This window comes from Pseudomonas sp. NFX1 (assembly GCF_051123555.1).
Classification (GTDB): Bacteria; Pseudomonadota; Gammaproteobacteria; order Pseudomonadales; family Pseudomonadaceae; genus Aquipseudomonas; species Aquipseudomonas capeferrum.
In genome coordinates, this window is sequence record NZ_CP169366.1 from 2,226,134 (window position 1) to 2,341,476 (window position 115,343).

General features: G+C 64.6%; 95 protein-coding genes, 3 pseudogenes and 1 riboswitch (2 of these 99 running past the window's edge). Of the genes and pseudogenes, 40 read left to right on the top strand and 58 right to left on the bottom strand.

The features are described 5' to 3' along the window. The 4 genes in view from DJ563_RS09705 to DJ563_RS09720 are tightly spaced (at most 46 nt apart) and all read right to left on the bottom strand, a layout consistent with a single transcriptional unit that may run on beyond the window. A protein-coding gene (locus DJ563_RS09705) for a FecCD family ABC transporter permease (protein ID WP_434519382.1) crosses the window boundary here: on the bottom strand, positions 1 to 524 show its 5' portion. Its footprint begins 496 nt before the window's first position; 524 of the gene's 1,020 nt are visible here — the first part of the coding sequence; its start codon is at positions 522 to 524; the stop codon falls past the left edge of the window. Next, positions 521 to 1,489, bottom strand: coding sequence for an ABC transporter substrate-binding protein (locus DJ563_RS09710; protein ID WP_434519383.1), 969 nt, complete (start codon positions 1,487 to 1,489; stop codon positions 521 to 523). The genes DJ563_RS09705 and DJ563_RS09710 overlap by 4 nt, the downstream gene beginning before the upstream one ends. Further along, a complete protein-coding gene (locus tag DJ563_RS09715; RefSeq protein WP_274099096.1) occupies positions 1,486 to 2,271 on the bottom strand; it encodes an ABC transporter ATP-binding protein in 786 nt (261 codons plus the stop codon). Before DJ563_RS09715 ends, DJ563_RS09710 begins: the two co-directional genes overlap by 4 nt. Before the next feature lie 46 nt (positions 2,272 to 2,317). Beyond that, positions 2,318 to 4,456: a TonB-dependent receptor gene (locus tag DJ563_RS09720; RefSeq protein ID WP_434519384.1), complete on the bottom strand. Its 2,139-nt coding sequence runs from the start codon at positions 4,454 to 4,456 to the stop codon at positions 2,318 to 2,320. 108 nt (positions 4,457 to 4,564) lie between these two features. Beyond that, positions 4,565 to 4,771, bottom strand: a riboswitch (cobalamin riboswitch). A 125-nt stretch (positions 4,772 to 4,896) separates the two neighbouring features. Between DJ563_RS09720 and DJ563_RS09725 the strand changes: the two genes are divergently transcribed. Continuing rightward, the gene (locus tag DJ563_RS09725; RefSeq protein WP_434519385.1) at positions 4,897 to 6,243 is read left to right on the top strand and encodes a cation:proton antiporter; all 1,347 of its coding nucleotides are present in this window, start codon (positions 4,897 to 4,899) and stop codon (positions 6,241 to 6,243) included. A gap of 47 nt (positions 6,244 to 6,290) precedes the next feature. On the opposite strand, the gene DJ563_RS09730 is transcribed toward DJ563_RS09725, so the two are convergent. From DJ563_RS09730 to DJ563_RS09745, 4 genes are all read right to left on the bottom strand, one after another. Beyond that, entirely contained in the window at positions 6,291 to 7,097 is an 807-nt protein-coding gene (locus DJ563_RS09730) for a DUF3618 domain-containing protein (RefSeq protein WP_033698680.1), read from the bottom strand. Next, complete coding sequence (locus DJ563_RS09735) at positions 7,094 to 7,522, bottom strand: phage holin family protein (protein WP_434519386.1); 429 nt, start codon at positions 7,520 to 7,522, stop codon at positions 7,094 to 7,096. Before DJ563_RS09735 ends, DJ563_RS09730 begins: the two co-directional genes overlap by 4 nt. Further along, positions 7,522 to 8,121: a hypothetical protein gene (locus DJ563_RS09740; RefSeq protein ID WP_274099092.1), complete on the bottom strand. Its 600-nt coding sequence runs from the start codon at positions 8,119 to 8,121 to the stop codon at positions 7,522 to 7,524. Before DJ563_RS09740 ends, DJ563_RS09735 begins: the two co-directional genes overlap by 1 nt. A 189-nt stretch (positions 8,122 to 8,310) precedes the next feature. Continuing rightward, on the bottom strand, positions 8,311 to 9,081 hold the full coding sequence (locus DJ563_RS09745) for an IclR family transcriptional regulator domain-containing protein (RefSeq protein ID WP_434519387.1): 771 nt from the start codon (positions 9,079 to 9,081) through the stop codon (positions 8,311 to 8,313). A 172-nt stretch (positions 9,082 to 9,253) separates the two neighbouring features. Here DJ563_RS09745 and DJ563_RS09750 point away from each other — a divergent pair, with 172 nt between their 5' ends. The 4 genes from DJ563_RS09750 to DJ563_RS09765 all read left to right on the top strand — a co-directional run bounded on the left by DJ563_RS09750 (position 9,254) and on the right by DJ563_RS09765 (position 13,675). Next, positions 9,254 to 10,063, top strand: a complete 810-nt coding sequence (locus tag DJ563_RS09750) for a shikimate dehydrogenase family protein (RefSeq protein ID WP_434519388.1) — start codon at positions 9,254 to 9,256, stop codon at positions 10,061 to 10,063. A gap of 86 nt (positions 10,064 to 10,149) precedes the next feature. Further along, positions 10,150 to 10,470 (top strand): NIPSNAP family protein, encoded by a 321-nt coding sequence (locus DJ563_RS09755; protein WP_434519389.1) that lies wholly within the window; start codon positions 10,150 to 10,152, stop codon positions 10,468 to 10,470. Positions 10,471 to 10,503: 33 nt separating this feature from the next. Continuing rightward, positions 10,504 to 12,183 (top strand): FAD-dependent oxidoreductase, encoded by a 1,680-nt coding sequence (locus tag DJ563_RS09760; protein WP_434519390.1) that lies wholly within the window; start codon positions 10,504 to 10,506, stop codon positions 12,181 to 12,183. A gap of 166 nt (positions 12,184 to 12,349) precedes the next feature. Beyond that, complete coding sequence (locus DJ563_RS09765; protein WP_434519391.1) at positions 12,350 to 13,675, top strand: MFS transporter; 1,326 nt, start codon at positions 12,350 to 12,352, stop codon at positions 13,673 to 13,675. A gap of 301 nt (positions 13,676 to 13,976) precedes the next feature. Here DJ563_RS09765 and DJ563_RS09770 read toward each other — a convergent pair whose 3' ends face one another. The 3 genes from DJ563_RS09770 to DJ563_RS09780 form a co-directional block, all read right to left on the bottom strand. Beyond that, positions 13,977 to 14,792 carry a sugar phosphate isomerase/epimerase family protein gene (locus tag DJ563_RS09770; protein ID WP_434519392.1) on the bottom strand — a complete coding sequence of 272 codons (816 nt, stop codon included), beginning with the start codon at positions 14,790 to 14,792 and terminating at the stop codon, positions 13,977 to 13,979. Positions 14,793 to 14,847: 55 nt separating this feature from the next. Continuing rightward, a complete protein-coding gene (locus tag DJ563_RS09775) occupies positions 14,848 to 15,900 on the bottom strand; it encodes a Gfo/Idh/MocA family protein (protein WP_434519393.1) in 1,053 nt (350 codons plus the stop codon). A 154-nt stretch (positions 15,901 to 16,054) separates the two neighbouring features. After that, positions 16,055 to 16,831: an IclR family transcriptional regulator gene (locus DJ563_RS09780; RefSeq protein ID WP_033698693.1), complete on the bottom strand. Its 777-nt coding sequence runs from the start codon at positions 16,829 to 16,831 to the stop codon at positions 16,055 to 16,057. 230 nt (positions 16,832 to 17,061) lie between these two features. On the opposite strand from DJ563_RS09780, the pseudogene DJ563_RS09785 reads away from it, so the two are divergent. The 3 genes and pseudogenes from DJ563_RS09785 to DJ563_RS09795 all read left to right on the top strand — a co-directional run. Beyond that, a pseudogene (locus DJ563_RS09785) lies at positions 17,062 to 17,295 on the top strand (FAD-binding protein); the annotation flags it as partial. A 172-nt stretch (positions 17,296 to 17,467) separates the two neighbouring features. Then, positions 17,468 to 26,098: a GH36-type glycosyl hydrolase domain-containing protein gene (locus tag DJ563_RS09790; protein WP_434519394.1), complete on the top strand. Its 8,631-nt coding sequence runs from the start codon at positions 17,468 to 17,470 to the stop codon at positions 26,096 to 26,098. Positions 26,099 to 26,173: 75 nt separating this feature from the next. Further along, the gene (locus tag DJ563_RS09795; RefSeq protein ID WP_434519395.1) at positions 26,174 to 26,905 is read left to right on the top strand and encodes a Crp/Fnr family transcriptional regulator; all 732 of its coding nucleotides are present in this window, start codon (positions 26,174 to 26,176) and stop codon (positions 26,903 to 26,905) included. A gap of 165 nt (positions 26,906 to 27,070) precedes the next feature. On the opposite strand, the gene DJ563_RS09800 is transcribed toward DJ563_RS09795, so the two are convergent. Further along, a complete protein-coding gene (locus DJ563_RS09800) occupies positions 27,071 to 27,319 on the bottom strand; it encodes a hypothetical protein (RefSeq protein WP_033698701.1) in 249 nt (82 codons plus the stop codon). 187 nt (positions 27,320 to 27,506) lie between these two features. On the opposite strand from DJ563_RS09800, the gene DJ563_RS09805 reads away from it, so the two are divergent. The 3 genes from DJ563_RS09805 (at position 27,507) to DJ563_RS09815 (ending at position 31,514) form a co-directional block, all read left to right on the top strand. Beyond that, a complete protein-coding gene (locus DJ563_RS09805) occupies positions 27,507 to 28,028 on the top strand; it encodes a sigma-70 family RNA polymerase sigma factor (protein WP_274100649.1) in 522 nt (173 codons plus the stop codon). Continuing rightward, positions 28,025 to 28,999, top strand: coding sequence for a FecR domain-containing protein (locus DJ563_RS09810; protein ID WP_434519396.1), 975 nt, complete (start codon positions 28,025 to 28,027; stop codon positions 28,997 to 28,999). Before DJ563_RS09805 ends, DJ563_RS09810 begins: the two co-directional genes overlap by 4 nt. Positions 29,000 to 29,171: 172 nt before the next feature. Next, complete coding sequence (locus DJ563_RS09815; RefSeq protein ID WP_434519714.1) at positions 29,172 to 31,514, top strand: TonB-dependent siderophore receptor; 2,343 nt, start codon at positions 29,172 to 29,174, stop codon at positions 31,512 to 31,514. A 40-nt stretch (positions 31,515 to 31,554) separates the two neighbouring features. Here DJ563_RS09815 and DJ563_RS09820 read toward each other — a convergent pair whose 3' ends face one another. After that, positions 31,555 to 33,654: a putative bifunctional diguanylate cyclase/phosphodiesterase gene (locus DJ563_RS09820; protein WP_434519397.1), complete on the bottom strand. Its 2,100-nt coding sequence runs from the start codon at positions 33,652 to 33,654 to the stop codon at positions 31,555 to 31,557. A 187-nt stretch (positions 33,655 to 33,841) separates the two neighbouring features. Continuing rightward, entirely contained in the window at positions 33,842 to 35,329 is a 1,488-nt protein-coding gene (locus DJ563_RS09825; protein WP_274100599.1) for an aldehyde dehydrogenase family protein, read from the bottom strand. A gap of 201 nt (positions 35,330 to 35,530) precedes the next feature. Here DJ563_RS09825 and DJ563_RS09830 point away from each other — a divergent pair, with 201 nt between their 5' ends. From DJ563_RS09830 to DJ563_RS09865, 8 genes are all read left to right on the top strand, one after another. After that, complete coding sequence (locus DJ563_RS09830) at positions 35,531 to 36,682, top strand: amine dehydrogenase large subunit (protein ID WP_186666466.1); 1,152 nt, start codon at positions 35,531 to 35,533, stop codon at positions 36,680 to 36,682. A gap of 15 nt (positions 36,683 to 36,697) precedes the next feature. Further along, the gene (locus DJ563_RS09835; protein ID WP_047583774.1) at positions 36,698 to 37,234 is read left to right on the top strand and encodes a MauE/DoxX family redox-associated membrane protein; all 537 of its coding nucleotides are present in this window, start codon (positions 36,698 to 36,700) and stop codon (positions 37,232 to 37,234) included. Between the two features lie 3 nt (positions 37,235 to 37,237). Next, entirely contained in the window at positions 37,238 to 37,867 is a 630-nt protein-coding gene (gene mauD, locus DJ563_RS09840) for a methylamine dehydrogenase accessory protein MauD (RefSeq protein ID WP_434519398.1), read from the top strand. A gap of 14 nt (positions 37,868 to 37,881) precedes the next feature. Beyond that, positions 37,882 to 38,403: a methylamine dehydrogenase light chain gene (locus tag DJ563_RS09845; RefSeq protein ID WP_027595339.1), complete on the top strand. Its 522-nt coding sequence runs from the start codon at positions 37,882 to 37,884 to the stop codon at positions 38,401 to 38,403. Between the two features lie 4 nt (positions 38,404 to 38,407). Continuing rightward, positions 38,408 to 38,926, top strand: a complete 519-nt coding sequence (locus tag DJ563_RS09850; RefSeq protein WP_033698713.1) for a cytochrome c — start codon at positions 38,408 to 38,410, stop codon at positions 38,924 to 38,926. A gap of 570 nt (positions 38,927 to 39,496) precedes the next feature. Continuing rightward, positions 39,497 to 40,411 (top strand): transcriptional regulator FeaR, encoded by a 915-nt coding sequence (gene feaR / locus DJ563_RS09855; protein WP_434519399.1) that lies wholly within the window; start codon positions 39,497 to 39,499, stop codon positions 40,409 to 40,411. Positions 40,412 to 40,556: 145 nt separating this feature from the next. Continuing rightward, positions 40,557 to 40,955 carry a c-type cytochrome gene (locus tag DJ563_RS09860; RefSeq protein ID WP_274100578.1) on the top strand — a complete coding sequence of 133 codons (399 nt, stop codon included), beginning with the start codon at positions 40,557 to 40,559 and terminating at the stop codon, positions 40,953 to 40,955. A 182-nt stretch (positions 40,956 to 41,137) separates the two neighbouring features. Next, on the top strand, positions 41,138 to 42,457 hold the full coding sequence (locus tag DJ563_RS09865) for a hypothetical protein (protein ID WP_434519400.1): 1,320 nt from the start codon (positions 41,138 to 41,140) through the stop codon (positions 42,455 to 42,457). A 52-nt stretch (positions 42,458 to 42,509) separates the two neighbouring features. Here the strand turns inward: DJ563_RS09865 and DJ563_RS09870 are convergent, their stop codons facing one another. Continuing rightward, a complete protein-coding gene (locus DJ563_RS09870) occupies positions 42,510 to 43,019 on the bottom strand; it encodes a nuclear transport factor 2 family protein (protein ID WP_274100580.1) in 510 nt (169 codons plus the stop codon). A 13-nt stretch (positions 43,020 to 43,032) separates the two neighbouring features. After that, complete coding sequence (locus tag DJ563_RS09875; protein WP_274100581.1) at positions 43,033 to 44,157, bottom strand: amidase; 1,125 nt, start codon at positions 44,155 to 44,157, stop codon at positions 43,033 to 43,035. Positions 44,158 to 44,331: 174 nt separating this feature from the next. On the opposite strand from DJ563_RS09875, the gene DJ563_RS09880 reads away from it, so the two are divergent. Next, positions 44,332 to 44,811: a MarR family winged helix-turn-helix transcriptional regulator gene (locus tag DJ563_RS09880; RefSeq protein ID WP_033698723.1), complete on the top strand. Its 480-nt coding sequence runs from the start codon at positions 44,332 to 44,334 to the stop codon at positions 44,809 to 44,811. 29 nt (positions 44,812 to 44,840) lie between these two features. On the opposite strand, the gene DJ563_RS09885 is transcribed toward DJ563_RS09880, so the two are convergent. The 7 genes from DJ563_RS09885 to iacA are packed head-to-tail and all read right to left on the bottom strand — an operon-like array spanning position 44,841 to position 50,452. After that, on the bottom strand, positions 44,841 to 45,338 hold the full coding sequence (locus tag DJ563_RS09885) for a flavin reductase (RefSeq protein ID WP_434519401.1): 498 nt from the start codon (positions 45,336 to 45,338) through the stop codon (positions 44,841 to 44,843). Between the two features lie 11 nt (positions 45,339 to 45,349). Further along, on the bottom strand, positions 45,350 to 46,309 hold the full coding sequence (locus tag DJ563_RS09890; protein WP_274100451.1) for a PDR/VanB family oxidoreductase: 960 nt from the start codon (positions 46,307 to 46,309) through the stop codon (positions 45,350 to 45,352). Between the two features lie 49 nt (positions 46,310 to 46,358). Continuing rightward, complete coding sequence (locus DJ563_RS09895; protein WP_434519402.1) at positions 46,359 to 47,111, bottom strand: SDR family NAD(P)-dependent oxidoreductase; 753 nt, start codon at positions 47,109 to 47,111, stop codon at positions 46,359 to 46,361. A 10-nt stretch (positions 47,112 to 47,121) separates the two neighbouring features. Further along, complete coding sequence (locus DJ563_RS09900; protein ID WP_271907842.1) at positions 47,122 to 47,598, bottom strand: aromatic-ring-hydroxylating dioxygenase subunit beta; 477 nt, start codon at positions 47,596 to 47,598, stop codon at positions 47,122 to 47,124. 14 nt (positions 47,599 to 47,612) lie between these two features. Beyond that, positions 47,613 to 48,887, bottom strand: coding sequence for an aromatic ring-hydroxylating oxygenase subunit alpha (locus tag DJ563_RS09905; RefSeq protein WP_434519403.1), 1,275 nt, complete (start codon positions 48,885 to 48,887; stop codon positions 47,613 to 47,615). Positions 48,888 to 48,902: 15 nt separating this feature from the next. Next, a complete protein-coding gene (locus DJ563_RS09910) occupies positions 48,903 to 49,265 on the bottom strand; it encodes a hypothetical protein (protein ID WP_033698732.1) in 363 nt (120 codons plus the stop codon). A 17-nt stretch (positions 49,266 to 49,282) separates the two neighbouring features. After that, positions 49,283 to 50,452: an indole-3-acetate monooxygenase gene (gene iacA, locus DJ563_RS09915; protein ID WP_033698734.1), complete on the bottom strand. Its 1,170-nt coding sequence runs from the start codon at positions 50,450 to 50,452 to the stop codon at positions 49,283 to 49,285. Between the two features lie 522 nt (positions 50,453 to 50,974). Here iacA and DJ563_RS09920 point away from each other — a divergent pair. The 7 genes from DJ563_RS09920 (at position 50,975) to DJ563_RS09950 (ending at position 58,964) form a co-directional block, all read left to right on the top strand. After that, positions 50,975 to 51,892 carry a LysR family transcriptional regulator gene (locus DJ563_RS09920; RefSeq protein ID WP_033698735.1) on the top strand — a complete coding sequence of 306 codons (918 nt, stop codon included), beginning with the start codon at positions 50,975 to 50,977 and terminating at the stop codon, positions 51,890 to 51,892. 201 nt (positions 51,893 to 52,093) lie between these two features. Further along, positions 52,094 to 53,368, top strand: a complete 1,275-nt coding sequence (locus tag DJ563_RS09925; RefSeq protein ID WP_227696199.1) for an aromatic ring-hydroxylating oxygenase subunit alpha — start codon at positions 52,094 to 52,096, stop codon at positions 53,366 to 53,368. Positions 53,369 to 53,382: 14 nt separating this feature from the next. Further along, positions 53,383 to 53,859: an aromatic-ring-hydroxylating dioxygenase subunit beta gene (locus DJ563_RS09930; RefSeq protein ID WP_274100452.1), complete on the top strand. Its 477-nt coding sequence runs from the start codon at positions 53,383 to 53,385 to the stop codon at positions 53,857 to 53,859. Between the two features lie 10 nt (positions 53,860 to 53,869). After that, a complete protein-coding gene (locus DJ563_RS09935) occupies positions 53,870 to 54,829 on the top strand; it encodes a PDR/VanB family oxidoreductase (protein WP_274100713.1) in 960 nt (319 codons plus the stop codon). 111 nt (positions 54,830 to 54,940) lie between these two features. After that, positions 54,941 to 56,185, top strand: coding sequence for an OprD family outer membrane porin (locus tag DJ563_RS09940; protein WP_033698740.1), 1,245 nt, complete (start codon positions 54,941 to 54,943; stop codon positions 56,183 to 56,185). 22 nt (positions 56,186 to 56,207) lie between these two features. After that, on the top strand, positions 56,208 to 57,515 hold the full coding sequence (locus DJ563_RS09945; protein WP_238347559.1) for an MFS transporter: 1,308 nt from the start codon (positions 56,208 to 56,210) through the stop codon (positions 57,513 to 57,515). A gap of 90 nt (positions 57,516 to 57,605) precedes the next feature. Continuing rightward, complete coding sequence (locus DJ563_RS09950; protein WP_274100683.1) at positions 57,606 to 58,964, top strand: spinster family MFS transporter; 1,359 nt, start codon at positions 57,606 to 57,608, stop codon at positions 58,962 to 58,964. Between the two features lie 1,800 nt (positions 58,965 to 60,764). Here DJ563_RS09950 and catA read toward each other — a convergent pair. From catA to DJ563_RS09965, 3 genes are read right to left on the bottom strand one after another with little or no spacing between them, the layout of a single operon-like run. Beyond that, on the bottom strand, positions 60,765 to 61,700 hold the full coding sequence (gene catA / locus DJ563_RS09955; protein WP_033698744.1) for a catechol 1,2-dioxygenase: 936 nt from the start codon (positions 61,698 to 61,700) through the stop codon (positions 60,765 to 60,767). A 43-nt stretch (positions 61,701 to 61,743) separates the two neighbouring features. Beyond that, entirely contained in the window at positions 61,744 to 62,034 is a 291-nt protein-coding gene (gene catC, locus DJ563_RS09960) for a muconolactone Delta-isomerase (RefSeq protein ID WP_434519404.1), read from the bottom strand. Between the two features lie 31 nt (positions 62,035 to 62,065). Continuing rightward, positions 62,066 to 63,187 (bottom strand): muconate cycloisomerase family protein, encoded by a 1,122-nt coding sequence (locus DJ563_RS09965; protein WP_033698746.1) that lies wholly within the window; start codon positions 63,185 to 63,187, stop codon positions 62,066 to 62,068. A 134-nt stretch (positions 63,188 to 63,321) separates the two neighbouring features. On the opposite strand from DJ563_RS09965, the gene DJ563_RS09970 reads away from it, so the two are divergent. The 3 genes from DJ563_RS09970 (at position 63,322) to DJ563_RS09980 (ending at position 66,406) form a co-directional block, all read left to right on the top strand. Further along, positions 63,322 to 64,194, top strand: coding sequence for a LysR family transcriptional regulator (locus DJ563_RS09970; RefSeq protein ID WP_434519405.1), 873 nt, complete (start codon positions 63,322 to 63,324; stop codon positions 64,192 to 64,194). Between the two features lie 144 nt (positions 64,195 to 64,338). After that, entirely contained in the window at positions 64,339 to 65,106 is a 768-nt protein-coding gene (locus DJ563_RS09975) for an SDR family NAD(P)-dependent oxidoreductase (RefSeq protein ID WP_434519406.1), read from the top strand. A 28-nt stretch (positions 65,107 to 65,134) separates the two neighbouring features. Further along, positions 65,135 to 66,406, top strand: a complete 1,272-nt coding sequence (locus DJ563_RS09980) for a D-arabinono-1,4-lactone oxidase (RefSeq protein ID WP_434519407.1) — start codon at positions 65,135 to 65,137, stop codon at positions 66,404 to 66,406. Between the two features lie 60 nt (positions 66,407 to 66,466). On the opposite strand, the gene DJ563_RS09985 is transcribed toward DJ563_RS09980, so the two are convergent. After that, positions 66,467 to 67,267, bottom strand: coding sequence for a helix-turn-helix domain-containing protein (locus tag DJ563_RS09985; RefSeq protein ID WP_095063582.1), 801 nt, complete (start codon positions 67,265 to 67,267; stop codon positions 66,467 to 66,469). Positions 67,268 to 67,383: 116 nt separating this feature from the next. Then, positions 67,384 to 68,616, bottom strand: coding sequence for an ethanolamine utilization protein EutH (gene eutH, locus DJ563_RS09990; protein ID WP_274099825.1), 1,233 nt, complete (start codon positions 68,614 to 68,616; stop codon positions 67,384 to 67,386). 184 nt (positions 68,617 to 68,800) lie between these two features. On the opposite strand from eutH, the gene DJ563_RS09995 reads away from it, so the two are divergent. Beyond that, the gene (locus tag DJ563_RS09995) at positions 68,801 to 70,132 is read left to right on the top strand and encodes a D-serine ammonia-lyase (RefSeq protein WP_434519408.1); all 1,332 of its coding nucleotides are present in this window, start codon (positions 68,801 to 68,803) and stop codon (positions 70,130 to 70,132) included. Here the strand turns inward: DJ563_RS09995 and DJ563_RS10000 are convergent. From DJ563_RS10000 to DJ563_RS10010, 3 genes and pseudogenes are all read right to left on the bottom strand, one after another. Next, a pseudogene (locus DJ563_RS10000) lies at positions 70,129 to 70,344 on the bottom strand (amino acid transporter); the annotation flags it as partial. The gene DJ563_RS09995 and the pseudogene DJ563_RS10000 sit on opposite strands and share 4 nt — an antisense overlap. Positions 70,345 to 70,370: 26 nt before the next feature. After that, positions 70,371 to 70,487 (bottom strand): annotated as a pseudogene (locus DJ563_RS10005) (hypothetical protein); the annotation flags it as partial. Positions 70,488 to 70,571: 84 nt separating this feature from the next. Then, on the bottom strand, positions 70,572 to 71,606 hold the full coding sequence (locus DJ563_RS10010; protein WP_434519409.1) for a histone deacetylase family protein: 1,035 nt from the start codon (positions 71,604 to 71,606) through the stop codon (positions 70,572 to 70,574). Positions 71,607 to 71,729: 123 nt separating this feature from the next. Here DJ563_RS10010 and DJ563_RS10015 point away from each other — a divergent pair, with 123 nt between their 5' ends. Beyond that, positions 71,730 to 72,212, top strand: coding sequence for an Lrp/AsnC family transcriptional regulator (locus tag DJ563_RS10015; RefSeq protein WP_033698757.1), 483 nt, complete (start codon positions 71,730 to 71,732; stop codon positions 72,210 to 72,212). 28 nt (positions 72,213 to 72,240) lie between these two features. Here DJ563_RS10015 and DJ563_RS10020 read toward each other — a convergent pair whose 3' ends face one another. After that, complete coding sequence (locus DJ563_RS10020; protein ID WP_033698758.1) at positions 72,241 to 73,152, bottom strand: LysR substrate-binding domain-containing protein; 912 nt, start codon at positions 73,150 to 73,152, stop codon at positions 72,241 to 72,243. Positions 73,153 to 73,250: 98 nt separating this feature from the next. Between DJ563_RS10020 and DJ563_RS10025 the strand changes: the two genes are divergently transcribed. From DJ563_RS10025 to DJ563_RS10045, 5 genes are all read left to right on the top strand, one after another. Further along, positions 73,251 to 74,342 (top strand): tartrate dehydrogenase, encoded by a 1,092-nt coding sequence (locus DJ563_RS10025; RefSeq protein ID WP_033698759.1) that lies wholly within the window; start codon positions 73,251 to 73,253, stop codon positions 74,340 to 74,342. A gap of 194 nt (positions 74,343 to 74,536) precedes the next feature. Next, positions 74,537 to 76,135: a BCCT family transporter gene (locus tag DJ563_RS10030; RefSeq protein WP_434519410.1), complete on the top strand. Its 1,599-nt coding sequence runs from the start codon at positions 74,537 to 74,539 to the stop codon at positions 76,133 to 76,135. Positions 76,136 to 76,263: 128 nt separating this feature from the next. Continuing rightward, positions 76,264 to 77,385, top strand: a complete 1,122-nt coding sequence (locus tag DJ563_RS10035) for an aromatic ring-hydroxylating oxygenase subunit alpha (protein WP_434519411.1) — start codon at positions 76,264 to 76,266, stop codon at positions 77,383 to 77,385. 76 nt (positions 77,386 to 77,461) lie between these two features. After that, the gene (locus DJ563_RS10040; protein ID WP_434519412.1) at positions 77,462 to 78,433 is read left to right on the top strand and encodes a PDR/VanB family oxidoreductase; all 972 of its coding nucleotides are present in this window, start codon (positions 77,462 to 77,464) and stop codon (positions 78,431 to 78,433) included. Positions 78,434 to 78,528: 95 nt separating this feature from the next. After that, positions 78,529 to 79,608: a PAS domain S-box protein gene (locus DJ563_RS10045; protein ID WP_410927321.1), complete on the top strand. Its 1,080-nt coding sequence runs from the start codon at positions 78,529 to 78,531 to the stop codon at positions 79,606 to 79,608. An 11-nt stretch (positions 79,609 to 79,619) separates the two neighbouring features. On the opposite strand, the gene DJ563_RS10050 is transcribed toward DJ563_RS10045, so the two are convergent. The 16 genes from DJ563_RS10050 to DJ563_RS10125 all read right to left on the bottom strand — a co-directional run bounded on the left by DJ563_RS10050 (position 79,620) and on the right by DJ563_RS10125 (position 100,139). Further along, positions 79,620 to 81,146, bottom strand: a complete 1,527-nt coding sequence (locus DJ563_RS10050; RefSeq protein ID WP_434519413.1) for a Fic family protein — start codon at positions 81,144 to 81,146, stop codon at positions 79,620 to 79,622. 157 nt (positions 81,147 to 81,303) lie between these two features. After that, positions 81,304 to 82,197 carry a helix-turn-helix transcriptional regulator gene (locus tag DJ563_RS10055; RefSeq protein WP_434519414.1) on the bottom strand — a complete coding sequence of 298 codons (894 nt, stop codon included), beginning with the start codon at positions 82,195 to 82,197 and terminating at the stop codon, positions 81,304 to 81,306. Continuing rightward, the gene (locus DJ563_RS10060; RefSeq protein WP_274099542.1) at positions 82,194 to 83,606 is read right to left on the bottom strand and encodes an aminotransferase; all 1,413 of its coding nucleotides are present in this window, start codon (positions 83,604 to 83,606) and stop codon (positions 82,194 to 82,196) included. Before DJ563_RS10060 ends, DJ563_RS10055 begins: the two co-directional genes overlap by 4 nt. 34 nt (positions 83,607 to 83,640) lie before the next feature. After that, the gene (locus DJ563_RS10065; protein ID WP_274099543.1) at positions 83,641 to 84,744 is read right to left on the bottom strand and encodes a polyamine ABC transporter substrate-binding protein; all 1,104 of its coding nucleotides are present in this window, start codon (positions 84,742 to 84,744) and stop codon (positions 83,641 to 83,643) included. 114 nt (positions 84,745 to 84,858) lie between these two features. Next, the gene (locus DJ563_RS10070) at positions 84,859 to 85,560 is read right to left on the bottom strand and encodes an NAD(P)H-dependent oxidoreductase (RefSeq protein ID WP_274099544.1); all 702 of its coding nucleotides are present in this window, start codon (positions 85,558 to 85,560) and stop codon (positions 84,859 to 84,861) included. A 67-nt stretch (positions 85,561 to 85,627) separates the two neighbouring features. Next, the gene (locus DJ563_RS10075) at positions 85,628 to 86,818 is read right to left on the bottom strand and encodes a pyridoxal phosphate-dependent aminotransferase (RefSeq protein ID WP_274099545.1); all 1,191 of its coding nucleotides are present in this window, start codon (positions 86,816 to 86,818) and stop codon (positions 85,628 to 85,630) included. Positions 86,819 to 86,841: 23 nt separating this feature from the next. After that, positions 86,842 to 88,071 (bottom strand): alanine racemase, encoded by a 1,230-nt coding sequence (gene alr / locus DJ563_RS10080; RefSeq protein ID WP_274099546.1) that lies wholly within the window; start codon positions 88,069 to 88,071, stop codon positions 86,842 to 86,844. A gap of 34 nt (positions 88,072 to 88,105) precedes the next feature. Beyond that, positions 88,106 to 89,713, bottom strand: a complete 1,608-nt coding sequence (locus tag DJ563_RS10085; protein ID WP_434519415.1) for a 5-guanidino-2-oxopentanoate decarboxylase — start codon at positions 89,711 to 89,713, stop codon at positions 88,106 to 88,108. Next, the gene (locus DJ563_RS10090; protein ID WP_274099548.1) at positions 89,706 to 91,823 is read right to left on the bottom strand and encodes an acetate--CoA ligase family protein; all 2,118 of its coding nucleotides are present in this window, start codon (positions 91,821 to 91,823) and stop codon (positions 89,706 to 89,708) included. Before DJ563_RS10090 ends, DJ563_RS10085 begins: the two co-directional genes overlap by 8 nt. Positions 91,824 to 91,841: 18 nt before the next feature. Beyond that, the gene (locus tag DJ563_RS10095; RefSeq protein WP_274099549.1) at positions 91,842 to 93,002 is read right to left on the bottom strand and encodes an acyl-CoA dehydrogenase family protein; all 1,161 of its coding nucleotides are present in this window, start codon (positions 93,000 to 93,002) and stop codon (positions 91,842 to 91,844) included. Between the two features lie 27 nt (positions 93,003 to 93,029). Further along, positions 93,030 to 93,824 carry an enoyl-CoA hydratase/isomerase family protein gene (locus tag DJ563_RS10100; protein WP_434519416.1) on the bottom strand — a complete coding sequence of 265 codons (795 nt, stop codon included), beginning with the start codon at positions 93,822 to 93,824 and terminating at the stop codon, positions 93,030 to 93,032. Between the two features lie 221 nt (positions 93,825 to 94,045). Then, positions 94,046 to 95,449: an amino acid permease gene (locus DJ563_RS10105; protein ID WP_047580965.1), complete on the bottom strand. Its 1,404-nt coding sequence runs from the start codon at positions 95,447 to 95,449 to the stop codon at positions 94,046 to 94,048. Between the two features lie 220 nt (positions 95,450 to 95,669). Beyond that, positions 95,670 to 97,928 carry an ATP-binding protein gene (locus DJ563_RS10110; RefSeq protein ID WP_434519417.1) on the bottom strand — a complete coding sequence of 753 codons (2,259 nt, stop codon included), beginning with the start codon at positions 97,926 to 97,928 and terminating at the stop codon, positions 95,670 to 95,672. After that, positions 97,925 to 98,707 carry a substrate-binding periplasmic protein gene (locus tag DJ563_RS10115; RefSeq protein ID WP_434519418.1) on the bottom strand — a complete coding sequence of 261 codons (783 nt, stop codon included), beginning with the start codon at positions 98,705 to 98,707 and terminating at the stop codon, positions 97,925 to 97,927. The genes DJ563_RS10110 and DJ563_RS10115 overlap by 4 nt, the downstream gene beginning before the upstream one ends. Next, positions 98,704 to 99,420, bottom strand: a complete 717-nt coding sequence (locus DJ563_RS10120; protein ID WP_274099553.1) for a response regulator — start codon at positions 99,418 to 99,420, stop codon at positions 98,704 to 98,706. The genes DJ563_RS10115 and DJ563_RS10120 overlap by 4 nt, the downstream gene beginning before the upstream one ends. Positions 99,421 to 99,494: 74 nt before the next feature. Continuing rightward, a complete protein-coding gene (locus DJ563_RS10125) occupies positions 99,495 to 100,139 on the bottom strand; it encodes a TetR family transcriptional regulator C-terminal domain-containing protein (RefSeq protein ID WP_033698782.1) in 645 nt (214 codons plus the stop codon). Positions 100,140 to 100,269: 130 nt separating this feature from the next. Here DJ563_RS10125 and DJ563_RS10130 point away from each other — a divergent pair, with 130 nt between their 5' ends. Beyond that, a complete protein-coding gene (locus DJ563_RS10130) occupies positions 100,270 to 101,016 on the top strand; it encodes an enoyl-CoA hydratase (RefSeq protein ID WP_274099554.1) in 747 nt (248 codons plus the stop codon). Positions 101,017 to 101,355: 339 nt separating this feature from the next. Here the strand turns inward: DJ563_RS10130 and DJ563_RS10135 are convergent, their stop codons facing one another. Genes DJ563_RS10135 through DJ563_RS10145 form a run of 3 tightly spaced genes read right to left on the bottom strand, consistent with a single transcriptional unit; the run spans position 101,356 to position 105,528 of the window. Further along, on the bottom strand, positions 101,356 to 102,411 hold the full coding sequence (locus DJ563_RS10135) for a lipocalin-like domain-containing protein (protein WP_274100593.1): 1,056 nt from the start codon (positions 102,409 to 102,411) through the stop codon (positions 101,356 to 101,358). Continuing rightward, positions 102,401 to 104,863, bottom strand: a complete 2,463-nt coding sequence (locus tag DJ563_RS10140; RefSeq protein WP_274100592.1) for an ABC transporter permease — start codon at positions 104,861 to 104,863, stop codon at positions 102,401 to 102,403. Before DJ563_RS10140 ends, DJ563_RS10135 begins: the two co-directional genes overlap by 11 nt. Further along, positions 104,860 to 105,528 carry an ABC transporter ATP-binding protein gene (locus tag DJ563_RS10145; protein WP_434519419.1) on the bottom strand — a complete coding sequence of 223 codons (669 nt, stop codon included), beginning with the start codon at positions 105,526 to 105,528 and terminating at the stop codon, positions 104,860 to 104,862. The genes DJ563_RS10140 and DJ563_RS10145 overlap by 4 nt, the downstream gene beginning before the upstream one ends. A gap of 245 nt (positions 105,529 to 105,773) precedes the next feature. Here DJ563_RS10145 and DJ563_RS10150 point away from each other — a divergent pair, with 245 nt between their 5' ends. After that, complete coding sequence (locus tag DJ563_RS10150) at positions 105,774 to 106,841, top strand: Rieske 2Fe-2S domain-containing protein (protein WP_434519420.1); 1,068 nt, start codon at positions 105,774 to 105,776, stop codon at positions 106,839 to 106,841. A 12-nt stretch (positions 106,842 to 106,853) separates the two neighbouring features. After that, complete coding sequence (locus tag DJ563_RS10155) at positions 106,854 to 107,804, top strand: PDR/VanB family oxidoreductase (RefSeq protein WP_274100695.1); 951 nt, start codon at positions 106,854 to 106,856, stop codon at positions 107,802 to 107,804. Positions 107,805 to 107,810: 6 nt separating this feature from the next. Here the strand turns inward: DJ563_RS10155 and DJ563_RS10160 are convergent, their stop codons facing one another. The 7 genes from DJ563_RS10160 to DJ563_RS10190 form a co-directional block, all read right to left on the bottom strand. Further along, on the bottom strand, positions 107,811 to 108,524 hold the full coding sequence (locus tag DJ563_RS10160; protein ID WP_186661318.1) for a GntR family transcriptional regulator: 714 nt from the start codon (positions 108,522 to 108,524) through the stop codon (positions 107,811 to 107,813). Positions 108,525 to 108,702: 178 nt separating this feature from the next. Next, complete coding sequence (locus tag DJ563_RS10165; RefSeq protein ID WP_434519421.1) at positions 108,703 to 110,487, bottom strand: dipeptide ABC transporter ATP-binding protein; 1,785 nt, start codon at positions 110,485 to 110,487, stop codon at positions 108,703 to 108,705. Next, positions 110,484 to 111,311, bottom strand: a complete 828-nt coding sequence (locus DJ563_RS10170) for an ABC transporter permease (RefSeq protein ID WP_274099740.1) — start codon at positions 111,309 to 111,311, stop codon at positions 110,484 to 110,486. The genes DJ563_RS10165 and DJ563_RS10170 overlap by 4 nt, the downstream gene beginning before the upstream one ends. Next, a complete protein-coding gene (locus tag DJ563_RS10175; RefSeq protein ID WP_434519422.1) occupies positions 111,304 to 112,383 on the bottom strand; it encodes an ABC transporter permease in 1,080 nt (359 codons plus the stop codon). The genes DJ563_RS10170 and DJ563_RS10175 overlap by 8 nt, the downstream gene beginning before the upstream one ends. Next, positions 112,376 to 113,953: an ABC transporter substrate-binding protein gene (locus DJ563_RS10180; protein WP_434519423.1), complete on the bottom strand. Its 1,578-nt coding sequence runs from the start codon at positions 113,951 to 113,953 to the stop codon at positions 112,376 to 112,378. The genes DJ563_RS10175 and DJ563_RS10180 overlap by 8 nt, the downstream gene beginning before the upstream one ends. A gap of 10 nt (positions 113,954 to 113,963) precedes the next feature. Next, the gene (locus DJ563_RS10185) at positions 113,964 to 115,151 is read right to left on the bottom strand and encodes an LLM class flavin-dependent oxidoreductase (RefSeq protein WP_434519424.1); all 1,188 of its coding nucleotides are present in this window, start codon (positions 115,149 to 115,151) and stop codon (positions 113,964 to 113,966) included. A 63-nt stretch (positions 115,152 to 115,214) separates the two neighbouring features. Next, a protein-coding gene (locus tag DJ563_RS10190) for a class II aldolase/adducin family protein (protein WP_033697159.1) crosses the window boundary here: on the bottom strand, positions 115,215 to 115,343 show its 3' end. The gene runs 603 nt beyond the window's last position; 129 of the gene's 732 nt are visible here — the last part of the coding sequence; its start codon lies beyond the right edge, outside the window — the gene reads right to left on this strand; it ends in the stop codon at positions 115,215 to 115,217.

Here is a 115,343-nt window from a genome sequence, read left to right on the forward strand (position 1 = left end):
ACCACCGCCATCAGCACAAACGACACGGCGACGCCCGCCAACAGCAGGCGGTCGCTGTCCATACGGCCATTGCGCCGGGCCACGCCAATCACCAGCAACATACTCGCTGCCGCGCCCATGAACGCCGCCAGTGGCAAGCTGAAGACCCCAATGAACTCGCCCAGGTAGAGCATCACCAGCACTGCCCCCAGCGCCGCCCCCGAGCTGACACCCAACAGGTGCGGGTCTGCCAGGGGGTTGCGGGTCACGGCTTGCAGCGCGCTGCCGACCAGCGCCAGGCCGGCACCCACCAAAGCCCCCAGCAACACCCGGGGCGCGCGGATCAGCCAGACGATATGGGCCTGGCTCTGGCTCCACTCACCCGGCATGTCGATGCCCAGTTGCTGGCCGACAATACCGGCAACCTTGGCCAACGGCACCGACGCGGGGCCAAAGGCAAGGGCGATCAGGCACGACAGCAGCAACACCACGCTCAGCAGCACGATCAGCCACCGGTACGCCGCAGTGCTGTGCCCGACCCTCATCGGGCAGCACCTTGGAACAACGGGGGATGCAATGCATCGGCAAGTTTTTCGATGGCCACTGCGTTCTCCACGGACGGCGTCACCTCCAGGTAAGTCAGCACAATGAAGCGCTGATCACGAATCGCCCGCACGTCTTTCAACGCAGGTTGGCGCAGCAGGAAGTCGCGCTTCTGCTGCCAGGTGCTGGGGCCGTAGTCGACGATCAGAATGACCTCCGGGTCGCGCTCCACCACGCTTTCCCAGTTCACCTCGGTCCAGCTGGCGGCCACATCGTCCATCACGTTGCGCCCGCCGGCGGCTTCGATCAGGGCCTGGGGCACGCCAAGCCTTCCCGAGGTGGTCGGGCGGTCTTCGCCACTGTCATAAAGGAACACCCGTGGCATGTACTGCGCCTGCCCGACCCGATGCTGCACTTCACCGATACGCGCGCGCATGCTGGCGATCACGCGGTCGGCCTGGGGCTCGACCGAGAATATCCGCCCCAGGTTGCCCAGGTCGCGGTAGACATCGTCCAGGCTGGCCCGCTGCTGGGCCATGACCCACGAGCACGACTCGCTCAGCTCGTACACCGGGATGGCAAAAGGCGCGAGGGTGCTGGGGGTCACCGGGCCGCCAACCTGCATGCCGTAGTTCCAGCCGGCAAAAAACAGATCGGCTTCAGCCGCCAGCAAGGTTTCGATGGCCGGGTAGCGGCTGGCCAGCTGCGGCACGCCCTGCAGTGCCGTGTCCAGCCACGGGTCGCGATGCTTGCGGGCGCTGAAACCGGTGTAGCCGACGATGCGCTCGCGCAGCCCCAGGTGCAGCAGCATTGCGCTCATGTTCACATCGTGCACCACCACCCGCTGCGGTGCCTGGCTGAACGTCACGTCGCGGTCACAGCTGCGCACGCTCAAGGGGTAGTCGCTGGCCGCGGCAGGCAGCGCGGTCAGGATCGACAGCAAGCCGATCAGGTAGCGAAGGGTCATGGTCGTGTGATCCAGGTAATACGTGGGTAAGGGTGCAGGGGGTGGCGGTCGACCAGCGCCTCGACACCGAAGACCTGCCTGAGCAGGCCGGGGGTCAGCACCGCTTGCGGCGTGCCGCTGGCGACAAGGCGCCCGCCGTCGATGACGTACAGCCGATCACAGAACGCGGCCGCCAGGTTAAGGTCGTGAAAGCTGGCCAGAATGCTCAGGCCCAGGCTGCGCAGGTGCTGGAGCAGCTCCAGCTGGTAGCGTGGGTCCAGGTGGTTGGTCGGCTCATCGAGCATCAGCAACTGCGGTGCCTGCACCAAGGCCCGGGCCAGCAGCACGCGCTGTTTCTCGCCCCCGGACAGGCTGGCAAACGCCCGCTCGCGCTGCTCGGCAAGGCCCACCTGCGCAAGTGCCTGCGCTACGTGCCGGGCATCCTCGGCACTGTCGCCATCGAACAGGCCCTTGTGCGGCGCGCGGCCCATGGCAACCACCTCGGCAACGCTCAAGCCGAACTCATCGGGGAACTCCTGCAGCACCACCGCGATGCGTTGTGCGCACCAACGCGCGCTGCGCTGCCAGATGTCATCCGCGCCAAGGCTCACCCGGCCTAGGTCAGGTGGGTTGGCGCGGTAGGCGCAGCGCAGCAGGCTGGTCTTGCCGCTGCCATTGGGACCGATCAGGCCGACGAACTCGCCCTGCCCCACGTGCAGGTCCACGCCTTGCAACAGCGGGCGCGGTGCCCGCCCCCGTTCCTGCGGGGCCCAGGCGAGGGCCTCGATGTGCAGTTGCGTCATGGGCATCACCTCCAGGAGGCACCGGCCAAAGACCGGTGCGACAGGCTCAGAAGCTGTAGTCAGCCGTGACGAAGAATGAGCGCGGCTCACCCAGGTACCACTGCCGGCCGTTGTTACCGGTGGTGATGGCGTACTGGCGATCGAACAGGTTGTTCAACTGCAGGCCCAGGGTCAGGTCCGGTTGCACGTGCCAGTCGACAGTGGCGTCGACCACGGTGTAGCTGGGCACCTGAACGGTATTGGCGTTGTCGGCGTAACGGCTGTCGACATAACGCGCCCCGGCACCGGCACTGAAGCGTTGGCCGAAGTCCTTGCTCAACCACAGGTTGGCGGAACGGCGTGGCACCTCGGTGGGCTGGTTGCCGGAATAGTCGTCGGTACCATTGGTAAATTCGTCATACTCTGCCCGCACCCAGGCGGCGTTGGCGGACAGCTGCACGTCGTAGGGCAGGCGCAGTTCGAGGGTGGCTTCGATACCGTCCGACGACTGCTGGCCGACCTGCTGTTGCAGCGTCGGGTTGAGCGGGTCGGTGCTCAGCAGCTTTTTCTTGACGATGTGGTACGCCGCCAAGGTCCACTCCCCTCGCCCCTCGGGCAGCATCTGCTTGATGCCCACTTCGGTTTGCTTGGCGGTGCTCAGGTCCCACTGCTGCTGAGCGGCGTCGAGGGTCAGCAGGTCGCTTACGCCTTCGGTACTGGTGGCGTACTGGCCGTAGACCGACAGGTCTTCGGTAACCGCGAACACCAGCCCGGCGCGCCAGTTGTTGCCGGACAAGCTGCGGTCGGTGCGGGTATCGGTATCCAGGTCGTCGCTGTGCAAGTGCACCTGGTCGCGGCGCACACCGGTGATCAGCGACAGGCGCTCGGTCAACTGCGTGCGGTTCTCGGCGAACAGCGAAAACTGCTTGGCCTGGTTGGCTTCGCGCGAGCGGAAGGGGTCGTTGCTGATGTATTCGCCGCCCCCCGAACCCGACAACGGCACCGTATCGGTCAGGGTGTTGCCGAAGTCGTGTTTGCGCACGAAGCGGATCGTGTTGTAGTCGGCGCCCACCACGGTCTGGCTGTCCAGGCCGAACAGCGAGTGTTGCAAGGTGAACGACTGGCGGTCACCGAGCTGTTCCTGGGTCTGCTTGATGCTGATGAAGCTGCTGCGGCGCACCTGGTCACCTGGCAACCAGGTGTAGGTCTCGGCGTTGCGCCAGCGACGCTGGGCCTTGAGGAAGTACAACTGGTTGCTGGCGGTCAGGTTGTCGTTGATCACCCAGTCGGTCACCAGGCGCGTGGACTGGTCGTTGTAATGCAGCTCGGCGTTGTCGACGTTGTAATTGTGATCGCGCAGCGACTCGCGGTAGTGCCCACCCACCAACGGCGTACCCATGTATTGCTGCGGGTTCTGGTCACCGTAGTCGTGGCTGAGGGTGAAGCTCAGCTCATCACTGGGCTGCCAGCGCAGCGAGCCGCTGATGGCGAGGCTCTGCGAGTCGCCGCGGTCGACCCAGCCGTTGCTGGCCTGTTTGTTCAGGTTCAGGCGATAGCTCAAGGTATCGGTCAGCGAACCACCGCTGTCCAGGGCCATCTGCCGGCGGTCATCCGAGCCGTAGCCCAGGCGCAGGTGGTTGCGGATTTCACCCTCGAACGGCTTCTTCGGCACCACGTTGATCACCGCGCCGGTGGCGCCCTCCCCGTACAGCACCGATGCCGGGCCGCGCAGCACATCGATGCGCTCTACCGACCAGGTGTCCACCGGGAAGGTCACCGTGCCGGCGCCTACGTACAGCCGGGTGCCGTCGTACAGCTGCATGGTCGAACTGTGCCCGGTAAAGCCACGGGCCGACAGCGCCGTGCCGCCGTTGCCGGGGGTGCCGATGAAGGTGATGCCGGGCGAACGGGTAACCGCGTCCTGAACCGTTGCGTTGTTGCGCTTGAGGATTTGCTCGGCACTGATGCTGGTCACGCTGGCGGGTGTTTCCAGCGGCGTCAGGCCAAGCCGCGAGCCACTGGTGCCTGGGGTATGCAGGTCGGGCTGCGGGTTGCGCTCGGCCGTGCCGGTAATGTCCGTGGCCGGCAGCGCCAGGGCGTTGTCCGCCTCGGCGGCGTGGGCTGCAACGCTAAGGAAAACACAGGGCACCAGGCTTGCATGCAGCAGCGGGCCTGGCAAAGAACTGAACAGCGAATAACGGGACATGTCGTTCCACTTGAAGCAGGAATGAAAGAATCCCGGGGGAACAACGCAAAGGGGCATCGCAGGCGCGCACGCCTACGGAAACCGGCCTGCGCCCGCCCACCGCGGGTTTGCCAAACGATGCTTCAGGCCGGTCTCCGGGCTCGCGAGGGGCATGAAGCATTCACCTTCCCATGCCGTGGCACAGTGGTGTGTTGAATGCTTCGCTCGCATACCGTTGCGGGGGCAGCGCCGGACTGATCATCGCTCGATGACGAACCGGCTTCCCGTTTCACCCCATGCACGGCGGCAGGGGGCACCTGAAACAGGCGCGCAGATGACCATCAAAATGCCGCTACGTCAACCGCCCTGTACAGCGCAAAGGCGCTGCTACGCGACAGCAACGGCTAGACTGACTGTCTGTACCCGCGTCACAACCCGACTCGCTGGAGGCACCTGCGCACATGAGTTTCATTGTCTGGGTGGCCATGCTCGGCGCCGTCTTGCTGCTGCTGGCGCTGACTTCCTCTTACCTGCGCTGGATCCCTGTCACCACCTCGGTGGTGTGCCTGGGGCTGGGCGTAGGCCTTGGCCCGGGCGGCCTCGGGCTGCTGCAACTCGACCTGCCCCAGGCCAGCGGCTGGATGGAGCACCTGACCGAGGTCGCTGTGTTGTTTTCCCTGTTCGTCAGCGGCCTCAAGCTGCGCCTGCCGCTGAGCAGCCGCAGTTGGCGGGTGGCCTTCTTCCTGGCCGGGCCCGTGATGCTGGCCTGCATCGCGGGGGTCAGTCTGGTGCTGCACTACGGCCTGCACCTGGGCTGGGGGGTGTCGGTGCTGATTGGCGCCATCCTGGCCCCGACCGACCCGGTGCTGGCCACGCTGGTACAGGTCAACGACGCGCAGGACTACGACCGGGTGCGCTTCAGCCTGTCGGGCGAAGCGGGGCTCAACGATGGCATCGCCTTTCCGTTCGTGATCCTCGGCCTGCTGCTGGTGCAGGGCGCCGAAGGCAGCCAGTGGCTTACCGACTGGCTGTTGCAGGACGTGCTGTGGGCGGTACCCGCAGGCTTGCTCAGTGGCTACTGGATGGGGCGCGGCCTTGGGCACTTGAGCCTGTACCTGCGCACCCAGCATGCCGACAGCACGCTTTCGCCCAACGACTACCTGGCACTGGCGCTGATTGCCATGGCTTATGTGGTCGCCGACCTGATCCATGGCTATGGCTTTCTCGCGGTATTCGCGGCGGGGCTCGGCCTGCGACAGGCCGAGGTGCACACCAGCCCCACCCCGCAAGCGCCCGCCGAGCACCTTGTACAGCCCGTCGTCGGTCACCAGCATGTCGCCCCGGAGCATGCGGTGAAAGGGGATATCGCCGCACTGGAAGACACACAGGTCGCAGCGGGCATCATGCTCGGCGACATGCTCTCGTTCGGCGGGCTGGTGGAGCGGGCGATGGAGGTCTTTCTGGTGACGTTGCTCGGGGTCGTGTTGATCGAGCACTGGGACTGGCGAGCCCTGGTCGTCGGCGCGGCGCTGTTCGTGATCATTCGGCCACTGAGCACGCTGCTGATCCCCGGGCACGGCCTGCTGGACCTGCGCCAGCGCGGCCTGCTTGGCTGGTTCGGCATACGCGGTATCGGTAGCCTCTACTACCTGTTCTACGCGCTCAATCACGACATGCTGCCCAGCGTCGCCACTTCGAGTACCAACCTCACGTTGTCGGTGGTGGCGCTGAGCATCGTGGTGCATGGGCTAAGCGTCCAACCCCTGCTGGCGCGTTACGAAGCCGGCCGCAAACGCCGCGGCCAATAATCCCCCAGGGGGGGCGTCGCCCGCTGGCAGCGACGCCCCCGGAGGTTTCAGGACGGGAAGCCCAACCCCGAAGACAAGTCAGTGTCCGCCGTTCGATGCGTGCCCGTGGGCGCCTCTTTCGCGGTGGCTTCCCTTACCGACTCTTTTACCGCCTCCTTGGCTTGCTCACCCTTGGCCTTCAGCGTGTCGGTCAAGCGGTCACTGCTGGCGCCCATCAGCTCGTCCTCTTTACGGGTGCCGGGCAGTGCCGCACCCAAGGCTGCACCCAAGGCTATGCCCAGCGCGGCCAGTACCAAGGGCTGCTCCTTGAGCAACTGATCGAACTGGCCCTTCAGCGCCGTGGCCTGGTCACCGATCTGCTGGGCGCTGCCACGCAGGCTGTCAGCCGACCCGTGCACCGTGTCGCGCGCGCCCTGCCCCAGCTCGCCGGCCCGGTCACGCAGGTCATGGGCCTTGCTGCTCACGGCGTGGCCGGCATCGTGCAGCGCCTCGGTGGCATGGGCAAAAGCCCCCTTCACGCTGTCGACCGCATCACCCAGCTTTTCCCCCAGGCCGGGGCCAGTGTGCGCAGGGCCAGGGTTGAACGGGCGATTCTGATTGAAGCCCAGCCACGCCAGGCCAAGCACCGTGAGGGTGGTCGGAACGGGGTTGTTCTTCAAGGTGGTGCCCAGGTTATGGAAGAACTCGCCGCCGCTGCCCTTGCTGTAAGCCAGTACCTGGTCCATCAGTTGGCCTGGGCTCAGGCGCTGCTCCAGGGCATCGACCAGGTCACTGATATGCTCGCGCTTGGCATTGATCTGTTGCTCGAGCAGGTCAGGGTCTTTCTGCGTTTCTTGCTCGAAAGAAGTGCTCATGGCAGTTTCCTCTTCAGCGCGTCCTTGTCCTGCTGCAGGGCATGCAGCGTGCGATCGGGGGCCAGGTGAGCTGGCTCGAACTGCTTCTTGCCGGCCTGCAGCATGATGAACCCGATGATCACCGTTACCGCCCCGACGATAAGCGCTGCAAGCCAGGGCACGAGCACCATCGACAAGGCATACACCGCTGCCAGCAGCAGGATGATGAAGCCCGCCAACAGCACGATGGCCCCTACCGCCACCGCTGCCGTACCGGCCTTCAAGGCGTTGAGATTGCGTTGCAGTTCGGCCTTGGCCAGGGCCAGCTCCTGGGTGAACAGTTCTGGGATTTCGCGCATCAACTGACGCAGCAAACCGCCCACCCCGACCGTGTCCTCTGCCGGGGTATGTAGCCCCGGCGCAGGTTGTAGAGGGTCCTTGTTCATCATTCACCTCCTTTGAGCGGGTCACGCTCCAATGGGCCACCGCTTACCGGCGTGCCGCCGCCCATGCCGACAGGGTCGACCGGGGTGTAAGGTTTGTGCGTGGACACGTCGCTGGCGCGGTCCGGCATCGGCGCAGCGGCGTGCCTGGGCTCGCTGCTGCGTTGCCCTGGCACCGGCGACGGCGCCGTGGTGGCGTGGCTGGCGCTGGCGCGCAGAAAGCGGGACAAGGCAAACCCTGCCGCCACACTGCCAGCCAGGAACAGCGCCGGGTTGTCCCGCGCCAGGCGAGACCCTCGGTGCAGCAGGTCCTCAGCACTTTCATGGCGGATTTGCTCGGCAAAATTGCCCATCCACTCGGCAGCTTCGCCCAGGTAATGGGAAAGCCCCAGGCTGTCGTTGCCCTGCAACGCGGATGCGGCCGAGCGTGCACCCTGTTGCAAGGAGTCGAGTTGCTCGGCGGCTGTGGTGCGGTAGTGCTCGTACTGCTCGGTGCCCTGGTGCTTTGCCTCGCTCAGCAGGGCGCCGGCCTCGTCGGTAATGGCGTGCAGGTGATCCTGGGGGCTGCTCGGCGGTGCTGCCGAGCCTTGATCGCGTTCCATGGTCATATCCCTCGCAAATGAACAACCGGCAGGTGCCGGACTGTGTGCCTTCATTCGGGGGACGTAGCGCTGGGGCCGGGAGTTCAGTCAGAGTGATCGGCAGCCATTGCCCTCTGCACCAATGGCCTGCACGGGGTTTACTGGGGGGCAAAGCTTAAGTTTGTCGGGGCCGCCAGGTCAGACTGCAGATCAACCAACCACTGGCCTCAACAACACCTGCGCTTCATACAGCGGCGGCAAATAGCGCAGCCGTATCTCGTCAACGCTCAACCGTGAGGCGTGGGTGGTGATCGTCAGGGTCGCCTTCAATTCACCGCTGCGGTCCAGCAGCGGCACGCCCAGCACGCGCATGCCGACTTCATACTCCTGGTCGACGATGCAGAAGCCCTGCTGGCGTACACGTTGCAGCGCTTGCTCCAGTAGCGCCCTGTCTGTCTGCGTGTAGGGTGTGAGCTGGCGTAACGGGTTGCGCGAGAAATACGCGTCGCGCGCCGCCTCGCTCAGCGTGGCCAGCCAGATTCGCCCCCCGGCCGTGCAGTACATCGGCACCCGCGAACCGGGCCTGATCGACAACGAGGCGATGTGGCTGTACCGGCTGCGCACCAGGTGGATGATTTCATCGCCGTCTCGAGTGCCGACAGAGACATGTTCCTGGGTCTGCCGGGCAACCTGCTCGACGATGGGCCGCAGCATGCGCGGCAGTTGCGCCGAATCCACGTAGGCCTGGCCAATGCGCAGCGCCTTGGGCGTGAGCCAGTAATGGCGGCTATCGGTGTCGGCAAAGCCTTCGTGTACCAAGGTCAGCAGGAAGCGCCGCGCAGCGCTGGGGGTAAGGCCTGACTGCCTGGCCGCCTGTGGCACGGTCAGGCGCGGCTGATCGACGCTGAACAGCTGCATCAACGCCAGGCCTTTCTGCAAGCCGGCGATCAGGTCGCGGGGGTGTATCTGCGGTTTGTCCATGCCTTCACCTCGTGCGGTCTGTCGTGATCCGGGCTGTACATTGTTCAGCACTCTGGTTCGATAATCGCCAGGCCACTGCGATTATCGCACTACTTGCCCGACAAGCGCATTGTCCCCCATCCCCTCTCACGCCACCCTTGCCTGCACAACAACAGCAAGCACGGAGGTCAGCATGATTCGGGGTTCGACAGAACTGGTCGCCATCGTCGGTTCACCCATCGCCCAGGTGAAATCGCCTGAAAACTTCAACACCTGGTTCGCCAGCCATGGCTGCGACCTGGCGATGCTCCCCATCGACTTGCAGGAAACGGCGCTGGACGCCTTCGTCGACAGCCTGCGGGGCTGGCGCAACCTGCGCGGTTGCGTGGTCACCGTGCCCTACAAACAGGCGCTGGCCACGCGCCTGGACGGGCTGAGCGAACGCGCTGGCGCACTGGGCTCGGTCAATGTGGTGCGGCGCGGCAGCGACGGGTGCCTGCTGGGCGACAACGTCGACGGCGCAGGCTTCCTCAGCGCCGCGCGCAAGCAGGGCTTTCAGCCGGCGGGCAAACGCGCACTGGTGATCGGCAGTGGTGGGGTCGGCAGCGCCATCGCTTATGCCCTGGGTGAGGCTGGCGTGGGCCAGGTCACCCTGAGCGACCCCTGCTCGGCACGGGCGGGCGCGCTTTGCGAACTGCTTGGCAACACCTTCCCCAACCTCGAAGTCGCTACCCAATACCACTCGCTGGAGGCGTTCGACCTGCTGGTCAACGCTTCGCCCGTCGGCATGGGCGGCAGCGACGAGCTGCCTCTGCCTGGCGCCCTGCTGGACACCCTGCAGCCCTGCACCCTGGTTGCCGACGTGGTCACTTCGCCAGAGATCACCCCCTTGCTGCACAGGGCACGTCAGCTCGGTTGTGCGATCCAGACCGGGCCACAGATGGCCTTTGCCCAACTCGGACTGCTCGGCGCCTTCATGGGCGTCACCCCGCTGGAGATCTGAGGCCCTGCCCTCACCGTCGGCTGGCTCGTCGCCAACCCTATTGCCGAACGCCTGTAGGCGTCGGCCCCTCATCCGGAGACTGTCGCATGTATTTTGAACTGAGAACCTACACCCTCGACCCGCTGAAAATGGCCGACTGGCTGGCCCTGTACCAGAGCCATGCGCTGGCGGTGCAGAGCGAACACCTGGGCAACCTGGTCGGCTTTTTCACCAGCGAATTCGGCGAGGTCAACCAGGTGGTGCACCTGTGGGGCTATGCCAGCCTCGACGAGCGCATGCAGCGCCGCACAGCGATGGCTGCGGACCCGCGCTGGGCGGAGTTCTCCAAGCGCAATCGCGAACTGGGCGCCGTGCTGCGCTTGCAATCGCGGCTAATGCGCCCGACCGGCTTTTCGCCCCTGCAGTGAATGCCTTGCCCCCAACCTGACCGGAGCGCACCCATGCAATCCCTGGAATGTGACGTACTTGTCCTCGGCTCCGGTGCCTCTGGCCTGGCTGCCGCAGTAACCGCCGCGCATCATGGCCTGAAGGTGATCGTCGCCGAAAAGGCCAGCCAGTTCGGCGGCACCAGCGCCTGGTCGGGGGGCTGGTTGTGGATACCCCGCAACCCGCTGGCCATCGCCGAAGGCATCGTCGAAACCGACGATGCGCCCGAACGCTACCTGCGCGCGCAAACCCACGTCGCCGAGCTGGGCCCACGCCAGCTGGCGTTCTTGCGCCATGGGCCGGAAATGGTGGCGTTCTTTCAACAGCACACCGCTGTGCAGTTCCAGTCCGGCACGAAGATGCCCGACATGCACGAGGGCGACGGCAGCGCACAGGGTGGGCGCTCCCTGTGCGCGCAGCCATTCGACGGGCGCCTGCTCGGGCACTGGGTGCACCGCCTTCGCCCCCCTTTGGACATCGTCAGCCTGGCCGGCATGGGCATCGCCGGTGGGGCGGACATGGCCGCGTTCTTCAATGCCAGCCGTTCGCCCAAGGCCGCCTGGCACGTCGGCGAGCGCCTGCTGCGCCATGGGCGCGACTTGCTACTGCATCGTCGCGGCCTGCACCTGGTCAACGGCAATGCGCTGGTGGCGCGCCTGCTGCGCAGCGCCCTCGACCTGGGCGTGACGCTGCTGCATGCGCGACAGGCCACCGGCTTGCTCAGGGATGGGCGCATCACTGGCGTTCAGTTCAGCGATGGTCAGGTGATCCACACACGACGCGGTGTGGTGCTGGCCTGCGGCGGGTTCCCGCATGACCGCCAGCGCATCGCGCAACTGATACCCCATGCGCCCGAAGGCGATCGCCACTACTCCGCTGCACCATTACAAAACAGCGGCGACGGCCTGCGCCTGGGCGAGCAGGTTGGCGCACAAGTCGTCACCACGGCGGCCCACGCCGGGGCCTGGGCGCCGGTGTCACAGGTGCCACGAAGCGACGGCAGCTTCGGCCATTTTCCGCACCTGATCGACCGTGCGAAGCCCGGTTTCATTGCCGTGCGCCGTGACGGCCGGCGGTTCGTCAACGAGGCCGACAGCTACCATGCTTTCATGAATGCGCTGTTCGCGGCCACGCCGCCAGGCGAGGCACCTGAGGCCTGGCTGATCTGCGATCACGCCGCGCAACGCCGACATGGCATCGGCTGGGCCAAGCCGTTCCCCTTCCCTACCGGCTTCTATGAACGGCGTGGCTACCTGTTCAGTGGCCCTAACCTGGCACAGTTGGCCGCACGCTGCGGGATCGACGCCCAGCAACTGCAGCGCAGCGTGGCACGGTTCAACCACCACGCGGCGCAGGGCGCAGACCCGGACTACCAGCGTGGCGCCTCGCGCTACAACCGCGCGCAGGGCGACCCGCTGCAAGCGCCCAACCCGTCACTGCGGCCCCTGCTGCACGGCCCCTTTCATGCGGTGAAGCTGCTGCCGGGCAGCCTGGGGACGTTCGCCGGCCTGTGCACGGAGGCTTCGGCCCAGGTCCTGGACAGCGAACAGCGCCCGATACCCGGCCTCTACGCAGTCGGCAACGATATGCACAGCATCATGGGCGGGCACTACCCAAGCGGCGGCATCACCCTTGGCCCCGGCATGACCTTCGGCTACCTGGCAGGCAAAGCGCTGTGCGGCCCCGCGACTTAGCGCAGCAGCACTTTTGTTCGATCAGCGAACAGTAGCCCCATCTTTGAATTGACGCTCAATCATTCACTGCTCACCATTAAATGACCTTGCGCGCCCATCCCAGCCATGGGCAAAACCGCGTTACAGACGCACTGCCGTTCAAAACAATTTCAAGAAACGACCTCACATGACCCCTTCCAAGTTCAACACTGCCCCCCCCCGCCTCGCCCATGGCTCCATCGGTGACAAGGTGCGTGGCGCCTTCGCCGTCGGCAAGACCCGCTGGGGCATGCTGGCCCTGGTGTTCTTCGCCACCACCCTGAATTACATCGACCGCGCCGCCCTCGGCATCATGCAACCGGTCCTGGCCAAGGACATGGGCTGGACGGCGATGGACTACGCCAACATCAATTTCTGGTTCCAGGTCGGCTACGCGATCGGCTTTCTGCTGCAGGGCCGGTTGATCGACAGGGTTGGGGTCAAGCACGCCTTCTTCGTTGCGGTGCTGCTGTGGAGCCTGGCCACCGGCGCCCACGGCCTGGCCACCTCGGCGGCCGGCTTCATGGTCTGCCGCTTCATCCTCGGCCTGACCGAGGCGGCCAACTACCCGGCCTGCGTGAAGACCACGCGGTTGTGGTTTCCTGCCGGCGAACGCGCCATCGCCACCGGCCTGTTCAACGCCGGCACCAACGTCGGAGCCATGGTCACCCCGGCGCTGCTGCCGCTGATCCTGGCTGCCTGGGGCTGGCAGGCCGCGTTCATCGCCATGGGCAGCCTTGGCCTGGTGTGGGTGGTGTTGTGGGGGTTGAAGTACTTCAACCCGGAAGCGCACCCACACGTGCGCCAGAGCGAGCTGGACTATATCCAGCAGGATGACGAGCCCGAAGCGAAGCCGATGCCGTTTCGCCGCATCTTGCGCCAGCGCGGCACCTGGGCCTTCGCCGTGGCTTACTCAATCACGGCGCCGGTGTTCTGGTTCTACCTCTACTGGCTGCCACCGTTTCTGAACCAGCAGTACGCGCTGGGCATCAGTGTGACGCAGATGGGTATCCCGTTGATCCTGATCTGGCTGACTGCGGATTTCGGCAGCATTGGCGGCGGGATACTTTCGTCGTGGCTGATCGGCCGCGGCGTACGTGCGATCCGCGCACGGCTGATCTCGATGCTGATCTTTGCCTGCACCATTGTCAGTGTGGTCTTTGCTGCCCACGCCAGTGGCCTGTGGGTCGCAGTGCTCGCCATTGCCGTGGCGGTCGGCGCGCACCAGGCCTGGACCGCGAATATCTGGAGCCTGGTCATGGACTACACACCCAAGCACCTGGTGAGCACGGTGTTCGGCTTTGGCAGCATGTGTGCGGCCATTGGTGGGATGTTCATGACACAGATCGTCGGCAGCGTGCTGACGGTCACCCACAACAATTATGCGGTGCTGTTCACCATGATTCCGGTGATGTATTTCCTGGCGCTGGTGTGGATGTACTTCATGGCGCCGCGTGGGGTTGAGGGGGCTTAGTGCCTGGCATTGGATGTGTGTTGGGGCATAGATCGAGCGCCGCCCGCGCGGCGCATCGCGAGCAAGCTCGCTCCTACATTTGTTTCGGGCCAGTGAGGCCTGTGGCATTTGCAGCGACCGCCTTGTTAGTACGACGCGATATTGAGGCGGGCGCCAAAGGGGTCGCGCGCCCATGGCACAGGAATAACTGGCCCGAAACAAATGTAGGAGCGAGCTTGCTCGCGATGCGCCGCGCGGGCGGCGCTCGATCTATGCCCCACCTCAAAACCCAAGCCAGGCACTTGGCCGCCCCTACCCTATCTCACACCCGCGCCAGCACCGCCTTGGCCTTCTCCAGCGCCAGCCGCGCCCGCTGCTCGCCGCTGACACCTTGCTCCAGCAACTGCCGCGTCGGAATCTCCAGGCTCAGCGGCACGCTTGCCGGCAAGCCGCGCAACAACCCGACCAGGTCAGCATCGCCGTCACCGGGGAAGCGCCGTTCATTACGCGCCTGGCGCAAGATCTCGTCCATATCCTCCGGCACCGGGCCGGCCACGTCGCACAACTGGGCGTAGCGCATGCGCTGTGGTGCCAGGCGCGCCAGGTCGTCGAGCGAGGACGCAGAGCGGTTGAAATGGAACGCGTCCACCAGCACACAGCCATTTTCCCGGCTAGCGTTGGCTACCACGCGCATGGCCTGGCGCAAGTCACGAACGTCGGTCCAAGGCATGAACTCTAGATGCGGATGGATACCGTAACCCGCCGCCAGGTCGCACAGCTCGGCAAAGCGCTCAGTAAGGCGGGCCTCGTCCGGGTCGTTGCCGGCAACCAGCAGTTCGGTACCCCCCAACTCGGCACCCACCGCCAGAATGGCCTCGAAATCAGCCACACAGGTTTCAGGCTTGAGGCGCAGGATTTCCAGGTCGAGCACCTTGATACCGGTGTCGCGCAGGCGCGCCTGGGTCTGGCGACGCAACTCGGCATCGGCAACCAGCGGGAAGTGCTGTTCCTCTGGAGTGGCCGCGACCAGGCGCAGGCCCACGTGGCTGTAGCCGGCACGGGCGGCAGCTTCCACCATGGCGGGCGGCGAAAGCTCGAGCACCGTCAGCGCGGCAAGGGAAAAAATACGGTCAGTCATGTTCGTTACCTGAAAGCAAAAAAGGTGTGATCGAAGGTCGCGCTTTGCTCGCGCGTCAGGCGATGATCGCGGGGGCACACGCTCGGCCGCTTTCGGCGGCCTGGCGGATCGCCTCGACCAGGGCCAAGGTACGGGCGCCGTCTGCGGCGTCGGTCAGCGGTGCTTCTTCACCGCGGGCAACGCGCACGAAGTGCTGCAGTTGCAAGGTCAATGCCTCGCCCGCCGGGGTGCCGGCCTCGCTTTGCAGCAACGGCGTGTGCCAACCCGAACCGGCTTCGGCGTACTGCCAGCGCTTGAGCTGCGGAATACTCAGCGCACCCTGGGTGCCCGCCAGCAGGAAGCAGGGCTGGCCATCCTGGCGCGGGTAGATCGGGCTCTCGCCGGACGTCAGCTCCCAGCTCCAGGGTGCAGCCACCGCGTCGGAGCCCGTCAGGCTACCCAGCGCGCCGTTGGCGAACTGCAGCAGTACCGCCGCGCTGTCTTCATTGGCATAACCGCGTACATCGTTGCGGGTGAACGCCTGTACCTGCACCACCTCGCCGCACAGATAACGCAGCAGATCCAGGTCGTGGATCAGGTTGGTCAACAAGAAACCGGCGCCTGGCTCGCGGCGCCAGGGGGTGTCGAAGTAACTGTCGGGCTTCTGCAACTGCCACAGCGCAGTGACGTTGATCAGCCTGCCCAGGGCACCGTCGGCGATCATCCCACGGGCACTGGCGATCAGAGGGTTATGCCGTCGGTGGTGGCCGACCAGCACGGGCACGCCACAGCGCCGAGACGCCTCCACCAGCGCACGGACTTCATCCAGGTGCACGCCCACCGGTTTTTCCAACAGCACCGGCACACCGGCCTGGATGCAATCGAGCGCGGTGGCCACATGCAGGTTATTGGGGTTGGCGACGATCACCGCCTCGGGCTGGACTATCTCCAGCATGCGGCGGTGGTCGGCAAAACAAGGTACCGCGCATTCGGCCGCGAAGGCCTCGGCCTGCGGGCCAGGGTCTGCCACCGCGCACAACTGGGCTTGCGGAACCTGGCGCAGGTGCTGGTAATGCTGGCGGCCCATGATGCCGGCGCCAATCAGGGCGATACGAAGCGGTGCGTTCAACGGAGTGTCCTCTTGTCATTGTTGTCGGGTCACGGATTACGGAACGCTGTTCCAGAATCCACAATCGATAATTTAGAACCACGTTCCGCTTTACAGAAGCACCGCACGCACAGACTGTGCGGTTATCGACCACAAACGCACAGGCCTGCGCCTGTCAGGCAAACAGTTCACTGGCCTGGCTGGCAGCGGACAGCTCGTCGGCTGCGGCCAACAGCTGCGCCGCCAGTTCAGGCAAACGCGTGGGCGCCAGCCGTGCGCTGGGGCCGGCGATGCTCAGCACGCCAATCACTTCGTCGGTACGGGGGCGCCGCACCACGGCGGCCAACGCCGATGTGCCCACTGCCGAGGTTTGCTCGACCCAGGCATAGCCCCGCTCGCGTGCCCGTTGCAGGTAGCCCAGCAGCTCGTCCGTGGAGCGCGGTGCATTCGGGCCGAACTGCGCGGGGTCGGCAATGCCCTGGCGCAACACCATCTGCACGGCATCGGCATCGCTCAGGCTGGCCAGCCAGGCATGCCCGGAGGCCGTGTAGAACAGGGGCGCATCGCGGCCCATGTCGGGGTCGTAGCGCAAACCCGAGCGCGCCCCCTGGGACTTGGCGATCCAAGTCTGGCGGCTACCGTCGATCACACCGAGGCGCACCAGTTCGCCGCTGTCCTGGGCCAGGCGGTCGAGAATCGGCTGGATGATGTCGGCACCACTGCTGGAGAGGTAGCGAAAGCCCAGCGCCACCAGCTTGGCAGACAACTGGTAGCGGCTGTTGTCGCGGTTCTGCCGCACGTAGCCCAGTCGAATCAGCTCGGCCAGCATGCGGTGGGTGGCGCTCTTGGGAATCTCCAGGCGCTCGGCCAGGGTCTGCAGGGCAAGGCCCTCAGGCTCGCCGGTAAGGCTTTCTACAAGACTGAAGGCGCGTTCGATCTGACTACCAGCCATGACTAAGGTCCCTGAAAATGTGGCGAATTCTGGAAGATGATTCCACAAGAACAGCCGCCGTGCAGCAGCGCTACGCCGAAGTGTCCGGTAATCGACCAGTACCACGCGGCGCGGCTTGTATCTTAAGTCCCCACACGGGAAGAATATGGAATCACGTTCCAATAATAGCCCCGGAGTCCCTGCAATGCCCACCGACACCTTGCAAGCCGAATACGACGTACTGGTCATTGGCGCCGGTCTCCAAGGTGCGGCACCGCGACGGCAGCATCGGCCACTTCCCGCACATCATCGAGCGTGGCAAGCCGGGGGTTATCGGGGTACTGGCCAGTGGCAAACGCTTCGTCAACGAGGCATCGGCCATGCTCGAGGCGGTGCCCCAGGGCGAGCAAGCCTGCTCGTGGCTGGTCTGCGACCACCGCTTCCTGCGTCGACATGGCCAGCGTGTTTGGCGGCTGGTACCCCTCCGGCGGTATCAATCTGGGCCCGGCGCTGACCTTCGGCTACGTGGCCGGGCGGCATATTGCCGGGGCTCACGCACCGGAATGAGGCGGGTCTGTACGCTACCGAACAGACCGGCACGGCCTGGCCGGCGCACACTGCCCACCTGACCGGTCAGCTCACGGCACCCGACTCACCATGGACAACCCTTGGCTTCGCGCACTCACCTACGTGCAACGCCTGGCCAACCGTGCCCGGCGCTGGCGTGCGCCGCGCCACACGTTCACCTACGAAAGCCTGCTGCGCTCGGAGCTCTACAGCGCCCAGCAACTGGCCGACCATGGCAGCTGGCTGGCCAGCCAGCACCGCTTGAGCAAACTGCCGGCCGACGACTCGCTGCTCGACCGCCTGGCCGACAACGAACGCATGCTCTACGCCAGCTGTTCGGCCCTCGCCAGCGCGCTGCCCGACGCGCGCCCGACCTTGCCTGCGGCGCAGTGGCTGCTCGACAACTTCTACTTGGTCGAAAGCCATATCCGCATTGCCAAACGCCACCTGCCGGCCGACTACAGCCTGCAACTGCCACGCCTGGACACCGGCGCTTCGAGCGGCTTGCCGCGGGTCTATGACATTGCCCTGGAAACCATCTGCCACGGCGATGGCCGGGTCGATGCCGAGAGCCTCAGCCATTTCGTCGAGGCCTATCAGCACACCGCCACGCTGACCCTCGGCGAGCTGTGGGCGATCCCGATCATGCTCAGGCTGGCGCTGATCGAAAACCTGCGCCGCGTCGCCGCCCGGGTCATGGCCAGCCTGGCAGACCGCGACCTGGCCAATGACTGGGCCGACAAGCTTGGCGAAACCGCCGAACGGGATGCCAAGAGCGTGGTGCTGGTGGTGGCCGACATGGCCCGCTCGGACCCACCCATGACCACCGCCTTCGTCGCCGAACTGGCCAGGCGACTACAGGGCCACAGCAGCACGCTGACCCAACCGCTGGCCTGGATCGAGCAGTTGCTCAGCGAGTCGGCCTTGAGTATCGAGCGCCATGTGCAGCTTGATGCGCAGCAGCAAGCCATCGATCAGGTGTCGATCAGCAACAGCATCGGCAGCCTGCGCCTGCTGTCGACCATTGACTGGCGGCTGTTCGTCGAACACCTGAGCCACGTCGAACACATCCTCGGCCAAGACCCGGCAGCGGTGTATGCCGCCATGGACTTCGCCAGCCGCGATCACTATCGGCACATCGTCGAACAGCTGGCACGGCATAGCGCCTTCAGTGAAGAACAGGTGGCGCGCACGGCTATCGAGCTGGCGCTGGCCACACACGCACAACCACGCGAGCAGGCAGCGCACGTCGGTTATTACCTGGCTGGCGATGGCCTGCTGCTGCTCGAACGGCAGCTTGCTGCGCGGGTGGCGCTTGCCGAGCGCTGGCAGCGCCTGTTGCACCGGGCGCCGCTGGCCTTCTACCTGGTGCCGGCGGCGCTGCTGTCGTGCCTGCTGGCCTGGGGCTTCGTGGCCGGCATTGCCGCCGAAGGCTGGCCCACCTGGGTGGCAGCGGCCATGGCGTTGCCGGTGCTGCTGACCACCAGCCGGCTCGCCCTCGGCCTGGTCAACTGGCTGGTGACGCTGACCGTGAAGCCTGCGTTCCTGCCCCGGCTGGACTACACCGAAGGGATTCCCGTCGAGGCCCGTACCCTGGTCGTGGTGCCCAGCATGCTGGGCGCTGCCGGCGACGTCGAGGAACTGGTCGAAGGCCTTGAGGTGCGCTTTCTGGCCAACCGTGACGAGCACCTGCATTTCGCCCTGTTGACTGACTTCATGGATGCCCCCGAGCAGACCCGACCCGACGACATGGCCCTGCTCGACCTTGCCAGCGACGGTATTCGCGCATTGAACGCGAAGTACCCGAGCGGCGCCGAGCGCTTCTTCCTGCTGCATCGCCCCAGGGAGTGGAACGCCACCGAGCGCTGTTGGATGGGCCGTGAGCGCAAGCGCGGCAAGCTGGCTGAGCTCAATGCCCTGCTGCGTGGGCGCGGCGCCGAGCGCTTCATGCGCATCGTCGGCGACCTGCGCGCGCTGGACCGGGTGCGCTATGTCATCACCCTGGACACCGACACCCAGTTGCCGCGCGATGTGGCGCAGCAGTTCGTCGGCGCCATGCAGCACCCGCTGAACCGCGCACGTTTCGATGCCACGAGCGGTCGCCTGCAGTCAGGCTACGCGATCCTGCAACCACGGGTGGGCATCAGCCTGCCCAGCGTGTCGCGCTCAACCTACGCGCGGCTGTTCGGCAGCGATGCCGGGGTCGACCCCTACACCCTGGCCGTGTCGGATGTGTACCAGGACCTGTTCCTCAGTGGCTCGTTCATTGGTAAAGGCATCTACGCGGTGGATGCCTTCGAACGCGCGCTGGAGGGGCGCTTTGCCGACAACCGAGTACTGAGCCACGACTTGATCGAGGGCTGCTACGCCCATGCCGGTCTGCTCAGTGACGTGCAGTTGTTCGAGGCCTACCCGGCACGCTACAGCGCCGATGTGAAGCGCCGCCACCGCTGGATACGGGGCGATTGGCAACTGCTGCCCTGGCTGCTGCCGTGGCTACGCACCGGGGTGCAAGGCCAGAGCGGGCTGAGCGCGCTGTCGCGGTGGAAGATCGTCGACAACCTGCGCCGCAGCCTGGAGCCGGCCGCCCTGCTGAGCGCGCTGCTGTGGGGCTGGCTGGCCAGCGCCTCGCCGCTGCTGTGGACGCTCGCGCTGCTGGGCCTGCTGCTGACCCGCCCTGTGCTCGATTCGCTGCTCGAACTGCTGCGCAAGACCACCGATGTGCCGCTGGCCGAGCACCTGCTGGCGGCCCTGCACACCTCAGGTATCTATTTCGTGCGGGCTGGGTTGTCGCTGGCCTGGTTGCCGTTCGAGACCCTCTACAGCCTGGATGCGATTTGCCGCACGCTGTGGCGCCTGGCCGTGAGCAAACGCCGGCTGCTGCAGTGGAACCCCTCGCGGGATGACGAACGCACCAGTGCCGATACCCTGCAAGCGTTCTATCGCGAACAATGGGTACAACCCGGGCTGGTGCTGTTGCTGGTGGGGGCATTGGCGATGCGCCCGAGTGAGCTGTTGCTGGCCGCCCCCATCCTTGCCCTGTGGCTGCTTGGCCCGGCCCTGGCCTGGTGGCTCAGCCGCACGCGGGGGCGCAGCGCGTTCGCGCCGCAGGCACAGGAGCTGCGGTTTCTGCATCGGCTGGCCCGGCGCAACTGGGCGTTCTTCGACCGGCATGTCGGGCCTGATGAAAACTGGCTGCCACCTGACAACCTGCAGGAACCGCCTTTCCCCAGCATCGCCCACCGCACGTCGCCGACCAATATCGGCATGGCCCTGCTTTCGCACCTGGCAGCCCATGATTTCGGCTACCTGACTGCCGCCCGACTGTTCCAGCGCCTGACCCAGATGCTCGACAGCATGGGCCAGCTGGAGCGCTACAAGGGGCACTTCTACAACTGGTACGACACCCAGACCCGAACACCATTGCACCCGCTCTACATCTCTGCGGTGGACAGCGGCAACCTGGCCGCCCTGCTGCTGACGCTGCGGCCAGGGCTGCTGGCGATGGCCGATACCCCTGTGCTGGACCGCCGCCTGAGCCAGGGCCTGCTGGACACGCTGGACATCCTGCGCGAAGCGTTCACCACCGCGGGCCGTGCCGACGACCCGCTCCAGGCCCTGGGCAAACAGCTCTGGCAAGCCCATGAACAGCCAGGCCCGCTGCCCGCCTCGCTGCTGGAACAGCTCGCCGAACAGCTACAGGGGCTGATCCAGCAGTATGCGCCACGCGCGGGCGAGACCGACGACTGCCTGTTCTGGTTGCAGGCGCTGCACCAGCAATGCCTGGACCTGGGCGGCGAAGTGCAGGCCTTCCAGTTGCCACCTGGCAACGACGACCCCACGCTTCAGGCGCCATTGAGCTGGCGCCAGCTGGCCGAACTGCTGCCAGAGCAGTGGCCCACCGCCGAACGCCCGGCCGTGGCCGACATACGCACGCTGGCCCGCCAGCGCATCGCCCAGTCGCAAAGCCTGGCGCTGCGCATCGCCGCCATGGCCGACATGGACTTCACCTTCCTCTACGACAACCAGCGTGACCTGTTCGCCATCGGTTACAACGCCGATGAACATCGCCTCGATTCAGCCTTCTATGACTTGCTGGCATCGGAGATGCGCCTGACCAACTTCGTGGTCATCGCCCAGGGCCAGGTGCCCCAGGCCAGCTGGTTCGCCCTGGGCCGGCTGCTGACCAGCAATGCCGGGGTGCCGGTGCTGTTGTCCTGGTCGGGTTCGATGTTCGAATACCTGATGCCGCTGCTGGTGATGCCGAGCTACGAAGGCACCCTGCTCGACCAGACCTGCCAGGCCGCCGTCGAGCGGCAGATCGACCACGGCAACGTGCTGGGCATCCCCTGGGGCGTTTCAGAGTCGGCCTACAACGCCCTGGACGCTCACCTGAACTACCAATATCGGGCCTTTGGCGTACCGGGCCTGGGCCTCAAGCGCGGCCTGGGTGAAGAACGGGTGGTCGCCCCCTACGCCAGTGCACTCGCCCTGCTGGTGGCGCCAGGCGCCGCCTGCCGAAACCTGCAACGCCTGTGCACGCTGGGGCTGGCCGGCCGCTTCGGGTTGTACGAGGCCATTGACTACAGCGAGTCACGGCTGCCCCCCGGCCAGCAGGCCGTGGTGATCCGCTCGTTCATGGCCCACCACCAGGGCATGAGCTTGCTGGCCCTGACCTCCCTGCTGCTGGACAAACCCATGCAACGACGCTTCGCCTCAGACCCGCAGTTCCAGGCAAGCATGCTGCTGTTACAGGAGCGCGTACCGAAAACGGCCGCGCCCTACCTGCACACCCTGCAGGCCCCGGCCGTGGACGCTGCGGGCCAAACCGGCGAGACACGCTTGCGGGTGTTCAGCGAGCCGAATCGGCGTCACCCCGCCGTGCAGTTGCTGTCCAACGGCCGCTACCACGTCATGGTCAACCATGTCGGCAGTGGCTACAGCAAGCGCGACGCGATGGCGCTGACACGGTGGCGCGAGGACGCCAGCTGCGACGCCCTGGGCAGCTTCTGTTACCTGCGTGACGTCGCCAGCGCAGCGTTCTGGTCAACCACCTACCAACCGACGCGGCATCGCGGCAAGAACCAGGAGGCGATCTTCAGTGATGGCCGCGCCGAGTTCCGCATCCGTGAAGGCGACTTCGACTGCCACACCGAAATAGCCGTTTCCCCTGAGGACGACATCGAACTGCGGCGCCTGCACCTGACCAACCATGGTGACCAACAGCGCACCCTGGAGCTGACCAGCTACGCCGAGGTGGTGCTGGCACCCGCCCTTGCCGATGCGCTGCACCCGGCGTTCAGCAAGCTGTTCGTGCAGACCGAACTGGTCCGCCCGCTGCAGGCCATCATCTGTTCCCGGCGGCCGCGCTCGCAGCAGGACGCCGTGCCGTGGATGTGCCATGTGCTCGCGGTGCATGGCGCCGACATCGATGCCGTGTCCTACGAAACCGACCGCGCCCGCTTCATAGGGCGCGGCCGCACGCTGGTCGCCCCGGCGGCCCTGGACGCGCAGACAGAGGCCTTGTCCGACAGCGCCGGGGCGGTGCTTGACCCGATCGTGGCGATCCGCTGCCGTATCAGCCTGGCACCCGGCCAGAAAGCCACGGTCGACCTGGTCACAGGGGTGTCCGACAGCCGCGACGCCTGCCTGCAGCAGATCGCCAAGTACCGCGACCGGCACCTGGCCGACCGGGTGTTCGACCTCGCCTGGCCACACAGCCAGGTGCAGTTGCGCCAGCTCAACGGCTCGCTCAGCGATGCCAGCCTGTTCGAGCAGATGGCCGCTTCGGTGATCTACCCCAATGCGGCGCTACGGCCCAGCGGCGTCCTGCTGGCCGACAACCGGCGCAGCCAGTCAGGCCTGTGGGGCCAAGGGCTGTCGGGGGACCTGCCGATCGTGCTGGTGCAGATCAGCGACCCGGCCAACATCAACCTGGTCAAGCAGATGGTGCTTGCCCATGCCTATTGGCGACAGAAGGGCCTGGCGCTGGACCTGGTGATCTGGAACGAAGACCAGGCCGGTTACCGCCAGCAATTGCAGGATCTGATCATGGGCATCGTCACCTCCGGCAGCGAGGCTGCGCTGCTCGACCGCCCCGGGGGCATCTTTGTGCGCCCCGCACAGCAGCTGTCGGCAGAAGACCGCACCCTGGCCCTTTCGGTAGCGCGGCTGGTGCTCAGTGACAGCCTTGGCACCCTCGCCGAACAACTGCACCACCGCCGCACACCGCCCGCACCCGCCGCGTTCGAGCCAGCCCCGGCAGCCCCGCAGGCGAAAGCCGATAGCCCCGCGCCGGCCCCCGCACCCGCGCTGATGCTTGCCAACCGCTACGGGGGGTACAGCAGCGACGGCCAGGAATACGTCATCCACCACGACCAGGCTCAGCCCCCCCCGGCGCCCTGGGCCAATATCCTCGCCAACCCGCAGTTTGGCAGCGTGCTGTCGGAGGCCGGCAGTGCCTATACCTGGTACGAGAACGCGCACGAGTACCGGCTGACACCCTGGCACAACGACCCGGTCTGCGACCCCAGCGGCGAAACCCTCTACCTGCGTGACGAGGACAGCGGCCAGTACTGGTCACCCACGCCGATGCCGTGCCCCGGCCCTGGCCGCTATCGCACCCGCCATGGCTTTGGCTACAGCGTCTTCGAATACACCGACGACGGCCTGGACAGTGAGTTATGGGTACATGTCGCGCTGGATGCACCAATCAAGTTCAGCCGGCTCAAGCTGCACAACCGCTCGGCGCAGCCGCGGCGGTTGTCGCTGACCTGCTACGTCGAGTGGGTGCTGGGTGACCTGCGCAGCAAGTCGGCCCTGCATGTGGTCAGCGAGATCGATCCGGTCAGCGGCGCCTTGTTTGCCCGCAATAGCTATGCCGAGGGGTTTTCCAGGCATGTGGGGTTTGTCGATTGCGACCTGCCCTTTTACGGTATTACCTGCGACCGCAGCGAGTTCCTTGGGCGCAATGGCGATTGCCAGGCACCGGCCGGGATGCGCCAGGCACGCTTGTCGGGGCGCACGGGCGCGAGGCTGGACCCGTGCGCGGCGGTGCAGGTCAGCGTGCTGCTGCAGCCTGGTGAACGCCGAGAGGTGGTGTTTCGCCTGGGTGCCGGACCCAACGCCGAAGCTGCCAGCCGCTGTGTACAGCAATACCGCGGGCTGCGCGCGGCCATGGATGCGCTGGAGACGGTGCGGGCCTACTGGCGCCAGACCTTGGGCAGCGTGCAGATCGAAACCCCGGAGCCGTCGCTGGACGTGCTGGCCAACGGCTGGCTGCTGTACCAGGTGATTGCCTGCCGCTTCTGGGCGCGCAGCGGTTACTACCAGTCTGGCGGCGCCATCGGCTTTCGCGACCAGTTGCAAGACAGCATGGCCATGCTCCACGCCGCCCCGGCCCTGGCGCGCCAGCACCTGCTCGACTGCGCCGCTCACCAGTATGCCGAAGGCGATGTGCAGCACTGGTGGCACCCACCCCTGCAACGGGGTGTACGCACCCGCTGCTCGGATGACCTGCTGTGGCTGCCACTGGCAACCAGCCGCTACGTGGCGCTGACCGGTGACCGCGCGGTGCTCGACGAGCCGGTCGGCTACCTGGAGGGGCGTGCGCTGAACGCGGGTGAAGAGTCCTATTATGACCTGCCCACCCAGGCGAACCTGGTCGAGAGCCTGTACCAGCATTGCCAGCGCGCCCTCGGGCGTGCCCTGCAGTATGGCGCCCACGGCCTGCCGTTGATGGGCAGCGGGGACTGGAATGACGGCATGAACCGCGTCGGTGAACAAGGCCTTGGCGAAAGCGTGTGGCTGGGGTTCTTCGGCCACGAGGTGTTGCGGGCATTCGCCAGCGTTGCCCTGCGCCATGGCGACAGCGCCTTCGCCCTGCAGTGCAGCCGGCAGGCCGCCACCCTGGTCGAGCACCTGGAGCAGCATGCCTGGGACGGTGACTGGTACCGCCGCGCCTGGTTCGACAACGGCCAGCTACTCGGCTCGGCAAGCAACCAGGAGTGCCGCATCGACTCCGTGGCGCAGAGCTGGGCGGTGCTTTCCGGGGTTGCCCCGCCGGCGCGCGCGCAGGCCGCCATGGCGGCGCTGGACAAGCACCTGGTGCGCCGCGACATCGGTATCGTCACACTGCTCGACCCACCCTTCGACCACGGCGACCTGGACCCCGGCTACATCAAGGGCTACCTGCCCGGCGTGCGCGAAAATGGCGGCCAGTACACCCACGCGGCCATCTGGGCAAGCATGGCCTATGCCCGCCTGGGCGATGCCGCCAAGGCCTGGGAACTGCTGCGCTTGATCAACCCGGTGCGCCAGGGTGCTAGCGGGCTGATCGAAACCTACAAGGTCGAACCCTATGTGATGGCCGCCGATGTCTATGCCGTCGCCCCCCATGCCGGGCGCGGTGGCTGGAGCTGGTACACAGGCTCGGCGGGCTGGATGTACCGGCTGATCGTGGAAAGCCTGCTGGGCCTGCAACGCTGCGGTGACACCCTGCGGATCGAGCCGCTGCTGCCAGCGGACTGGCCAGGTGTAACCCTGCACTACCGTTTTGGCAGCACCCCGTACCGCATAGAAGTGCGCAACGGCGCTGACACCGAACTGACCCTGACCCTCGACGGCCAGCAACTGGCCCAAGCGGTGCTGCCACTCAAGGATGATGGCGTGTTGCACCAGGTGATCGCCGAGTACCAGCCGTCAGCCTTGCCCACCCATTGAGGCCTGCCGCACGGCAGCACCTGCGCGCTGGGCTAACCTTGTTGCTTCAGCCGCAGCCCCCGACGGTGCCAAGCAATGCCCCCTACGTCCAGCCCCCTGCACAATCACTTGTTGGCCGCGCTTTCGGCAGAAACGTTCGGCCGCCTGCAACCGCACCTGGAACGCAGCAACCTGCCGCTCGGCAAGGCGCTCTACGAGTCCGGCGATACCCTGCGCCATGTCTACTTTCCAACCGATGCAATCGTCTCGCTGCTGTATGTGATGGAGAACGGCGCCTCAGCGGAAATCTCGGTGGTGGGCAATGAAGGGTTGGTCGGCATCGCCGTGTTCATGGGCGGCGAGAGCACCCCCAGCCGGGCGATCGTGCAAAGCGCTGGGCATGCCTACCGCCTGCCCGGGCAGCGCCTGAAGGACGAGTTCAACCGCCATGGCGAGCTGATGATGCTGATGCTGCGCTACACCCAGGCGCTGATTACCCAGATGGCGCAGACAGCGGTGTGCAACCGGCATCACTCCATCGACCAGCAACTGTGCCGCTGGCTGCTGCTGTCGCTGGATCGGCTGTCGGGTGACCGGCTGTGCATGACCCAGGAGCTGATCGCCAACATGCTGGGCGTACGTCGCGAGGGGGTGACCGATGCCGCTGGCAAACTCCAGCGGCTGGGGGTGATCGAATACAATCGAGGGCACATCAGGGTGCTCGACAGGGCGCACCTGGAACAGCTCAGTTGCGAATGCTACGCCGTGGTCAGGAAAGAGACCGAGCGCCTGCTCCCCTATCTGCCACCAGCACGCCCCACCCTTTAGCTACGGGTCACGGATAACAGGCCTACGGCCCAATGCTGTTCACTCAAGATCGCCGAGGCCGCCTATAGTATCCGCGTGAGGCCTGTGCATGTTGGCTTGCGCGGTCGTTGTGTAGGCCTTGTGCCGCGATGGGCTGCGAAGCAGCCCTAAGTGAGCAGCATTAGCCTATGGCCTTATCTTCTGCTGTGGCTGATAGCTGTAGCGCTCAGCCGCCGAGGCTCTGGAGGGGTCGGGACGACCTGAACCTTTTTCGCTTTCCCTGGGCGACTCATCGAGGTAGTCATCGCGATCTTCGGGTCGAGAACGCTTGACGTCCTCGCTATCGTCTTCATCTTTCCCGGTTGGCCAGTCTTCGTCTTGCCCAGGTTCGACACCTGTGGCATCGACATCTGTGAAGCGCTTGCCAGTGGTCATACGCACCTCTCAATGCTCAGAAGTCCTGAGCTAAGACGAGTGTGCGCCTTCCAGGCTCGGCGCAGTTTTATATCGGACCAGTTGCCGTCGCGGCATTTGTCGCGCGCGCGTGTTGCAGGGCCGCCAGGCATGTATATATGATAAGCATTATCTTTTGCAGCAATGACTCACCTGGCGGCCGCACACCATGCTCCCTTCCCCTGATCCCCTTTTGTGCGATGTCGCGCTGCTCTACCGCCAGCAGCACAGCTGGTTGACGCGCTGGCTCAGGCAGCGCCTGAATTGCTCGCAAAGCGCAGCGGACCTGGCCCAAGACACCTTCATCCGGCTGTTGAACAAGGAGCAGGTGCCGCAACTGCATGCGCCGCGTACCTTTCTGGCCAAGGTGGCGCAGAGCGTGTTGTGCAACCACTACCGGCGGCAAAAGCTCGAACGCGCCTACCTTGAGGCGCTGGCGACGCTGCCTGAGCCGGTGGTGCCAAGCCTGGAGACCCAGGCGATCCTGCTGGAAACCCTGATCGCCCTCGACGCGGCCCTCGATGGCCTGGAGCGCCCGGTGCGCGAGGCGTTCCTGTTGTCGCAGGTGGATGGCCTGGGGCACGCCGAAATCGCGCAACGGCTGGCTGTGTCGATCACCACGGTCAAGCGCTACATCATCAAGGCAGGTGCACTGTGCATCATGCTCGACCACAGCCTGGACCTGCCATGAACGGCCAGGGCGCAACGTCGATCCCGGGCGAGGTGGCTGAGCAGGCCATGCACTGGCACCTCGAACTGCAAGAGCCGGCCGTCAGTGCCGCCACCCTGGCCGCCTGCATGAGCTGGCGCCAGGCGCACCCGCTGCATGAACATGCCTGGCAACGGACCCAAGTGTTTGCCCAACGCCTGCGCGAAATGCGCAGCCCAGGCCAGCGCCCCTTGGCCCATGCGGCGCTGCGGCCGCAGCAGTCGCGGCGCACTGCGCTCAAGCAGCTGTCGCTGCTGATGGCCGCAGGCGCAGGGGCCTGGTACCTGAAGGACGCCGCGCTGGTACAAGACTGGCGCGCCGATTACCACAGCCGCATCGGCGAGCAGCGGCGCCTGACCCTGGCCGATGGCACCCAGGTACAGCTGAACACCGACAGCGCCCTCAATGTGGCATTCGACCAGCAGGCACGCCGCCTGAGGCTGCTGCGCGGCGAGATGCTGATCATCCGCCCCGCCCTCGCCGATAGCCGCCCGCTGTGGGTGGACACCGAGCACGGCCGCCTTGAGTCGACGCTGGCGCAGTTCAATGTGCGGCTGCACGCCCAACACACCCAGGCCACCGTGTATCAGGGCAGCGTGGCGCTGCAACCTGCCCTGCATGCCCACCCGCCCATCCTGCTGGGCGCCGGTGAACAGGCCAGTTTCAACCAGCAGGGTTTGCTGGCGCGGCAGGCCGTGGCCGCTGTCGCCCCCGCCTGGAGCCACGGCATGCTGGTTGCTCAAGGCCAGCCCCTGGCTGCGTTTATCGAAGACCTGGGCCGCTATCGCCGCGGGCACCTGGCCTGCGACCCGGCCTTGGCCGGCCTGCGTGTATCCGGCACGTTCCCGCTGGAAAACACCGACAAGATCATTGCTGCCGTGGCGGATACCTTGCAGTTGGAGGTGCAGCATTTCACCCGCTACTGGGTGACATTCAAGCCGCGCATGGCCTGACGCAAAAAAAATTGCGCAGGGGTGGTCCGATTTCGCGTCTCACGAGACTTAACCCTCAGCACTTCAAATCAATGGGGGAACACTTGTGAATCGCACCGCACGCAAACGCCAGGGCTGGCAACGCTCAGTCTCGCAGAAACTCGCCGGCGCCGTGGTCCAGGGCATCGCTTACATGGGCGCAAGCGCCCCGCTGCTGCTGATGCCCGCCTGGGCCACGGCCGCCGCACAGGCGCAGGCAGACTTCGACATCCCCGCAGGCCCCCTGGCGCCGGCATTGGCCCGCTTCGGCCAGAGTGCGCACATTCTGCTGTCCTACCCCACCGCATTGACCGAGGGCCGCAGCACTTCCGGGCTTGCTGGCCGCTTCGACATCGACCAGGGCCTGGTGATACTGCTCGCCGGCACAGGGCTTGAGGCCAGCCGCGGCGCCAACGGCAGCTACTCGCTGCAAGCCAGTGCCAGCACAGGCGCCCTGGAGCTGAGCGCGGTGTCCATTTCTGGCAAGGCGCCAGGCTCGACCACAGAAGGCACCGGGCTCTACACCACCTACTCGTCGAGCAGCTCGACGCGCCTCAACCTCACCCCACGCGAGACGCCACAATCGCTCACGGTGATGACCCGCCAGCGCCTGGACGACCAACGCCTGACCAACCTCACCGACGCACTGGAAGCCACCCCAGGCATCACCGTGGTGCGCGATGGCCTTGGCTCGGAAAGCGACTCGTACTGGTCGCGCGGCTTTGCCATTCAGAACTACGAGGTCGACGGCGTTCCGACCAGCACCCGCCTGGACAACTACTCGCAAAGCATGGCGATGTTCGACCGTGTCGAAATCGTGCGCGGCGCCACCGGCCTGATCAGCGGCATGGGCAACCCTTCGGCGACGATCAACCTCATCCGTAAACGCCCGACTGCCGAGGCCCAGGCCAGCATCACCGGCGAGGCCGGTAACTGGGACCGCTACGGCACAGGTTTCGACGTGTCCGGGCCGCTGACCGAAACCGGCAACATTCGCGGGCGCTTCGTCGCCGACTACAAAACCGAAAAAGCCTGGATCGACCGCTACAACCAGCAGTCGCAGCTGATGTATGGCATTACCGAATTCGACCTCAGCGAAGACACCTTGCTGACGGTGGGCTTCAGCTACCTGCGCAGCGACATCGACTCGCCCCTGCGCTCCGGCCTGCCCACACGCTTCTCGACCGGTGAGCGCACCAACCTCAAACGTTCGCTCAACGCCGCGCCGGACTGGTCCTACAACGACCACGAGCAGACCAGCTTCTTCACCTCCATCGAACAGCAACTGGGCAACGGTTGGAGCGGCAAGATCGAGCTCACCCATGCCGAGAACAAGTTCGACGAACTGTTCAACTTTGCCATGGGTGAGCTGAACCCGGATGGCAGCGGCCTGTCGCAGTTGCCGGTGCGCTTCTCGGGCACGCCGCGCCAGGACAACCTCGACCTGTACGCTACCGGGCCGTTCAGCCTGTTCGGCCGCGAGCACGAACTGATCACCGGCATGACCCTGTCCCAGTACCGGGAAAACACCCCGAGCTGGGGCGGCTGGCGCTATGACTACGCCGGCTCGCCCGCTGGGGCCATCGACAACCTGTTCAACTGGGATGGCAAGTCGGCCAAGCCGGCCTTCGTCGAAAGTGGCAAGTCGTCGATCGACGAAGACCAGTATGCGGCGTACCTGACCTCGCGTTTCAGCGTCACCGACGACCTCAGCCTGATCCTCGGCAGCCGCCTGATCAACTGGAAACGCGACACCTCGGACCGGCCTTATGGCGGTGAGGAAACCGAAGTGAATCGTGAGGAAAACGGCGTCTTCATCCCCTATGCTGGCGTGGTCTACGACCTGGACGACACCTGGTCGCTGTACGCCAGCTACACCAAGATCTTCAACCCGCAAGGGTCGTGGGTCACCGACGAGAGCAACAAACCGCTCGACCCCATGGAAGGCGTAGGCTACGAGATCGGCATCAAGGGCACTCACCTGGATGGCAAGCTCAACTCCAGCCTCGCGGTGTTCAAGCTGGAGCAGGACAACCTGGCCATCTGGCAACACGACAACGTCTACAGCGCCGAACAGGACACCACCTCCAAGGGCATCGAGCTGGAGCTGAACGGGGAGCTGGCCGAAGGCTGGCAAGCGTCGGCCGGTTACGCCTACTCGGTCACCACCGATGCCGACGACCAGCGCATCAACACCAACCTGCCGCGCAACAGCTTCAAGACCTTCACCAGCTACCGGCTGCATGGGCCGCTGGACAAGATCACCATCGGCGGTGGGGTGAACTGGCAGAGCAAGGTCGGCGCCGACCTGCACACCTTCAGCCAGGGCAGCTATGCGGTCACCAACCTCATGGCGCGCTATGACATCAACCAGCACTTGAGTACGTCGGTGAACCTGAACAACGTGTTCGATCGCGAGTACTACAGCCAATCGGGCTTGTACGGGGTTTATGGTACGCCGCGCAATGTGATGACCAGCTTCAAGTACAGCTTCTGAACCCAGTGAAGCCGGGGCGCAAAAGCGCCCCGGGCTTCAGCTAGTCCGCAATCACTACCACCTCTTTCAAGCGCTCGCTCGCCGGCGCCGGGCGCCCGTACAGATACCCCTGAAAATGCGAGCAGCCCTCCGCTGCCAGCCGCCGCATCTGCTCTTGCGACTCCACGCCCTCGGCCGTGGTCTTGATCATCAAGCTGTTGGACAAATCGGTAATGGCCCGAATGATCGACATCGCCTCACGGCTGTCGCACATGTCATGCACGAACGACTTGTCGATCTTGATTCGGTCGAACGGGAACGAGCGCAGATACCCCAGCGACGAATAACCCGTGCCGAAGTCATCCAGCGAAATGGACACGCCCAGGTCTTTCAGTGCCCGCAGGGTGCGCACATTTTCTTCACTGTTGCCCAGCAACACCGACTCCGTGATCTCCAGCTCCAGGCGCCGCGCCGGCAACCCCGAGTCGGCCAGGGCCAAGGCCACGGTGTCGACCAGGTTGGCATTCTTGAACTGCACCGGTGACAGGTTGACCGACACCGTCTGCTCGCTGTCCCAGCTGGCCGCCTCCTGGCAGGCCAGGTTCAACGCGCGGATGCCCAGTTCATGGATCAGCCCGGTCTCTTCGGCGATGGGGATGAAGTCCATGGGCATGACCATGCCGCGAGTCGGGTGCTCCCAGCGCAGCAGCGCCTCGTAGCCCGTCACGCTGCTGGTCTGCTGGTCGACCACTGGCTGGTAATGCAGCTCCAGTTGGCCCAGGTGCAACGCCGTGCGCAGGTCGGTTTCGACCAGGCGGCGCTGGCGGGCGGCGACGTCCAACTCGACGTTGAAGCACTCGTAGCGGTTGCGGCCATTGCGCTTGGCCTCGTACAAGGCCATGTCGGCATAGCCGAGCAGTTGCTCTGCCTGGTCGTTGTCGTCCGGGGCGATGGCCACACCGATACTCACACCCACGGTGAACTGGTGCCCCTCGATCTGAAACGGCGGGCAGATCGCGTTGATGAGGCGCTGGGCGGTGTTGCACGCGGCATCGCGGCCATCCAGGCCGGTGAGCACCACGGCAAACTCGTCACCGCCCAGGCGGGCCAGGGTGTCGTGCTCGCGCAGTTCGCGCCGCAGGCGCTTGCCCAGGGCACGCAGCAGCTTGTCGCCGAACGCATGGCCGAGTGAATCGTTGATGTTCTTGAAGTTGTCCAGGTCCAGGCACAGGGCTGCGGTCAGCTTGGCGTTCTCGTCACCGCGCACCAAGGCTTGGCGCAGGCGCTCATGGAACAGCGTGCGGTTGGGCAACCCGGTGAGGGCGTCGTGGTGTGCCATATGGTGGATCTGCGCATGGGCGGCCAACTCTTCGGTGGCATCTTCGGCCACGAACAGCACGTAGTCGGCCTGGCCCTCGCGGTTCTGGCTGAGCAGCGTACGGCTGCGCAGGGTGCGTGGGCCACGCAGGGTGTCGACCCGGGTCTCGGCAGCGTAGCCTTTGCTGCTGCGCGCGCCCCGGGCGAGCTGCTGCTCCAGGTACTCGGCAGCGGCCGGCGCCAGGCTGTCGGCGGGCCGTTGCCCGATCATGCGCGTGCCTGGCCCACCGAACAGGCGCTCGGCCTGCTGGTTGGCCAACAGGATGCGCTGGCTCTCCAGGTCCTGAACGATGACACTGGCGGGGATGTTGGCAATCACCGAGTCGAGAAACTGCGAAAGCTTGGCCATTTCCTGGCTGTACTGCTCGGCCAGTTCCTTGGCCTTGAGCAGCTCCAGCTCCTGGTGGTGGCGTTCGGAGATGTCACGGGTGACCTTGGCGAACCCCACCAGGCGGCCGTCATCGTCGTGCACCGCGTCAATCACCACATGTGCATGGAACGCCGAGCCATCTTTGCGCAGGCGCGAGCCGACCTCTTCGAAACGCCCCGTGCAACGCGCCTGTTCAAGGTTGTATTCGGGCAGCCCGGCAGCCCGTTCGGCATCGTTGTAGAACACCGAATAGTGCTGGCCGACGATCTCGTCGGCATGGTACCCCTTGGCCCGCTGGGCGCCGGGGTTCCAGTTGGCGACGATGCCTTCGGGGGTGAGCAGGTAGATGGCATAGTCCACCACGCTCTGGATCAAAAACCGGTACATGATGTCGGGGCTTGCGACTAGCGACATGAAATTAACCTGAACCTTCGACGGGTACGAAAAGGAACCCCGGCAGTTGCGCGGCGGGGTCTTGTACAGAGGTAGTGGCATTATGCCGCTCACCTGGATTTTGTGAAGTGGATCACAAAATTTTGCTGCACGGTTCTTTGGTGTTTGAAGATTTGGAGGCGGCTGCGCAATCATCCCTGACCCTTGATCAATACCTGATCATCACCGACTTGAGCTCGGTGTAATCCTCGATGAACGCACTGCCAAACTCGCGCCCGACCCCCGATGCCTTGGTCCCACCAAACGGCACCGCAGGGTCGAGGAAGGTGTGCATGTTGACCCAGACCGTGCCCGCCTCGATCTGCGGAATCAACCGCAGCGCCTTGGACAGGTCGTTGGTCCACAGGCTCGCGGTCAAGCCATAGGGGCTGTCGTTCATCAACGCCAGCAGCTGCTCCTCGTCATCGAACGGCAGCACACAGACGATCGGGCCGAAGGTTTCCTCGTGCAGCAACGGGTCGTTGGCATCGTTCGCCAGCACCACCGTGGGCTCGACGAAATAGCCCGGCCGATCGAGCGCCCTCGCCCCGCAGATCACCGTATTGCTGGCACGCGCACGCGTAAAGAAGCCAAGAATTTTCTCAAGGTGCGCAGCATTGGCCAGGGGGCCGAACTGGGCCTCGGGGTCCAGCGCCGAACCTATCTTCAACTGCCCCAGTGCCTCCCCCAGCTTGCGGGTGAAGGCCTCGACCTTGCTGCGGTGCACATACACCCGCTCCGGTGACGCACACACCTGGCCCTGGTGCACAAAGGCCGTTTGCAGAATGCCCGCCACAGCGCTGTCCACATCCACATCGGCCAGCAACGCTGCCGGGTTCTTGCCACCCAGCTCCAGCGTGGCGCGGGTCAGGTTGGCCGCCATTGCGGCCTTGCCCACGGCGATACCGGTTGGCACCGACCCGGTGAATGCCACCTTGGCCACCTGCGGGTGCTCGATCAACCACTGGCCCGCCTGCCCGCGACCGTTGACCACGTTGAACGCGCCCGCCGGGACCCCCGCTTCCACCGCTAGCTCAGCGATGCGCAGCAGCGTCAGTGGCGTGAATTCGCTGGGTTTGACCACAATGGTGCAACCGGTCACCAAGGCCGAGGCGATTTTCCAGATGCCGATCATCACCGAAAAATTCCACGGCACGATCCCTGCCACCACACCCACCGGCTCGCGCAAGGTGAAGGCGGTATAGCGCTCGCCGCCGAATGACGGCAGCGACGGGGTCATGGTCTGGCCGGTGATCTTGCTTGCCCACCCCGCGAAGTAACGCAGGAAGACTACACTTTGGGCGATCTCCAGCCCGCGCGAGAGGTTGATCGACTTGCCCGAGCACAGGGTCTCCAGCTGTGCCAGCTCCTCGGTATTGGCCTCGATCAGGTCGGCCAGGCGGTTGAGCACCACGCCTTTCTGATAAGGCGAAACCTGCGCCCAACTGCCCTTGAAGGCTTGCCGAGCGCTGAGCACCGCACGCGCCACTTCCGCCTCGCTGGCCTCGGCGACACCGCTGATGACGGCGCCGCTCGACGGGTCATGAATGTCGACCGAAGGCCCCGCTTCACCCGCCTGGTACTGGCCATCGATGAAGTGGCCGTGGGGCCTGGCAAGGAACTCGACCACGGCAGGTAACAGCTGGATATCGCTCATGAGATGACTCCTGGAGGGCAGCGAAAAAGTAGGTGCGGGCCGATCTTCAGGCCCTTGCCCACCCGCCTGCCAGCCCCGAAGGGCGTTTTGTCAGGGAGCCTCAAGAGAATGTCACGCTGGCCAAATCACCACCGCGGCCCAGGCGGCACACTGCGATCACTGCGATTTCTGCATAACCCATAACAACATCGGAGATAGCCAATGCGTCGCGTAGACAGGCTTAGCATCTCGGCAGCCTTGGCCTTGGCCCTGGCCGCGAGCACAAGCGCGGTGCGGGCCGACCTGCCCGCCGAAGAGATCGGCCAGAACAGCCTGCCGTTCCCGCCGGACCCACACCGTGTGTACATCCTCGATGTGGACTTCAAGAACCCCATCGCCGGCAAGGTAGTGGTGGTCGACCCCAAGGCCAAACGCATGCTCGGCATGACCACCAACGCCTTTGTCGCCCCCACCGCGCTGAGCCCGGACAACCGCACCCTGTACTCGGCCAACCTGTTCTACTCGCGCGGCACCTACGGCGAGCGCACCGACGTGCTGGTGGCCTGGGACACCCAGACCTTGCGCCCGCAATGGGAAGTGGTGCTGCCCACCAAGCGCGCCTCGACGCTCACTGAGAAGTACGCCATGGGCGTCAGCGCCGACAGCAAGCTGGCTTACGTCTTCAACCTCACGCCGTCGACCTCGGTGACCGTGGTCAATACCCAGACGCACAAGGTCGCCAGCGAAGTCGCCATCAGCGGCTGCGTGCTCAACTACCCGGTCGGCAAACGCAGCTTCGCCTCGCTGTGCGGTGACGGCCAGCTATTGGTGGTGACGCTGGATGACGAAGGCAAAGAGGTCTCGCGCACCCAGACGCCCTTCTTCGACCCGAACAAGGTCCGCCTGAACGAGCGCGCCATCGCCAATGGCGACACCTACTACTTCACCACCACCCACGGCGAGGTGTACCCGGTGAGCTTCGAAGGGGGCAAGGCCAAGCCGCAGCCCACCTGGTCGCTGGTCAGTGACCAGGAGCGCCAGCAAGGCTGGGCACCGGGTGGCTGGCAAGCCCTGGCCCTGGCGCCGGGCCTGAACCGCTTGTATGCGCTGATGCATGACCAGCACACCGATGGCAAATGGGAAGACCCGAGTACCACCATCTGGGCCTTCGACCTGAAGACCGGCAAAAAACTCGGCACCCTCGACTCACCCAAGCCGGTCTGGAGCCTGCAGGCGAGCCATGACCAGGCGCCCATCCTGGTGGCCACCGACCTGGAAGGCGGCGTGCAGTTCTTCGACCTGACCACAGGCAAGCACAGCGGTGCCATGGACCAGATCGCCGACACACCAGTGCTTACCTTCGCCCCTTGGTAAACAGGAGACCCGACCATGCTCGACCCTGTCCTCGTGATTGCCAGCAGCACAGCCCTGGCGGCGCTGCTGGCCAGCGCCGCCAGCCACAAGCTGCGCGACCGGCGCGCCTTCAGCGCCATCGTGCGCGCCTACCAGGTGCTGCCCTCGCCCCTGGCCCCCGCCGCCACGGCAAGCCTGGCGCTGGCTGAGCTGGCCCTGGCGCTGGCCCTGCTATTGCCCGCCTGGCGCGCCAGCGCAGCGCTGGGGGTAGCCCTGCTGATGGCGCTGTATGCCGGCGCCATCGGCGTCAACCTCTGGCGCGGGCGCCGCGACATCGATTGCGGCTGTTCAGGCCCCGGCGCCACCCAGCCCCTGCGCCCGGTGTTGTTGCTGCGCAACCTGGTGATCGCCGTGCTGGCCGGCCTGGCGGCATTGCCCATGGCAGAGCGCGCACTCGGTGGCCTGGATATTTTCGTGGTGATCGCGGCAAGTGCCGTGGCGCTGCTGCTTCATGTCGCGGTGGATGGCCTGCTGGCCAACCAGCCGCGTCTTGCCAAATTGACGGGGAGATAACCCATGCAACTGCTCATCGCATCGAACATTCTGCTCTGGCTGCTGCTGATTGCAGTGGCCTTCACGGTCATGGCCCTGGTGCGCCAGATCGGCGTGCTGCATGGCCGTATCGCCCCGGCCGGGGCGCTGATGGTGGACAAAGGCGTAACCGTCAACGACCCCGCCCCACAGGTGACCGCCGCCGACCGCCACGGCCGCCCGGTGAACATCGGCTACCACGGCGAGCGTTCGCAGTTGCTGTTCTTCCTTGCCCCTGGCTGCCCGGTGTGCAAATCGCTGCTGCCGGCGGTCAAGTCGATCGCCAAGGACAACAGCGGCGCGCTGGACGTGATCTATGTCAGCGACGGTGATTTCGCCGAACAGCAAGCGCTGATCGAAGCCAACGATTTGCAGCAGGCCACCTACGTGGTCGGCCCCGAGATCGGCATGACCTACCAGATCGGCAAGCTGCCCTACGCCGTGTTGATCGACCAGGCCGGCACCCTGCGCGCCAAGGGCCTGGTCAACTCCCGCGAGCACCTGGACAGCCTGTTCGAGGCCGTGCACCTGGGCAGCGCCAGCCTGCAGCAGTACCTGCACGGCAACCACGCGCATGGCCACGACCACGCCCACCCACACAGCGCGCAGCACTGATCGCGGAGCACACCATGAGTTTTCTCGACAAACTGTTTGAACGCTCCAGCCGCCACGTTGCCGACACCACCTCACGGCGCAAGGTGTTGGCGCGCCTGGGCTCGCTGATCGTCGCGGGCGCGGCGCTACCGGTGCTGCTGCCGATCGACCGCACCGCCAAGGCGCTGGCCGCAGAGCAACCGAAGATGGGTGATCCTGGCGACCCGACCAGCTGCGACTACTGGCGCAACTGCTCGATCGACGGCTTTCTGTGCTCGTGCTGCGGCGGCTCGATCACTTCATGCCCGCCCGGTACCGATGCCTCGCTGGTGACCTGGATCGGCACCTGCCGCAACCCGGCCGACGGCAAGAACTACATCATCTCGTACAACGATTGCTGCGGTAAGCACGCCTGCGGCCAGTGCGCCTGCTCGCGCAACGACGATGAACAGCCGTTGTATCGGCCCTTCAACAACAACGACATCAACTGGTGCCTGGGTGCGGAGTCGAAGATCTACAACTGCACCGTGACCATCATCCGCGGCGTGGCGGTATAGCGCCGTGAAGGGTCTGACGGCGCTGTTGCTCCTGTGCCTGCTGGCGCCCGTCGCCCAGGCCAGGACCCTGCCCAACCCCAACCAGCGCCCGGCACAGGGTAACGAGGTGCCACCGGTGCCGATTGCCCAGGCCGGGTACTCGGTGCCGGTGAACTACCAGTTGCAGTGCGCCGGCTGCCACCGGGACCACGGCGAGGGCTCGGCGGCCAACGACACGCCGCGCATGCAGGGGTTTGTCGGCAACTTTCTGAGGGTACCGGGTGGGCGCGAGTTTCTGGTGCGGGTGCCGGGGATTTCACAGTCGGCGCTCAACGATCAGCAGATAGCCGATTTGCTGAACTGGCTACTGGCGCGGGACGGGATGGCTGGCAACAGTTCACCCGAGCAATGGCCACCGTACAGCGGCGAAGAGGTGCGCCGGGTGCGCCAGAGCAGCATGCTCAACCTGCCGGATGTGCGGGGCGGGTTGATTGACGCGATGCGGGCCGAGGGGATTGTTATTGGGGATGGGCTTGGGCGCTGAATTGTGGTTGTTTTGGTGGGGGTTCGCCATGACGGTTTTAGCGCCTGTGAGATCGAGCGCCGCCCGCGCGGCGCATCGCGAGCAAGCTCGCTCCTACATTTGTTCGGGCCAATTATTCCTGTGCCATGGGCGCGCGACCCCTTTGGCGCCCGCCTCAATATCGCGTCGTACCAACAAGGCGGTCGCTGCAAATGCCACAGGCCTCACTGGCCCGAAACAAATGTAGGAGCGAGCTTGCTCGCGATGCGCCGCGCGGGCGGCGCTCGATCTCATAGGCGCTGAAAATCCCCAGCCATGCACTTCGACTGCAACATCTAGAAACACCCCTGTCCCGAAATTGATACCTCCCGACGCATCCCACCCAAGAAAATCCTCCAATTCCCCCCGCCACCCTCATCCCCTAAAAATTAAATTCATTAAAAAACAAATAATTAGCAAATTAACCCCTCCACCCCCTTAAAACCCAGGCCCGTTTTTTGCTTGAAATTTCAAGTGAATTGTAATGCTTTACCCCCCATCCAAGAGTTCGCCCAAGCGATCCGTTCCACGTCTTACCGTGCGAGGCCCCCCATGACACCAGCGACCCGTGTTTGCGACGATCACTTCCAGGCCTGGCTCAGCCAGGTCAACGAAGCCTGCGGCCACTTCAACGCCCGCAAGCTCGACGCAGGCTTCGTCGGCCAGCTCGAAAAGTGCCAGGTAGGCCAGATTTCCATGAGCATCGTCGACATGACCCACGTCCACCTGTTCCGCAGCGCCCGGGAGATTCGCGCCAGCGGCGCCGACAACTACTACGCCGTGCTGCAGATGGCCGGCACCTCGCATATCGAACACCAGGATGCCCGCATCGAGCTGCGGCCCGGCGACCTGACCCTGATCGACGCCAGCGCCCCACTGGACATGCACTTCCACCAACGCTCACGGCAACTGTCACTGATCCTGCCGCGCCCCCAGGTGCAGAGCGGTACCCGCGGCGTGAGCGTGGCCTGCGCAAAACGCATCGAAGCGCAAACCCCATTGGCCAGCATGGCCCGGCAGATGATGCTCGAGGCCGGCCGCACCCAACACATGGCCAACAACGAAAGCCAGGCCGTGCTCGATGCGCTGATCGCCCTGCTGCGCCCGGCCATCACCCATGACTCAGTGCCCGGCAGCCATGAACGGATGTTCCGCAAGGCCCTGGCGCTGATTGACCAGCGCATCACCTGCGAGCAGCTGACCCCTGAACTCATCGCCCATGAAGTGGGCATCTCCATGCGCAGCCTGTACCGCATCTTCGCCAAGCACGACTTGGTCATCGCCCAGTACATCCGTAACCGCCGCCTCGACTTCTGCGCCGAAAGCCTGCGCAACCCGGCGATGGACCAGAAAGTATCGTCGCTGGGTTATGCCTGGGGCTTTTCCGATTCGAGTTACTTCAGCACCGCGTTCAAGGGCCGCTTTGGCATGACCCCGGGCGAGTACCGCAAGCGTCACGCCAATTGACCCCTGTGGCGGGCCTCACGCAACTGACAAGCCCAGCAAACACCCTGGCAGGCACAACAAAACCTGCCGGCCGGCACTGGCACACAATCAAACCGAACACCAACAAGAAGCAGCCCGGCGCTGCCTTACCCAGGAACCGTGCGTGATGTCGACCGTCGTATCCAGCAAGTTCATAGTGACCTTCCTGCTTGCCGCCCTGGCCAGCCCGCTGGCCTTGGCCGAAGAGTGTGCAGCCCCGCAACGCCAGCAAGGCGAACAGGTATTCGCGCGCGACTGTGCGGCGTGCCACTCGGCGCAAAAGGATGGCCCGACCCTGATGGGCCCCAACCTGCACGACGTGGTGGGCCGCACCCCCGGTAGCGTGCCAGGGGCCAATTACTCCCAGGCCATGAAAACCCGCCAGGCGGCCTGGACGGCACAAGCCATCGGCGCCTTCATCGCGCAGCCACAAGCCGCGGTGCCCGGCACCTACATGCCTTACGCAGGGCTGCCGGATGCCGGCGAGCGCCAGTCGGTGACGTGCTTCCTCGCCGGCCTCAAGTAACGCTACCTGCCCACGAAGGCCCCGCAACGGGGCCTTCTGCGTTTTCCCACCCCTCGCATCAGCTTGGCACAACGCCAAAGGCAACTGGCAGCCAGGGCAAAAGCCCGTGCCGGGGCTTGCTTCATGATCATTGGCATGTCTTCGGAACTTCTGCCAAAAACCATGACAAAGGAAGCCAGACCATGCACCACCGCCCGTACCGCCGTACCTTGGCCGCACTCCTGGCCGGGGCTTCGCTGGGTGCGTCCGCGCACGAGCTGTACAGCGATGCCGAACGCCACCTGAACGCCAATGTGGAAGCCGTGTTCGGTGCATTCCACAGCGAACGAAGCTACGTGATTGGCCGTGACCAACCCGGCTCTACCTCCTGGCAGGAGGGCTACATCAAGTATGGTTTGAGTGCCGACCAGCGCCTGGGGAGCATGGGGGCGTTGTATGGCGCCTTTGCCCTGCTCAGCTCGGCGACCTGGGGGGACGGTGACGCTGCAGGCTTCAGCGACGGCAGCGAACGCACCAGCAAGATCGAAGATGCCTACCTGGGCTGGAAGTCCGGCAACCTGGTACCGCTGCTGGGCGAGGACGGTATCGACCTGTCGTTCGGCAAACAGATGGTCGCCGTGGGCGATGGTTTTCTGCTTCAGGGGGACTCGCTGAACGTTGGCCATGGCCTGGCCGATGGGCAGTTCAACCGGGGTGGCGCCTACTACATGGCGGCGCGCAAGAGCTTCGACAAGACCGCCGTGCTGCGCCTGGGTGGCAGCAGCGGCTGGCGCGGCGACCTGATGTGGCTGCAATCGGACAACCGCGCCCAGGCCAACACCGAAATGCACGTCGCTACCCTGGAACACGTGGCGGACGCTGGCACGGTCGGCCTGACCTACATCGCCACCACCCATGTCGACGAGCAATACGCTTCGCCCCAGCAACTGGAACGCGACGGCATGAAAACCTACAGCCTGCGTGGCCAGGGCAATGCCGGGGTAGACAACCTGTTCCTGTCCGGGGAATACGCCAAACAGGACAAGCCCCACACCGCCACCGAGGATGCCTGGTACCTGGAAGCAGGCTGGACCTTCGCCAACCTGCCCTGGCAGCCGAACCTGAGCTACCGCTACAGCCGCTTTTCAGAGCAGTACGACACCCTGTTCTACGGCCTTGGGCGCGGGCTTGGGACGTGGTTCCAGGGCGAAGTGGCGGGCAACTATGCCGGGCCGTTCAATAGCAATGCGCGGGTGCAGAAGGTTGGCCTGGTGGTCAGCCCGAGCCCCACGCTGAACCTCGGGGTGATGGCGTTCAACTTCGATACCATCGACCGCAGGTTAGGCAATGTGGACGGGCGTGAGCTGGATATCTATGCCGAATGGACCATCAATGATCACCTGATGGTCGTGCCCTTGGTGGGGTTGTATCAGCCGGATCGCAGTGCCGAGCAAGGGGGGACGCAGTTGGGCAGCAACAATGACAACCTGTATGGGCAGGTGGTGTTCGTCAGCACGTTTTGAGCGGGAGACTGCTGGGGCCGCAAAGCGGCCCCAGCAACAATGGCCCTACGCTCTACTCAGGCACCGGCAACGGCGCCTCGCTGTTCCACCCCGTAACCGGCCGGCTGAACAGGTTCTCGGTCTGGAAATGCGCCATGCGCCAGCGCCCCTCTTCCAACGCAAAGCGCACCGTCAACCGGGCGGCATTCAGGTGCGACGCGCCGTCGGCAAAGGTACTGGTCTGCAACATCACCCAGCGCCCAAGCCCTTCATCACCGGCCACCTCGATCACCTCGCTGGTCAGGAAGTGCACATTCAAGGCAAAGTGCGCCGGCGTCTTCATGTAGGTGGCAAACATCGCGCGGATCGCCTCGCGGCCATGGTAGCCACCAAAGCTTTCGGCGTACTTGGCGCCCTTGCCTTCCCACACCGCCTCACGGCAGAACAACCCCGCCAGTTCATCGAGCGGTGAGCTGGCGTCCAACTGGTCGCACAGCGCCATGTAGCGGTTCATGCAGACGCGGATGGCCTGCTGGTGTTCGAAGCAGAGCAGCCGGGCCTGCAGTTCAAGGATATCGGTCATGGCTACGCTGGCCTCAGTGCTCGTTACCGGCATACAGGTTCAGCAGCAAGCGCTCGGCCACCGCCAACAGTTTTTCGTCGGCGCCCTTCGCCGCCACCAGTTGCAGGCCGACCGGCAAGCCGGCCTCGCTGCCCAGCGGGATGCTCAACGCCGGGTGCCCCGACAGGTTGAACGGCCGCACCAGCGAGGTCATGCCCAGCACCGCCCGGGTGTCGGCAGCATCCTCCAGGCGCAGCGGGAAGTCCGGCAGGGTCGGCAGGGCCAGGACGTCGAAGCTGGCCAGGGCCTGGTCGACTTCATCGGTAAACCTTCGACGCACCTCTTCAGCCTCGGCCAGCGCCGAGTCCGTGGTCTGCCCCGCTGCCGCCAGGCGCCCGGCGATATCGCTGCCGACCTTGCCGGTTTGCAGAAGGTGGCCACAGCCTTCGAATGTTTCGCGGTTGATCACTACCATGCCGGCGTCGTAGGCAGCGCCAAAATGCTTGAGCTCGACGTTGCCCAAAGGCAAGCCACTGGCCGTCAGCGCCCCGTGTACCACCTTGTGGATGGCAGCCTCGGCGGTCACCCGCAACACACCGATGCGCGCCTTGGTCGGCACCTGGGCGGGGACGAAGGTGGGGTCGATCATGCTCATGGCTCGCACCAGCATCGGCAGGCTCGCGGCGAACGGGCCAACGCAGTCGAGGCTGGTGCGCGCTGGCATCACGCCTTTGCGGCTTACCCGGCCGAACGTCGGCTTGAGGCCGAACACCCCACAGCAACAGGCCGGGACGCGCACCGAACCGCCGGTGTCGGTACCCAGGCTGAAGTCTGCCAAGCCCGCCGCCACCGCAGCGGCCGAACCGCTGGACGAGCCACCGGGAATGCGCCCTGGAAAACGCGGGTTGGCTGCCGTGCCGGTATAGCGGTTGATCCCGGTGGTGCCAAACGCCAGCTCGTGCAGGCTGACCTTGCCGGTCAATCGGGCACCGGCGGCCAGCAACTGGCTGACCACCTCGGCATGGCGCTCGGCCAGCGGCGCGTCCTCCAACGCCTGGCTGCTGGCGCGGCTGGCGGTACCGGCGACATCGATGGTGTCCTTGACCACGACCCGGGGGCCGGTGCCGCCCAGATCAAGGGTTTCTACTATGATTGTCATTGTTGTGCAGCCCTCTTCAAGAATGGATGCCGGGCCTTTGCCCAGCCGATAAAATGCGGGCCGATTACTTGAAATGTCAACTGAATATTCCAGTAATTACCGACCGTTTTGCGGTAGCCAAATACGCGGAAACGGCTATGATGTCGCGACTATTTCCGCACAAGTAGTGAACCGATGAGCAACTCGAAAAACAAAGGCCACAGCCATCACGACCCGGCCAGCGATGAATTTCGCAAGGAGGATTTCCCCTTCTACTGGCTGGCCCGTGTGCATGGCCGTTACACCCAGAACATGGAGCGTCTGCTCAAGAAGATCGACCTCGACGTGCCGCGCTGGCGCGTGCTGTGGATCCTCAACGAGAACGGTGAATCGAGTATTTCCGAGATCTCCACCCATGCCATTGCCAAACTCTCGACCATCACCAAGATCGTCTACCGCATGAAAGACGACGGGCTGGTCGATACTGCGCCAAGCCCTGAGGATGGGCGCGTGACCCAGGTGCGCATCACGGAAGTCGGCCTGCAGAACATCGAGCGCATGCAGGACGTGACCCGGGAGCTGTTCCAGCGCAGCTTCAAGGGGCTGACCGAGGCGCAGGTGCAGCGGCTGAACCGGATGCTGGAAGTGGTGTTTCACAACCTCGAGACACCGTGAAAGCTGGGGCCGCGTGGCGGCCCCCAAATTCAGCAGGCTTTAGAGTCCTCGCACACCCGGTGATAGGCCCGGTTGAAATACACCAGCCCATCGTCCGCCCCGCCATGGCGGATATCCTGGATCTCGCAATAGAAAATGTTGTGCGACCCCACTTCATGCACCTGGGCAATACGGCAGTCGAAGTTCACCAACGCCTCCTGCATCACCGGCGCGCCGCTTTCCAGCACGGTCCAGTGGGTGGTCGCAAAGCGTTCTTCCGTGCTCAGGTTACGGTTGGCAAACGCCCCCGACAGTTCCTGATGGGTGCCGGCCAGCACGTTCACGCACAACGCGCCGTTGGCCTTGAATTGCTCGTTGGAGTAAGACGCGCGGTTCATGCACACCAGCAAGGTGGGCGGTGCGTCGGTCACGCTGCACACTGCCGATGCGGTGAAGCCGAAACGCCCTGCTGGGCCATCAGTGGTGATGACCGATACGGCGCCGCCGAGCAGCGCCATTGCATTGCGAAACTGGTTTACGTCTACCATGGTCATGCTCCTCAGATATCCAGCACCAGCTTGTTGGACTTGGCCCGCGAGCAGCACACCAGGATCTGGTCGTTCGCGGCTTTTTCGTCATCGGTCAGGTACACATCGCGGTGGTCCGGCTCGCCTTCGAGCACCTCGCACATGCACGTCCCGCAGACGCCCTGCTCGCAGGAAATATCAATCTTGATGCCGACCTGAGCCAGCGCTTCGAGAATCGTCTGCCCCTCGCCGACCTGCACGATCTTGTTGCTGCGCGCGGCCACCACTTCAAAGCCTGCGCCACTGGCATCGACCTCGACCTGGAAGTACTCCTTGTGGATATGGTCTTCGGCATAACCCTGCCGGCGAGCCCCTTCGATCACCCAGTCCATGAAGCCGGACGGGCCGCACGTGTACAGGTGGGTACCTGGGTTGGCAGTGCCTAGCACCGCCACCAGGTCAAGGCGCTGTGCCGGGTCTTCGTCGTCGAAGTGGGTCACTACCCGTGCGGCAAACGGCGCCGCCGCCAATGCCTCGAGAAACGCACTGCGGCTGCGCGAGCGCCCGCAATAATGCAGTTCGAAGTCCGCGCCCTGCTGGTGCAGGGCATGGGCCATGGCGATCATCGGCGTGATGCCGATACCGCCACCCAGCAGGATCGAGCGGCGCGCCTGCGCCGCCAGCGGGAACAGGTTGCGCGGCGCGCTGATCTGCAACGCGCGCCCTTCCAGCAAGGTCTCGTGCACCCCCACCGAGCCGCCGCGTGAAGCGGGGTCTTTGAGCACGCCCAGGCGATACACCGTGGCATCGGCCGGGTCGCTGCACAGCGAGTACTGGCGCACCAGGCCAGGCGCGACGTGGATATCGACATGCGCCCCCGCCTCGAAGGCCGGCAACGCCGTGCCATCGGCACGCCCCAGGTCGAGGACGACCACGTCGGCCCCTTGGATCTCGCGCTTGCGCACGACTACGTTCAACAATTGTTCATTCATGGCCGGTGTCCCGTGTAACGACAGGAGGCGCGCTGCGCCCCCGAAAATTTCAACGCATGAACAGGCCGCCGTTCACGTCCCAGGTTGCCCCGGTGGTGAAATAGGCCTCGGGCCGCGCCAGTTGCACGATCAGGTCGCCAAGGAAGCCGGCGTCACCCAGGCGCTGCACCGGGATGTTCGCCAGCAAGCCCGGCAGGCGCTCGGCCGGTACCGCGGCATGCACCGCCGGCGAATCGATCGGGCCGGGGGCAATGGCGTTGACCGTGACACCCCGGGCGGCGAATTCCTTGGCGAAGATCTTGGTCAGGGTGATGATCGCGCCCTTGCTCGCTGCGTAATGGGCACCCGTGGCGGTGCCACCGTTCTGCCCGGCCAGCGAGGCCATGTTGATGATCCGTCCGTAGCCGGCCTCGGCCAGGTGCGCGCCAAACACCTGGCAGCCGAGGAAGACGCTGCGCAGGTTGAGCCCGACCACTGCGTCGAGCTCCTCCGGGGTGATCTGCATCAGCGGCGTGGTCTTGGTCACGGCGGCGTTGTTGACCACCACGTGCAAGGCGCCAAAATGCGCCAGTACCTGGGCCAGGGCCTGTTCGAAATCGGCCTTGCTGGCGACGTCGAGCTTGACCGCCAGGGTGCGGCCGCCCTGCCCTTGCTGCGCTTGCTGCAGGTGTGCGGCGCTGGCCTGGGCCAGTGCCAGATCGCGGTCCGAGACCACCACGTCAAAGCCCGTGGCAAGCAGTTGGGCGCAGAAGCGCTGGCCCAAGCCTTGGCCGGCGCCGGTTACCAATGCAACTTGGTTCATGGCCAGTTCCTCAAAGGATGTAGCCGATACCGGCAAGGGTATCGTCGCTGTTGATCAGGCTGATCACCTTGCGGTGGATCTTGAAACCGCCCGCCGCCCGCACCAGGGTGTAGGTCAGGTCGGCGCTGTAGTGCTTGAGGCTTTCCTTGCGAAATTCCCGCACGTTCTGCGCGCAGCGCACGGTGACGTTGACGCCGTCGTCGCTCAGCACCCGAAAGCGCGACAGCGTGCGCACGGTACGCGGTTGCGGGCTGGTGGAAATCGACTCGCCGCCGATCAACCGCTGCACCCGCAGGCCGCGCATGTGGTGGTCGTCGTAGGCGTAGTTGAGGGTGTTCTCGTAGTCGCTCTGCTTCGGGTCGATGGGGATGATGTACGTGCCTTTTTCAGTCCATTGGCCGAGCCAGGTGTCGTACTCGCCGTGGTCGAGCATGTCGCCTTCCTGCCAGATGAAGGCAGTGACTTCTTGCAGCAATTGCAGGTTCATAGTGTTCTCCATGCTCACGCCGACATCATCTTTTTCCACTGCTGGTAGGCCGCGCGCATGCCGGTTTCGGCACTCACGTCGGAGACCAGGCCGTCTGCGCTGGGCGTCTCGCCGGGCAGGCCGCGGTTGAGCATGATCCACAGGTCTTCACCGGCCCGGGCGCCTTTCTGCACCCGTTCCCAGGCTTCGGAATCGTCCGGGGTGCCGAAGCCTATCGGGCCCTGGAAGTGCTCGTGCAGGCGCAGGCGGTAGCGGTTGGCTGCGGCCGGGCCGCCGTCCATGGTGATCACAGAGTGATGGATTTCGGTCTCGGTCACCGAGATCGGCTGCAGCACGCGGAAGAACGCCATCGAGCAGGCGACGTTGGGGAACAGGTTGAGGTTGAAGCCCGAACCGCCGACGGCGCGCACGATGCGGCGCACTTGTGGCTCGTCGATGCCTTCGTCGCGCAGCTCGGCGGCCAGGGCCTCGAAGCGCTCCGGGATCGGTTTGTCGAGGTCGGCTTCCAGGTCCACCAGCTCGGGGATCATCACCATCACGCTGTGGCCGTTGCCCAGGTCCTCGACGTAGCCGGGGCCTTTGACGAAGTCGAACAGCTCCAGGGTCTGCTCGTCGACCGAGGACAGGAAGCTCTTGTGCACCAACGGGAAGTGGTAGGCGTCGGTGGTGTTTTCCAGTTGGATCTTCCAGTTGCCGGGGAAGCGGAAGCGGTGCTCGCCGGGGACCTTGATGCCGTAGCCGGCGCCTTGTTTCATGAACAGGTCCATCCACTTCCTGGCTGCGCCGAGGAAGTCTTCGAGCGGCTCGATGTCGTCCTTGAAGGTGGCGAAGACCATGCCGGCGTAGCTTTCGGTGCGCAGGCTGACCAGTGGCAGTTCGGCCTTGTCGATGCAATCGCCGTAGCTTTCCGGGTGGGGGATGCCGCGCAGCGAACCGTCGAGGGCGTAGCCCCAGCCGTGGTAGGGGCAGACGAAGCTGTTGGTCTTGCCCTTCTTGTGCTCGCACACCGTGGCGCCGCGGTGGCGGCAGCGGTTGAGCAGCACGTTGATGGCCTTCTTGCGGTCACGTACCACGATCACCGGCTGCTTGCCGATGAAGGTGGTCTTGTAGCTGCCCGCGTCCGGGACTTCGCTGTCGTGGGCGACCCAGACCCAAGTGCTGTGGAAGATTTTCTGCAGCTCGGCGTCGAACAGGGCCGGGTCGGTGTAGAGGGAGGTGTGGACGCGGTCGTGCTGCACCAGCGCGGCCGGGTCGACCGTCAGGTTGACGGCGGGGATCAGATTGCTCACGGGGGCTTCCTCTACTCAGGCACGCTGGATGATCAGTTCGCGGCCGACACGGGCCTCGACCTTGGCATAGCGCCACAGCTTGTACGGCCCCTCGCCCACGGCCGTAGTGCGGAACAGGTTGCAGGCGGCGTGCACGGTCTCGATGTCCGGTACGTCAGCCAACAGGTAGGTGGTCCAGGGGAAGCCGTCGGACGGGCCGACCATGCCCTGGTCATCGTCCATGTTGCCCAGCACGTTCACCCCGGCCAGGTCGTGGATGCCATTCCACATCGCACTGAAGGCGGCCCACACCTGAAGCTGCTCCTCGCGAGGGGCATCGAAGAAGTTCTGGTTGATGCCCATGCAGAACAGCACGCGCAAGGTTTTCTTATCGCTCATGACAAATATCCTGAAAGTTACAGGTAGCCCGGAAGGGGCTGTTTACCGAAGAACATCGCCCCGGCGTTCTGGTAGGTGACGTCGCCCATGAAGGCGTGCTGGGTCACCACCTGCGCATCGTTGACGCAGCGGGCCAGCGGGCTTTCGTTGTAGATGCCGGTCATGCCCGAGAGCATCTGTACACTGCGCGCCACTTCGGCGGCCACGCGGGCGGCATGAGTGGAGGACAGGCGCAACAGGTTGGTGACCTCGACCGGTACCGGATCCCCCGCCAGGACGTGCTCCCAGGCTCGTTCGATGGACTCGTAGAAGAACGCGCGAGCCGAGCGCAGCGCCGCCTCGGCCTTGGCCACATCGACCTGGGCCAGCGGCCGGTCAGCCAGTGCCGGGGCGCCGGTGACCGAAATGCGCCCACTGGCCATGCCCGACAGTTCGTCGAGCGCGGCGCGGGCGATGCCCAAGCCGACCACCGAGAGCACCTGGGTGGCGAACGACAGCGAGGGGTAACGGAAAAACGGCTCGTCCAGGTTGGGCTTGCCACCGCGCACGAAGGTCCACTGCTCGCCGACCACCACGTCCTCGACCACCAGGTCGTGGCTGCCGGTGCCGAGCAGCCCGACGGTGTCCCAGGTCTGCTCGATGCGCGCTTGCTGGCGCGGCATCACTGCCAGGCGTGGCAAGTCAAGCTTGTCGCCATTGCGCGGGGCGATGCCGACACCGACGATGTCGGCGCCCATGGAGCCGCTGGAGTACTTCCAGCGGCCGTTGACCTTGAAGCCGCCGGGCACGATCTCGGCGGGCTGTGGCGGGAAGATGCCACCGGCGAACACCGTGTCGGGGCTGTTGCCGTAGATCTCGGCGATGGTTTCCAGCGGCAGCGCCGCCAGGTACACGGGGCTCATTCCGAAGCTGGCCACCCAGCCGGCGGAGCCGTCTGCATGGGCGATGCGTTCGACCATTTCACAGAAGGCACCCGGCGAGCATTCAAGCCCACCGAAGCGTTTGGGCACCAGGGCGCGGTACACGCCATGGGCCTTGAACGCGTCGATCACATCGCGGGATATGTGGCGCTGGCGGTCGAACTCACCGAGGCGAGCCCGATCACGAACACCGTCAAGCAAGGCCTCGAAGGCAGGGCCAGAGGCGAGCGCCGACACAGGCGCGGCACGCAGGCAAAGCGATTCCATGGACTTTCTCCGTCTCAGGCGCGGTTTTTGTACTGATGCTTGTGGGGGGTGTTGGCTGGGCTCGGTGAAGGCAAGCACTGGCCATGCAGAGGGGCGTAGGCAGCTTTGGGCGGCATGGTCTGTCTCTCTTGTTTTAGGTGCCGGTGACAAATATTTGCGGCGATTTACGTGAATTGTCAATTGAATTTTCACGCTAAAACTCACGAAAAATCTGCTAGCAGCACTCAGGAAGATTCATAAAAAACCGCTTATCCATCTGATTTAAATGAATTTAAAGGCTGAGATAGGCTGAGCTGAACAGCGCAAAAAAAACTAAAGACCAACGCTGATATCACGAAAAATTTTTAGTGCCTTTTTCACATGATTTCTGCCAGAAAAAAACGCGTGTAGGATGGCCTGGCATGGAGCGCGACAACGCCGGCCAACCCACGCCGAGCACACAAGAAAAACATCAAGCCAGCGCCCCACCAGGATCGATGGGGACACGCCAATGCCTGCCGTGATTACCCCGAGGTCGAGGTCATGCCCACCCGCCATATCGATCTGCAGGACCATCGCCTGCGCTACCTGCACCTGAGCCATGACAAGGGCTCGATGCGCGCCGCTGCCGAAGTGCTCGGTGTCGCCACCTCATCGGTCAGCCGGCAGATCGCCCGGCTGGAAGAAGAACTGGGCATCGAACTGGTCCGCCCCGGCACCCATCGCATCAGCCTGACCGCCGCCGGCGAAGCGGCCGTGGACTACTACATCGAGCGCACCCGCCAGCACGCGCTGCTGGTCAACCGCCTGGACGAACTGCGCGCCCGCCAGCAGGCCTCGACGGTGATCGCCATTGGCGAAGGCCTGCTGGGCGCCCGGGCGATCAATTCGTTGCAGGGCTTCTTGCATGCGCACAATGCGCACAAGGCCGAGATCATCAGCGCCCCGTCCTTGGAGGTGCAGCGCATGGTGCTGGCCGACGAGGCGCATTTGGGCGTGGTGTTTGCGCCCAACCCTGCAGCCCGCCTCACGCGGCTGTTCAGCTTGGCGCAGCCACTGCGGATGATCGTGCACCGCGACAGCCGCATGGCCGAACGCTCCACGGTCAGCCTTGCCGAAGTGGCCCGGGAATCGCTGGTGCTGCCCGGTGCCAATTTCCGCGTGCGCGAGTTGGCGGATGCCGCGTGCAAGGACCAGCCGTTTGCCATTGTGCCGACCCTCACGTCCAACTCCCTGGCGGTGATTCTGGATTTCGTGCGGTCGGGGCTGGGGGCCACGTTGCTGGCTGAGCTGCCGATCATCGACGAGCTCAAGAGCGGCACCTTCAAGGCCCTGGCCATTGATTGCGAGGCGATGAACGCGACCGATATCCAGATCGTCACGCGCCGGGGCCGTACCCTGGATGGCATGAGCCGGGAATTGGCGACCGAGATGGCCAAGGCGGTGCGTATGGCGTTGTGATGTGTGCCAGGGTGCTTGCCGTTGTTTTTGTGGCGCGGCGGAGATCGAGCGCCGCCCCAACAAAAAAAAACAACGACGTACGCACCGCCATCCCCCCCCCGTTGCACAAAACGCAACGACATTGATCGCCCCTGTCATTGAGCCCCACCCCCCTGCCCTTTAGCGTTGCTCCCATAAGAAAACGCCCCATAGGTGACCCCCGTGAGCAACCTGATCCCCGCCGTCAACCTGACGGTCGACCCGGCCGCGCTGGTGCAGCACGACCGCGTCCATACCTCCCTCTACACCGACCCGGCCCTGTTCGACGCCGAGCTGCAGAAGATCTTCCACAGCACTTGGGTCTGGGTCGCCCACGACAGCGAAGTCCCGGACGCGGGCAGCTACAAGACCACCTTCATCGGCAAGCAGCCGGTGATCGTGGTACGCGACCGCAAGAAGGCCATCAACGTGCTGCTCAACCGCTGCCGCCACCGCGGCGCCACGGTCTGCGAGCACAAGAAGGGCAAGACCAACAGCTTCGTCTGCCCCTACCACGGCTGGGGCTACGCCCTCGACGGCTCGCTGCGCGGCATCCCCCACCCGGAAAGCTACGGCGATTGCATCGACAAGGCCGAACTGCCACTGGTCAGTCTGCGCACCGAAAGCTACGCCGGCATGGTCTTCGCCACCTTCAAGGACGACATCGAGCCGCTCGAAGACTTCCTCGGCGCAGCCAGGAAGTGGATGGACCTGTTCATGAAACAAGGCGCCGGCTACGGCATCAAGGTCCCCGGCGAGCACCGCTTCCGCTTCCCCGGCAACTGGAAGATCCAGCTGGAAAACACCACCGACGCCTACCACTTCCCGCTGGTGCACAAGAGCTTCCTGTCCTCGGTCGACGAGCAGACCCTGGAGCTGTTCGACTTCGTCAAAGGCCCCGGCTACGTCGAGGACCTGGGCAACGGCCACAGCGTGATGGTGATGATCCCCGAGCTGGTGGACCTGGAAGCCGACCTCGACAAACCGATCCCGGAGCGCTTCGAGGCCCTGGCCGCCGAGCTGCGCGACGAAGGCATCGACGAGCCACAAGTGCGCCGCATCGTGCGCGCCGTCGGCGGTTCGGGCTTCAACCTCAACCTGTTCCCCAACGTCGCCTGCTCGATGGCGTTCTTCCGCGTGCTGCAGCCGATCTCGGTGACCGAGACCGAAATCCATCACTCGGTGATCACCATGGACGGCGGCCCGGCCGCAGCCAACCGCTACCGCCTGCGCCTGCACGAGCACTTCCAAGGCCCGATGGGCTTCGGCACCCCGGACGATTCTGAAGCCTGGGAACGGGTGCAGAAAGGCGCCCGGGCCGGTGAAGACCTGTGGATCATGCTCAACCGCGGCCTGCCCGGCGAGACGCCCAGCGCAGACGGCCTGGTCTCCGACGTGAGTGCCGAAACCGGCATGCGCGCGGCGTACCAGCAGTGGAAAAAGATGATGTCGGCGTGAGCATGGAGAACCCTATGAACCTGCAATTGCTGCAAGAAGTCACCGCCTTCATCTGGCAGGAAGGCGACATGCTCGACCACGGCGAGTACGACACCTGGCTCGGCCAATGGACCGAAAAAGGCACGTACATCATCCCCATCGACCCGAAGCAGAGCGACTACGAGAACACCCTCAACTACGCCTACGACGACCACCACATGCGCGGCCTGCGGGTGCAGCGGTTGATCGGCGGCGAGTCGATTTCCACCAGCCCACAACCGCGTACCGTGCGCACGCTGTCGCGCTTTCGGGTGCTGAGCGACGACGGCGTCAACGTCAGCGTGCGCTGCGCGCAGAACGTGCGGGAATTTCGCAAGGAAAGCCTCAAGCACTACAGCGCCGACCTGACCTACACCCTGGTGCGGGCGGCGGGCGGTTTCAAGATCCACCGCAAGGTGATCAGCCTGATCAACAGCGACGATACCCTTGCCGGTATCGGCTACATCCTCTAGGGCCACCGGCATGATCGACCCACTGCTCGATGTGATCGTGCAAGCCCGCGAGGTGCAAGGCGGCGACGTGCTGGTGCTGGAGCTGGCCGCAGTCGACGGCCAGACCCTGCCGCGTTTTGCGGCGGGCGCCCACGTCGACCTGCACCTGGCGCCCGGCCTGGTCAGGCAGTACTCGCTGTGCGGCGACCCCGCGCACGCCAATGTCTACCGCCTTGGCGTGCTCAAGGACAGCCAGTCCCGCGGCGGCTCGGTGGCGGCGCACGAGCACCTGCTGCCCGGCACGCCGATGCGCATCAGTGCGCCGCGCAACCTGTTCCCGCTCGCCGGCGACGCCACGCGCTCGCTGTTGCTGGGCGGCGGCATCGGTATCACCCCGATGATCGCCATGGCGCATGCCCTGCATGCCCAAGGGCAGCCGTTCGAACTGCACTACCGCGGCCGCTCGCGCAGCCGCTGCGCGTTCGTCGACGAACTGCTCGCCGCACCGTTTGCCGCCAGCGTGTTCACCCACTTCAGCGACGAAGGCCCTGAGCAGCAACTGGACCTGGCCCAGGTACTCGGCCCGGCTACGCCAGGTGTGCACCTCTATACCTGTGGCCCGGCGAGCTTCATGGACTGGGTGATCGAGGGCGCACGCCAGCAAGGCTACGACGACGCGCATATCCACCACGAGTACTTCCAGGCCGAGGTCGACACCTCGGGCGGCAGCTTCGAGGTGGTGGCCGCGCGCAGCGGCAAGACCGTGCAGGTGCAGCAGGGCCAGACCCTGACCGCAGCGCTGCGCAGCGTCGGCATCAAGGTCGAGGTGTCGTGCGAGCAAGGCGTGTGTGGCACCTGCCTGTGCGACGTGCTCGAAGGCCAACCCGACCACCGTGACCACTACCTGACCGACGAGGAGAAACACGCCAACGAACAGATCGTGTTGTGTTGTTCCCGGGCGCGCGGCAAGCGCCTGGTGCTGGATATCTAGAAAAACAAAAACAAATACGTGACAGACAAGCGGGCGCAAGACCTGCAGCCCCTTCTGCCCAGTTGAACGACTGCCCAGGACTTGTACTGATCACACTTCCAGGATTACCCCATGGAACTCAAATGGCCGTTGCGTGCGAAACCGTTTTGCCTGTGTGTGGGCGCCGTATTACCCCTGACCTGCTTGGCCGACGTGGTGGATGACAGCCACCTCTCGCTCAATTTCAGAAACCTCTACCTGAACCGTAACTTCACCAACCCCAGTGCACCGGTGTCCAAGGTCGGCAACTGGTCGCAGGGCTTCGACCTGCAGTTCGAATCTGGCTACACCGATACTCCATTGGCAGTCGGCCTCGACCTCAACGGCCAGTACGCCTTGCGCCTGGACGCCACCGGCAATGATGGCTCACTACCCTACAGCCGCCATCGCCAGCAAGCCGCCGACGACTACAGCCGCGGCGGTGCGACGCTGAAGCTCAAGTACGCCAAGACCAAGGTGCTGATCGGTGACCAGAAACCCTTCTACCCAGTCGCCTCCAACGACCCCAGCCGCCAGCTCGACACCCTTTACCAGGGCGCGGTAATCGAATCACGCGACATCGACAACCTGACCCTGGTCGGCGGGCGCTTCTGGTCGATCGTCACCCGCGAGTCGTCCAACCACGAGCGCCTGTACCGCTACGGCACCCGCGACGACCAGGACAGTGATGGCCTGGACTTCGCCGGCGCCACCTATGCGCTGACCCCGGACCTGCAAGCCAGCTACTTCCATGGCGTGCTCAACGACATCTACAAGCAGGACTACGGTGGCATCAAGCACGCCCTGAAGTTTGCCGATGGTTACCAGTTGAAAACCGACGTCGGCTATTTCAACAACCGCGAAGACGGCGCCGCGCGCAGCGGCGCCGTGGATAACCGCGCCTACTTCGGCCTGGTCACCCTGGAAAAAAGCGGGCACATGCTGGGCCTCAGCTACCAGCGCATGACCGGGGACACCGTGTTCCCGACGCTCAACGGCTACGTGCCGCAGCTGTGGTTGCCGAACTGGGCAGGCCTGCCGTTCATTCGCCCGGACGAACGCAGCTGGTCGGTGCGCTACGGCTACAACTTCGCCGCCATCGGCCTGCCCGGGCTGAAGCTGTTCACCCGCTACATCAAAGGCACCGACATCGACCGCGGCCCGGGCCTTGCACGGGACCAGGAAAGCGAGCGCGACATCATGCTCAGCTATGTGGTCCAGAGCGGCCCGCTCAAGGACCTGGCCTTCGACCTCAAGAACATGCGTACCCAGCAACAGTACGGCAACGACTACAACGAGTATCGCCTGATCACTTCCTACACCTGGAAGTTCTGGTGACCGGCCCGCATGGAGATGGCTCATGAGTAACCTGAACACCAACATCACCCGTGATACCGACCCGCGCACCATGCGCCGCATCGTCATTGCCTCGGTCCTGGGCAACGCCCTGGAATGGTATGACTTCTTCCTCTATGGCACGGCGGCGGCGCTGATTTTCGCCCCGCTGTTCTTCCCCGCCGGTACCGACCCGGTGCTCGGCACCATGGCCTCGTTCGCAGGCTTCGCCGTAGGCTTTCTGGCCCGCCCGCTGGGTGGCCTGATCTTCGGCCACATCGGCGACAAGGCCGGGCGCAAGAAGGCCTTGGTGATGACCCTGGCGATCATGGGTGCGGCAACCTTTGCCATGGGGTTGCTGCCCACCTTCGAGCAGGCCGGCTACCTGGCCCCCGCCTGCCTGGTCATTTTGCGCGTGCTGCAAGGCGTCGCCTCGGGTGGCGAATGGGGCGGCGGCGTGCTGCTGCTGAGCGAGAATGCGCCCAAGGACCGGGTCGGGTTCTATGCGGCCTGGAGCCAGTTGGGTGTTTCCGGCGGGTTCGTGATGTCTGCCGCAGCGTTCTACCTGGTGCAGATGCTGCCGGTCGACGACATGATGAGCTGGGGCTGGCGGGTGCCCTTCTTGGCCAGCATCCTGATCTTTGGCGTGGGCGTGTACATCCGCCGCAGCCTGCCAGAGAGCAAGGCCTTCGTCGAAGAGCAGGCCCAGCAGGACAAACCCGAGCACATGCCGGCCATGGAAGTGCTGCGCAAGCACCCCAAGGCGGTGCTGCAGGCCATGGGTATCCGTATCGCCGAGAACGGCAGTGCCTACCTGTTCCTGGCCTTCACCATCGCCTATGCCAAGTTCACCGGGCTGGATACCCAGCTGGTGCTGGCCAGCGTGATGGTGGCGATGATCGTCGAGGCCGGCACCATCGTGTTCTGGGGCTGGCTGTCGGACATCATTGGCCGGCGGGTGGTGTATGCCATCGGCTCGGTCGGCTTGATGGTACTGGCGTTCCCGTTCTTCTGGATGCTCGATACCCACTCACCAGTGTGGGTGTACCTGGCGGCGTTGCTGGGCATGGCCTTCTGTCACGGCGCCATGATCGGCACCCAGCCCGCGCTGATGGGTGAGCTGTTCCCGGCCAAGGTGCGTTATTCGGGGCTGGCCATGGGGCACGAGATTGCCTCGATTTTCTCGGGTGGCCTGGCGCCACTGGCGGCGACCGCACTGTTCAGTGTGTACAAAGACGCCTGGCCGGTGTCGGTGATGCTCATGGTGATGGGCGCGATTACCACCCTGGCGGTGATTTCCATCAAGCCACAGACCGCTGCAGAAAATAACTGACGGTAGCCCCCTTGGCAGGAGCAGCCTGCTCCTGCGATGAGGCCATCAGGCTTTCCACATCAGGGCTGTCCAAATCAGGAGCTCGCGTGCATGAACACCCTCACCCAAGCGCAACACCTCAAGCCAAGCAAAAAACGCTACGTCTACGAATGGTATGTGGTCCTGCTGTGCATGGTGGCCTACATCTTCTCGTTCGTTGACCGGCAGATCCTGGCCTTGATGATCGAACCGATCAAGGCCGACCTGCAACTGAGCGATACCCAGTTCAGCCTGCTGCACGGCCTGGCGTTCTCGCTGTTCTACGCCTTCATGGGCATGCCCATCGCCTACTTGGCCGACCGCTTCTCGCGGCCACGCATCATCGCGGTCGGGGTGATTTTCTGGAGCTTCGCCACGGCCGCCTGCGGCCTGAGCAAGAACTTCACGCAGATGTTCCTCGCCCGTATCGGCGTGGGGGTCGGCGAAGCGGCGCTGTCGCCTTCGGCCTATTCGATGTTCAGCGACCTGTTCCCCAAGGAGAAGCTCGGCCGCGCAGTGGGCATCTACTCCATCGGCTCGTTCGTCGGTGGTGGCATTGCCTTTCTGGTCGGCGGCTACGTGATTACCTTGCTCAAGGACGCACAAACCATCGAGGTGGCCTTCCTGGGCGCCATGAAGGCCTGGCAACTGGCGTTCTTCATTGTCGGCTTGCCCGGTGTGATCGTTGGCCTGTTGATCTGGCTGACGGTGCGCAACCCGGAGCGCAAGGGCGCGCAGCTGGATGCTGACGGTAACGTGCGCAAAGTGAAACTCACCGATGGCCTGCGCTTCATCGGCCGTCACCGGGCGACTTTCAGCTGCCACTACCTGGGCTTCTCGTTCTACGCCATGGCACTGTTCTGCATGATGAGCTGGACACCCGCGCTGTACATCCGCAAGTTCGGCATGAGCCCTGAGCAGGCCGGTTTCATGCTCGGCACCATCTTGCTGTTGGCCAACACCACGGGGGTGGTATTCGGCGGTTGGCTGACCGACCACCTGGCCAAGCGTGGGCGCAGCGATGCGGCCATGCGCACCGGGGTGATTGGCGCGTTGGGCATGATCGTACCGGCCGTGCTGTATTCGCAGGTGGACCAGCTGTGGCTGTCGGTGACCTTGCTGGTGCCGGCCATGTTCTTCGCTTCGTTCCCTATGCCAGCGTCCACTGCAGCCATGCAGATCCTCTCGCCGAACCAGGTGCGTGCGCAGGTATCGGCGGTGTTCCTGTTGATCAGCAACCTGCTGGGCCTGGGGTTGGGGACCACGTTGGTGGCGTTGATCACCGACCGCTACTTCGGTGTGCCGGCAGCCGTTGGTTCGTCGATGTCGATCGTCAGCTTCGCCGCGTCGTTGCTGGCCATCGTGCTGCTGACCAAAGGCTGCAAGTGCTTCCGGCACAGCATGCAACGCGAGCATCCGGTCGGGGGCTGAGGGGTGGGTGCCTGGCTTGGCACTTTCAGCGCCCATCAGATCGAGCGCCGCCCGCGCGGCGCATCGCGAGCGAAGCTCGCTCCTACGTCTGTTTCAGGCCAGTGAGGTCTGTGGCATTTACGCGCGACCGCCTTGTTTGTCCGACGCAATATCGGGACAGGCACCAAGGGTCCGCGCGCCAATCCCTCAGGTATAACTGGCCCGAAACAAATGTAGGAGCGAGCTTTGCTCGCGATGCGCCGCGCGGGCGGCGCTCGATATCCGCCCCACCTCCAACCCCAAGACAAGCACCTAGTCGCCTTCACGCTATATCCCGACAAGCCTGGCTTGGCACTTTCAGCGCCCTTCAGATCGAGCGCCGCCCGCGCGGCGCATCGCGAGCGAAGCTCGCTCCTACGTCTGTTTCAGGCCAGTGAGATCTGTGGCATTTACGCGCGACCGCCTTGTTTGTCCGACGCAATATCGGGACAGGCACCAAGGGTCCGCGCGCCAATCCCTCAGGTATAACTGGCCCGAAACAAATGTAGGAGCGAGCTTCGCTCGCGATGCGCCGCGCGGGCGGCGCTCGATATCCGCCCCACCTCCAACCCCAAGACAAGCACCTAGTCGCCTTCACGCTATATCTCGACAAGCCTGGCTTGGCATTTTCAGCGCCCTTCAGATCGAGCGCCGCCCGCGCGGCGCATCGCGAGCGAAGCTCGCTCCTACGTCTGTTTCAGGCCAGTGAGATCTGTGGCATTTACGCGCGACCGCCTTGTTTGTCCGACGCAATATCGGGACAGGCACCAAGGGTCCGCGCGCCAATCCCTCAGGTATAACTGGCCCGAAACAAATGTAGGAGCGAGCTTCGCTCGCGATACGACGCGCGGGCGGCGCTCGATATCCGCCCCACCTCCAACCCCAAGACAAGCACCTAGTCGCCTTCACGCTATATCCCGACAAGCCTGGCTTGGCATTTTCAGCGCCCTTCAGATCGAGCGCCGCCCGCGCGGCGCATCGCGAGCGAAGCTCGCTCCTACGTCTGTTTCAGGCCAGTGAGATCTGTGGCATTTACGCGCGACCGCCTTGTTTGTCCGACGCAATATCGGGACAGGCACCAAGGGTCCGCGCGCCAATCCCTCAGGTATAACTGGCCCGAAACAAATGTAGGAGCGAGCTTCGCTCGCGATGCGACGCGCGGGCGGCGCTCGATATCCGCCCCACCTCCAACCCCAAGACAAGCACCTAGTCGCCTTCACGCTATATCTCGACAAGCCTGGCTTGGCATTTTCAGCGCCCTTCAGATCGAGCGCCGCCCGCGCGGCGCATCGCGAGCGAAGCTCGCTCCTACGTCTGTTTCAGGCCAGTGAGGTCTGTGGCATTTACGCGCGACCGCCTTGTTTGTCCGACGCAATATCGGGACAGGCACCAAGGGTCCGCGCGCCAATCCCTCAGGTATAACTGGCCCGAAACAAATGTAGGAGCGAGCTTTGCTCGCGATGCGCCGCGCGGGCGGCGCTCGATATCCGCCCCACCTCCAACCCCAAGACAAGCACCTAGTCGCCTTCACGCTATATCCCGACAAGCCTGGCTTGGCATTTTCAGCGCCCTTCAGATCGAGCGCCGCCCGCGCGGCGCATCGCGAGCAAAGCTCGCTCCTACATTTGTTTCGGGCCAGTGAGGCCTGTGGCATTTGCGCGCCACCGCCGTGTACCCACAAAAAAGCCCGGGCCCTCCCCGCACGGAAAGGCCCAGGCACAAACGATAAATCCTGTAGAAACGCGCTTGCTGTCATCTTACAAGCGCACGCCCCCCCTGACCTCAGCCGTCTTGCAAAGCACGCGGCCGATGGCTGCGGATTTCCGCCTCAGGCGCCTTGGCAGGCTGCAACTGGAAGTCGAACGCCAGTTCGGCGAAGCGGTCACCTTGCACACCCCGGTCACGCGCCGTCGCTGCATCCTCGACAAAGCGCAGGTCACCGATCAGCCCGTCGCGGGTGGCATAGGCAAAGTCATCCCACAAGTACTGGTCACCCGCAAAGTTGATCTGCGTGGTCAGGTGGCGATGCCCCGGTGCCGAGATGAAGAAATGCACGTGCGCCGGGCGCTGGCCATGGCGGCCGAGCAGGTTCAGGCATTCCTGGGTCGGCCCTTGTGGGTCGCAGCCATAGCCGGACGGCACGATCGAGCGGGCGCGGTAGCGGCCTTCAGCATCGGTGATGATGCGCCGGCGCAGGTTGTACTCGGACTGGCTCGAATCGAAGTACGAGTAGGTGCCCTGGGTATTGGCGTGCCACAGGTCGACGGTAGCGCCCGCCAACGGCTTGCCCTCGGTATCGAATACCTGGCCCTGGAGGAACATCACCACGCCCGGGTCGGTGCCGTCATCCATGCGCGCTTCGCCTTGGCTGACAGGCGCACCAGCAACATACAGCGGGCCTTCGATGGTACGCGGGGTGCCGCCGGTGAGGCCGGCTTCGGCATCCTTGGCATCCTGCAGCAGGTCGATGAAGTGCTCGATACCCAAGCCCGCCGCCAACAGCCCTGCCTCATTGCGACCGCCCAGGCGGTTGAGGTAGTCCACGGCATGCCAGAACTCATCCTCGCTCACTTCCAGGTCTTCGATCAGGCGGGCAGTGTCCTGCAACACCCGCAGGATGATCTGCTTGAAGCGCGGGTTACCCTCGGCGTGCCCAAGGCCTGCGGCCCTCTCGAAGAACGACTGGATCTCGGCAGTGTGGGAAATCTTCACGGTCATTTTGCTTACCTCGTATTGTTCTTGTCAGGTAGTCAGGGACGACTCAACGGTCGTCGCTGTGGATCGACGAAGGGTGCCGGCACAGGCCGTCCACTTCAATCTCCATGTAGGGGAACAGCGGCAGTTGCATCAGGGTATCGTGCAGGGCCTCGACGCTGGGGACGTCGAACACGCTGAAGTTGGCGTAGTGCCCGGCGATGCGCCACAGGTGGCGCCAGGTGCCATCGCGTTGCAGGCGCTGGGCCAGTTCCTTTTCGTCGGCCTTGAGCTGGGCGGCCTTGGCCGGGTCCATGTCGACCGGCAGTTTCACGGTCATCTTCACGTGGAACAGCATGCGGGTTCTCCTTAGGCGTTCAGTTTCAAGATCAGCGGCGGGCGAAGCGCGCCAGGCGCTGCTCGTCCAGGGTCAGGCCAAGGCCCGGTGTGTGTGGAATGTGCAGCTGGAAGTCGTGGTACTGCGGTGGCTCGTTGACAATTTCTTCGGTCAGCAGCAGCGGCCCGAACAGCTCGGTGCCCCAGGTCAATTGGCGCAAGGTGAGGAACGCGTGGGCCGAAGCCAGGGTGCCGATCGAGCCTTCGAGCATAGTCCCGCCGTACAGGGCGATACCGGCTGCTTCAGCGATCTGCGCAGTGCGCAGCACCGCACGGGGGCCGCCGTTCTTGGCAATTTTCAGGGCGAAGATGCTGGCCGCGCCGTCGGCGGCCAGGCTGAAGGCGTCCTCGACGCTTTCGATCGATTCGTCAGCCATGATTGGCGCCGGGCTGCGCTGGTTCAGGCGTACCTGGCCGCCACGGTTGATCCGCGAGATCGGCTGTTCGATCAGGTCGATGCCGTTGTCGCCCAGCACCTGGCAGGCGCGCAGGGCCTGGGACTCGTCCCAGTACTGATTGACGTCGACCCGCACGCTGGCGCTGTCGCCCAGCTCGCGCTTGATCGCCACCACGTGCTTGAGGTCCTGGTCCACCGGGTTGGCGCCGATCTTCAGCTTGAACACGCGGTGGCGGCGGATTTCCAGCATGTGCTGGGCTTCGGCGATATCGCGGGCGGTGTCGCCGCTGGCCAAGGTCCAGGCCACTTCCAGGCTGTCACGCACGCGGCCGCCCAGCAGTTCGCTGACCGGCAGGCCCAGGCGCTTGCCCTGGGCATCGAGCAAGGCACTTTCAATACCCGACTTGGCAAAGGTGTTGCCCTTGGCCAGCTTGTCCAGCTTGAGCATGGCGGCATTGATGTTGTCTGCCGGCAGGCCGATCAGGGCCGGCGCCAGGTGCGCGTCGATGTTGGCCTTGATACCCTCGGGGCTCTCGTAGCCATAGGCCAGGCCACCGATGGTGGTGGCCTCGCCGATACCTTCGACGCCGTCGCTGCAGCGCAGGCGCAAGACCACCAGGGTCTGCTGCTGCATGGTGTGCATTGCCAGCTTGTGTGGGCGGATGGTCGGCAGGTCGACGATAATGGCGTCTACACGTTCGATCAGGGCATTGGTCATGGTCGGCAGGTCCCGTCTGGTCGGGTCGCACGCTGCGGGCCCGACACTGCATTTACTTGATTAATCAAGCATTGCGCGACAACCTGCCGGCCGTCCAATATCAAATGAATCTCCCACCATACCCTGGAGGTCTGATGGAGCTGCGCCACCTTCGCTATTTCAAGGTGCTGGCCGAAACACTGAACTTCACCCGCGCCGCCGAGCTGCTGCATATCGCCCAGCCGCCGCTGAGCCGACAGATCAGCCAGCTAGAAGACCAGCTCGGCACCTTGCTGGTGCTGCGTGAACGCCCGCTGCGCCTGACCGAGGCCGGGCGGTTTTTCTACGAGCAGACCTGCACCCTGCTCCAGCAGCTGGAGAACATCAGCGACAACACCCGCCGCATCGGCCAGGGGCAACGCCAGTGGCTGGGCATCGGCTTTGCCCCCTCGACCTTGTACACCGTGCTGCCAGAGCTGATCCGCGAGTTGCGCCAGGACAGCGAGCTGGAGCTGGGCTTGAGCGAGATGACCACGCTGCAGCAGGTCGAGGCGCTCAAGAGTGGCCGCATCGATATCGGCTTCGGCCGTATTCGTATCGATGACCCGGCCATCCTCCAGCAGGTGCTGTGCGAAGACCCACTGGTCGCGGTGTTGCCCAAGGGCCACCCGCTGACGGGCAACCCACTGACCCTCGCCCAACTGGCCAAGGAGCCCTTCATCCTCTACCCGGCCAACCCCCGGCCCAGCTACGCCGACCATGTGCTGGCACTGTTCGCCCATCACGGCATGACCCTGAACATCAGCCAATGGGCCAACGAACTGCAGACCGCCATCGGCCTGGTCGCGGTCGGGCTCGGCGTTACCCTGGTGCCGGCTTCTGTGCAACAGCAGCACCGTACCGACATCGCGTATGTCGGCTTGCTCGACAGCAGTGCCGTCAGCCCGATCATTCTCAGCCGTCGCAAGGGCGATGTGAGCCCGATCGTGCAGCGCTGCCTGGCGTTGATTGCCCAACAGACCCCCTGACCTGCCCCGTATACCCTTCGGTATATGGATGTTCCCGTTGAAGTGTTTCATGCTCCGACACGCGATCGCACAGTGCCGAGGCATCACAAACACTCAATAGAAAACCATTGCTGCGCCGGCTACCGGCGCAGCGCGGAGTCGAACATGACGGGACGTCTCAATGGCAAGGTCGCGCTGATTACAGGCGGCGCGGGTGGGTGCGGGTTGGCCGCATCGCAACTGTTCGCGGCAGAGGGGGCGCGGGTCGGTATCGTCGACTTGCCGGGCAGCAAAGGCGCCGAGGTGGCTCGGCAATTGCGCGATGCCGGCCATCAAGTGCTGTTCGCACCCGCCGATGTGTCCGACGCGCAGCAGGTCAAAGCCGCAGTCGCGGCCGTGGAACAAGCGTTCGGGCCAATCACCGTGTTGCTCAACCACGCCGGCATCCTGGCCGCCGTGCCCTTCCTGGAAACCAGCGAAGAAGAGTGGGACCGGATCATGGCCGTGAACGTGAAAAGCATGTTCCTGGTCACCAAGGCGGTATTGCCGGGCATGCTCTCGGCGGGCGGTGGCAGCATCGTCTGCACGTCGTCGATTTCGGCGGTGGTGGGCACGCCCATGGAGGTGCTGTATTGCACCAGCAAAGGCGCCACGCACATGTTCGCCAGGGCCATCGCCGTGGAGTTCCGCGACCGCGGCATCCGTGCCAACGCGATCTGCCCGGGCTTCATCGCCACCGACCACGGCCTGCGCGAAATCGACATGCTGCGCAAGCACGGGGTGGATGTCAGCGAACACGCGATCGCCGCCGCCCAGGGGCGCTTGTGCCAACCCTCGGAGGTGGCCACCGCGGCCTTGTTCCTGGCCAGCGACGATGCCAGTTTCGTCAACGGCACCCACCTGTTTGCCGACAACGGCTACACCGCCATCTGATCACAATAATAATGGGCAGGAGAGCAACGTGAGCACCTCATCGAACAACATGCACATCAACGAGTTCGGGCTCGACCAGGCGCACTGGCGCAACTGGGCGGGCAACCAGTCGTGTATCCGCGCGGCACGTGGCGCCCCCTCCAGCGAAGACGAGCTGTGCACCCTGGTCAGCCAGGCGAGCGCCAATGGCATGAACGTGCGCGTGGCGGGTTCCGGGCATTCGTTTACCCCGGTGGCGCTGACCAACGGCCTGCACCTGTCGCTGGGCAACATGAGCGGTGTGCGCCACATCGACCCTGAGAAAAAGCGCGTCACCGCAGCCGCCGGCACCACCATCAACGCCTTCGGCAAGGCGCTGCGGGCGGCCGGCCTGTCGATGGTCAACCAGGGCGACATCGACAGCCAGTCGATCGCCGGCGCCCTGACCACAGGCACCCACGGTACCGGCCTGACCCTGGGCAACCTGGCCTCGTCGATCGTTGGTCTGAAGCTGGTTCAACCCAACGGTGAGATCATCGTGGTGGATGAAAGCACGCCCGACCTGCTGCAGGCGGGCCGAGTATCGCTGGGCGTGCTGGGGATCGTGTCGGAGCTGACCTTGCAGGTGACCGACAGCTTCAACCTGCACGAACGCATCTGGCGTGAAGACTTCGAAAGCGTGATGGACAAGCACGATGAACTGGCGCGCACGCACCGCCACTTCAGCTTCTTTTGGTGCCCCTACGAGCAGAGCCGGCACTGCTACTGCCTGCCGGACACGGCGGCAACCTCCACCAGTGGGCGCACCACCGATGTGTGCGAGGTGAAAGTCATGGACATCACCGACCGCCCGGCCTGGGAAAGCGAATTCGAGAAAGTCGCCTACAGCTCGGACGTGTATCCGATCGAGTACTTGCCCAACTTCCATGAACTGGAATATGCCGTGCCCCTCCGGCACAGCAAGGAAGCCTTGCGGGCGGTGCGCAAGCTGATGCTCGAGGACTTCCCCGAGGCGATCTACCCCATCGAGTACCGCTTCACCGCCGGCGACGGCGCCTGGATGAGCCCGTTCTTCGAGCAGGACAGCGTGACCATTTCGGTGTCTGGCCAGCCGGGCACCGACTACTGGGACTACCTGCGGGCGGTCGACCAGATCCTGCGCGCATACGGCGCTCGGCCGCACTGGGGCAAGCTGCACTTTCTGACCGGTGACGACGTCAGTGCCCTCTACCCCCGTGCCCAGGATTTTCGCAACCTGCGCCGCCAGCTCGACCCCCAGGGTATCTACCTGAGCGAGCACCTCAGCCCGCTGTTCAAGTAAGCCGCAACGGCTTGGCACAACGCCCGAGGCAGCCCCTCGGGCGTTGTGCGTTTCAGGCGTTCAGGCCTTGGCCAGGTAATCGATGAACAGGCGAAACAGTTCGGCGTTGGTGGAAATCTCCAGCCGCTGGTAGATATTGTGCTTGTGCACTTTCACCGTGCCATCCGAGATGTTCAGTTGCCTGGCAATCGACGCATTGCTGTGCCCCTGCAACAGCAACTTGGCGATGTAGCGCTGGGTCTCGGTCAACTGCCCCTGCAAAATCTCGACAAAGGCATCTTCCAGCACCCCGCCCTCGGCAGGCGCATCGCGCAGGTAATCGGCGTAGCGCAGCCGACAATGTTGGCCCAGCACCGAGGCCAGCACGGGCGCCATGGCAGCCAGCACCTGCATGTCGTCTTCGCTGAAGCTGCCGCTGCTGAGGTTGCGCATCAGCGAGTAGACGACGGCCACCTGAGGCCGCAGCGCAATGATGAAGCCCACCTCCTCCACCGAGGTGCCGTAGTCGGACGACACGCACGGGTGGATGTCCTTGGAGATGGAGAAGCCTGAAGCATAGAAACTGTCGGGCGCCAGCTCGCTCATGCGCCAGAGCCCGCCCGGGTGCTCGTTGACGCAGGCAACATAGAACGGGTCGAGCAGGTAACCGCCCCGCACGTAGGCGTTCAGGGTGCGCTCGGACACCGAATCGTTGTAGCCGTTATGCACCAGCAGCGCATGCTGGTTGAACTTGAACAGATAACCACAGCTCATCTCGAATGCCAGCTTTGCGCGCAAGAGCGCATCGATGGCCGGCCCCAAAGCGTCCGTGCCGATCGCATCGATCACCGCCGCCAGCCTGTTCGCTTCTTCCAATGTCATCACTCACCCCGCTGTCGTGCACACAAGCCCCTGGGCAACTTACCGCCCTGCACCGCAAAAAGCACAAAATCCGGGGCGCCCTGGGCGCTCCGGATCATGTCGGCGACGTTTTTCGGTCAGGACGGTTCGGCAGCCACCTTGTAGGCACTGGCGGCCTCGTCCTCGCGCCCCATCTCCACAGCCTTGGGTACGGCCAGCCAACTGGCGAGCAGCATGGCGAACAGGCCACCGCTGAGCTTGCCGATGATCAGCGGCAGAATCAGCGAGGGCTGGAAGTTGGCGGAGAAGGCCATGTGGTCGCCGAAGGTGAAGGCGGCGCACACCGAGAAGGCGATCACCAGCACCTTGTCCTTGGGCGGCATCTCGCTCACCAGCCTGAACATGGCCAGAATGTTGGCCGAGGCGGCCAGCACCCCGGCGGCGCCGACCCCGGACATGCCGAACCGCGAGGCGACCCGCTCGATGGGCCGTGCCAGAAAGCGCTTGAGCAGGTGCACCATCGGGAACGCCCCACACAGCATCAGGCCAACGTAGCCGGCAATTTCCAGCGCGCGGAACTGGTCGTCGGCATCGGCGATGATCGGGGCGAAGCCCCAGCTACCGAACACAGCGCTGAAAAAGCCGGTGAAGTACTGGACGATGGAGGCCACCAGCACCAGCACCACACCGATATACATGAACTGACCGAGCTTGAGGAACAGGTACACCATCAGCGTCGGGAAGTAGCGCAGCGCGGCGGCCAGCACGATGCAGAACAGAATCAACGGCATCAGGTTGCGCACCAGCATCGGCCAGGTGAAATGCAGCGCCTGGGTGGCCGCGCCGGTGGTGGCGATGTCCGGCCGCACCTCCAGGCCGAGCAGTTGCATGGTCATGGCGATGACCATGATGCTGACGGGAATGGTCAACAAGCCGGCCATGATCCCCAAGGCCATGTACTTGTGGTCGACCTTGCGCAGCATGGCCAGCCCCACCGGGATCACGAAGATGATCGTGGAGCCGCACTGGAAGCCGGTGATCAGGCCCAGGATCCAGCCCTCGGGGCTTTGCGCCATGGCCTTGGCCAGCTGGTAGCCGCCCATGTCCGAGGCGATGAAGATCGGCCCGGCAATCGCGGGGTCGGCGCCGATGGCCTGGAACAGCGGCGCGATGAGCTGGCTGATGCCTGCGGATATATACGGGATTGCCGCCATGATGCCGGCCACGGGGATGAAGATCGGGCCAATGCTGTGCAGGCCGGCGATGAATTCCTGGCCCAGTTCACCTTCTGGGTTGTAGATGGATGCCACGGCGCCCAGTACCGCGCACACCATGATGACGTAGATGACATAGGTGCCGATGTTTTCCATTTGCCGCCTCATTCTTGTAAGCGTTATAGGGTTGGCAGGACTGAAAGACACGGGGGCGTAATTGTTTTTATCGCGCATGCAAGGTGCGCCCCGTCGACGGTTAAGCTATTCGGCAGGCAGCGGGCTGTCCATATACCGGGAGGTATATGCAGTTCCCAGACAGCAACACCACAGGAGCAATGGAATGATTCACGGCAAAACACTAGACGCCTGGTACGCCTCCCACCCCTTGGTCGAGGACCTGGTGGCACTGCGCGAAACCTGCTGGTTCAACCCTGGCATCGCGCCAGCCGCAGAGGCCTTGGAAGACGTCGGCCTGACTGCCGCCGACGTGCACGCAGCCAGTGCCCGGCTGCTGCGCTTCGCTCCGTACCTGGCCACGGTGTTCCCAGACACCGCCGCCTCTGGCGGCATCATCGAATCACCGATTCGCCCGCTGCCAACTTTGCAACACGCCTTGCAGCAAGCAGCCGGCCTCGCGCCCAGCGGCTCACTCTGGCTCAAGGCCGACAGCGAGCTACCCATCTCTGGCTCGATCAAGGCCCGCGGCGGCATCCACGAAGTGCTCAAGCATGCCGAAGACCTGGCGCTGGCGGCCGGCCTGATCACCCTGGACAGCGATTACCGGGTACTGGCCAGCGACCCAGCCCGGCAGTTCTTCAGCCAGTACAAAGTGGCCGTCGGCTCGACCGGCAACCTGGGCCTGTCGATCGGCATCATGAGTGCCCGGCTGGGCTTCCAGGCCACGGTGCACATGTCTTCCGATGCGCGGCAGTGGAAGAAGGACAAGCTGCGCGCCAACGGCGTGAACGTGGTCGAGTACCCGTCCGACTACAGCGTTGCGGTGGAGCAAGGCCGCCAGCAGGCCGCGGCAGACCCTGCGTGCTACTTCGTCGATGACGAAAACTCGCCGCACCTGTTCCTCGGTTATGCCGTGGCAGCCGAACGCTTGCTGGGCCAATTCAACGCCGCCGGTATCAAGGTCGACGCCGAGCACCCACTGTTCGTCTACCTGCCCTGCGGCGTGGGCGGCGGGCCTGGCGGAGTGGCGTTTGGCTTGAAGCTGGTGTTTGGCGACCATGTGCACTGCCTCTTCGCCGAGCCGACCCATTCGCCCTGCATGTTCCTTGGCGTTTACACCGGCCTGCATGACCAGACCAGCGTGCAGGACTTCGGCATCGACAACGTCACCGCCGCCGACGGCCTGGCGGTGGGCCGCCCTTCCGGTTTCGTCGGCAAGGCCATGCAACGCCTGCTGGACGGCTACTACACGGTAACGGACGAGCGTCTGTACCAACTGTTGGTACTGGCCTATGACCTGGAGCAGGTACGGCTGGAGCCCTCGGCGCTGGCCGGCATGCCCGGCATGCTGCAGGTACTGCAAGCGCCGCAGTACCTGGCGCGCAGGGGGCTGACGGCGCAGCGCATGGCCAATGCCACGCACCTGGTGTGGGGCACCGGTGGCAGCATGGTGCCGGATGAGGAGTATGCCGCCTACCTGGCCAAGGGGCGCTAAGCCATGCGCCGGCGATAGGCCAGCAGCAGGAAGACGAACCACAACGGCATCACGCACAGCGCCATCCGCGTATCTGGCTCCAGGGCCAGCAACACCAGCACGAAGCCGAGGAAAACCAGCGACGTGACGGCCATGGGCACGCCACCTGGCAGCTTGAACGTCGACGCCTGGTGCGCGGCCGGGTTGCGCTTGCGGTAGGCGAGGTACGCGGCAAATTGGGTGATACATAGGCGGTGGCGATCATCACGGCTGCAGCGATGATCAGCAGGGCGATGGCGACGATCTTGATGATCGCGAACCAGAACTCCACTTCGCCGAAGATTCGCACCGCCAGCATGTTCAGGCCCAGCAGCACGAAATGAGCGACCTCTTTTTATTGTTGGAATGGGTGCCAGGGGCAAGGCCCGCACAGGCCTTGCCCCGGTGCTATTTGCACGTGCTATCTACAGGCGCTTTCGAAACCTTGCAGGGTGTTCACGGCATTGATGCCGATTTCGTCGACCATGTAGCCGCCCTCCATCACGAACAGCGTCGGGATCCCCGCACGGGCGATCTCGGCGCCCAGGCGCAGGAAGTCTTCGCTGGTGAGCTTGAAGTGGCTGATCGGGTCGTCCTCGAAGGTATCGACGCCAAGGGATACGACGAGAAAGTCGGGCTGGTGCGCGACAATGCGCTTGAGCGCCTCCTGCAAGGCCTGCCGATACTGCGCCCAGGCGGTGCCCTTGTTCAGCGGGTAGTTGGCAGTGAAGCCCTCGCCCGCCCCCGAGCCCTGTTCGTGGGCATAGCCGGAGAAGTACGGGTAGCAGAAGTGCGGGTCACCGTGGATCGACGCGAAGAACACGTCGGGGCGGTCGTAGAAGATGTTCTGCGTGCCGTTGCCGTGGTGAAAGTCCACGTCCAGCACGGCCACCCGCTGCGCGCCCTGGCTCAGGCAGCGTTCGGCGGCAATGGCGGCATTGTTGAGGTAGCAGTAGCCGCCCATGTACTCACGGGCCGCATGGTGCCCGGGTGGACGACACAAGGCGAAGGCGCTGTGCGCGCCATCGATGACCCGTTGCATGCCGGTCAGGGCCACGTTGGCGCTGCTGCGCACGGCCTCCCAGGTGCCGCCGGTAATCGGCGCGCCGGCGTCCATGGCGTAGAAGCCCAGCTTGCCGTCGATGAAGCCCGGTTCTCGGTCGATGGCCAGGTCGCGCACCGGCCATACCAGCGGGAGCGCATCATGGGTCTTGCCGGTGGCCGTCCATTCTGCCCAGGCATTTTCCAGAAAGCTCACGTAGCGCTCGCTGTGCGCCGCGACATAGCAGGCACGGTCAAAGGCCTGCTCGGCGATGACATCGCCCAGGCCCGTGGCCTGGACCCGAGCCAGCACCGTGTCGGCACGCTGGGGGTTTTCGAATGAGGGTGTGATCGCCCCGTCCTTGAGCTCGGAGCCATGGTGCAAGCGATGTTTGTGGCTAAAGACTGTCAGCACGCGAATGTCCTTTTTCAAGGTGTTGTCGGATAACCAATTTTCGCGAGAGAGCGGTGAAAATGCTTTGCTTTATGCTCAGGCAAACCGGATGCTTGAGCAAAATATTCAGCCGGTAGCCACAAGATGAGCAAAGCTTTTGCTTACGAAGAACTGGACGAGGTAGACCGCGAGCTGCTGCGCTTGCTGCAGGAAGACGGCACCTTGTCCAGCGCCGCCCTGGGCGAGCGCCTGTCGATGACCGTCACGCCCTGCTGGCGCCGGCGCAAGCGCCTGGAGGAGCTGGGGCTGATCAAGGACTACCAGGCCAACCTGGACCGCAAGAAACTGGGGTATGACGTCATGGCGTTTGCCCAGGTGCGCTTTGGCAACCATTCGGCCGAAGCGCCTGATGACTTCGAGCAGGTGATCTTGAAGCTGCCGCAGGTGTTGTCGTGCCACAAGGTGACGGGTGAGGCTGACTATGTGCTGACGGTGCTGGCGACCGACCTGGAGAGCTATGGGCGCTTTGTCGAGGAGGTGTTGCGTCGGCAACCGGGCATTGCTTCGATTCAGTCGAGCTTGGCCTTGCGGGAAATCAAGGCGGTTAGCCGGGTGCCTGTCAGGTAAGGGCGATGGGGGGGCGGGGGCATGCCCCCTACTCCGGCAAGCTATACCGCTCGGCAAAATACCGCCGGAAGAACTCAACCGCCACCCGCACCTTGGCCGAGCTGGCCAGTGGCGAGGTGTACACGGCCCAGATATCCGCCGGCTGGTGATAGTCCGCCAACACCTGCACCAGCCGCCCATCCAGCAAGCTGTCGTGCACATCCCACCAGGACCGCAGCAAGATCCCGCGCCCATCCAGGCACCACTGGTGGGCCACCTCGCCGTGGTTGCTCGACAAGCCCCCGGTCACCCGCACGCTCTCTTCGCCATCAGGGCCCTCCAGCTGCCAGATACCAAACGGGTGGTCACGTTCCTTGATCACCAGGCAGTCATGGCTGCCCAGGTCGGCCAGCACTTTCGGCGTGCCGTGGCGCGCCAGGTAGCCGGGCGCGGCACAGAGTACCCGGCGGTTCCTGGCCAGGCGCTTGGCGATCAGGTTGGGCGCAATGGTATTGCCCACGCGGATGTCCAGGTCGACCCCCTCTTCGATCAAGTCCACCAGGCGGTCATGTACATCCAGGCGAATATCCAGACGTGGGTAGCGCTCGGCCAGCTCCGACAAGGCCGGCGCCACAAACCGCCGACCCAGGCCCAAACTGCTGGCAATGCGCAGTTGCCCCGCCGGTTCGCGGTGCTGGGCGCTGATGTCATCCCCCATGCGCTGCACCGCATCGAAAATCTGCAGCGCCCACTGGTACACCCGCTCGCCCTCCTCGCTGACCGTCACCCGCCGGGTGGTGCGGTGCAACAAGCGCACCTCGAGGTTTTGCTCAAGCAGGCGAATGCGTTTGCTGATGTACGCCGCCGACATGCCCAACTCGTCGGCCACCGCAGCAAAGCTGGCGCGTTTGGCCACCAGAAGGAAGATATTGAGGTCGTCGAGGTTTGGCAGATTATTCACACTTCGTGTTCCAAGAATCCATGAATGGCTAGATTATCTCCGATTCAAGGCCTTATAGCATGGCCCGCACCTGTTCCCTAGACAACGAGTGCGCCCCCATGAGCAAGACATTCAGAATTGCAGCAATCCCTGGCGATGGCATCGGCATCGAAGTGCTGCCAGAAGGCATCCGCGTGGTCGAGGCTGCCGCCCGCAAGCATGGCCTGGACATCAGTTTCGAATTCTTCGAGTGGGCCAGCTGCGATTACTACCTGGCCCACGGCAAGATGATGCCAGACGACTGGTTCGAGCAGCTGAAGGGCTTCGACGCCCTCTACTTCGGCGCGGTCGGCTGGCCAGACAAGGTACCGGACCACATTTCCCTGTGGGGTTCGCTGCTCAAGTTCCGCCGTGACTTCGACCAGTACGTGAACATTCGCCCGGTGCGCCTGTTCCCGGGCGTACCCTGCCCGCTGGCAGGCCGCGAGCCCGGTGACATCGACTTCGTGGTGATCCGCGAGAACACCGAAGGCGAATACTCGTCCCTGGGCGGGCGCATGTTCGAAGGCACCGAGAACGAGTTCGTGCTGCAGGAATCGGTGTTCACCCGCCGCGGTGTCGACCGCATTCTCAAGTACGCATTCGATGTCGCGCAAACCCGCGAGCGCAAGCACGTTACCTCGGCGACCAAGTCCAACGGCATGGCCGTGAGCATGCCGTACTGGGACGAGCGCACGGCGGCCATGGCTGCCAATTATCCGGAAATCAGCTGGGACAAGCAGCACATTGATATCCTCTGCGCCCGCTTCGTCCTGCAACCGGACCGCTTCGACGTGGTGGTGGCCTCGAACCTGTTCGGCGACATCCTGTCCGACCTCGGCCCGGCCTGCGCCGGCACCATCGGCATCGCCCCGTCGGCCAACCTCAACCCCGAGCGCAAGTTCCCGTCCCTGTTCGAACCGGTACACGGCTCGGCACCGGACATCTTCGGCAAGAACATCGCCAACCCGATCGCGATGATCTGGTCCGGTGCGCTGATGCTCGAGTTCCTCGGCAACGACGGCGCCGACCCGCGCTACCGTGCGGCCCACGATGACATCCTCACGGCCATCGAACAGGTCATTGCCGCCGGTGACACCACCCGCGACATGGGCGGGCAGAAGTCCACCCAGGAAGTCGGCCGGGCCATCACGGCCTTGATCGAAGCCTGACCCGGCCGGGCCGATTAGCACACGTGTCTGACAATCGGCCCTCCCCCCTCTTGCGAGCGGCGCGGATTAAATGCAAAATCTGTTAACCATTAGATGTGCGTTAACCCATAGTTAACAACCAAGGAAGGAGTGGTACTGCAACACCCCGGATGCCTGCCGGGTATAACAAGTACGCCAACGTCCAGGAGACGATGATGTCGCACAAGAATAAAAAGATTGATGTGTTCCTGATTACCATGAGCCTGATCGCCGTGCTGCTCACGGTGCTGGGCCTTGCAATGTTCCCCGCCGAAGCCGAACACGCGGCCAACCAGTTGTTCGAACTGTCCACCCGTACCTTTGGCACCAGTGTCCAGGTGCTGGTGTTCGGTAGCACCCTGGCCGTGCTGTACCTGGCGTTCAGCAAGTACGGCAATATCCGCCTGGGCAGTGGCAAACCCGAGTACGCCACCGCGACCTGGGTGTTCATGTTCATCTGCGCCGGCATGGGTTCCTCGACCCTGTACTGGGGCGTGATGGAATGGGCCTACTACTACCAGACCCCCGGCCTCAACATCGCCGCAGCCACCCCCAAGGCGCTCGAGTACAGCATTGGCTATTCGTTCTTCCACTGGGGCGTCAGCGCTTGGTCGATCTATGCCCTGGCCTCACTGGCCATGGCTTATCACTTCCACGTGCGCAAGAAGAGCGGCCTGAACCTGGCCTCGATCATCGAAGCGGTGACCGGTTTCAAGGCCACCGGCCCCGTTGGCCGCAGCGTCGACCTGATCTTCCTGCTGACCATGATGGGCGCCCTGACGGTATCGCTGGCACTTACCGCCTCGACCTTGACCCGCGGCCTGCATGACCTCACCGGCACCCCTGACACCTTCACCGTGCAATTGCTGGTGATCGGTGCCGTCGCGGTGATGTTTTCGCTCAGCTCCTACATCGGTATCGATGGCGGCCTGCAGCGCCTGAGCAAGATGGTGTGCATCGGCGCGCTGGTATTTGCCGCCGTCATCCTGCTGGTTGGCCCGACCCAGTTCACCATCAACAATACGGCCAACTCGATTGGCCTGATGATCCAGAACTACGTGCACATGAGCCTGTTCACCGACCCGGCCGGCGACGGTGCCTTCACCCGCAACTGGACGGTGTTCTACTGGCTCTGGTGGGTGTCGTACGCACCGGGCGTGGCGATGTTCGTGACCCGCGTGTCACGCGGCCGGCAGATCAAGGAAGTGGTCATGGCCCTGCTGATGGGCGGCAGCTTCGGTTGCTGGTTCTTCTTCGGCGCGCTGGAAAGCTACAGCATGCACCAGTTCATCACCGGGGCCATCGACGTGCCGAAAATGCTCAGTGAACAAGGCGGCGAATCGGCCGTGACGCACCTGTTGCTGGCCTTGCCGTGGGGCCAGGTGTTCCTGGGTGTGTACCTGTTCATCATGGCGATCTTCTGCGCCTCGCACATGGACGCCGCCGCGTATGCGGTAGCGGCCACCAGCACCCGCAATCTGCGCGAAGGCGATGACCCGACGCCTACCCATCGCCTGTTCTGGTGCGTGGTGCTGACCCTGGTGCCACTGGCCATGTTGTTCGCCAAGGCTTCGCTGTCGACCATGAAAACCGCCGTGGTGCTGACTGCGATCCCGTTCATGGTGATTCTGCTGGTGAAGATCTACGGCTTCTTCAAATGGATGTTCGAAGACTACGGCCAGGTCTCGGCCTACCGCATCGAGGAAGAGGCTGCGCGCCTGGCCGGTGAAACACCTGCCCAGCATGCCCCGCGCAGTGCCGCCGCCGTGCATTGAAACGAGTTGAACTGAACTGGCCTGGGTGGGGCGGCCTCGCCCCACGACGGCAAATTTTTTTGCCCGGCTTGTTAACCAATAGATACGTGTTAACCAATAACTATAAACCGAGCTTGTGAGAACCCGTCATGAATGACTTCAAACGCCTGCCCGCCGATTTCTGCGCGAACGCCGAAGAGGCGTTCACTATCCCTGCCAGCTTCTACACCCAGGCCTCGGTATTCGAGCACGAGAAGGAAGCCATCTTCGCCCGCAGCTGGATCTGTGTCGGCCACCGCAGCGAAGTGGCGCAGAACAATGCCTACATCACCCGCGAAGTGATTGGCGAGAGCATCATCGTGGTGCGCGGTCGTGACAGCGTGCTGCGCGCGTTCTACAACGTCTGCCCGCACCGCGGCCACCAGCTGCTCAGCGGCAGCGGCAAGGCCAAGAACGTCATCACCTGCCCGTACCACGCCTGGACCTTCAAGCTCGACGGCGAGCTCGCCCACGCCCGTAACTGCGACAACGTGGTGAACTTCGACAAAGAGAACTCCACCCTCGTACAGCTGCGCGTCGAAGAATACGCAGGCTTCATCTTCATCAACATGGACATGGACGCAGGCTCGGTCGAAGACCAGCTGCCGGGCCTGCAAACGCGCATGCGTGAAGCCTGTGGCGTGATCGACGACCTGCACCTGGCCGCACGCTTCGTCAGCGACACCCCGGCCAACTGGAAGTCGATCGTCGACAACTACCTTGAGTGCTACCACTGCGCCCCTGCCCACCCCGGCTTCTCCGATTCGGTAGACGTCGGCCAGTACAGCCACAGCATGCATGGCAACTGGACCCTGCAGTACGGCCTGGCAAAACCGTCGGAGCAGTCGTTTACCTTCGATGAAAGCGTGAAAGACCCGTCCTTCGCCGGCTTCTGGGCCTGGCCGTGCACCATGTTCAACGTGCCGCCAGGGGCCAACTTCATGACCGTGATCTACGAGTTCCCGGTGGATGCGGAAACGACCCTGCAGCACTACGACATCTACTTCCTCAACACGGACATCACCGAGGAGCAGCAGAAGCTGATCGACTGGTACCGCGAAGTGTTCCGTCCGGAAGACCTGCGCCTGGTCGAAAGCGTGCAGAAGGGCCTGAAATCCCGCGGCTACCGTGGCCAGGGCCGGATCATGGCCGACCGCGAGCGCAGCGGCATGAGCGAGCACGGCATTGCCCACTTCCACAACCTGATCGCCGTGGCCCACCTCGACGATTGATCGCTACCGCTTGAGTCATTTGCACGTACTGGTGCGCGGCACGGCCTGCCGCGCACCCTGGCAGTCGAGGTGAACCATGGCCAACAAATATGAAATGTTCAGCGTGTGCGTGACCGAAGTGGAACAGGCCACGCCGCTGATCAAGCGCTTTACCCTGGCCCGCGAAGATGGCGCGGCGATGCCGGCCTTCACCGGTGGCAGCCATGTCATCGTGCAGATGCAGGGTGCCGACGGCAGCCAGTTCAGCAACGCCTACTCGTTGATGAGCGACCCACGCGATACCCGCAGCTACCAGATTGGCGTGCGCCTGGAAGAACAATCCAAGGGCGGCTCGGCCTTCATGCACCAGCAGGTGCAGGTCGGCACCCGCCTGACCATCTCCTCGCCCAACAACCTGTTCGCCCTGGACCCAGCGGCCGGCCGCCATGTGCTGATTGCCGGCGGCATCGGCATTACCCCCTTCCTGGCACAACTGCACGAGCTCGAAGGCGGCGCCGCCGACTACGAACTGCACTACGCCTTCCGCGCCCCGGAACATGGCGCGTTCCAGGCCCAGTTGGCCAACGGCCCGCATGCCGACAACACCCACTTCTACGTCGACAGCCTCGATCGCAAGCTTGACCTGGCGGCCTTGTGTGCGGGCCTGGATGCGTCCGCGCACCTGTACGTGTGCGGCCCCAAACCACTGATTGATGCGGTCATCGCCTGCGCCGCCAAGGCCGGCATTGCCGAGCAACGCGTGCATTGGGAGCAGTTTGCCGCAGCCCCGGTGACCGGTTCAGCATTCACCGTGGTGCTGGCGCAGTCGGGCATCGAGTTGCAGGTGGAAGAAGGCATGACCATTCTTCAAGCCATCGAGAAGTCCAAGGCCGCCAAGGTCGAGTGCCTGTGCCGAGAAGGCGTCTGCGGCACCTGTGAAACCGCCATCCTGGAAGGCGAAGCCGAGCACTTCGACCAGTACCTGAGCGATGACGAAAAGGCCGCCCAGCAGAGCATCATGCTGTGTGTGTCGCGGGCACGCTCGGCACGCCTGGTGCTGGACCTGTAACGCGCGATCGGGGCCGCAGGGGTTTCACCGTCAACCAAAAGTTGACAGCTTGAGTATACTGGCAGGCTCTTGGCCCCGATCAGGACACCCTGCCGATGTTGGAAAACAGCTTTGCCTTTCGCCTCAAGGAACTGCTCGAGCATCACAAGCTGACCCTGCAAGCCGTGGGCACGGCCCTGGGTATTTCCCGCACGGCGGTGCACAAATGGACCCGCGGCGGGGAGATCGACTACGACAACCTGCGTAAATTGGCCGACTTTCTGAAGGTCAACTGGATCTGGCTGCGCTATGGCGACGAAGCCTTGCAGAACATCCAGCAGCCACAGGTGGTCGAGTTGCCGATGACCGACCTGCGCAGGCGCTACACCGCCGAAATCATGGAAAGCGAAACGCGCATGAAATTGGCCCAGGAAGGTGCGCGCATCGTGACCTGGGAATGGAACCTGATCAGCGACGAGGTCACCTATTCGCCAAACGTCGAACAGGTGTATGGCTGGCCGGTGCACCGCAACGAAGACTTCTGGCGCCATTTGCCGGATGAAGACGTGGCGCACATGCAGGCAATGTACGCCCAGGCCGTCGCCGAGGGCAGTGGCTGCGAGTGTGATTTCCGTATCACCCGGCCTGAGGGTGAAGTGCGCTGGATTTCCTCCCGCGCCACGGTGGTACGCGACAGCGCCGGGCGCTCGGTGAAGATGGTCGGCATCAGCATGGACAACACCGAGCGCCAGGTTGCCCAGCAGGCGCTGCGCAACAGCGAAGAACGCTTTCGCGCGATCTTCGAGCTGGCCTGGGGCGCCCTCGCCTACATCGACCCGGACGGCACCTGGCAGCGGGTCAACAACAGCCTCTGCGAGATGCTCGGCTACCGCGCCGAAGAGCTGTACGCCATGACCTTCCAGCACATCACCCATGCCGACGACCTGGCGCTGAACCTGCAATTGCTGGCGCGCATGCTGGCGGGTGAAACCGAACGCTACGAGGTGGAAAAACGCGTGCGCCACAAGAGCGGCGAATACATCTGGGTGCGCGCCCGCACCTCGCTGCAGCGCCGCGACAACGGTGAGCCGGAGCACCTGATCAGCGTGTTTGAAGACATCACCGCCGAGCGGCAGGAGCATGAGCGGTTGCAGGCGCACATTGCGGCGCTGGAGGCGAAGCTGGCCGCATCGTGAAACGCTGATTCTTACATATCGCCCTCAAAAGCCGAGCGCACAGCCGCTACCACGCGAGCGGCCCTGACGGTATCTTCCAGCTGGGGGTAAGCCTTCTTCAACTTACCCGACAGCCGCCAACCATTTTCCTTGAGTGAGCGAATGATGCGATTGGCATCCTGATCGGGCATCTCCAGTACATCCTTGAGTCGCTCTTGGGCACGTCGAAAGATCACCAACACGCGCGCCTCTTCGGCCATTTCCGTACGCACGGTATGCTCGACGACGCGCGCGGTGTACAGCACATGCGCCGTCAGATCCGGGTATCGCCAGGCAAAACAGGCATCCTCGTAGTCTTCAAAGATGAAGTTACTCGACGTTCCATCTTCGTAGGAGGTGATTTCGCCGAACCGATAAGACGCGGCGTAGCGTTGCATAAGCCGTCTCGAAAAGACCTCTAGCGTCTGGTCATAACCCGCCCGGAATTCGATAGAGCTGGTGATCGTGGCCGACACCGGCAAGATAACCCCGGGTGGCACGGCCTTGTCACGGATCAAGGTATCGTTGATCAGAAAACGATGAATCCGGCCATTGCCATCACGCATGGGGTGGATATACACGAAGCCGAACGCCAGGACTGCTGCCCTCGCCAATGGTTCAGCACCCCGTGTCGCTGCCTCACAAGCACTGAGGCCGTCGAGGAGCATGGGTATCTGCGAAAAATGGGGGGCAATGTAATGCACGATATCCTCGCGCATCGTTGCTTGCCCCACAAAGACAGGTGAATGCCGCAATCCAAGCCCGATAGCTTCACGCCCCAGGATCTGGGCCTGCAGGGTGTGCAGGCTGCGTTCGCTCAGTGGGCCTTCGATATGGCCGCAGTACTTTGCAATGACCTGTGCAAACCGCTGGATCCTGTCGGCCTGATCAGCCTCTTTCTCGATCAGGAAGCTGGCGCGAGACTCTTTGAAGGTCAACCAGGTAGCGGTGCGCATCAGGATGTCAGCGCCAAACGTCTGATCCAGCTCACTCAGTGCCGCACCTAGGTCGAACCTCAAGGCTTCCTGTATCTCTGGGGTGCGCCGCAGCAATGGGCAGAAGTCAGGTGTTCCCGGTAGGTTGTCATTGATCCGCCATCGCCGCACCCGCATGGAGTGGGTTCGAACGAGGTATCGTTGCGCTGGGATGGCGTCGTAGTAAGCGCCATTGCCTACGTCGGGAACATCCAGGGCCTCTCCGGTCAACCATTCGTATAGAAACCCGGCTCTGCGGGCGTATTGACCGAACGGCGACTGCCGACACCATGCTTCAATCGGTGCTGGCCCGGTAGCGGTAAACAATCGAGCGAAGAACTCGAGGTGAATCTCTTCGTACTTGAGCCCGAATTCGAACTGCCCCGCGAAGCTCTCTGCCGGCCGATAGCTCGGTGGATATTGGTTCGTGAGAAACCCGTCACTGTCTCGGCTTACGCGTACGGTGCCTATCAGCGATTCAACGCGAAGAGGTTGCACCAGCGAGATGCCATATTGATCTGCCAGTGCCTTGAAACCTACTTGCATTGATTAATCCTTTACTCACAGACCGAAAAGACTACCAGATCTGTGAATTTACGCGAAAACACTAAAAACGTGTTTGCGAAAAGACTAACGGTTACGATGGCTTTAGGGCTTGACGTTAACATTGCGGCGCTCGATCTCAAGGCCACCCCCCCTCAAGTCATACCCTATCAGCCGCCCCCTGCCGCAACCAGTCGATAAAGCGCGCAAACAACTCCGACTGCGAATTGATCTCAAGCTTCAGATACAGGTTCTTGCGGTGCATCCGCACCGTCTCCGGTGAAATCCCCAGCTGCACCGCCGTGGACTTCACAGAATGCCCCCGCAAGATCATGTGCGCCACCTCTCGCTCCCGATCGGTAAGCACCTGGCAACCAAAACTCTCGAACGCCGCCTGAACGCTGCCGCGTTCGGCCGAAGCCGTGGCGGCTTCAAGGTTGTAACGGGCATAACGCCCCAGCACTTCGCGCACCATCGGCTCGACCGCCCGCAGCAAGTCGATCTGCCCGCTGCTCAAGCGCGTGCCACTGCACCCCTGGAACAGGCTGAAGGACAGCTTGCGCCCCTGGCTGAGGTCGACGATGTAGTAGCTGTCTTCGCTGCAGCCGGTGCCCAGGTAATAGGCCTTGTAGTAGTCGCTGTCGAAGAAGTGGTCCGGGGCGATTTCTTCGAGGTGATAGAACCCCTCGGCCAGGCCACTCTGCACGGCCAGGCAAAAGGGGTCGAGCAGATAGCCGGCGGCGAAATAGCGCTCCAGCACCGCAGCACGGTGCACTTCGGGGATGCCCTGCTGATACAGCAGCTGCGGTGCCTGCCCCTGGCATTCGAGGCTGATCATCATCGACTCCACCTGCACCAGTTCGCCAATCGCGGCGGCCACGTAGTGCAGAGCATCGGCCGTTTCACTGTGGCTCAGGGCACGCTGCAGCGCCGCATGCCATTGCTGCAGTGCCCCCAGCGAAAGGCTGAGCGGAGTGTCGGGAGAGGCTTGGGTCATGCCCGGCAGTCTAGCCTGCCAGGCACGCCCACGCACAGCCCTTTGCGCCAGGCTCATCGGCCTTGGTACAGCCCTTGCGCGGTGAGCTCACGCGCCGTTTCGATGATGCACTGGCGCAAGGTTTCGACGATTTCATCCACTTGCGCGTGCGTGATGATCAACGGCGGCGACATCACGTTCAGGTGCATGATCGGCCGAACCAGCAACCCCCTGGCCTGGGCTTTGCTATGGATGCGCTCACCGATGTTGACCGCGTCGGGGAACAACGCCTTGCTGGCTTTATCGGCAACGAACTCGACACAGGCCATCAGCTTCATGCAGCGCACATCCCCGACCAAGGGCAGGTCGCGCAGGCTGTGCAGCCGTTGTTCCAGGTAGCTGCCAACATCCTTGACGTGCGCCAGCAACTGCTCGCGCTCGATGATCTCGATGTTCTTCAGGGCCGCTGTGCAGCACACCGGGTGCCCGCTGTAGGTGAAGCCGTGGGTGAAGCAGCGGCCCTTGCCTGGCTCGGCGATCACCTGCCAGATCCGCTCCGAGAAGATGCACGCACCCAGCGGCAGGTAAGCCGAGGTCAGGCCTTTGGCGGTGGTGATGATATCCGGGGTTACCCCGAACAGCTCCTCGCTGGCGAAGAAGGTGCCCAGGCGACCGAACGAGGTCACCACTTCGTCGGCGACGAACAGAATGTCGTAGGTCTGGCACACCTGCCACATGCGCTCGAAGTAGCCCTTGGGCGGGATGATCACCCCGCCCGAACCCATGATCGGCTCGGCAAAGAACGCGGCCACGTTGTCGGCGCCCAGGGAAAGGATCTTGTCTTCGAACTCGGCCACCAGGAAGTCGAGGAACTCGGCCTCGTCCATGTCGTCCGGGGCACGGTACACGTTGGGGTTGGAGACGTGGTGGATCAGCTCATGGGCGTAGTCGAACTCAGGCACGCGGTCGGCCGCCTTGTTGCCGATCGCCATGGTCAGCGTGGTGGAGCCGTGATAGGCGTTGTAACGGGCGATCACGTGCTTTTTGTGCGGCTTGCCGCGGCAGTTCTGGTAGTACTGGATCAGCCGGTAGGCGGTGTCGACAGCGGTGGAGCCACCCGTGGTGAGGAACACGTGGTCGAGGTCGCCCGGCGCCAGTTGCGCAAGCTTCTGGCACAGCGCGATGGCGACGTCGTTGGCCATGTCGGAAAACGGATTGGAGTAGGCCAGCTTGCGTACCTGGTCGGCGATGGCCAGGGCCATCTCTTCGCGGCCCAGGCCGATATTGGTGCACCACATGCCGCCGACCGCATCGAGAAAACGGTTGCCGTGAGTATCGCGAATGTAGGCGCCTTCACCTTCGACGATGTTCAGCGCGCCCTGTTCGCGGTGCTCGTCGAACACATGGTAGCCGTGCATGTAGTGGGCCTTGTCGGCGTCCACCAGTGGGTCGTGGGCGATGGCGAATGCTTTGCTTGGGGTGGCCATGGGCAGCTCCTTGGCGGGAATCGGTTGGCAGTGTTCAGAAACCGGTCTTGACCGTGCTCCAGACCCGAGTAATGGCGCGCATGTCCTTGGGGCTCTGGGTCTTCTGCGCGAACAGGCGTTCGCGGGTCTTGGCATCGGGGTAGATCGCCGGGTCCTGGCGGATGTCGGCCTGTACCAACGCCGTGGCAGCGGCATTGCTGTTGGCGTAGTGGATGTAGTCGGTGACCTTGGCCATGGTTTGCGGCTGCAGCAGAAACTCGATGAAGCGGTGCGCGTTGGCCGCGTGCGGCGCGTCCTTGGGGATGTACAGGTTGTCGAACCAGATCAGCGAGCCTTCCTTGGGGATGAAGAACGACAGCTTGATGGCCTTCTTCGCTTCTACCGCACGGGCCTGGGCGGTGGCGTAGTCACCTGACCAGGTCAGTGCCAGGCAGACATCGCCATTGGGCAGGCTGGTGAGGTAGTTGACCGAATCGAACTTGCGGATGTACGGGCGAATGCCCATCAGCAGTTGCTCGGCAGCCTTGAGGTCGGCCGGCGCTGCGCTGCGTGGGTCCTTGCCCAGGTACTGCAGGGCCAGCGGGATCACCTCGGTCGGCGCGTCCATCAAGGTGACGCCGCAGTCGGCGAAGCGCGAGACGATCTTGGGGTCGAACAGCATGGCCAGCGAGCCGATCGGTGCATCGGGCATGCGCGCGGTGATCTTGTCGACGTTGTAGGTGATGCCTGAACTGCCCCAGGTGTAGGGTGCCGAGTATTTCAGCCCCGGGTCGTACCCTTGCAGGTTGCTGACCACCTGCTCATCCAGGTTGTGCCAACTGGGCAGTTGCTGCTTGTCCAACGCCTGGAACACGCCAGCCTGGATCAAGGGGGGTACCAGGGAAGCGTTGAGCATCACCAGGTCATAGCCGGAGCGGCCGGTCAGCAGTTTGGTCTGGACGGTCTCGTAGCCATCGAAGGTGTCGTAGACGACCTTGATGCCGGTGGCCTTCTCGAAGTCGGCCAGGGTGGTCTCGCCGATGTAGTCGGTCCAGTTGTACAGCCTTAACGTGTTCGCACTGCCCTCCTCCACCGCCAGTGCCTGCGTGGCGGCCGACGCCAGCAGCAGACCGCCAATCACCTTCAGTGCCTTGCGCATAGCAACTCCATCGTGTGACTGCTCCGGATCGAGCCGATGGGTTCACTATCGGGGGATTTGCTTGAGGGCAACATACCCCGAATGTGTGGGTGGTCGTTTTTGGGCGGTTGGCATTTACGCCAGCGGATACAACGCCTCATCGAACTGCGCCAAGCGCGGGAACACCAGCGGCTGGTCGTCTGCCAACTGCTCCAGACGCTGCTGGTATTGCTGCAAAAACCCCTGGCGGGCCTCGGCGCTGATGTACGGCACGTGCCAGGCCACGAACGGTGGCAGCACCTCGAACCCGACATAGGCCAGCGTCCCCCGCAGGATCGGCCGCAACATGTCCTCGAGCGGCCCGTGAATCGCCCCTTCGCCAAACATGTGCTCACGCCCGCCCAGGGTCACCGTCACCAGCGCCTTCTTGCCAGCCAGCCCGCCCTGATCGTAGAAGCGCTTGCCGCCATAGCACACGCCCGACACCAGCACCCGGTCGATCCAGCCCTTGAGCATGGCCGGCGCCGAGAACCAGAAGATCGGGAAGTTCAGCACCAGCAGGTCCGCCCATAACAGCTTGTCCAGCTCTTGCTGGATGTCCGCAGCGATAGCGCCGCTCTTGACCCCCAGGCGCTGCTCCAGGGCATAAACCAGGTACTCGGGGTTCTCGCGCTGGGCGAAATCATCAGCACTGGCTACCGGGTTCCAGCCCATGGCGTACAGGTCGCTGACCTGCACCGGGTGGCCCTGGTCGCGAAAGGTGGCCACGGCCTGGTCACGCAGGGCTGCGGTGAAGGATTGTGGCTCGGGGTGAGCGTGGACGATCAGTACATTCACAACGTTTCTCCTCACACAAAACGGGATGCGTCAGCGACGGCGCAACACTCGATACAGCCGCGCTTACTCACGCAGGGGCCTGCTGTTGCATCAGTGCCTGGGCACAACGGGCAATGCGCTGGCAGGCATCGACCAGCGCCTCGGGGCCCACCACCAGCCCCAGGCGAATGTGCCCGGCGGCGCTGGGGCCAAAGGCCTCGCCGGCCAGCACCGACACACCTTCGCGGTCCAGCAGGCGGTCGGCAAAGGCCTGCGCGCTGAGGCCGGTTGCGCGAATATCGACCATCACGAACATGCCGCCATCGGGTTTCAGGGCCTTGACGCCCGGGCAACCCGCCAAGTGTTCGCACACCAGGTCGCGGCGCTGGCGATAGGCGTCGCGCATGGCCTCAAGTGCTGGCATCGGCTGGGTCAAGGCCACCACGGCGGCGTCCTGGATAAAGTCCGGCGAGCCATACAGCATGCACAGGGCCAGGTTTTCCAGGTGCGTGGCCAGCTCAGGCGAGCTCACTACCCAGCCCACCCGCCAGCCAGTCATGGCGTGGGATTTCGACAGGCTGTTGAGGGTGGCGGTGCGCTCGGCCATGCCCGGCAGGCTGCCAGGGCTGACATGCTCGCCGTCGTACAGCAGCTCGCTGTACACCTCGTCAGAGATCAGCCACAGGTCGTGGGCGATGCACAGCGCTGCCAGTGCCTCCCAGGTCGCGCGCGGCAAGCTTGCCCCCGAGGGGTTGTGCGGGCTGTTCAGGGCCAGGGCGCGGGTACGCGGGGTGATGCGCGCCGCGACGTCCTGCGGGCACACCCGAAAACCGTTCTCCGGCTTGACCGGCACCGGTACCACTTTGGCGCCGCAGGCACCGAACACCGCCTCGTAGGTGACGTACATGGGCTCGGCGACAATCACCTCATCGCCGGGGTCGAGCACGCACTGGGCCACGCAGAACAACGCGCACTGCGCACCCGCCAGCACCGTGACCTGCTCGGCACTGACGGCCTGGCCGCTGCGTTGCCGGTGGCGATCGGCGATGGCCTGGCGCAGGGCGAGCTTGCCGCGCACATCGGCGTAATGGGTATGGCCTGCTCGCAGGCTGTCGATGGCAGCCTCGACGATGGGGGCCGGGGTGTCGAAGTCCGGGTCCCCCACCGACAGCAGCAGGATGTCCTTGCCCTCGGCCTGCAGCGCCAGGGCGCGGTAGTGGATGTCCCAGGCGGCGGCGCCGTCGCCGGCGATACGTTGGGTCAGCTTGGCGTAATGCATGGCAATCTCCCTTCAGTACGGGGTCAGTCGACGAGAATCTTCGGGTTTGAGCTGCCCCACACGGTGTACAGGTCAGCCAGCAATGCACCGTTGATGTCTTCCATTTCGCCCTGGGTGATCTCACCCCCGGCCTGCTTGCCGAACAGCACCACTTCGTTGCCGTTCTTGACGTCGGGGAAGTCGGTGACATCGACCATCAAGGTATTCATCGACACCTTGCCCACCACCGGCACGCGGTGGCCGTTGATCAGCACATGGCCCTTGTTGGTGAATACCCGGCGGTAGCCGTCAGAGTAGCCGACGGTGATATTGGCCAGGCGCGCGTCACGCGCCAGGGTAAAGGTGCGGTCATAGCCGACAGTGTTGCCGGCCGGGTAGCTGTGCACGGCGGCCACCCGCGACTTGAACTGCATGGCGCGCTGGTACTCGGTTCGCGCCGGCACGGTATCGCCGAACAGCGCACCGCCGGTGCGGACCATGTCCAGGCGCGCCTCGGGCACCTCCAGGGTAGCGAAGGAGTTGGCCGCGTGCAGGGTCAGCTGGCTGCGGTCAAGCTTTGCATGCTTGATCAGCCAGTCGGCCTGCTGGTTGAACGCTGCCAGGCCCTTGCGTACATCGTCCTTGTCTTCCACGGCGAAGTGGGTCATCAACGCCACCAGCTTCAGGTGCTTCTGGTCGGTGACCTGCAGCGCTTCACCGCGCCCGCTCCAACTGGCCATCTCCACCCCGTTGCGGCTCATGCCGCTGGAATTGAGCGCCAGGTGAATGCGCAAGGTCTTGCCATGGCGCTCGGCGATGGCGTCAGCCTGGCGGGCAAACTCGGCGCTGCCCACCAGTTCTTCCATGTCGTACTGCAAGGCATCTTCCAGCTCGCTCAGGCTGGCCAGGCGCACCCGCACCAGTTGCCCGGTAAAACCGCTGGCCCTCACCACGCGGGCTTCCTCGTTGCTGGCCACCGCCACGCAGGGCACGCCAAGGGCGATGACCGAGGGCATCACCAGGCCGATGCCGTGGCCGTAGGCATCGGCCTTGAGCACGGCGCACAGCTTGGACTTGCCACCCAGCTCCGCTTGCAGGGTGCGGATGTTGTGTTGCAGGGCGCTTGCGCTGACCTCGACCCAGGCATTGCTGTTTTGCACGGTCAGGGCGTTGCTGCCGTTGTCCATCGACAGCGGTGGTGCGGCATACAGCGGGGCCTGGCCGGTGATCAGCAGGGCCAGGGAAGCAGCCAGAAGCGTGCGGCGAAATGGCATGGGGGTTTCTCTTGTCATGGGTAATGCGCCGCTGTCAGCAGACGCAGGTATGTTTGAGTTCGATAAAGGTCACGCCTGGCGTGGCGAAGCCGCAGGCCAGGTCTGCCTGCAAGGCATCCAGGTCGCGCGGCTGGCGCACTGCGCAGCCAAATGCGCGAGCCAGGCCGATGAAGTCGGGGTTGCGCGGCAGCACGCCAACCGGCTCGATGTCCAGGCCAAGCATGTCGTCACGGATCTGCCCGAGGGCATCGTTGTTCCACAGCAGCACCACCAGCGGCCGGTCCAGTTCCTCGACGGCGGTGGCCAGCTCCTGGGCGGTATAGAGGAAACCGCCGTCGCCGACCAGCACCAGGCCGGGGCGGTGGTCAGTGGCGAACATGCCGCCGATACCTGCCGGCAGGCCGTAGCCTAGGGTGCCGTAACCGGTGGGGTGCAGCCAGCTGCGCGGCGCCCGGCTGGCAAAGGCGTAGTTGCCGGTGTAGGCCAGTTGGGTCATGTCGCTGCTGATGAAGGTGTCATCCGGCAGCACCGCTTCGATGCGATCGAGGATGGCCTGGTGAATGGCCTGCAACGGCGCATGCCCGTCACGGATGGCCTGGCGCAGGGCGGCCACCGTTGCGATGGCCTGACGAGGGTCGCGATCGCCCTCGGGCAAGGACGCCAGCAAGCCGTCGAGGGTCTGCCGCGCATCACCGTGCAGGGCCACGGCGCAAGGGTAGAAGTCGTTGAACTTGCGCGGGTCGATGTCCACCCGCAGCAACTCGCCATTGACCGGCAGGTGCTCGCGCCAGAAGTCGGTGTCGGCCATTTCGGTGCCCACCGCCAGCACCACATCGGCTTCGCTGATCAGCTGCCAGCCTGGCGCCACGCACAGGCTCGAACCGGCATTGAGCGGCGCCTCGGGAGGCAGCAGGCCCTTGCCGGCGACGCTGGTGAACAGCGGCGCGGCCAGGCGCGTGCTCAGCTGCTGAAGTTGTTCGGCAGCGCGCAATGCACCGCCGCCGGCGATGATCATTGGCCGTTTGGCTGCGGCCAGCTTCAGCGCGGCCTGGCCCAGCGTGGCCTGGTCGGGCTGGCCCCGCCCTGGCCGGCGCACCACCTCGTCGCTCCAGTCGCGGGCAACGGGCGCGGCCAGCACGTCCAGCGGCACCGAGATGTGCACCGGGCGCGGGCGTTCGCTGTCGAATACCGCCCAGGCACGGGCAATCAGCCCGGGCAGGTCTTCGGCGCCCAGCGCCACAGCGGAAAACGCCGTGATCGGCGCAGTCATGGCGCGCTGGTCCTGGGTTTCATGCAGGCAGCCCCAGCCTTTGCCCAGGCTGGCCGTGTGGTTGACGCTGGAAATCACCAGCAGCGGGATCGAGTCGGCATAGGCCTGGCCAATGGCGGTGGCGGCATTGGTCACACCTGGGCCGGTGATGACGAAGCACACCCCCGGCCTGCCGCTGACCCGGGCATAACCATCTGCCATGAAGCCGGCGCCCTGCTCATGCCGGGTCAGCACATGGCGGATGCCACTGCCGGGCAAGCCGCGGTACAGCTCCAGGGTATGCACTCCAGGGATACCAAACACGGTATCCACCCCGTAGCTGGCCAGCAGCCGTACCAGCGCCTGGCCGGCAGTCATCGGGCGCTCATGCATGTTGATCTCCTTGCAGCTGGCCGAGGCGGATCAGCGCATCGACCGCAGTGGTGCCGTGGGCACCAACCATCAATGGGTTCACATCCAGTTCCAGCAATTGCCCGGCGTTTTCACAGGCGTAGTCGGCCACGGCGCGGATCGCCGCCACCAGTGCCTCCAGGTCGGCCGCCGGGCGGCCACGGAAGCCTTGCAACAGGCTGGCGCTGCGCAGGCCCAGCAGCGCGGCGCGGATGGCGCTGTCGGTGGTCGGCAGCAACAGGCTGACGCTGTCCTTGAGCAGCTCCACCAGCACGCCGCCAGCACCGATCACCAAGGCCAGGGCGAAATCGTTTTCACGCTTGATACCGACGATCAGCTCGGCCAACGGCGGCGGCGCCATGGGTTCGAGCAGTATCTGGTCGAACGGCACGCCTGGCGCATAGGCGCCGATGCGCTCGCGCATCTGCACCAGGGCGGCCTGCAGCGCCGCTGCATCACGCAGGTTCAGCGCCACCGCACCGGCTTCGGTCTTGTGCGGCAACTGCGCACTGACGGCCTTGAGCACCAGTGGGTAGCCCACCCCGGCAGCATCGTCCAGCGCGCGTTCAGGGGTACTCAGCACACCGGCCGGCACCGGCAGGCCAAAGGCGCTCAGGGCTTGTTTGGACTGCCATTCATCCAGCAGACGGCCAGCGCCTTCGAGGGGCTGTGGGCTCAGCGGTAGCTGCGCCGCCTCGCCTTGCTCCAGCAGGCGCTGGCGGCTGCGTTGATACGCCACGATCCGCCCCCACGCCGCCAAGCCATCTTCAACCCCTTGCAGCGCAGCGATGCCGCGCGCATGCAGACGTTCACGGGCGGCTGCCGGCAACAGCTCGGGAAACGCCGAGGTGACGAAGCCGATCTTGCCGTGGCGCTCCAGCGCATCGCAGTACAGCGCCAGCAACAGGTCGCATTCCTTGCGCTCGCCGGTGAACTGCGCCGGGTAGTCGAGCACCAGCATGGCCGCATCCGCCGCGCCGCACAGGCTGCTGTCGAGCATGCGTTGCAGGGCCGCCTCATCGCCCCAGATCGCGGTGGTGAAATCCAGCGGGTTGACCAGGTTGGCGTAGGCCGGCAGCACGTGGGCCAGCGCGGCGACCTGCCCCTGCTCCAGGCTGGGCAGGCTCAGCTGGTTGCGCTCGGCGTAGTCGGCGATCAAACCGGCGTCACCGCCCGAACAGGCCAGCGCGAGCAGCCGGCCATCGCCAGGCAGGCGGCCGCAAGCGGCGGCCTTGAGCGTCTCGACGAAGCTCACCGGGCCACTCACGCGAATCACGCCCAGGCGCTGGAACAGGCTGTCATACAGGGCATCGGAGCCAGACAGCGAGCTGGTGTGGCTGAGCGCCAGTTCCGCACCGATCTGCGACACGCCAGTCTTCAGGGCAATGATCGGCGTGCCCTGCTGCAGCGCCTTGTACGCGGCGCGGGCAAAGCCGGGCACGTTTTTCAGGCCCTCGAGGTGCAAGCCGATGGCGGTCACCCGTGGGTCGTCGAGCAGCACGTCCATCAGCTCGGCCACGCCCAGCTGCGCCTGGTTGCCGACCGACGCCATGTAAGCCACCGGCAACGAACGGTCGCTCATGGACAGGTTGTAGGCGAAGTTGCCGCTTTGGGTGAGGATCGCCACGCCCTTCTCTACCTGCTTGCCGCCATGGGCCACCGGCCACAGGGCGGCGCCGTGCAGGTAGTCGAGCAGGCCATAGCAGTTGGGGCCGAGCAAGGCCATGTTGCCGGCCGCCGCCAGCAAGCGCTGCTGCAGCAGGCGGCCTTGCTCGCCGCTCTCGGCAAAGCCCGAGGCATAGCAGATGGCACCCCCGGCACCGAGGGCGGCCAGCGCCTCGACGCAGTGCAGGGTCAGCTCGCGGTTGGTGGCGATGAACACCGCGTCAGGCGCGCAGGGCAAGTCCGCCACCTGCGCCACACAGGGGATGCCCTCGAGGCTGGCGTGCTGCGGGTTGACCAGCCACAGCGGGCCGGCAAAGCCACCTTCGGCACAGCGCTTGAGGGCCCGGGCCATGCTGCGCCCGCCCACGAAGGCCAGGTGCCGTGGCGCCAGCAGGCGCTTGAGGTTGTCACGAATCGAATGCGACATGCTGATTCTCCAGGGCGATCAACGCAGCAACGGGCGCAGCAGTTCGCGGGCAATGATGTGCCGCTGGATTTCCGAGGTGCCCTCCCAGATCCGCTCGATGCGGGCGTTGCGCCAGATGCGTTCGACCGGCCCTTCGTCCATCAGGCCCATGCCGCCAAAAATCTGCACGGCTTCGTCGGCGACCTTGCCCAGCACTTCGCTGGCGAACAATTTGGCCATACCCGCTTCGCCATCGGTCATGTTGCCTTGGTCCATCTTCCAGGCGGTGTGCAGGGTGAGCAGTTCGGCGGCGCGGATCTGCGTGGCCATGTCGGCCAGCTTGAACGACACGCCCTGGTAGCTGCCGATGGGTTGGCCAAACTGCTTGCGGTCGGCAGCCCACTGCAGCGAGGCGTCCAGTGCGCGCTGGGCTTGGCCGACGCAGTTGGCAGCGACCATCACGCGGCCGGCAGTAAGCCAGGCGTTGGCCACTTCCCAGCCCTTGCCGACCTCGCCCAGCACCTTGCTGGCCGGTACCCGGCAGTCGTCGAAGAACAGCTCGTAGGTGTGATAACCCCGGTTGCTCACGCACTTGGGCCCGCGGCGGATGGTCATGCCGGGGGTATCCCGGTCGACCAGCAAGGCGGTGACCGCATTGCGCTTGCGCCCGTTGTGCTCGTAGGTGTCGGTGACCGCGAAGACGATGGCGAAGTCGGCATGGCCGGCGTGGCTGATGAAGTGCTTGCTGCCGTTGATCACGTAGTCGTCGCCCTGACGTACGGCGCGGGTCTTGATGGCGTTGGCATCAGAGCCGGCGCCGGGTTCGGTCAGGGCGAAGCAATCGGTCTTTTCACCCTGCACGCACGGCAGCAGGTAATCGGTGATCTGTTGGTCCTTGCAGGCCATAAGGATTTTCGAGGGGCGCGCGACGAACACGTGCAGTGCCCAGGAAACCTTGGACAACTCGCGCTCGATCAGTGCCTGGGACAGGTAGTCGAGGCCACCGCCGCCGACTTCCTCGGGCATGTTGAAGGCGTAGAACCCGGCGGCGATGGCCTTGCCGCGGATCTGCGCGGCAAGCTCCGGCGACACGGCGTCGGCGCGGTCTACCGCGTCTTCATGGGGCAGCAGTTCCTTGGCCACGAAGCTGCGTACCGCTTCCACCAACATTTCTTGTTCTTGGGTCAGTTGGAAATTCATCTGCGAAGGTCCTGGAGGGGGAACGGGTTATTGGCCGACGAAGTGTGGCGGGCGGCGTTGCACCGAGGCCGTGAGCGCCTCGGCGCCGTCCTGGCTACGCCCGCACAGCAAGCCGGCCTGGCGCTCGGCCTCGAGCTGCTCGGCCAGGGTGCGTTGCGCGCCCTCGCGGATCAGCCGCTTGGTCTGCGCGTAGGCGAAGGTCGGGCCGTTGGCCAGGAGGCCGGCCAGTTCGGCAGCCACTGCAGGCAATTGCTCGTCGGCGCAGACCTCGCTCACCAGCCCTGCCGCCAACGCGCGTTCGGCGCCCCACAGCTCATCGAGGAACAACAGCCGTTTGGCTTGCTCGCTGCCGATCAGCCGTGGCAGGTGCCAGCTGGCGCCGGCGTCGGGGCTGTAGGCCATGCTGGTGTAACCGGCCTTGAAACGGGCCGAGGCGGCAGCGATGCGCAGGTCGCAGCACAGGGTCAGGTCCATGCCGCCGCCGACGGCGGTGCCATTGATGGCGGCGAGGGTGGGTTTGTCGAGGGTGTGCAGGCGCAGCATCAGGGCGTGGGCAGTCTCGGTCCAGCCGTAGCTTTCCAGCGCGCCCCGGGCTTCGGCTTCGGCCCACTCGGCAAGGTCGGCACCGGCGCAGAAGCTGCGCCCGCTGCCGGTCAGCACCACCACGCGTACAGCCGGGTCGCTGTTACAGGTGTCCAGCAGGGCATGTAGTTGCTTGAGGGTGGGGATGTCCAGCGCGTTGCGCTGTTCGGGGCGGTTGAGGGTGATCCAGGCAACGCCGGCTTCGACCTTGCTCAACAGTGACGATGACGGGGTAGTCATGGGGGCCTCTCGGTATTGTTGTTAGGGGTGGAAAGCTTGACGAGGTGATACTAAACGAGTGTTCAACAAGGTGGAGTGGGTTGTTACAACTTTGCACAACTCGGGTTTTTGCGGTGAGCTGTGAGATAGCGGGGGGCTGCTTTGCAGCCCTTTCGCGACGCGAGGCCGCTCTTACAGACGACCGCGTTCTGTTGGAGGAGCGGCCCCGGCAGACCCAAGCCCTACCCCACACTCGGCGCCAAGGCCCCCTGGCGCCGACGGTTCACCACGAAATACGCCGCATAGCACAGGGCAATGAAGCCAAAGCCCCAATACAACGACGGCCGCTGGGTCTCATCCATGGCCAGGAACACGAACAGCGAGCAGCACAGGGTGATGCACAGCAGCGGCACCAGCGGATACAGCGGCGCCTTGTACTTGAGGTCCTGCAGCTGCCCACCATCGCGCAGAAACGCCTTGCGGAACCGGTACTGCGCCAGGGCGATGACGATCCAGGTCACCGTGCCAGACATGCCACTCACTGCCATCAGCACCATGAACAAGGTGTCGGCGGCGATGAAGCTGGTCATCAGCGACACCAGGGCAAAGCACAGGGTGATGCTCAGGGCACGCAGCGGTACACCGCGTTTGCTCAACGGCGACAGGCTTCTGGGCGCCATGCCCGTCTTCGACATCGCCCAGAGAATGCGCGTGGAGGCATACAGCCCGGAGTTACCCACCGACAGGATGGCGGTGAGGATGACGAAGTTCATCAGGTCGGCCGCATAAGGAATGCCGACCATGTCGAACACCTGCACGAACGGGCTTTCCATCAAGCCGGCCTGCTCGTAGGGCACGATGGCCGACAGCACGGCAATCGCCAGCACGTAGAAGATCAACACGCGGAACACCACGTTGCGCACGGCGCGGGGGATGCTCTTTTCCGGGTGCTCGGTCTCGCCGGCCGCCACGCCCATGATTTCGCAGCCCTGGAAGGCATACACCACGGTCATCATCACCGCGAACACCGCCGACAGCCCGTGGGGGAACACCGACTCGCCCATCAGGTTGTTCAGCATCGGTGCCGGCGCCCCGCTGTTCAGCGGGATGGCGCCAAAGATCACCAGCAGGCCGATCACGATGAAGCCGAGGATGGTCGCCACCTTGATCCCCGAGAACCAATACTCCGCCTCGCCAAAGGCCCGCGTGGCCAAGGCATTGAGGCCGAACAGCACGACCACGAACAACGCCGACCAGTACCAGATCGGCACCTCGGGGAACCAGCGGGTCATCAACATGCCTGCAGCGGTGAACTCCAGGCCCACGGTGGTGGCCCAGCTCATCCAGTACACCCAGCCGATCATGAAGCCGGTGGCCGGGCCGATGAACTTGGTGGCATGGGCCTGGAACGAACCGGAGACCGGCATCTGCACCGACAGCTCGCCCAGGCAGACCATCACCAGGTACATCAACAGCCCCGCCACCAGGTAGGCCAGGATCGCGCCCATCGGCCCGCCCTGGTTGATGGTCACGCCCGAGCCCATGAACAGACCGGTGCCGATCACGCCGCCCAGCGACAGCATGAAGATGTGCCGGCTTTTCAGCGCGCGGGTAAGCTGGATCTTGCCTTCGTGGGTGTCAGTCATGGCGCACCCCACCGTTGCAGGGGGTGCGTGGCAACGCGGGCGCGCCGCTTACAAGCGTTGGTTCAAGGAGGGGCTGAGCGCTACGGCATGTCATTATTGTTATCTCCAATAAGCCTCATGGACCGCGTGCAACACGGTTGCCATCGATTATTGGAAACGGATGTAAGGTGCCGTTGTACGAACCGCTCGAAGATGTAAAAAGTCGTAAGTTTTTTGTACGTCAGCGCTGGGTCAGCTGTTGCAGGGTCGTGCGGGCCTGTTCCAGCTGGGCTGTCAGCGGCTCGCCGAGCGCCAGCAGCGCCTGCGCGTCGTGACGCTGCGCTGCCGCCTCAAGGCGGCGCAACAGCGCAGCCAGGCCGGCAAAACCCAGGGAATCGCAACTGCCCGCCAGGCGGTGCGCCAGGTGCGACACCTCTGTGCAGTCCATGGCCTGCAGGGCATCGGCCAACGCGGTAGCGTGCTGCTCGAGCGACTGGCGCAACACCGCCAGCAGGTCCTGAAGCTTCTGCTCACCGAGCAAGCTGCGGTGGGTTTGCAGCAGCGACCAGTCCATGCCCGCGCCATCGGCAGGCGCGGCCACCTCGGCAGGCGCCGCCTCGGCCAAGGCCTGGCGCAGCTGGCCCAGCCGCAGCGGCTTGGCCAGTACGCCCTGCATGCCGGCGGCCAGGTAACCGGGCACCTGCGCTGGCTGCACCCCGGCGGTCAGCGCCAGGATGCGGCTGTCACGGTTTGGCCCTGGGGTAGCGCGGATACGCCGGCACAACTCCACCCCGTTCATGCCGGGCAAGTGCACGTCCAGCAGGATCAGGCCGAACCGCCGCTGGGCACAGGCTTGCAGGGCTTGCTCGGCGTCCTCGGCAAAGCACACCTGGTGGCCATCGCGGGCCAGCAAGCCGCCCACCACCTCGCGGTTCAGCGCCACGTCCTCGACCACCAGGATATCCAGGCTGGCCGAGGCCACGTGAGCATGCTCACGGGCGACTGCAGGCTGCCCACGCGCCATGTCGAGCTCGAACCAGAAGCAACTGCCCTGCCCTGGCACGCTGTCCAGGCCTATGCACCCGCCCAGCTTTTGCACCAGGTGCTTGCAGATCGCCAGGCCCAGGCCGGTGCCCCCGTAGCGCCGTGCCACGGCTTCGCTGGCCTGGATGAAGCGGTCGAAGATCTTCGCCTGCATGGCCGGTTCGATGCCGATGCCATTGTCACTGACCGACACCCGCAGCCGCTGCCCGCGTTCATCGCTGGCCAGCACCTGCACCCTCAGCGTGACCTGGCCGTGCTCGGTAAACTTGATGGCGTTGGCCAGCAGGTTGCTCAGCACCTGGCGCAGGTACTGCTCGGCGCCGTGCTGGTGCTCGGCCAGCTGCCCGTCGATCGCCACGTGCAGCGTATCGCCACGCGCCAGGGCCATGGGTTCGAGCAATGCCAGCACCTCCCCGCACAGCTGGCGCAGCGAGAAAACCAGCGTTTCGGCGTGGCTTTCACCCTCTTCCAGGCGGGCAAAGCAAAGCACTTCGTCAAGAATGGCCAGCAGCCCTTCGCCGGCCTTGTACAGGGCCTCCAGGCGTTGCCGGTCGGCTGCGTCGAGCCGGGCCCCACGCAGCAGTTCGGCCATGCCCAGAATGCCGTTGAGCGGCGTGCGCAACTCATGGCTCATGGTCGCCAGAAAGCGCGACTTTGCCAGGTTGGCGGCTTCAGCCTCGTCCTTGGCCCGGGCCAGGCTCGCCGTGCGCCGCTCGACCATGGCCTGCAGCTCATCGCGCTTGCCCTGCAGCGCCAGGCGGTCGAGCTCGCGGCGCTCGATGTCGCTGAGGATAGCCCGGCGCATATCGTCCAGCGCATGGGCCACCGTGTCGATCTCGTCCGGGCGCGCAGAGCGGCGCCGGTCCAGGCGCAGCGGCTGCTGCCAATGCCCGGCACCGATGCGCCGGGCAAATTCGGCCATCACTTGCAAATGCCGCGTCACCAGGCGGTAGAACAACCCCGACAGCGCGACGGCCAGGCCACACAGGAAAACGCCCATCCACAGCAGGCTGGCCAGGCCTGTGGCATACAGCCGCCGGTGCACCGCACCCAGGTCGATGCTGACCTCCAGTTCGCCAAGGTGCCGCGCCGGCCCCGAGGGCGGCTGGTAATCCAGGGGGAAGCGCTCGATGCGCAGGGGCCCCTTGGGCTCGGCATCACCGCGCAACAGGGTGAAGTCATCGCTGACCAGTCGTACCCGGGCCACATCGGAAAAGTCCACCAGGCCACGCAACTGCACATCCAGTTGCGCTTCGTCGAGGTCCCACAGGCTGCGCTCGAGGCTCGCCAGGTAACCGGCGCGGATCAACGCCATGCGCGCTTCGATATCGCGCATCTCACGGCGGTATTCGAAGTACAACTGCACAGAGCTGGCCAGCACGGTGAAGCACAGGCTGAACAGCAGGATGAACAGCAGCAGGCGCCGCAGCAGGCCATCGGTGCGCAGGCGGATCATCGCGCGTCCGCCGGCAGGTCGATCATGTCGCGGTAGGTCACTTCGCTCTGCTCCAGCCAACGGTCGATCTCGCCGGCTTCGCGCATGCGCTGCAGTTGACGGTCGATCTCGTCCATGTGCTGGCTCAACGGTGATTGCCGCGACACCGCAACGCGCAGGTAGTCCACGCTCAGGGCGGCGGGCAAGGCGCGGATGTCTACGGCGCCGGGCAGGTGCTCGATGAACAGCTCACCGGTGCGCCGCTCCTGAATCACGAAGTCGATGCGCCCACGGATCAGCTTGCCGAAGTTCTGCTGGCTGGACGAGACCCGCTCGATGTTGTGGTGACGGGCGACGAAACGGTCGAATTCGGCGCCATAGCTTTCACCGTAGAGCAACCCGCCACGGTACCGGGCCAGGTCTTCCAGGTGCTCGAATTGCACGGGCCGACGGCGGTTGTAAAACACCGCCACTTCCTCACGGATCACCGGCACCGAAGAAAACCGCATGCCTTGGTCACGTTGGTCGCTGTCGTAGGCCAGCACCACATCCACCCGCCCGGCGGCAACGTCCATCAAGCAACGCTTCCAGTTGCCCAGCACCACGGTCTGCACGTCTCGGCCCATCCGCGCGAACAGCTCACGGACCACCGTTGGCGCCAGGCCGCGCACCTGGTGGCCGTCGCTCCAGGAAATTGGCGGGTATACCGGGTAGTCGCAGTAGCGCACCGGCTCGACGGCTGCGGCCTGCACGCCTGGCAGCAGCAAGGCCAGGGCAAGCAGGCGGCCGAGGGTGTTCACGCCGCCACACTGGCAGTGAACAGGTAACCGGTACCATGGATGGTGATGATCAGCTGCGGCTCGGCCGGGTCGTCGTGCAGCTTGCGGCGCAGGCGGCCGACCAGCACGTCGATGGAACGGTCGTTGGGCATCCACTCACGGTTGCGAATCTGGTCCATCAGCTGGTCGCGGCTCAAGGTATGGCCACTGTTGCGCAGAAACACGCTGAGCAACTGGAACTCGCCGTGGGTCAGCAAGGTTTGCCCGCCACGGGGGTCGATCAGGCGCCGGCGGTCGGTGTCCAGCGCCCAGTCGGCAAACTGCTTCAGCGATTGTGCGCAGGTGGGGGTTGGGTGCACCTCGCGGGCATGACGCACGCGGCGAATCAGGTTTTTGGCGCGCGACACCAGCTCACGGGGGTTGAGCGGTTTCATGATGTAGTCGTCGGCGCCGCACTCCAGGCCGACGATGCGGTCGATGTCGTCGTTGCGCCCGGTGATGAGGATGATGCCGACCTCCGAGCGCACCCGCAGCTCGCGGGTCAGGGTCAGGCCGTCCTTGCCGGGCAGGCGGATGTCCAGCAGCACCAGGTCGACGTCCTGGCTGCCAAGCAGCGCCTCGGCCTTTTCGGCGGTGTCGGCACAGTGCACGTCGTAGCCTTCCTGGGACAGATAGGCCTGCAGCAAGTCACGAATAAGCGGATCGTCATCGACGATCAATACCCGAGGCGTCATTGCGTGTCGTCTCTTTTTTTATTGGTTTGGTCTACACACTCGCGACAGCAGCGTACTCGTTACTGAACGGGCGATCAACAGCCCTCGGGCAGGCGGAAGCGTTGCCGCCCACCGGCCTGCAAGCCATCGACCCAGGCCTCGCAGATCTGCACGCCCTGGGCCGGGGTGAAGGTGCCGGGGTTCAGACCCGATTCGAGCCACAGGCCATCGAGCAAGGCGCTCAGGCTGATCGCCGCCAGGTCGGCGTCAAAGCCCTGCCAGCCCTCTTCCACGGCCAGCGTGGCAAGCAGCCGGCTCAGCTCGTTGCGGTATTCGCCATACGAGTGTTCATGCACCTGGTTGATCGCCTCGGCGGTCTTGACGGCGCCCCAGAACGCCAGCCAGGCATCGAGCAGCTGCGGGTCGAGCAGTTCGGCGCAGAACGAGGCGCGGAAGAATGCCGACAGCCGCTCGCGGGCCGTGGGCGCGGCCTGGGCCATGGCTTCGCGCAACAGGCCCATGACCCGCCCGGTGACCGCCATGTAGGCTTCGGCCACCAGTTCGTCCTTGCCGGCATAATGGTGGCTGATCAGCCCCACCGACACCCCGGCCTCGGCGGAAATCTTGCGGATCGAGGCCCCCTGGAAACCATGGCGTTTGAGGCAGACCAAGGTCGCCTCGACCAGGTTGGCCTTGCGCAATTGCGGCAGCATGCGGTGGTAGCGGGCTTCCTGGCTCATCGGCGGTTCTCGGGCGGTTGACGGGGCTGAACGACTGTACAACAAGCCGAACGCCATGATAAACCCTGATGGCCACTGCCCGGCGGTTACACTTTCCCGGGCCCACCCACAACAACAAAAAGCGGCTGCCATGAACGACCTGATCACACGCGAACTGGACCAGGGCCTGCTGACCCTGACCTTCAACCGCCCCGACAAGCTCAATGCCCTGAACATCGCCATGTACCGCCAGTTTGGCGACCTGCTGCTGGCGGCGGGTGAAGACCCGCAGGTGGAGGCGATCCTCATCACCGGGGGCGCGCACTGCTTCAGCGCCGGCAACGACCTGCGCGATTTCCTCGACAACCCGCCCAGCGACAGGGACAGCCCGGTGTTCCGCCTGATGCGCATTGTCATGGGCCTGGAGAAGCCGCTGATCGCTGCGGTCAGTGGCGCGGCGATCGGCATCGGTGCCACCCTGCTGCTGCATTGCGACCAGGTGCTGGTCAGCCGTTCGGCGAAGCTGCGCATGCCGTTTGCGCCGCTGGGGGTATGCCCGGAGTTTGGTTCCAGCCTGTTGCTGCCACGTATGCTCGGGCACGCCCGCGCCGCCCGCTTGCTGATGGCCAACGAGCTGCTCGATGGCGAGCGGGCGGTGGCCTGGGGCTTGGCCAATGAGCTGCATGACGATGGCGAGCAGTGCCTGGCGGCTGCACGGCAACTGGCACGGCGCCTGCAGGGTTATCCGCAGGAAGCGTTGCGGGTCAGCAAGCGCCTGCTCAAGGATGGGCTGCGTGAGGCGCTGGAGGCGACTGTGGAGCGGGAGAGCCAGTTGTTTATCGAGTGCTTGCGCACGCCTGAGGCCAGGGCGGCGTTGCTGGGGTTGGTCAGGGATTGAGGATCGGGCGCTGATCTGAAGTGCATGGCTTGGTTTTTCTAGGGCCTGTGCCTTGAAGCGCATGGCTTGATTTTTCTGGCGCCTGTGAGATCGAGCGCCGCCCGCGCGGCGCATCGCGAGCGAAGCTCGCTCCTACATTTGTTTCGGGCCAGTGAGGCCTGTGGCATTTGCGCGCGACCGCCTTGTTTATACGACACGATATTAAGGCGGGCGCCAATGCCCCCCAGGAACGAAACAAATGTAGGAGCGAGCTTCGCTCGCGATGCGCCGCGCGGGCGGCGCTCGATTTCACAGGCGCAAAAGCCCTCAAGCCCCCCCCAAACTCACGCTAAATCCCCCCTAATACCCCGTCATCTCCAGATACCCCCGCCCCCCCACACGCCCCTGCAAGCGCACCGGCCCTTCCCAATAAGCAAACCGTGTCCGCATCCAGGCACGCGGTTCCACGGCATCAGCCCGCACATCAACCCCATACTCCACCACCCGCACCCGCCAACGCGTCGGTACCGCCCTACCGTCTTCCTGCCGATTCCAGGCCAACGCCTCCAACTGAATCTGATCCCCCCGCAGCGCCACCACCTCTCCCTGCGGGCTGACCCACGTCCCCGCCCGATACGGCAATCCCCCGGTGTCGCGCACCTGGAACAGCATCAGCTTCGCACCACTGTCCAGGTGCAGTGAAAACCAGTCCCACCCCGTCTGCCCGGCAGCCAGCGGCTGGCTGCTCCATTCCCGGTCAAGCCAGGCCTGGCCGGTCACCGCAATGCACTGGCCATCACGCTCTACCTCACCGCTGACCCGATAAAACGGCTGACTGTAGTAATACGAAGCTTGACCCTTGCCCGACTTTTCGCTGTAGCCCTGGCTGCCGTGCAACACCAGCGGCCTGTCACTGCGCAGGCTCAGGTCGTAGCGAAAGCCTTCGCCGGCAGCCTTCATCTGCAACCCCGCGATACCCTCGTGCCCCTGCAATGACCAGTCATTGATCCAGGCCCGGAACGGCTCGGCCACCACGCCTGCCTGGCCGACACCGCCGCGCGCCAAGGTCTCGCCAGAACGATGCCCACCTGGCCCGGTCAAGGCCGCGTGCCCCATCCACAGGTTCGGGCTGTTCCAGTCGCGGGTCTCGGGCCCTGGGCGCAGCGCCGAACGGAACAGCGTCCACTGCGCCCCCCAGTCACGGCCCTGGCTATCCTTGAGGTTCGCGGTGACGTACCACCACTCGATGCGAAAACCATCGTGGGCCCCGTGATCACGCGGGAACACCAAGGGGTGATCACGCGTCACCTGGTTGAACCCGCTAACCTGCTGTCCCAGCCCGGCAAAGCTCTCGGGCGCAGGCTCATCACACCCACACAGCAACAGGCACAACAGCACAGACGCGCTACGTTTCATCGGCAAACTGCCTCAACAAATCGCTTGGCTGACGCCGCGCCAGTTGCCACAACGGCCAGGCGCTGGCCAGCAGGCTGGTCAGGATGCCCAGCACGGCCAGTTGCATCAGTTGCGCAGGGAAGACATACAGCGGCAATCGCCAGCCGAACGCCTGCACGTTCACCACCGCCACCAGGCACCACGCCAGCAAAACCCCTACCGGGATCGCCAGCAGCACGGTAAGGCTGCTCAGCATCAGCGTCTGGCCCAAGCTCAGCCAGACCAGTTGCCTGCGGCGCACCCCCAGTGCCCAAAGCGGCGCCAGCTGGCCCAACCGGCTCTGGCCCAGGGTCAGCAGGTTGATGAACATGGCCACGCCAGCAACCCCCAGCGTGAGGCTGTTGAGGGCCGCGGTGGCGGCGAAGGTACGGTTGAACACGTCAGTCGACCAACCCTTCAAGCGCGACTGCTCGACCACGCGGCTGTCGTCCAGGGCAAAACGCTGCTGCAGCGCGACCTTGAGGGCCGGCAAGTTCGCGGGGGCGATATCCAGGCTCAGGCCGGTCAGCGTTGCCTGCGGCCAGTGCTTGCGCAGCCAGTCGGCATTGACCAGCACATGCCCCTTGGGGTTGCCGTAATCGGCATACACCCCCACCACCGTCATGGGCGGCGCGCCATCGGTTGCCAGTGCCAGGGTATCGCCCACGCCCAGGCCGAGGCGGCGGGCCAACTGCTCGCTGAGCATTACTCCCTTGCCTTGCGCCAATTGCTGCCAGGCCTGCGCGTGCTGCTCCAGCAAGGGCCAGCGGCTGCGGTAGGCCGGGTGGTCGACAACCCCCTGCACCTGCACCGGCCAACCCTGCAGGCGCGTTTCCACACGCCAGCCTGGCAGTACCACCTTGGCCGCAGGTTGCTGCTGGAGCCATTGGTACATCTGCACACCTTGCGCAGTATCCCGGGGCGTCACGTAGAGATCGGCGGCCAAGCGCAGGTCAAGCCAGCCGACAAAGGTCTTGCGAAAGCCTTCGGTCATGCTGCCCACGCCAACACTGGCGGCCAGCGCAAGCAGCAAGGCCATCAACGCCAGGCTCAACGCGGGCAACTGTTGGCGGCTATCGGCGATGAACCACTGCGACAGGGGCCGACGGCGCCCGCGCGCGGCCCAGGCCAATACACCGTCGAGCAAGGCCGGCAACACCAGTGCCGAAGCCAGCAGCAGTGCCGCCACCGTGACAAATGCACTGACCAGGCCCTGACCCAGTTGCCAACCGCCCAGCATCACCAGCAGCAAAAATACCGCCAGCCAGCGCTGGCGCCTCAACCAACGGCCTTGTGCCAGCCGCCAGGCCTGGGGTTGCGCAAGCGCCAGCAACGGCAGGCGGGCGGCCTGCAGCACACTGCCGACCCCGGCCAGCAGCGCCCCCAGCACACTCACCAGCACCCCCGCCAACCACCACCACGCCGGCAGGTGCAACGCTGCGCCAACCTGTGCGCCATACAGGCCACGCAAGCTGGCTGCGAAGTCCGGCAGCAGCAGCGCCGCCAGCCCATAGCCGCTGGCCACCCCGGCCAGACCGCCCAGCACGGCGAACAGCCCCAGCTCCAAAGCCAACCCAAACAACAGGCTGTGCAAGCTGACACCACAGGCACGCAGGCTTCTGATCAGATTGCGGCGTTGCTCCAGTGCCAGGCCAATGGCGGCATGCGCGATAAACAGCCCGACCACGAACGCCAACAGGCCGAGGGCGGTCAGGTTCAGGTGAAAGCTCTCGGTCAGCCGCTGCAAGCCACCGTCGTCACTGGGGGGTTGCATTTCGAGCTGCGCGGCAATATCTGCAGGCAGTGGCTCGACAGGCCCCGTCAGCAACAGCCGCGACAGCCGCCCAGGCGCCTGCAGCAAGGCTTGGGCATGGCCGATGTCGACCACGATCACGCCTGGCGCCAGCTCCGGCTTGAGCACAAAAGGCGGCAGCACCTGCCCCTCACTGCTCACGGCCTGGTCGGTAACGGCCTTGCCCAACTGGCGCAAGGTATCCGGCCCTACCCAGGCTTGCCCCGGCGTACCGATAAAGGCCTGCAGATCGAAGTCTGCCGCCCGCACACCGGCAACGGCGGTGGTCGATGGCAGGCTCAGTGGCTCGATACCCACCAGCCGAACACTCACGGGCTGCTCCCCGGCAAACCGCAACCGTCCTTCCAGCACCGGGGCAACCGGCCAGCCCAACTGGCGCAATTGCAGGTACAGCGCCTGATCGAACCGCTCCCCCTCACGCGGCACCAACTGCGCTTGCAGCGGCCCCGCCAACACCGCACTGGCGCGCGCATAGTCGCTGCGCGCCTGGGTGTTGAGCGCCTGGACACCGGTCCATAGCGCAGTGGCCAGCCACAAGCCGGTAAAAATGCTGAAGCACTGCACGCGATGACGCTGCCAATGGCTCAACAGCGCCCGCAAGGTGAGCATCAGCGGGTTCATGGGCCGTGCTCGTCGCGCACACGGCCAGCTTGCAAGTAGCAGCAATGCGCCAACCGCGCTGCCAGGCGCTGGCTGTGGGTCACCATCAATACACTGCTGCCGGCCTCGGCCACCAGTTGCAGGAACAGGCCCAGCACCTCGTCGCTGCTGGCTTCGTCCAGGCTGCCGGTGGGCTCGTCGGCCAGCACCCATGCGGGGCGAGCCGCCAGGGCGCGGCCGATGGCAACCCGCTGCTGCTGGCCGCCGGACAACTGCTCGGGGTAACGCGTCAACAGCTCGGCCAGGCCCAGACGCGCAGCCAGGTACGCCAGCCAAGGCCGATCATGCCGGCCGGCAAGCCGTGCCTGAAAAGCAAGGTTCGCCCCCACATCCAGGCTGCTGATCAGGTTGTACTGCTGAAACACCAGGCCGATACCTTCGCGTCGCCAGCGCGCCAGGGACGATTCCGAGCGGCTATCCAGCGGTTCACCGTCAATCAGGATGCGCCCACTGTCGGCACGGTCCAGCCCGGCAATCAGGTGCAGCAACGTGCTCTTGCCACTGCCGGACTCGCCCATCAGCGCCAGGCTGCTGCCACGCGCCAGGCACATGTCGATGCCCTGCAGCACCGGCAGCAGGCCTTGGGGCGTGATGAACGACTTGTGCAGTTGCTCGACCACCAGCATCGGGAGTGTTCCTCGTGGCGCCACCTCGCAAGCGGTGGCTGAGTGCCCCCTTAGGAATAGCACAGCCAGGCACTACAACCGCCAGGCAACGAATTAATGGATCCACAAATAATAAACCAAGCCCATCAAGGTTCGATAATCGCCCATAAAGCGGCGAATTACAGGCTTATTAATTTGACCAAACCATCAGGCGCCCTATTTAATGGATCCATTAAATAAAAACAATCGCTACTCCGGAGAGCCTCATGTACCCGAGAAACACTTGGTATGTCGCCTGCACCCCTGACGAAATCGCCGACAAGCCGTTGGGCCGGCAAATCTGCGGGGAAAAGATCGTGTTCTACAGAGGCCACGAGAACCGGGTGGCGGCGGTGGAAGATTTTTGCCCGCACCGCGGCGCGCCACTGTCGTTGGGCTATGTCGAAAACGGTAACCTGGTGTGTGGCTATCACGGCCTGGTGATGGGCTGCGACGGCAAGACTGTCGAGATGCCAGGCCAACGGGTCAGGGGCTTCCCCTGCAACAAGACCTTTGCCGCGGTCGAGCGCTATGGCTTCATCTGGGTCTGGCCGGGCGACCAGGCACAGGCGGACCCAAGCCTGATCCCCCATCTGGAATGGGCGGTAAACGATGACTGGGCCTATGGCGGCGGGCTGTTCCACATCGGCTGCGACTACCGCCTGATGATCGACAACCTCATGGACCTGACCCATGAAACCTACGTGCACGCCTCCAGCATCGGCCAGAAGGAAATCGATGAAGCACCGCCCGTGACCACCGTCACCGGCGATGAAGTGGTGACTGCACGGCACATGGAAAACATCATGGCACCGCCGTTCTGGCGCATGGCCCTTCGCGGCAACGGCCTGGCCGACGATGTACCGGTGGACCGCTGGCAGATCTGCCGCTTCACCCCGCCCAGCCATGTGCTGATCGAAGTCGGCGTGGCCCACGCGGGCAAAGGTGGCTATCACGCCGACGCGCAGCACAAGGCATCCAGCATCGTGGTCGACTTCATCACCCCCGAAACCGACACCTCGATCTGGTACTTCTGGGGCATGGCCCGCAACTTCGCAGCGCAGGACCAAGCGCTGACTGCAAACATCCGCGAGGGCCAGGGCAAGATCTTCAGTGAAGACCTGGAAATGCTCGAACGCCAGCAGCAGAACCTGCTCGCCTCCCCCCAGCGCAACCTGCTCAAGCTCAACATCGATGCCGGTGGCGTGCAGTCGCGCAAGATCCTCGAGCGCCTGATCGCCAACGAGCGCATGCCCCAAGCCGAACTGATCGCGACCAGCGCAAGCCCAGCCTGACGAGGAACGGACATGATCGATGCCGTAGTGGTTTCCCGTAACGACGAAGCACAAGACATCTGCAGCTTCGAACTGGCCGCCGTCGATGGCAGCCTGCTGCCGCCCTTCAGCGCCGGCGCACACATCGACGTGCACCTGCCCGAAGGGCAAGTTCGCCAGTACTCGCTGTGCAACCACCCCGAAGAACGCCACCGCTACCTGATCGGCGTGCTCAAAGACCCGGCCTCACGCGGCGGTTCGCGCAGCTTGCACGAGCAGATCCACAACGGCGCCCGCCTGCGTATCAGCGCACCGCGCAACCTGTTCCCACTGGCCCAGGGCGCCCGCCGCAGCCTGTTGTTCGCAGGCGGTATCGGCATCACCCCAATCCTGTGCATGGCTGAGCAGCTGGCCGCCAGCGGCGCGGATTTCGAACTGCATTACTGCGCCCGCTCCAGCGATCGCGCAGCCTTCGTCGAGCGAATGCGCGGCGCCGCCTTTGCCGATCGCCTGTTCGTGCATTTCGACGAGCAACCCGAGACCGTGCTGGACATCGCCCAGGTGTTGGCCAACCCGCAAGCCGATGTGCACCTGTATGTGTGCGGCCCGGGCGGGTTCATGCAGCACGTGCTGGAAAACGCCAAGGCGCAGGGCTGGCAGGAGGCGTGCCTGCACCGCGAATACTTTGCCGCCGCGCCGGTCGATACCCAGGGCGATGGCAGCTTCTCGGTCCAGCTGAACAGCACCGGCCAGGTGTTCGAAGTGCCCGCCGACCAGAGCGTGGTGCACGTGCTTGAACAGCACGGCATCGCGATCGCCATGTCATGCGAGCAAGGCATCTGCGGCACCTGCCTGACACGCGTCCTGTCCGGCACGCCCGAGCATCGCGACCTGTTCCTCACGGAGCAGGAGCAGGCCCTGAACGATCAGTTCACGCCCTGCTGCTCGCGGTCGAAAACCCCGCTGCTGGTGCTTGACCTCTGAGGGGCCTCACGTCGAGGGCAGGATGACCTTCATGCGCGCGTCGGCCGTTGCCGCGCCGAAGGTCTCGGCATAACGCAAGGTGGCATTGGCGTGCTCGCGCATGATGGCTTCGGCGCGGGCACCCTGCCTGCTGACCAGGGCATCGAACACCGAATGGTGCTGCATGTGGGCGTAGTTGAAGCGCCGGTATTCACGCGCCAGGTCATGGCGGTCCACTGCCAGGGCGGTGACCGAGGCGAACGGAAGGTGGTCATTGCGCGCCAGGGCATCGGCGATCGCCGGGTTGTGGCTGGCTTCGACGATCACCTGGTGGAAGCGCATGTTGAGGTCATGGTAGGCCTGCAGGTCCTCTTCGGTGACGAAGCCTTTGCCGAACAGCTGGTCGCCTTCGACCAGGCAGCGCTGCAGCGCCTCTTGTGCTTCGGGGGACAGGCCACGCTCTGCCGCCTGGCGGGCGGCCAGGCCTTCGAGCACACCGCGAACCTCGACTGCGCCGGCGATGTCGTCTGCGCTGACCGAGCGCACCTGAAACCCACGCCCGCCAAAGCGCACCAGCAAGCCTTCCTGCTCAAGGGTGCGGAATGCCATGCGCACCGGCATGCGCGAAACACCGAAGCGTTCGGCGGTGGGGATTTCCATCAGACGCTCGCCGGCGGCCAGCTCGCCGGAGGCGATCATCTTGCGTAGCGTAACCAGCACCAATTGACCGGGCTTGCTCATCCAGGCAGTTTCCAGAGACGTGGGCGGCCATCTTAGCGTAATGGGAAAGCTTGTGGATCGCCTGGGGTGTGGCTGAGGGCGCGGAGGTGCTCGCCTTGATGCATTGGGTGGTTTTGAGATCGAGCTCCGCGCGGGCGGCGCTCGATCTCACAGGCGCCAAAAGCCTCAAGCCATGCCCCTACCCCCCCAAATGCAACCGAGGCGAATGCGCCACCAACGTTCGGGTGTAATCATCAACCGGCCACCCAAGCACCTGCTCCACAGCCCCCTCCTCCACCACCCGCCCCCGCCGCAACACCAGCACCCGATCAGCAATCGCCCGCACCACCCCAAGGTCATGGGTCACAAACAACACCGTCAGCCCCTCCCCCTGCAACCCCCGCAGCAGCGCCAGAATCGACGCCTGCACCGACACATCCAGCGCCGAGGTGATCTCATCGCAAACCAACAACCGCGGCTCACAGATCAGCGCACGGGCAATCGCCACGCGCTGCCGCTCGCCACCCGACAAACTCTGCGGGTACAGGCCTGCCACACGCGCCGGCAGCGACACCCGCGCCAGCACCGCCTCGACCCGGCGATGCGCCTCATCACCGCGTACACCAAAAAAATGCGCCAACGGCGCGCTGAGGGTTTGCGCGATCGTCTGGCGTGGGTTCAAGGCCCGGTAAGGGTTCTGAAACACATACTGGATCTGGTGACGCCGCCGCGCATCACGCTGACGCGCCGCAAACGCCAACGGCTCGCCGCCATAGCGCAGCTGGCCCTGCACGTTCTCGGCCAACCCGGCGATGGCCCTGGCCAGGCTGGTCTTGCCCGAGCCGGACTCGCCCACCAGCGCCAGGCACTCGCCTGGTGCCACCTGCAAAGACACATCGAACAGCACCTGGCGGTCGTACGCCACATCCAGCCCCTGGACCTCCAGCAACGCACCTTCACCCGGCGCCGTAACCGCCTCGAGAGCGACGTCGCCAAGGGGCAATACCTCACGGTGCGGCACCAGGCAGGCGACCTGATGACCCGCGTCGAGCGCCGACAGCGAAGGTTCTATCACCGCACACTCGGCACGCCGCCGGGCACAGCGCGGGGCGAAGGCACAGCCCGCAGGCCGCTGTCCCGGTGCCGGCGCGTGCCCGGCGATGGCTTGCAGCGGCTGACGCTTGGCAATGTCAGGGATCGCCGCGAGCAAGGCGCGGGTGTAGGGGTGCGCCGGGGCGCTGAACAGCCTCTCGCGGCCCGTCACTTCAACCAGCCGGCCGGCATACATCACCATCACCCGGTCGACCAGGTCACGTACCACGGCCAGGTCGTGGGTCACGTACAGCGCCGCCACGCCTTGGCCTCGGCACAGGCGCTTGAGGGTGTCCAGCACATGCGCCTGGGTGCTGACGTCCAGCGCCGTGGTGGGCTCGTCGAGCACGATCAGCCTGGGCCGCAGCACAAACGCCAGCGCCAGCATCACCCGCTGTTGCTGCCCACCGGACAACTGGTGGGGGAAACGCCGCAGGAAGGCCGCATCATCCGGCAAGCCGACATCGACCAGGGTCTCCTGGATACGCTGCTGCACTGCATCGCCCGGCAATTTCGGCAAATGCGCCCGCACGGTTTCGCGCAGCAATGCGCCAATGCGCAGGGCCGGGTTCAGCGCGGTGGCCGGGTCCTGGGCGACGTAGCCGACCAACCCGCCGCGCGCCAGGCGCAGGGCCTCGCCCTCGAGTTCGAGCACCGCCTGCCCGGCCACCGCAATGTGCCCACCGGTAATCCGCGCACCCTGCCGCGCATGGCGCAACAAGGCGGTGGCCAGGGTGGTCTTGCCCGAACCGGACTCGCCCACCAGCCCAACGATTTCACCCGCTGCCAGGCTGAACGAGACATCGGCCAGCACATCCACCTGCCCGGCCAGTTCCACCCGCAGGTCACTGACCTGCAACACGTCGCTGGCAATCTTCACCGCCGCCGTCATGGCTGCTTCTCCCCGATACGTGCACTGACCCGGCCGATACCCTCGGCCAGGATATTGGTGCCATAGGCGAACACGGCAATCAGCAGTGCCGGCGCCAGCACCGCCCAGGGCTGGACCAGCAGGCCGGCCTGGTTTTCGTTGATCATCAGGCCCCAATCGGCCGCAGGCGGCGCTACGCCGTAGCCCAGGAAGCTCAAGCCCGAGAGCATGCCCACCGCCCAGGTCAACATGTTGCCGAAGTGCACCAGCAGCGGCGTAAGAATGTTCGGCAGGATTTCGTTGAACAGGATGCGCCAGCGGGAGTAGCCCATCATCTGCGCGGCCTCGACAAACTCCTGGCCTGCCACCGCCACCGCACTGCCACGCGCAAGGCGGATGACCCCGGGGGTGAAGGCGATGGCCACGGTCAGCACAATCAGCCACGGTGCACGGCCAAGCATCGATACGATCAGCAGCACCAGGATCAGGTCCGGGAAGGCCAACGAGACATCCGCCGCCCAACTGATCGCCTGGTCCAGCCGACGGCGCGAGAACCCGGCCAACAGGCCCAGGCTGCCCCCGACCAGCAACGCCAGGGTGGCCGCCGCCACCGACATCCACAGCACCGACACGCCGCCGCTGAGCAGGCGTGACAGCAAGTCGTGGCCAAGAAAATCATGCCCCAACGGCGCACCGGCAGTCGGCGGGCCGTACACCGGCCCGACCATGGCCGTGGGGGCATGGGGCGCGAGCCAGGGGCCAAGTACAGCCACCAGCACTACCCACGAGGTAATCACGGCGCCGCGCCGCACCTGCGGGTCGGCCAGCCAGCGTGCGTCAGTCATGAGTAGCCTCCTGGGCAGGTGTGCTGCGTGCGCGCCGCCACCAGGGGCGGATGCCGCGCCGGTTACGGCGGATCATCTTGACCCGGCGCGCGGTGCGCAATTTGGGGGTGAGCAGAACGGTGAGCAGATCCGCCAGCAGGTTGATCAGCACCACGGCCAGGGTGATGACCAACACCACGCCCTGGATCATCGGCAAGTCGCGCATCTGGATCGCCGCATTGAGGGCGGTGCCGATACCGGGGTAGCTGAAGATCACCTCAGCCAGCAGCGCGCCGCCGACCAGTGTGCGCAGGGTCAGCGCCACGCCCTGGATCGCCGGGGTCAGGGCGTTGGGCAAGGTATGGCGCCAGACGATAAGCCGCTCCGGTATGCCGCGCAGGCGGGCGGCAACCACATAATCGGACTCCAGCGCCTCGATCATCGAGGCACGCACCATCCGCGTCAGGTACGGCAGCGCCGACAAACTCAGGGCAACCACCGGCAGCACCAGCGACGGCAGCTGCCGCCACAGGGGCAGTTGCGGGTCAAGGATCGACACCGCCGGTAGCCAACCCATGCCAGGCATGGAAAACAGCAGCACCAGGCCGATGGCCAGCAGAAAGCTCGGCGTGGCCTTCAACAGGATCAATGCCGACAGGCCCCAGCGGTCCAGCGGCCGATCACGCCGCAAGGCCAGGCTCACGCCGAGGGTGAGTGCCAGCGGCACCACCAGCGCCAGCACGCCGGCCAGCAGTGCCAGGGTATGGCCAAGACGACCGAACAGCAGCTGCGCCACGGGCACCTGCGAGTCCAGCGAAATACCCAGGTCACCGCGCAGCGCCGCGCCCATCCAACGCAGGTACTGGACCAGGATCGGCTGATCGAGGCCCAGTTGCCGCTGCAAGGTCAGGATGCTTTGCAGCGGCGCATCGGGGCCAAGAATGACCCGCGCCGGGTCCGAGGGCAGCGCCTGGGTGGCGATGAACACCACCAGGCTGATGACCCACGCGGTCAGCAGGCCGTAGCCCAGACGGCCTATGAACCAGGCCAGCCAGGCCGGCGTACGTGGGGAGCGGTGAGCGTGATCAGGCATGGTTCAACCAGAGTTCATCGAAGCGCCAGGAGGCGAAAGTGGTCTGTTCCGGGGCAAGCCCACCCACCTTGGCGGACGCCGCATCGAGCACGTCGGAAAAGCCCCAGATCAACAGGCCGCCGCGTTCGTGCTGGATCACCTGGGCCTCGTGCACCAGCGCTTTACGCCGCTCAAGATCCGGTTGGGCCAGGGCCTGGTGGAACAGTTCGGTAAAGCGAGGGTCATGGAAGTTGCTGCGGTTGTAGATGGCCTGCGGGGCATCGTTGTGCAACGCCGAGGCGAGGAAGCCGCGGGCCGGCGTAGAGCCCGGCGACAGCTGCCACTGCTCGCGCTGCGGGCCGTTGAATACCGAGCCATCGACCTGGTTGACCTTGACCTGAACGCCCGCCTTCTGTGCTTGCTGGGCAAACACCAGGGCGGCATTCACGCCGGGGCCTGGCGTGGTGGTCAGCTCGACGCGCAAGTCGTCCTGCCCGGCCTGGCGCAGCAGCGAACGGGCCTGATCGAGGTCGTAGGGGCGCTGGGCGAGCGCATGGTTGTAGGTCGGGTCGTGGGGCGAGTACAGGTCGTTGGCGATGCGGCCGAAGCCATTGAGCCCGCGCGCTACCAGTTCCTGGCGGTCGGCGAGCAGGCGCAATGCCTGGCGCACGCGCACATCCTGGAAGGGTGCCTTGGCCAGGTTCAGGTTGAAGCCGGTGAACGACGTGCTGGGCGAGGCGTACAGGCGCAGGCGCGGGTCGGCCTTGAGCAAGGCGCTGTGTTCGGCCTGCACCCCGCTGGCCACGTCCACTTGCCCGGCACGCAAGGCGGCGGCCCGCGAGACCTGGTCCTTGAATTCGATGATTTCCAGCTCATCGGCATAGGGGCGGTTGGGCTTGTAGTAGTTTTCGAAGCGGGTGTAGAGCGAGCGCTGCCCGGGGATGAAGCTTTTCAGCTTGTAAGGCCCCGCCCCGACCGGGTTGGTCACTGGGTGGTAGTCGGTGGGCACGATGCCGCCGAAGCTGATCAGCGTTTCATCCAGCGGGTAGAAACTCTGCCCGTGTTTGAAGCGGATTTCGAGGGTGCGAGGGTCGACTTTGCGCAGCGCCTGGCGGTCGATGGCACCGACCAGCCCGGCAAACGGCGACGCCAACTGCGGGTCGGTCAGGCGCAGGATCGAGAACAGCATGTCGTCGGCCGTGATGCTCTTGCCATGGTGGAACTCCAGCCCCGGCTTGATGCGGATGGTCCAGGCGCTCGCATCGGCATTCGGTTCGGCGAATTCGGCCAGGGCCAGGCGCGTGCTGACATCCGGGTTCCACTCCCAGAACTTGGCATACAGCGCCCAGCCGCGGATGATCCCGCCGCCCACCGGTTTGTGAGCATCGAGGTTGCCGGCCTGGTCACCGTCGATGATGCCCACGCGCAAACGCCCACCGTGCACCGGCGTGGCCGCCAATGCGGCGGCGCCAGCCGTTGCCGCAGGCGCGCCGCCGTCGCAGCCGCTGAGCAGCCCGCCACCGAGCAGCAAGCCTCCCCCCACGGCCAGGCTGTTGCCGAGAAACACCCGGCGCGAAAACAGCTCACTCATCACCCTCTCCTTACGCCGGTTGCGCCACGGTCGGTTTGGCCTGGGCGCCGAGGCGTGGCACGTCGAAACCATGGTCCAGGTCGAGCAGCGGGAACAGCAGGTCTGCCACCCGGTGGGCTTCGTCGATCAGCGGGAAGCCCGACAGGATGAACGCCGAGGTGCCCTGGGCTTCGTACTCGCGGATCCGCGCGGCCACCTGTTCGGCGCTGCCAACCAGGTAGGTGCCGGCAGCCGGGCCCAGCAGGTTGAAACCGAACAGGCTGGGGCCCAGCCAGACGTTGGGGTGGATCTCCAGCTCACGGGCGGTGGGCAGGCGCCCGGCGCGAATGCTGTCGAGGTTGCGCTGGATGCGCGGGTCGTCGCTGACGTAGCTGTCCAGGGTCTGCCCCGCCGGCAGCTGGCGCTCGATGGCCGCCCGGGCGGTGGCCAGCGAGGTGCGCTGCAGCAGCCGCTCGGCATGGGCCCAGGCTTCTTCTTCGGTCTCGCGCACGATGATTTGCAGGCGCGTGCCATAGGTCAGCTCGCGGCCGATTTTTGCGGCTTCTGCCGCCACCCGGCGGAACTTGTCGCCGAGTTTTTGCGGGGTATCGGCGAAGCTCAGGTAGACGTCGAGCAACTGCACCGAATGGGCTACGCCCGGCGCTGAAGTGCCTGCGCCCCACAGCGGGATGCCAGGTTTCTGCCTAGGGGGGTGCCAGCCGCCCAGCGGGTGGCTGGCCGCCGCTGGCGCACGTGGCGAGAGCTTGACGTAGCGCCCGTGGTAGCCCGCGGTTTCGCCGGCGTAGAAGCCCTGGAACACTCGCCAGTATTCCAGGCTGAAGTCGTAGCGTTCATCGTGCGGGTAATGTACGCCCAGTGTGGCCAGGCCTGCGTCGTTGCCATTGACCACATTGAACAGCAGGCGGCCGTTGGAGAACTGGTCGAAAGTGAGTGCCCACTTGGCCAGTACCGCAGGTGACAGTTCGCCTGGGTGCTGGGCGACCAGGAAGCGCAGCCGCGATGTGGCATCGATCAGGGCGGCCGACACTGCGAGGCTTTCGTTGGGGCTGGAGCCGAGCAGCGAGCCGTAGAAGCCCAGGCGATCAGCCGCGATGGCCAGTTGCTTGAGGTGCTCGAAATCGGTGTTCCAGCGGCCTTCTGGCTCCCAGGGATAGGGGCCGTCGGGGGTGGTGAGGTACCAGAGAATTTTTACTGCCATGGGGCTGTTCCTTGAGCGGGTGAGTAGGCCTTGGGGGGCTGCTATGCAGCCCCAGCTATCGCATCAGCTACGCCGATCAATGCCTGGCACCAGCCCCAGTTCGGTTGCGCGCTCATACAACCCACTCATCTTCCACTGCTGGGTCAGCACCCCAGGGCCATAGGGCCGCGAGCCGCCCAGTGCATCAGCCAG

Excerpts from the sequence above, each read along its gene's own strand:
- DJ563_RS09710 (WP_434519383.1), bottom strand. The coding sequence starts at position 1,489 with ATGACCCTTCGCTACCTGATCGGCTTGCTGTCGATCCTGACCGCGCTG.
- DJ563_RS09715 (WP_274099096.1), bottom strand. The coding sequence starts at position 2,271 with ATGACGCAACTGCACATCGAGGCCCTCGCCTGGGCCCCGCAGGAACGG.
- DJ563_RS09720 (WP_434519384.1), bottom strand. The coding sequence starts at position 4,456 with ATGTCCCGTTATTCGCTGTTCAGTTCTTTGCCAGGCCCGCTGCTGCAT.
- DJ563_RS09725 (WP_434519385.1), top strand. The coding sequence starts at position 4,897 with ATGAGTTTCATTGTCTGGGTGGCCATGCTCGGCGCCGTCTTGCTGCTG.
- DJ563_RS09730 (WP_033698680.1), bottom strand. The coding sequence starts at position 7,097 with ATGAGCACTTCTTTCGAGCAAGAAACGCAGAAAGACCCTGACCTGCTC.
- DJ563_RS09735 (WP_434519386.1), bottom strand. The coding sequence starts at position 7,522 with ATGAACAAGGACCCTCTACAACCTGCGCCGGGGCTACATACCCCGGCA.
- DJ563_RS09740 (WP_274099092.1), bottom strand. The coding sequence starts at position 8,121 with ATGGAACGCGATCAAGGCTCGGCAGCACCGCCGAGCAGCCCCCAGGAT.
- DJ563_RS09745 (WP_434519387.1), bottom strand. The coding sequence starts at position 9,081 with ATGGACAAACCGCAGATACACCCCCGCGACCTGATCGCCGGCTTGCAG.
- DJ563_RS09750 (WP_434519388.1), top strand. The coding sequence starts at position 9,254 with ATGATTCGGGGTTCGACAGAACTGGTCGCCATCGTCGGTTCACCCATC.
- DJ563_RS09755 (WP_434519389.1), top strand. The coding sequence starts at position 10,150 with ATGTATTTTGAACTGAGAACCTACACCCTCGACCCGCTGAAAATGGCC.
- DJ563_RS09760 (WP_434519390.1), top strand. The coding sequence starts at position 10,504 with ATGCAATCCCTGGAATGTGACGTACTTGTCCTCGGCTCCGGTGCCTCT.
- DJ563_RS09765 (WP_434519391.1), top strand. The coding sequence starts at position 12,350 with ATGACCCCTTCCAAGTTCAACACTGCCCCCCCCCGCCTCGCCCATGGC.
- DJ563_RS09770 (WP_434519392.1), bottom strand. The coding sequence starts at position 14,792 with ATGACTGACCGTATTTTTTCCCTTGCCGCGCTGACGGTGCTCGAGCTT.
- DJ563_RS09780 (WP_033698693.1), bottom strand. The coding sequence starts at position 16,831 with ATGGCTGGTAGTCAGATCGAACGCGCCTTCAGTCTTGTAGAAAGCCTT.
- DJ563_RS09790 (WP_434519394.1), top strand. The coding sequence starts at position 17,468 with ATGGACAACCCTTGGCTTCGCGCACTCACCTACGTGCAACGCCTGGCC.
- DJ563_RS09795 (WP_434519395.1), top strand. The coding sequence starts at position 26,174 with ATGCCCCCTACGTCCAGCCCCCTGCACAATCACTTGTTGGCCGCGCTT.
- DJ563_RS09800 (WP_033698701.1), bottom strand. The coding sequence starts at position 27,319 with ATGACCACTGGCAAGCGCTTCACAGATGTCGATGCCACAGGTGTCGAA.
- DJ563_RS09805 (WP_274100649.1), top strand. The coding sequence starts at position 27,507 with ATGCTCCCTTCCCCTGATCCCCTTTTGTGCGATGTCGCGCTGCTCTAC.
- DJ563_RS09810 (WP_434519396.1), top strand. The coding sequence starts at position 28,025 with ATGAACGGCCAGGGCGCAACGTCGATCCCGGGCGAGGTGGCTGAGCAG.
- DJ563_RS09815 (WP_434519714.1), top strand. The coding sequence starts at position 29,172 with ATGGGCGCAAGCGCCCCGCTGCTGCTGATGCCCGCCTGGGCCACGGCC.
- DJ563_RS09820 (WP_434519397.1), bottom strand. The coding sequence starts at position 33,654 with ATGTCGCTAGTCGCAAGCCCCGACATCATGTACCGGTTTTTGATCCAG.
- DJ563_RS09825 (WP_274100599.1), bottom strand. The coding sequence starts at position 35,329 with ATGAGCGATATCCAGCTGTTACCTGCCGTGGTCGAGTTCCTTGCCAGG.
- DJ563_RS09830 (WP_186666466.1), top strand. The coding sequence starts at position 35,531 with ATGCGTCGCGTAGACAGGCTTAGCATCTCGGCAGCCTTGGCCTTGGCC.
- DJ563_RS09835 (WP_047583774.1), top strand. The coding sequence starts at position 36,698 with ATGCTCGACCCTGTCCTCGTGATTGCCAGCAGCACAGCCCTGGCGGCG.
- mauD (WP_434519398.1), top strand. The coding sequence starts at position 37,238 with ATGCAACTGCTCATCGCATCGAACATTCTGCTCTGGCTGCTGCTGATT.
- DJ563_RS09845 (WP_027595339.1), top strand. The coding sequence starts at position 37,882 with ATGAGTTTTCTCGACAAACTGTTTGAACGCTCCAGCCGCCACGTTGCC.
- feaR (WP_434519399.1), top strand. The coding sequence starts at position 39,497 with ATGACACCAGCGACCCGTGTTTGCGACGATCACTTCCAGGCCTGGCTC.
- DJ563_RS09860 (WP_274100578.1), top strand. The coding sequence starts at position 40,557 with ATGTCGACCGTCGTATCCAGCAAGTTCATAGTGACCTTCCTGCTTGCC.
- DJ563_RS09865 (WP_434519400.1), top strand. The coding sequence starts at position 41,138 with ATGCACCACCGCCCGTACCGCCGTACCTTGGCCGCACTCCTGGCCGGG.
- DJ563_RS09870 (WP_274100580.1), bottom strand. The coding sequence starts at position 43,019 with ATGACCGATATCCTTGAACTGCAGGCCCGGCTGCTCTGCTTCGAACAC.
- DJ563_RS09875 (WP_274100581.1), bottom strand. The coding sequence starts at position 44,157 with ATGACAATCATAGTAGAAACCCTTGATCTGGGCGGCACCGGCCCCCGG.
- DJ563_RS09880 (WP_033698723.1), top strand. The coding sequence starts at position 44,332 with ATGAGCAACTCGAAAAACAAAGGCCACAGCCATCACGACCCGGCCAGC.
- DJ563_RS09885 (WP_434519401.1), bottom strand. The coding sequence starts at position 45,338 with ATGGTAGACGTAAACCAGTTTCGCAATGCAATGGCGCTGCTCGGCGGC.
- DJ563_RS09890 (WP_274100451.1), bottom strand. The coding sequence starts at position 46,309 with ATGAATGAACAATTGTTGAACGTAGTCGTGCGCAAGCGCGAGATCCAA.
- DJ563_RS09895 (WP_434519402.1), bottom strand. The coding sequence starts at position 47,111 with ATGAACCAAGTTGCATTGGTAACCGGCGCCGGCCAAGGCTTGGGCCAG.
- DJ563_RS09900 (WP_271907842.1), bottom strand. The coding sequence starts at position 47,598 with ATGAACCTGCAATTGCTGCAAGAAGTCACTGCCTTCATCTGGCAGGAA.
- DJ563_RS09910 (WP_033698732.1), bottom strand. The coding sequence starts at position 49,265 with ATGAGCGATAAGAAAACCTTGCGCGTGCTGTTCTGCATGGGCATCAAC.
- iacA (WP_033698734.1), bottom strand. The coding sequence starts at position 50,452 with ATGGAATCGCTTTGCCTGCGTGCCGCGCCTGTGTCGGCGCTCGCCTCT.
- DJ563_RS09920 (WP_033698735.1), top strand. The coding sequence starts at position 50,975 with ATGCCCACCCGCCATATCGATCTGCAGGACCATCGCCTGCGCTACCTG.
- DJ563_RS09930 (WP_274100452.1), top strand. The coding sequence starts at position 53,383 with ATGAACCTGCAATTGCTGCAAGAAGTCACCGCCTTCATCTGGCAGGAA.
- DJ563_RS09935 (WP_274100713.1), top strand. The coding sequence starts at position 53,870 with ATGATCGACCCACTGCTCGATGTGATCGTGCAAGCCCGCGAGGTGCAA.
- DJ563_RS09940 (WP_033698740.1), top strand. The coding sequence starts at position 54,941 with ATGGAACTCAAATGGCCGTTGCGTGCGAAACCGTTTTGCCTGTGTGTG.
- DJ563_RS09945 (WP_238347559.1), top strand. The coding sequence starts at position 56,208 with ATGAGTAACCTGAACACCAACATCACCCGTGATACCGACCCGCGCACC.
- DJ563_RS09950 (WP_274100683.1), top strand. The coding sequence starts at position 57,606 with ATGAACACCCTCACCCAAGCGCAACACCTCAAGCCAAGCAAAAAACGC.
- catA (WP_033698744.1), bottom strand. The coding sequence starts at position 61,700 with ATGACCGTGAAGATTTCCCACACTGCCGAGATCCAGTCGTTCTTCGAG.
- catC (WP_434519404.1), bottom strand. The coding sequence starts at position 62,034 with ATGCTGTTCCACGTGAAGATGACCGTGAAACTGCCGGTCGACATGGAC.
- DJ563_RS09965 (WP_033698746.1), bottom strand. The coding sequence starts at position 63,187 with ATGACCAATGCCCTGATCGAACGTGTAGACGCCATTATCGTCGACCTG.
- DJ563_RS09970 (WP_434519405.1), top strand. The coding sequence starts at position 63,322 with ATGGAGCTGCGCCACCTTCGCTATTTCAAGGTGCTGGCCGAAACACTG.
- DJ563_RS09975 (WP_434519406.1), top strand. The coding sequence starts at position 64,339 with ATGACGGGACGTCTCAATGGCAAGGTCGCGCTGATTACAGGCGGCGCG.
- DJ563_RS09985 (WP_095063582.1), bottom strand. The coding sequence starts at position 67,267 with ATGACATTGGAAGAAGCGAACAGGCTGGCGGCGGTGATCGATGCGATC.
- eutH (WP_274099825.1), bottom strand. The coding sequence starts at position 68,616 with ATGGAAAACATCGGCACCTATGTCATCTACGTCATCATGGTGTGCGCG.
- DJ563_RS09995 (WP_434519408.1), top strand. The coding sequence starts at position 68,801 with ATGATTCACGGCAAAACACTAGACGCCTGGTACGCCTCCCACCCCTTG.
- DJ563_RS10015 (WP_033698757.1), top strand. The coding sequence starts at position 71,730 with ATGAGCAAAGCTTTTGCTTACGAAGAACTGGACGAGGTAGACCGCGAG.
- DJ563_RS10025 (WP_033698759.1), top strand. The coding sequence starts at position 73,251 with ATGAGCAAGACATTCAGAATTGCAGCAATCCCTGGCGATGGCATCGGC.
- DJ563_RS10030 (WP_434519410.1), top strand. The coding sequence starts at position 74,537 with ATGTCGCACAAGAATAAAAAGATTGATGTGTTCCTGATTACCATGAGC.
- DJ563_RS10035 (WP_434519411.1), top strand. The coding sequence starts at position 76,264 with ATGAATGACTTCAAACGCCTGCCCGCCGATTTCTGCGCGAACGCCGAA.
- DJ563_RS10040 (WP_434519412.1), top strand. The coding sequence starts at position 77,462 with ATGGCCAACAAATATGAAATGTTCAGCGTGTGCGTGACCGAAGTGGAA.
- DJ563_RS10045 (WP_410927321.1), top strand. The coding sequence starts at position 78,529 with ATGTTGGAAAACAGCTTTGCCTTTCGCCTCAAGGAACTGCTCGAGCAT.
- DJ563_RS10050 (WP_434519413.1), bottom strand. The coding sequence starts at position 81,146 with ATGCAAGTAGGTTTCAAGGCACTGGCAGATCAATATGGCATCTCGCTG.
- DJ563_RS10055 (WP_434519414.1), bottom strand. The coding sequence starts at position 82,197 with ATGAGCCTGGCGCAAAGGGCTGTGCGTGGGCGTGCCTGGCAGGCTAGA.
- DJ563_RS10060 (WP_274099542.1), bottom strand. The coding sequence starts at position 83,606 with ATGGCCACCCCAAGCAAAGCATTCGCCATCGCCCACGACCCACTGGTG.
- DJ563_RS10065 (WP_274099543.1), bottom strand. The coding sequence starts at position 84,744 with ATGCGCAAGGCACTGAAGGTGATTGGCGGTCTGCTGCTGGCGTCGGCC.
- DJ563_RS10075 (WP_274099545.1), bottom strand. The coding sequence starts at position 86,818 with ATGCATTACGCCAAGCTGACCCAACGTATCGCCGGCGACGGCGCCGCC.
- alr (WP_274099546.1), bottom strand. The coding sequence starts at position 88,071 with ATGCCATTTCGCCGCACGCTTCTGGCTGCTTCCCTGGCCCTGCTGATC.
- DJ563_RS10085 (WP_434519415.1), bottom strand. The coding sequence starts at position 89,713 with ATGCATGAGCGCCCGATGACTGCCGGCCAGGCGCTGGTACGGCTGCTG.
- DJ563_RS10090 (WP_274099548.1), bottom strand. The coding sequence starts at position 91,823 with ATGTCGCATTCGATTCGTGACAACCTCAAGCGCCTGCTGGCGCCACGG.
- DJ563_RS10095 (WP_274099549.1), bottom strand. The coding sequence starts at position 93,002 with ATGAATTTCCAACTGACCCAAGAACAAGAAATGTTGGTGGAAGCGGTA.
- DJ563_RS10100 (WP_434519416.1), bottom strand. The coding sequence starts at position 93,824 with ATGACTACCCCGTCATCGTCACTGTTGAGCAAGGTCGAAGCCGGCGTT.
- DJ563_RS10105 (WP_047580965.1), bottom strand. The coding sequence starts at position 95,449 with ATGACTGACACCCACGAAGGCAAGATCCAGCTTACCCGCGCGCTGAAA.
- DJ563_RS10110 (WP_434519417.1), bottom strand. The coding sequence starts at position 97,928 with ATGATCCGCCTGCGCACCGATGGCCTGCTGCGGCGCCTGCTGCTGTTC.
- DJ563_RS10120 (WP_274099553.1), bottom strand. The coding sequence starts at position 99,420 with ATGACGCCTCGGGTATTGATCGTCGATGACGATCCGCTTATTCGTGAC.
- DJ563_RS10125 (WP_033698782.1), bottom strand. The coding sequence starts at position 100,139 with ATGAGCCAGGAAGCCCGCTACCACCGCATGCTGCCGCAATTGCGCAAG.
- DJ563_RS10130 (WP_274099554.1), top strand. The coding sequence starts at position 100,270 with ATGAACGACCTGATCACACGCGAACTGGACCAGGGCCTGCTGACCCTG.
- DJ563_RS10135 (WP_274100593.1), bottom strand. The coding sequence starts at position 102,411 with ATGAAACGTAGCGCGTCTGTGCTGTTGTGCCTGTTGCTGTGTGGGTGT.
- DJ563_RS10140 (WP_274100592.1), bottom strand. The coding sequence starts at position 104,863 with ATGAACCCGCTGATGCTCACCTTGCGGGCGCTGTTGAGCCATTGGCAG.
- DJ563_RS10145 (WP_434519419.1), bottom strand. The coding sequence starts at position 105,528 with ATGCTGGTGGTCGAGCAACTGCACAAGTCGTTCATCACGCCCCAAGGC.
- DJ563_RS10150 (WP_434519420.1), top strand. The coding sequence starts at position 105,774 with ATGTACCCGAGAAACACTTGGTATGTCGCCTGCACCCCTGACGAAATC.
- DJ563_RS10155 (WP_274100695.1), top strand. The coding sequence starts at position 106,854 with ATGATCGATGCCGTAGTGGTTTCCCGTAACGACGAAGCACAAGACATC.
- DJ563_RS10160 (WP_186661318.1), bottom strand. The coding sequence starts at position 108,524 with ATGAGCAAGCCCGGTCAATTGGTGCTGGTTACGCTACGCAAGATGATC.
- DJ563_RS10165 (WP_434519421.1), bottom strand. The coding sequence starts at position 110,487 with ATGACGGCGGCGGTGAAGATTGCCAGCGACGTGTTGCAGGTCAGTGAC.
- DJ563_RS10170 (WP_274099740.1), bottom strand. The coding sequence starts at position 111,311 with ATGACTGACGCACGCTGGCTGGCCGACCCGCAGGTGCGGCGCGGCGCC.
- DJ563_RS10175 (WP_434519422.1), bottom strand. The coding sequence starts at position 112,383 with ATGCCTGATCACGCTCACCGCTCCCCACGTACGCCGGCCTGGCTGGCC.
- DJ563_RS10180 (WP_434519423.1), bottom strand. The coding sequence starts at position 113,953 with ATGAGTGAGCTGTTTTCGCGCCGGGTGTTTCTCGGCAACAGCCTGGCC.
- DJ563_RS10185 (WP_434519424.1), bottom strand. The coding sequence starts at position 115,151 with ATGGCAGTAAAAATTCTCTGGTACCTCACCACCCCCGACGGCCCCTAT.